At 71.8% G+C, this 110787-nt stretch carries 109 protein-coding genes, 3 tRNA genes, 1 other RNA gene and 1 pseudogene (2 of these 114 cut by a window edge); 40 read left to right on the plus strand and 74 right to left on the minus strand.

Annotated elements, in window-relative coordinates; genetic code table 11:
• The 5 genes from ACFWE1_RS01855 to ACFWE1_RS01875 form a co-directional block, all read right to left on the minus strand.
• Window positions 1-767: the 5' portion of a tyrosine-type recombinase/integrase gene (locus ACFWE1_RS01855; RefSeq protein WP_376931853.1), read on the minus strand. The gene continues 439 nt to the left of window position 1, outside the view; the window shows 767 of its 1206 coding nt (coding positions 1-767); its start codon is at window positions 765-767; the stop codon falls past the left edge of the window.
• Complete coding sequence (locus ACFWE1_RS01860) at window positions 760-960, minus strand: helix-turn-helix domain-containing protein (protein WP_376931854.1); 201 nt, start codon at window positions 958-960, stop codon at window positions 760-762. Before ACFWE1_RS01860 ends, ACFWE1_RS01855 begins: the two co-directional genes overlap by 8 nt.
• 190 nt (window positions 961-1150) lie before the next feature.
• Window positions 1151-1222, minus strand: a tRNA-Gln gene (locus tag ACFWE1_RS01865).
• A 113-nt stretch (window positions 1223-1335) separates the two neighbouring features.
• A complete protein-coding gene (gltX, locus tag ACFWE1_RS01870) occupies window positions 1336-2856 on the minus strand; it encodes a glutamate--tRNA ligase (protein ID WP_376931855.1) in 1521 nt (506 codons plus the stop codon).
• Complete coding sequence (locus ACFWE1_RS01875; protein WP_376931856.1) at window positions 2849-3817, minus strand: LysR family transcriptional regulator; 969 nt, start codon at window positions 3815-3817, stop codon at window positions 2849-2851. Before ACFWE1_RS01875 ends, gltX begins: the two co-directional genes overlap by 8 nt.
• Before the next feature lie 82 nt (window positions 3818-3899).
• On the opposite strand from ACFWE1_RS01875, the gene ACFWE1_RS01880 reads away from it, so the two are divergent.
• Complete coding sequence (locus tag ACFWE1_RS01880; protein ID WP_376931857.1) at window positions 3900-4952, plus strand: aminotransferase class V-fold PLP-dependent enzyme; 1053 nt, start codon at window positions 3900-3902, stop codon at window positions 4950-4952.
• Window positions 4953-4972: 20 nt separating this feature from the next.
• Here the strand turns inward: ACFWE1_RS01880 and ACFWE1_RS01885 are convergent, their stop codons facing one another.
• The 4 genes from ACFWE1_RS01885 to ACFWE1_RS01900 are packed head-to-tail and all read right to left on the minus strand — an operon-like array spanning window position 4973 to window position 8461.
• Window positions 4973-5749: a fumarylacetoacetate hydrolase family protein gene (locus ACFWE1_RS01885; protein WP_376931858.1), complete on the minus strand. Its 777-nt coding sequence runs from the start codon at window positions 5747-5749 to the stop codon at window positions 4973-4975.
• Between the two features lie 9 nt (window positions 5750-5758).
• Window positions 5759-6247 carry a GNAT family acetyltransferase gene (locus ACFWE1_RS01890; RefSeq protein ID WP_376931859.1) on the minus strand — a complete coding sequence of 163 codons (489 nt, stop codon included), beginning with the start codon at window positions 6245-6247 and terminating at the stop codon, window positions 5759-5761.
• Window positions 6244-7359, minus strand: coding sequence for a branched-chain amino acid aminotransferase (locus tag ACFWE1_RS01895; RefSeq protein WP_376931860.1), 1116 nt, complete (start codon window positions 7357-7359; stop codon window positions 6244-6246). Before ACFWE1_RS01895 ends, ACFWE1_RS01890 begins: the two co-directional genes overlap by 4 nt.
• A gap of 28 nt (window positions 7360-7387) precedes the next feature.
• Window positions 7388-8461, minus strand: coding sequence for a 3-isopropylmalate dehydrogenase (locus tag ACFWE1_RS01900; RefSeq protein WP_376931861.1), 1074 nt, complete (start codon window positions 8459-8461; stop codon window positions 7388-7390).
• A 136-nt stretch (window positions 8462-8597) separates the two neighbouring features.
• Between ACFWE1_RS01900 and ACFWE1_RS01905 the strand changes: the two genes are divergently transcribed.
• The gene (locus ACFWE1_RS01905) at window positions 8598-8858 is read left to right on the plus strand and encodes a DUF6458 family protein (RefSeq protein ID WP_230763012.1); all 261 of its coding nucleotides are present in this window, start codon (window positions 8598-8600) and stop codon (window positions 8856-8858) included.
• A gap of 87 nt (window positions 8859-8945) precedes the next feature.
• Here the strand turns inward: ACFWE1_RS01905 and ACFWE1_RS01910 are convergent, their stop codons facing one another.
• The gene (locus ACFWE1_RS01910; RefSeq protein WP_376931862.1) at window positions 8946-10565 is read right to left on the minus strand and encodes an MFS transporter; all 1620 of its coding nucleotides are present in this window, start codon (window positions 10563-10565) and stop codon (window positions 8946-8948) included.
• A 76-nt stretch (window positions 10566-10641) separates the two neighbouring features.
• Between ACFWE1_RS01910 and ACFWE1_RS01915 the strand changes: the two genes are divergently transcribed.
• Window positions 10642-11202, plus strand: coding sequence for a TetR/AcrR family transcriptional regulator (locus ACFWE1_RS01915; protein ID WP_376931863.1), 561 nt, complete (start codon window positions 10642-10644; stop codon window positions 11200-11202).
• Between the two features lie 166 nt (window positions 11203-11368).
• Here ACFWE1_RS01915 and serA read toward each other — a convergent pair whose 3' ends face one another.
• From serA to ACFWE1_RS01935, 4 genes are all read right to left on the minus strand, one after another.
• The gene (gene serA / locus ACFWE1_RS01920) at window positions 11369-12958 is read right to left on the minus strand and encodes a phosphoglycerate dehydrogenase (protein WP_376931864.1); all 1590 of its coding nucleotides are present in this window, start codon (window positions 12956-12958) and stop codon (window positions 11369-11371) included.
• A 150-nt stretch (window positions 12959-13108) separates the two neighbouring features.
• Window positions 13109-13531: a hypothetical protein gene (locus ACFWE1_RS01925; protein ID WP_376931865.1), complete on the minus strand. Its 423-nt coding sequence runs from the start codon at window positions 13529-13531 to the stop codon at window positions 13109-13111.
• A 1-nt stretch (window position 13532) separates the two neighbouring features.
• Window positions 13533-14036 carry a DNA polymerase III subunit gamma/tau gene (locus ACFWE1_RS01930; RefSeq protein WP_376931866.1) on the minus strand — a complete coding sequence of 168 codons (504 nt, stop codon included), beginning with the start codon at window positions 14034-14036 and terminating at the stop codon, window positions 13533-13535.
• A gap of 10 nt (window positions 14037-14046) precedes the next feature.
• Window positions 14047-14820, minus strand: a complete 774-nt coding sequence (locus tag ACFWE1_RS01935; protein WP_376931867.1) for a copper homeostasis protein CutC — start codon at window positions 14818-14820, stop codon at window positions 14047-14049.
• Between the two features lie 127 nt (window positions 14821-14947).
• Between ACFWE1_RS01935 and ACFWE1_RS01940 the strand changes: the two genes are divergently transcribed.
• A complete protein-coding gene (locus ACFWE1_RS01940) occupies window positions 14948-15823 on the plus strand; it encodes a hypothetical protein (protein ID WP_376931868.1) in 876 nt (291 codons plus the stop codon).
• 9 nt (window positions 15824-15832) lie between these two features.
• Here the strand turns inward: ACFWE1_RS01940 and ACFWE1_RS01945 are convergent, their stop codons facing one another.
• The 4 genes from ACFWE1_RS01945 to ACFWE1_RS01960 are packed head-to-tail and all read right to left on the minus strand — an operon-like array spanning window position 15833 to window position 19423.
• On the minus strand, window positions 15833-16273 hold the full coding sequence (locus tag ACFWE1_RS01945) for an RbsD/FucU family protein (protein ID WP_376931869.1): 441 nt from the start codon (window positions 16271-16273) through the stop codon (window positions 15833-15835).
• Window positions 16274-16296: 23 nt separating this feature from the next.
• The gene (locus tag ACFWE1_RS01950; RefSeq protein ID WP_376931870.1) at window positions 16297-17160 is read right to left on the minus strand and encodes an amidohydrolase family protein; all 864 of its coding nucleotides are present in this window, start codon (window positions 17158-17160) and stop codon (window positions 16297-16299) included.
• On the minus strand, window positions 17157-18125 hold the full coding sequence (locus ACFWE1_RS01955; protein ID WP_376931871.1) for an aldo/keto reductase: 969 nt from the start codon (window positions 18123-18125) through the stop codon (window positions 17157-17159). The genes ACFWE1_RS01950 and ACFWE1_RS01955 overlap by 4 nt, the downstream gene beginning before the upstream one ends.
• Window positions 18122-19423: an enolase C-terminal domain-like protein gene (locus tag ACFWE1_RS01960; protein WP_376931872.1), complete on the minus strand. Its 1302-nt coding sequence runs from the start codon at window positions 19421-19423 to the stop codon at window positions 18122-18124. The genes ACFWE1_RS01955 and ACFWE1_RS01960 overlap by 4 nt, the downstream gene beginning before the upstream one ends.
• Before the next feature lie 132 nt (window positions 19424-19555).
• Between ACFWE1_RS01960 and ACFWE1_RS01965 the strand changes: the two genes are divergently transcribed.
• From ACFWE1_RS01965 to ACFWE1_RS01975, 3 genes are read left to right on the plus strand one after another with little or no spacing between them, the layout of a single operon-like run.
• A complete protein-coding gene (locus ACFWE1_RS01965; protein WP_376931873.1) occupies window positions 19556-20410 on the plus strand; it encodes a fumarylacetoacetate hydrolase family protein in 855 nt (284 codons plus the stop codon).
• Window positions 20407-21192 (plus strand): SDR family NAD(P)-dependent oxidoreductase, encoded by a 786-nt coding sequence (locus ACFWE1_RS01970; RefSeq protein WP_376931874.1) that lies wholly within the window; start codon window positions 20407-20409, stop codon window positions 21190-21192. Before ACFWE1_RS01965 ends, ACFWE1_RS01970 begins: the two co-directional genes overlap by 4 nt.
• 9 nt (window positions 21193-21201) lie before the next feature.
• Window positions 21202-21876, plus strand: coding sequence for a FadR/GntR family transcriptional regulator (locus ACFWE1_RS01975; RefSeq protein WP_189084697.1), 675 nt, complete (start codon window positions 21202-21204; stop codon window positions 21874-21876).
• A gap of 1 nt (window position 21877) precedes the next feature.
• Here the strand turns inward: ACFWE1_RS01975 and ACFWE1_RS01980 are convergent, their stop codons facing one another.
• The 14 genes from ACFWE1_RS01980 to ACFWE1_RS02045 all read right to left on the minus strand — a co-directional run bounded on the left by ACFWE1_RS01980 (window position 21878) and on the right by ACFWE1_RS02045 (window position 42205).
• Entirely contained in the window at window positions 21878-23230 is a 1353-nt protein-coding gene (locus ACFWE1_RS01980) for an alpha-L-fucosidase (RefSeq protein ID WP_376931875.1), read from the minus strand.
• An 11-nt stretch (window positions 23231-23241) separates the two neighbouring features.
• Window positions 23242-24213 carry an ROK family protein gene (locus ACFWE1_RS01985; RefSeq protein WP_376931876.1) on the minus strand — a complete coding sequence of 324 codons (972 nt, stop codon included), beginning with the start codon at window positions 24211-24213 and terminating at the stop codon, window positions 23242-23244.
• Between the two features lie 63 nt (window positions 24214-24276).
• On the minus strand, window positions 24277-25206 hold the full coding sequence (locus ACFWE1_RS01990; protein WP_376931877.1) for a carbohydrate ABC transporter permease: 930 nt from the start codon (window positions 25204-25206) through the stop codon (window positions 24277-24279).
• Window positions 25196-26107, minus strand: coding sequence for a carbohydrate ABC transporter permease (locus ACFWE1_RS01995; RefSeq protein ID WP_376931878.1), 912 nt, complete (start codon window positions 26105-26107; stop codon window positions 25196-25198). The genes ACFWE1_RS01990 and ACFWE1_RS01995 overlap by 11 nt, the downstream gene beginning before the upstream one ends.
• 16 nt (window positions 26108-26123) lie before the next feature.
• Window positions 26124-27374, minus strand: a complete 1251-nt coding sequence (locus ACFWE1_RS02000) for an ABC transporter substrate-binding protein (protein WP_376931879.1) — start codon at window positions 27372-27374, stop codon at window positions 26124-26126.
• 174 nt (window positions 27375-27548) lie between these two features.
• Complete coding sequence (locus ACFWE1_RS02005) at window positions 27549-28817, minus strand: alpha-L-fucosidase (protein WP_376931880.1); 1269 nt, start codon at window positions 28815-28817, stop codon at window positions 27549-27551.
• Window positions 28818-29018: 201 nt separating this feature from the next.
• The gene (ilvC, locus tag ACFWE1_RS02010) at window positions 29019-30047 is read right to left on the minus strand and encodes a ketol-acid reductoisomerase (protein WP_230762973.1); all 1029 of its coding nucleotides are present in this window, start codon (window positions 30045-30047) and stop codon (window positions 29019-29021) included.
• Window positions 30048-30139: 92 nt separating this feature from the next.
• Complete coding sequence (gene ilvN / locus ACFWE1_RS02015; RefSeq protein ID WP_189084689.1) at window positions 30140-30649, minus strand: acetolactate synthase small subunit; 510 nt, start codon at window positions 30647-30649, stop codon at window positions 30140-30142.
• A 2-nt stretch (window positions 30650-30651) separates the two neighbouring features.
• A complete protein-coding gene (locus ACFWE1_RS02020; RefSeq protein ID WP_376931881.1) occupies window positions 30652-32454 on the minus strand; it encodes an acetolactate synthase large subunit in 1803 nt (600 codons plus the stop codon).
• A gap of 44 nt (window positions 32455-32498) precedes the next feature.
• Complete coding sequence (gene ilvD / locus ACFWE1_RS02025; RefSeq protein ID WP_189084687.1) at window positions 32499-34193, minus strand: dihydroxy-acid dehydratase; 1695 nt, start codon at window positions 34191-34193, stop codon at window positions 32499-32501.
• 15 nt (window positions 34194-34208) lie between these two features.
• Window positions 34209-36449 (minus strand): bifunctional alpha,alpha-trehalose-phosphate synthase (UDP-forming)/trehalose-phosphatase, encoded by a 2241-nt coding sequence (locus ACFWE1_RS02030; protein ID WP_376931882.1) that lies wholly within the window; start codon window positions 36447-36449, stop codon window positions 34209-34211.
• A gap of 257 nt (window positions 36450-36706) precedes the next feature.
• Entirely contained in the window at window positions 36707-38662 is a 1956-nt protein-coding gene (locus tag ACFWE1_RS02035; protein ID WP_376931883.1) for a YhgE/Pip family protein, read from the minus strand.
• Window positions 38659-41586: an MMPL family transporter gene (locus ACFWE1_RS02040; RefSeq protein WP_376931884.1), complete on the minus strand. Its 2928-nt coding sequence runs from the start codon at window positions 41584-41586 to the stop codon at window positions 38659-38661. The genes ACFWE1_RS02035 and ACFWE1_RS02040 overlap by 4 nt, the downstream gene beginning before the upstream one ends.
• A 13-nt stretch (window positions 41587-41599) precedes the next feature.
• Complete coding sequence (locus tag ACFWE1_RS02045) at window positions 41600-42205, minus strand: TetR/AcrR family transcriptional regulator (RefSeq protein ID WP_243567993.1); 606 nt, start codon at window positions 42203-42205, stop codon at window positions 41600-41602.
• 165 nt (window positions 42206-42370) lie between these two features.
• Between ACFWE1_RS02045 and ACFWE1_RS02050 the strand changes: the two genes are divergently transcribed.
• The 9 genes from ACFWE1_RS02050 (at window position 42371) to ACFWE1_RS02090 (ending at window position 49112) form a co-directional block, all read left to right on the plus strand.
• Window positions 42371-42556, plus strand: a complete 186-nt coding sequence (locus ACFWE1_RS02050; protein ID WP_243567992.1) for a hypothetical protein — start codon at window positions 42371-42373, stop codon at window positions 42554-42556.
• 88 nt (window positions 42557-42644) lie between these two features.
• Window positions 42645-43145, plus strand: a complete 501-nt coding sequence (locus ACFWE1_RS02055) for a hypothetical protein (protein WP_376931885.1) — start codon at window positions 42645-42647, stop codon at window positions 43143-43145.
• A gap of 151 nt (window positions 43146-43296) precedes the next feature.
• Window positions 43297-43968 carry a biotin transporter BioY gene (locus ACFWE1_RS02060; RefSeq protein WP_376931886.1) on the plus strand — a complete coding sequence of 224 codons (672 nt, stop codon included), beginning with the start codon at window positions 43297-43299 and terminating at the stop codon, window positions 43966-43968.
• Entirely contained in the window at window positions 43965-45209 is a 1245-nt protein-coding gene (locus tag ACFWE1_RS02065) for a long-chain fatty acid--CoA ligase (RefSeq protein WP_376931887.1), read from the plus strand. The genes ACFWE1_RS02060 and ACFWE1_RS02065 overlap by 4 nt, the downstream gene beginning before the upstream one ends.
• Window positions 45206-46333, plus strand: a complete 1128-nt coding sequence (locus ACFWE1_RS02070) for a thiolase family protein (protein WP_376931888.1) — start codon at window positions 45206-45208, stop codon at window positions 46331-46333. Before ACFWE1_RS02065 ends, ACFWE1_RS02070 begins: the two co-directional genes overlap by 4 nt.
• Window positions 46330-47064 carry an energy-coupling factor ABC transporter ATP-binding protein gene (locus ACFWE1_RS02075; protein WP_376931889.1) on the plus strand — a complete coding sequence of 245 codons (735 nt, stop codon included), beginning with the start codon at window positions 46330-46332 and terminating at the stop codon, window positions 47062-47064. Before ACFWE1_RS02070 ends, ACFWE1_RS02075 begins: the two co-directional genes overlap by 4 nt.
• Window positions 47061-47654 carry an energy-coupling factor transporter transmembrane component T family protein gene (locus ACFWE1_RS02080; RefSeq protein ID WP_376931890.1) on the plus strand — a complete coding sequence of 198 codons (594 nt, stop codon included), beginning with the start codon at window positions 47061-47063 and terminating at the stop codon, window positions 47652-47654. The genes ACFWE1_RS02075 and ACFWE1_RS02080 overlap by 4 nt, the downstream gene beginning before the upstream one ends.
• Before the next feature lie 36 nt (window positions 47655-47690).
• Entirely contained in the window at window positions 47691-48059 is a 369-nt protein-coding gene (locus tag ACFWE1_RS02085; protein ID WP_376931891.1) for an SRPBCC family protein, read from the plus strand.
• Window positions 48060-48068: 9 nt separating this feature from the next.
• Window positions 48069-49112, plus strand: coding sequence for a YihY/virulence factor BrkB family protein (locus ACFWE1_RS02090; protein ID WP_376931892.1), 1044 nt, complete (start codon window positions 48069-48071; stop codon window positions 49110-49112).
• Between the two features lie 190 nt (window positions 49113-49302).
• Here the strand turns inward: ACFWE1_RS02090 and ACFWE1_RS02095 are convergent, their stop codons facing one another.
• Together ACFWE1_RS02095 and ACFWE1_RS02100 are read right to left on the minus strand one after the other, a co-directional pair.
• Complete coding sequence (locus tag ACFWE1_RS02095; RefSeq protein WP_376931893.1) at window positions 49303-50022, minus strand: DUF4145 domain-containing protein; 720 nt, start codon at window positions 50020-50022, stop codon at window positions 49303-49305.
• Between the two features lie 700 nt (window positions 50023-50722).
• Window positions 50723-50798 (minus strand) — tRNA-Lys (locus ACFWE1_RS02100).
• Between the two features lie 153 nt (window positions 50799-50951).
• Between ACFWE1_RS02100 and hisN the strand changes: the two genes are divergently transcribed.
• Together hisN and ACFWE1_RS02110 are read left to right on the plus strand one after the other, a co-directional pair.
• On the plus strand, window positions 50952-51752 hold the full coding sequence (gene hisN, locus ACFWE1_RS02105; protein WP_376931894.1) for a histidinol-phosphatase: 801 nt from the start codon (window positions 50952-50954) through the stop codon (window positions 51750-51752).
• Window positions 51753-51833: 81 nt separating this feature from the next.
• Window positions 51834-52217, plus strand: coding sequence for a hypothetical protein (locus tag ACFWE1_RS02110; RefSeq protein ID WP_376931895.1), 384 nt, complete (start codon window positions 51834-51836; stop codon window positions 52215-52217).
• A 55-nt stretch (window positions 52218-52272) separates the two neighbouring features.
• On the opposite strand, the gene mgrA is transcribed toward ACFWE1_RS02110, so the two are convergent.
• The 3 genes from mgrA to ssrA all read right to left on the minus strand — a co-directional run bounded on the left by mgrA (window position 52273) and on the right by ssrA (window position 54912).
• Window positions 52273-53328, minus strand: coding sequence for an L-glyceraldehyde 3-phosphate reductase (mgrA, locus tag ACFWE1_RS02115; RefSeq protein WP_376931896.1), 1056 nt, complete (start codon window positions 53326-53328; stop codon window positions 52273-52275).
• Between the two features lie 76 nt (window positions 53329-53404).
• Entirely contained in the window at window positions 53405-54430 is a 1026-nt protein-coding gene (locus tag ACFWE1_RS02120) for a hypothetical protein (protein ID WP_376931897.1), read from the minus strand.
• A gap of 113 nt (window positions 54431-54543) precedes the next feature.
• Window positions 54544-54912: a transfer-messenger RNA gene (gene ssrA, locus ACFWE1_RS02125) on the minus strand.
• Between the two features lie 194 nt (window positions 54913-55106).
• On the opposite strand from ssrA, the gene ACFWE1_RS02130 reads away from it, so the two are divergent.
• Window positions 55107-55775, plus strand: coding sequence for an SIMPL domain-containing protein (locus tag ACFWE1_RS02130; RefSeq protein WP_376931898.1), 669 nt, complete (start codon window positions 55107-55109; stop codon window positions 55773-55775).
• 19 nt (window positions 55776-55794) lie between these two features.
• On the opposite strand, the gene ACFWE1_RS02135 is transcribed toward ACFWE1_RS02130, so the two are convergent.
• The 6 genes from ACFWE1_RS02135 to ACFWE1_RS02160 all read right to left on the minus strand — a co-directional run bounded on the left by ACFWE1_RS02135 (window position 55795) and on the right by ACFWE1_RS02160 (window position 62458).
• Window positions 55795-56532, minus strand: a complete 738-nt coding sequence (locus ACFWE1_RS02135; protein ID WP_376931899.1) for a tyrosine-protein phosphatase — start codon at window positions 56530-56532, stop codon at window positions 55795-55797.
• A gap of 88 nt (window positions 56533-56620) precedes the next feature.
• Window positions 56621-57097 (minus strand): SsrA-binding protein SmpB, encoded by a 477-nt coding sequence (gene smpB, locus ACFWE1_RS02140; protein ID WP_189084666.1) that lies wholly within the window; start codon window positions 57095-57097, stop codon window positions 56621-56623.
• Window positions 57098-57211: 114 nt separating this feature from the next.
• The gene (gene ftsX, locus ACFWE1_RS02145) at window positions 57212-58123 is read right to left on the minus strand and encodes a permease-like cell division protein FtsX (RefSeq protein ID WP_189084665.1); all 912 of its coding nucleotides are present in this window, start codon (window positions 58121-58123) and stop codon (window positions 57212-57214) included.
• Window positions 58120-59238: a cell division ATP-binding protein FtsE gene (gene ftsE, locus ACFWE1_RS02150; protein WP_376931900.1), complete on the minus strand. Its 1119-nt coding sequence runs from the start codon at window positions 59236-59238 to the stop codon at window positions 58120-58122. Before ftsE ends, ftsX begins: the two co-directional genes overlap by 4 nt.
• A 98-nt stretch (window positions 59239-59336) precedes the next feature.
• Entirely contained in the window at window positions 59337-60797 is a 1461-nt protein-coding gene (locus ACFWE1_RS02155; protein WP_376931901.1) for a Na+/H+ antiporter NhaC family protein, read from the minus strand.
• 23 nt (window positions 60798-60820) lie between these two features.
• Window positions 60821-62458 (minus strand): amidohydrolase, encoded by a 1638-nt coding sequence (locus tag ACFWE1_RS02160; RefSeq protein ID WP_376931902.1) that lies wholly within the window; start codon window positions 62456-62458, stop codon window positions 60821-60823.
• A 106-nt stretch (window positions 62459-62564) separates the two neighbouring features.
• Between ACFWE1_RS02160 and ACFWE1_RS02165 the strand changes: the two genes are divergently transcribed.
• Complete coding sequence (locus ACFWE1_RS02165) at window positions 62565-63236, plus strand: TetR/AcrR family transcriptional regulator (RefSeq protein WP_376931903.1); 672 nt, start codon at window positions 62565-62567, stop codon at window positions 63234-63236.
• A 16-nt stretch (window positions 63237-63252) separates the two neighbouring features.
• On the opposite strand, the gene prfB is transcribed toward ACFWE1_RS02165, so the two are convergent.
• Entirely contained in the window at window positions 63253-64362 is a 1110-nt protein-coding gene (prfB, locus tag ACFWE1_RS02170; RefSeq protein WP_376931904.1) for a peptide chain release factor 2, read from the minus strand.
• Window positions 64363-64447: 85 nt separating this feature from the next.
• On the opposite strand from prfB, the gene ACFWE1_RS02175 reads away from it, so the two are divergent.
• Together ACFWE1_RS02175 and ACFWE1_RS02180 are read left to right on the plus strand one after the other, a co-directional pair.
• Window positions 64448-65308, plus strand: a complete 861-nt coding sequence (locus tag ACFWE1_RS02175) for a DUF3592 domain-containing protein (protein ID WP_376931905.1) — start codon at window positions 64448-64450, stop codon at window positions 65306-65308.
• Window positions 65309-65372: 64 nt separating this feature from the next.
• Complete coding sequence (locus ACFWE1_RS02180; RefSeq protein WP_376931906.1) at window positions 65373-66632, plus strand: MFS transporter; 1260 nt, start codon at window positions 65373-65375, stop codon at window positions 66630-66632.
• A 45-nt stretch (window positions 66633-66677) separates the two neighbouring features.
• On the opposite strand, the gene ACFWE1_RS02185 is transcribed toward ACFWE1_RS02180, so the two are convergent.
• Window positions 66678-67076: a PPOX class F420-dependent oxidoreductase gene (locus ACFWE1_RS02185; protein ID WP_376931907.1), complete on the minus strand. Its 399-nt coding sequence runs from the start codon at window positions 67074-67076 to the stop codon at window positions 66678-66680.
• A gap of 33 nt (window positions 67077-67109) precedes the next feature.
• Window positions 67110-67933, minus strand: a pseudogene (locus ACFWE1_RS02190) (manganese catalase family protein).
• A 173-nt stretch (window positions 67934-68106) separates the two neighbouring features.
• On the opposite strand from ACFWE1_RS02190, the gene ACFWE1_RS02195 reads away from it, so the two are divergent.
• Together ACFWE1_RS02195 and ACFWE1_RS02200 are read left to right on the plus strand one after the other, a co-directional pair.
• Window positions 68107-68949, plus strand: a complete 843-nt coding sequence (locus ACFWE1_RS02195; protein WP_376931908.1) for a hypothetical protein — start codon at window positions 68107-68109, stop codon at window positions 68947-68949.
• Between the two features lie 4 nt (window positions 68950-68953).
• Entirely contained in the window at window positions 68954-69649 is a 696-nt protein-coding gene (locus ACFWE1_RS02200; protein ID WP_376931909.1) for a hypothetical protein, read from the plus strand.
• A gap of 103 nt (window positions 69650-69752) precedes the next feature.
• Here ACFWE1_RS02200 and ACFWE1_RS02205 read toward each other — a convergent pair whose 3' ends face one another.
• From ACFWE1_RS02205 to ACFWE1_RS02235, 7 genes are all read right to left on the minus strand, one after another.
• On the minus strand, window positions 69753-70205 hold the full coding sequence (locus tag ACFWE1_RS02205) for a pilus assembly protein TadG-related protein (protein WP_376931910.1): 453 nt from the start codon (window positions 70203-70205) through the stop codon (window positions 69753-69755).
• Window positions 70206-70267: 62 nt separating this feature from the next.
• On the minus strand, window positions 70268-70705 hold the full coding sequence (locus tag ACFWE1_RS02210; protein ID WP_376931911.1) for a TadE family protein: 438 nt from the start codon (window positions 70703-70705) through the stop codon (window positions 70268-70270).
• 55 nt (window positions 70706-70760) lie between these two features.
• On the minus strand, window positions 70761-71165 hold the full coding sequence (locus ACFWE1_RS02215; RefSeq protein WP_376931912.1) for a TadE family protein: 405 nt from the start codon (window positions 71163-71165) through the stop codon (window positions 70761-70763).
• 26 nt (window positions 71166-71191) lie between these two features.
• Window positions 71192-71374, minus strand: a complete 183-nt coding sequence (locus tag ACFWE1_RS02220; protein ID WP_376931913.1) for a hypothetical protein — start codon at window positions 71372-71374, stop codon at window positions 71192-71194.
• Between the two features lie 68 nt (window positions 71375-71442).
• Window positions 71443-72192 (minus strand): type II secretion system F family protein, encoded by a 750-nt coding sequence (locus tag ACFWE1_RS02225; protein ID WP_376931914.1) that lies wholly within the window; start codon window positions 72190-72192, stop codon window positions 71443-71445.
• A gap of 170 nt (window positions 72193-72362) precedes the next feature.
• On the minus strand, window positions 72363-73232 hold the full coding sequence (locus tag ACFWE1_RS02230; RefSeq protein ID WP_376931915.1) for a type II secretion system F family protein: 870 nt from the start codon (window positions 73230-73232) through the stop codon (window positions 72363-72365).
• 26 nt (window positions 73233-73258) lie between these two features.
• Window positions 73259-74485 (minus strand): CpaF family protein, encoded by a 1227-nt coding sequence (locus ACFWE1_RS02235; protein WP_376931916.1) that lies wholly within the window; start codon window positions 74483-74485, stop codon window positions 73259-73261.
• 99 nt (window positions 74486-74584) lie between these two features.
• Here ACFWE1_RS02235 and ACFWE1_RS02240 point away from each other — a divergent pair.
• Both ACFWE1_RS02240 and ACFWE1_RS02245 read left to right on the plus strand, forming a co-directional pair.
• Window positions 74585-74669 (plus strand) — tRNA-Leu (locus ACFWE1_RS02240).
• 165 nt (window positions 74670-74834) lie between these two features.
• Window positions 74835-74999 (plus strand): hypothetical protein, encoded by a 165-nt coding sequence (locus tag ACFWE1_RS02245; protein ID WP_376931917.1) that lies wholly within the window; start codon window positions 74835-74837, stop codon window positions 74997-74999.
• A gap of 119 nt (window positions 75000-75118) precedes the next feature.
• On the opposite strand, the gene ACFWE1_RS02250 is transcribed toward ACFWE1_RS02245, so the two are convergent.
• The 3 genes from ACFWE1_RS02250 to ACFWE1_RS02260 are packed head-to-tail and all read right to left on the minus strand — an operon-like array spanning window position 75119 to window position 77433.
• Window positions 75119-75850, minus strand: coding sequence for a YcnI family protein (locus ACFWE1_RS02250; protein ID WP_376931918.1), 732 nt, complete (start codon window positions 75848-75850; stop codon window positions 75119-75121).
• A gap of 43 nt (window positions 75851-75893) precedes the next feature.
• The gene (locus ACFWE1_RS02255; protein WP_376931919.1) at window positions 75894-76529 is read right to left on the minus strand and encodes a hypothetical protein; all 636 of its coding nucleotides are present in this window, start codon (window positions 76527-76529) and stop codon (window positions 75894-75896) included.
• A 34-nt stretch (window positions 76530-76563) separates the two neighbouring features.
• Complete coding sequence (locus ACFWE1_RS02260; RefSeq protein WP_376931920.1) at window positions 76564-77433, minus strand: LLM class flavin-dependent oxidoreductase; 870 nt, start codon at window positions 77431-77433, stop codon at window positions 76564-76566.
• A 100-nt stretch (window positions 77434-77533) separates the two neighbouring features.
• Between ACFWE1_RS02260 and ACFWE1_RS02265 the strand changes: the two genes are divergently transcribed.
• Both ACFWE1_RS02265 and ACFWE1_RS02270 read left to right on the plus strand, forming a co-directional pair.
• Window positions 77534-78187 carry a heme oxygenase (biliverdin-producing) gene (locus tag ACFWE1_RS02265; protein ID WP_376931921.1) on the plus strand — a complete coding sequence of 218 codons (654 nt, stop codon included), beginning with the start codon at window positions 77534-77536 and terminating at the stop codon, window positions 78185-78187.
• A 156-nt stretch (window positions 78188-78343) separates the two neighbouring features.
• A complete protein-coding gene (locus tag ACFWE1_RS02270; RefSeq protein ID WP_376933053.1) occupies window positions 78344-79090 on the plus strand; it encodes a DedA family protein in 747 nt (248 codons plus the stop codon).
• A 54-nt stretch (window positions 79091-79144) separates the two neighbouring features.
• Here ACFWE1_RS02270 and ACFWE1_RS02275 read toward each other — a convergent pair whose 3' ends face one another.
• A complete protein-coding gene (locus ACFWE1_RS02275; RefSeq protein ID WP_376931922.1) occupies window positions 79145-79564 on the minus strand; it encodes a MarR family winged helix-turn-helix transcriptional regulator in 420 nt (139 codons plus the stop codon).
• Between the two features lie 90 nt (window positions 79565-79654).
• On the opposite strand from ACFWE1_RS02275, the gene ACFWE1_RS02280 reads away from it, so the two are divergent.
• On the plus strand, window positions 79655-80044 hold the full coding sequence (locus ACFWE1_RS02280) for a hypothetical protein (protein WP_376931923.1): 390 nt from the start codon (window positions 79655-79657) through the stop codon (window positions 80042-80044).
• Here ACFWE1_RS02280 and ACFWE1_RS02285 read toward each other — a convergent pair.
• The 4 genes from ACFWE1_RS02285 to murI form a co-directional block, all read right to left on the minus strand.
• Complete coding sequence (locus tag ACFWE1_RS02285; protein ID WP_376931924.1) at window positions 80041-80967, minus strand: cation diffusion facilitator family transporter; 927 nt, start codon at window positions 80965-80967, stop codon at window positions 80041-80043. The two genes, ACFWE1_RS02280 and ACFWE1_RS02285, sit on opposite strands and share 4 nt — an antisense overlap.
• Before the next feature lie 64 nt (window positions 80968-81031).
• Window positions 81032-81667, minus strand: a complete 636-nt coding sequence (gene rdgB, locus ACFWE1_RS02290; protein ID WP_376931925.1) for an RdgB/HAM1 family non-canonical purine NTP pyrophosphatase — start codon at window positions 81665-81667, stop codon at window positions 81032-81034.
• On the minus strand, window positions 81664-82428 hold the full coding sequence (rph, locus tag ACFWE1_RS02295; protein ID WP_376931926.1) for a ribonuclease PH: 765 nt from the start codon (window positions 82426-82428) through the stop codon (window positions 81664-81666). The genes rdgB and rph overlap by 4 nt, the downstream gene beginning before the upstream one ends.
• Window positions 82425-83264 (minus strand): glutamate racemase, encoded by an 840-nt coding sequence (gene murI / locus ACFWE1_RS02300; RefSeq protein ID WP_243567946.1) that lies wholly within the window; start codon window positions 83262-83264, stop codon window positions 82425-82427. The genes rph and murI overlap by 4 nt, the downstream gene beginning before the upstream one ends.
• A gap of 93 nt (window positions 83265-83357) precedes the next feature.
• Between murI and ACFWE1_RS02305 the strand changes: the two genes are divergently transcribed.
• Window positions 83358-84677, plus strand: coding sequence for a nicotinate phosphoribosyltransferase (locus ACFWE1_RS02305; RefSeq protein ID WP_376931927.1), 1320 nt, complete (start codon window positions 83358-83360; stop codon window positions 84675-84677).
• Window positions 84678-84707: 30 nt separating this feature from the next.
• Here the strand turns inward: ACFWE1_RS02305 and ACFWE1_RS02310 are convergent, their stop codons facing one another.
• Both ACFWE1_RS02310 and ACFWE1_RS02315 read right to left on the minus strand, forming a co-directional pair.
• Entirely contained in the window at window positions 84708-84995 is a 288-nt protein-coding gene (locus ACFWE1_RS02310) for a DUF3039 domain-containing protein (RefSeq protein WP_376931928.1), read from the minus strand.
• Between the two features lie 29 nt (window positions 84996-85024).
• Window positions 85025-85492, minus strand: coding sequence for a GtrA family protein (locus ACFWE1_RS02315; protein WP_376931929.1), 468 nt, complete (start codon window positions 85490-85492; stop codon window positions 85025-85027).
• Between the two features lie 65 nt (window positions 85493-85557).
• Here ACFWE1_RS02315 and ACFWE1_RS02320 point away from each other — a divergent pair, with 65 nt between their 5' ends.
• Window positions 85558-86343, plus strand: a complete 786-nt coding sequence (locus tag ACFWE1_RS02320) for a glycosyltransferase family 2 protein (protein ID WP_376931930.1) — start codon at window positions 85558-85560, stop codon at window positions 86341-86343.
• Window positions 86340-87830 (plus strand): hypothetical protein, encoded by a 1491-nt coding sequence (locus ACFWE1_RS02325; RefSeq protein ID WP_376931931.1) that lies wholly within the window; start codon window positions 86340-86342, stop codon window positions 87828-87830. Before ACFWE1_RS02320 ends, ACFWE1_RS02325 begins: the two co-directional genes overlap by 4 nt.
• A gap of 21 nt (window positions 87831-87851) precedes the next feature.
• Here the strand turns inward: ACFWE1_RS02325 and ACFWE1_RS02330 are convergent, their stop codons facing one another.
• Both ACFWE1_RS02330 and ACFWE1_RS02335 read right to left on the minus strand, forming a co-directional pair.
• On the minus strand, window positions 87852-89426 hold the full coding sequence (locus ACFWE1_RS02330; protein ID WP_376931932.1) for a hypothetical protein: 1575 nt from the start codon (window positions 89424-89426) through the stop codon (window positions 87852-87854).
• Window positions 89402-91069, minus strand: a complete 1668-nt coding sequence (locus tag ACFWE1_RS02335) for an ABC transporter ATP-binding protein (protein ID WP_376931933.1) — start codon at window positions 91067-91069, stop codon at window positions 89402-89404. The genes ACFWE1_RS02330 and ACFWE1_RS02335 overlap by 25 nt, the downstream gene beginning before the upstream one ends.
• Before the next feature lie 275 nt (window positions 91070-91344).
• Between ACFWE1_RS02335 and ACFWE1_RS02340 the strand changes: the two genes are divergently transcribed.
• Window positions 91345-92037, plus strand: coding sequence for an NTP transferase domain-containing protein (locus ACFWE1_RS02340; RefSeq protein ID WP_376931934.1), 693 nt, complete (start codon window positions 91345-91347; stop codon window positions 92035-92037).
• An 84-nt stretch (window positions 92038-92121) separates the two neighbouring features.
• On the opposite strand, the gene ACFWE1_RS02345 is transcribed toward ACFWE1_RS02340, so the two are convergent.
• Window positions 92122-92670 (minus strand): ECF transporter S component, encoded by a 549-nt coding sequence (locus ACFWE1_RS02345; protein ID WP_376931935.1) that lies wholly within the window; start codon window positions 92668-92670, stop codon window positions 92122-92124.
• Window positions 92671-92768: 98 nt separating this feature from the next.
• Here ACFWE1_RS02345 and ACFWE1_RS02350 point away from each other — a divergent pair, with 98 nt between their 5' ends.
• Window positions 92769-93551 carry an ABC transporter permease gene (locus ACFWE1_RS02350; protein WP_376933054.1) on the plus strand — a complete coding sequence of 261 codons (783 nt, stop codon included), beginning with the start codon at window positions 92769-92771 and terminating at the stop codon, window positions 93549-93551.
• The gene (locus tag ACFWE1_RS02355; protein WP_376931936.1) at window positions 93551-94339 is read left to right on the plus strand and encodes an ABC transporter ATP-binding protein; all 789 of its coding nucleotides are present in this window, start codon (window positions 93551-93553) and stop codon (window positions 94337-94339) included. The genes ACFWE1_RS02350 and ACFWE1_RS02355 overlap by 1 nt, the downstream gene beginning before the upstream one ends.
• 27 nt (window positions 94340-94366) lie before the next feature.
• Here ACFWE1_RS02355 and thrC read toward each other — a convergent pair whose 3' ends face one another.
• Window positions 94367-95791 carry a threonine synthase gene (gene thrC, locus ACFWE1_RS02360; RefSeq protein ID WP_376931937.1) on the minus strand — a complete coding sequence of 475 codons (1425 nt, stop codon included), beginning with the start codon at window positions 95789-95791 and terminating at the stop codon, window positions 94367-94369.
• Between the two features lie 117 nt (window positions 95792-95908).
• Here thrC and ACFWE1_RS02365 point away from each other — a divergent pair, with 117 nt between their 5' ends.
• Both ACFWE1_RS02365 and ACFWE1_RS02370 read left to right on the plus strand, forming a co-directional pair.
• Window positions 95909-96871 carry a hypothetical protein gene (locus ACFWE1_RS02365; protein ID WP_376931938.1) on the plus strand — a complete coding sequence of 321 codons (963 nt, stop codon included), beginning with the start codon at window positions 95909-95911 and terminating at the stop codon, window positions 96869-96871.
• Between the two features lie 85 nt (window positions 96872-96956).
• Window positions 96957-97274 carry a hypothetical protein gene (locus ACFWE1_RS02370; RefSeq protein WP_376931939.1) on the plus strand — a complete coding sequence of 106 codons (318 nt, stop codon included), beginning with the start codon at window positions 96957-96959 and terminating at the stop codon, window positions 97272-97274.
• Window positions 97275-97307: 33 nt separating this feature from the next.
• Here the strand turns inward: ACFWE1_RS02370 and ACFWE1_RS02375 are convergent, their stop codons facing one another.
• The gene (locus ACFWE1_RS02375; RefSeq protein ID WP_376931940.1) at window positions 97308-97607 is read right to left on the minus strand and encodes a helix-turn-helix domain-containing protein; all 300 of its coding nucleotides are present in this window, start codon (window positions 97605-97607) and stop codon (window positions 97308-97310) included.
• A gap of 105 nt (window positions 97608-97712) precedes the next feature.
• On the opposite strand from ACFWE1_RS02375, the gene ACFWE1_RS02380 reads away from it, so the two are divergent.
• Complete coding sequence (locus ACFWE1_RS02380) at window positions 97713-99602, plus strand: site-specific DNA-methyltransferase (protein ID WP_376931941.1); 1890 nt, start codon at window positions 97713-97715, stop codon at window positions 99600-99602.
• Entirely contained in the window at window positions 99599-102535 is a 2937-nt protein-coding gene (locus tag ACFWE1_RS02385) for a DEAD/DEAH box helicase family protein (protein WP_376931942.1), read from the plus strand. The genes ACFWE1_RS02380 and ACFWE1_RS02385 overlap by 4 nt, the downstream gene beginning before the upstream one ends.
• A 21-nt stretch (window positions 102536-102556) precedes the next feature.
• Here the strand turns inward: ACFWE1_RS02385 and ACFWE1_RS02390 are convergent, their stop codons facing one another.
• The 5 genes from ACFWE1_RS02390 to ACFWE1_RS02410 all read right to left on the minus strand — a co-directional run bounded on the left by ACFWE1_RS02390 (window position 102557) and on the right by ACFWE1_RS02410 (window position 108636).
• Complete coding sequence (locus ACFWE1_RS02390) at window positions 102557-103885, minus strand: CDP-glycerol glycerophosphotransferase family protein (protein ID WP_376931943.1); 1329 nt, start codon at window positions 103883-103885, stop codon at window positions 102557-102559.
• A 96-nt stretch (window positions 103886-103981) separates the two neighbouring features.
• A complete protein-coding gene (locus tag ACFWE1_RS02395) occupies window positions 103982-104890 on the minus strand; it encodes a glycosyltransferase family 2 protein (RefSeq protein WP_376931944.1) in 909 nt (302 codons plus the stop codon).
• Complete coding sequence (locus ACFWE1_RS02400; RefSeq protein WP_376931945.1) at window positions 104877-105704, minus strand: CDP-alcohol phosphatidyltransferase family protein; 828 nt, start codon at window positions 105702-105704, stop codon at window positions 104877-104879. Before ACFWE1_RS02400 ends, ACFWE1_RS02395 begins: the two co-directional genes overlap by 14 nt.
• A gap of 3 nt (window positions 105705-105707) precedes the next feature.
• Window positions 105708-106706, minus strand: coding sequence for a glycosyltransferase family 2 protein (locus ACFWE1_RS02405; protein ID WP_376933055.1), 999 nt, complete (start codon window positions 106704-106706; stop codon window positions 105708-105710).
• 157 nt (window positions 106707-106863) lie between these two features.
• Entirely contained in the window at window positions 106864-108636 is a 1773-nt protein-coding gene (locus ACFWE1_RS02410; protein ID WP_376931946.1) for a trypsin-like peptidase domain-containing protein, read from the minus strand.
• Between the two features lie 166 nt (window positions 108637-108802).
• Between ACFWE1_RS02410 and ACFWE1_RS02415 the strand changes: the two genes are divergently transcribed.
• Entirely contained in the window at window positions 108803-110020 is a 1218-nt protein-coding gene (locus ACFWE1_RS02415; RefSeq protein ID WP_376931947.1) for an aminotransferase class I/II-fold pyridoxal phosphate-dependent enzyme, read from the plus strand.
• Window positions 110021-110042: 22 nt separating this feature from the next.
• Here ACFWE1_RS02415 and ACFWE1_RS02420 read toward each other — a convergent pair whose 3' ends face one another.
• Window positions 110043-110787, minus strand: the 3' portion of a protein-coding gene (locus tag ACFWE1_RS02420; protein WP_376931948.1) for a carbon-nitrogen hydrolase family protein. 110 nt of this gene lie beyond the right edge of the window; 745 of the gene's 855 nt are visible here — the last part of the coding sequence; its start codon lies beyond the right edge, outside the window — the gene reads right to left on this strand; its stop codon occupies window positions 110043-110045.

The raw sequence follows: 110787 nt of genomic DNA on the forward strand, positions 1-110787 counted from the left end.
ATCACGGTGCCGTCGATCAGGATCGTCGGTGGTGCAGTGGTCATGTCCACGTCGCAACGGCGTAGCCCGATACACTCCCCCACGCGGGCGGAGGTGCCGAGCATGATGTCCATGCCGTCCACGAGCGCCCGCCAGTTCGGGCGCGGCCCCATGCCCTCCGTCTCCCGCCACCGGGTCATGAGGTAGCGGATCGCCTCGATCTGCTGCGGAGTGAGCATCGAGGTCTTCTTCTCCGGCGTCGGCAGTCGGGTGACGTCGCGCACCGGGTTCGTCGGGATCGCGTCGTCGCGCACGGCGAACCCGCAGATGAGCGAGAGCACCGAACGGGCCTTCCGCGCTGCGGACACTCCCCGGTCGGCAAGGAGGTTCTGGATGATCCGATCGCAGCGGCCGACCGTGAGCGCCTCCAGCGTGACGCCGCCACAGACGGGGACGAGCGTGAGACGGACGGTAGTCTCGTAGTTCTCATACGTCGACCACGACAGCGTGCCGTTCTCGGCGCGCACCTTCACCGTCGGCAGCCACGCCTCCGCCGCCTCCGCGATGGTCGATCCGGCAGTGACGATGGCCTTCGTGTGCGTGGTCAACGTCTTCGCGCGCGAAAGCAGTTCCTCGCGGGCGTCAGCCTCGGTAGTGCCTTCGGCACGGAGCTGCACCAGTTCGCCGGAGTCGTCGCGCATCCGGGCGCGTGCCCGCCATTTGCCGCTCGCGAGCTGCGTCACCTGCACCTGGCCGACCTCGCCCGCGGCGATCTTCGGCCTAGCCATGACGCTGCTCCCGCGCCCAGGCGAGCACGTCGTCGCGGTCGTACTTGACGTGCCGGCCGAGCTTCAGCCACGGCGGCCCGGATTTCGTGAGCCGCCAGCCTTCGAGCGTGCGTTCGGGCACACCGAGCAGCACGGCGACCTCGGCCTGGGTCAAAAAGGCGGGCTCGATCTCGGTGCGTGTGTGAGCTTCCATGCCAGATAGGTGCGGAGCGCGTACCCGCGCGAACGAGCGGGGTCGAGTGCGCACCTCATCAGCAGAGACGGCTACAAACCGCGCTTCGCGAGGGTTTTTGGTCACCAATCTGGTCACCAGACGCCAGATCGGGCCACTCGACGAAGGGAGGAGGAAGCTGGACTTCCTAGGGAACTCTAGCGATTCGTTGCTGGGGTACCTGGACTCGAACCAAGAACAACTGAACCAGAATCAGCCGTGTTGCCAATTACACCATACCCCAATGGCCCGAAACCGGAGTACCGGGCCGAGAGTCAACTGTAGCCTACGCCGCGGCCCCGGCCAAACTGAGCGGGGCTCAGCGGGCCGGGGCCGCGCGACAGGAAACAGGACCGATTACGCCCCGGCGATCTCCCCCGCGAGGCGGTCGATCCGCGCGAGCGAATCGATCTTGCCGAGGATCTGCATCGACTCGAAGAGGGGCGGCGACACCCGGCGTCCGGAGACGGCGACGCGCACCGGACCGAAGGCCACGCGGGGCTTCAGGCCGAGCCCGTCGATGAGGGCGCCGCGCAGGGCCTCCTCGATCTCGGTGTGCGTCCACGACTCCGCGGGCAGCGCGTCGAGCGCGGCACGCGCCGCGGTGAGCACCTCGGCGGCGTTCGCGGGCAAGCCCGACACGGCGTCGGCGTCGTACGCGAGCGCCGAGGCATCCGTGAACAGGAACGACACGAGCCCGGGCACCTCGCCGAGCACGGTGATGCGCTCCTGCACGAGCGGGGCGACCTCGACGAGCACGACCTCCTGCGCGGGCGTGATCGGCGTCTCGACAACGCCGGCGGCCTGCAGGTAGGGCACGGTGCGCGCGGTGAAGTCGGCGAGCTCCAGCAGGCGGATGTGGTCGCCGTTGATCGCGTCGGCCTTCTTCTGGTCGAAGCGCGCGGGGTTCGGGTTCACGTCGGCGACGTCGAACCTCTCGACGAGCTCGTCGCGGCTGAACACGTCGCGGTCGGCCGAGAAGCCCCAGCCGAGGAGCGCGAGGTAGTTCACGAGCCCCTCAGGGATGAAGCCGCGGTCGCGGTGGTGGAACAGGTTCGACTCGGGGTCGCGCTTGGAGAGCTTCTTGTTGCCCTCCCCCATCACGTACGGCAGGTGCCCGAAGCGCGGGATGAAGCTCGCCACGCCCACGTCGATGAGGGCGCGGTACAGCGCGATCTGGCGCGGCGTCGAGCTCAGCAGGTCCTCGCCGCGCAGCACGTGCGTGATGCCCATGAGCGCGTCGTCGACGGGGTTCACGAGCGTGTACAGCGGCGCGCCGTTCGGGCGCACGACGACGAAGTCGGTGGTCGACCCCACCGGGAAGTCGATGCGGCCGCGGACGAGGTCGTCGAAGCCGAGGTCGACCTCGGGCACGCGCAGGCGCAGCGCGGGCTCGCGGCCCTCGGCGCGGAACGCGGCCTTCTGCTCCTCCGTCAGCTCACGGTCGTAGTTGTCGTAGCCGAGCTGCTTGGGGCGGCCGGCGGCCTCGTTGCGGGCGTCGATCTCCTCCGCCGTCGAGAACGACTCGTAGAGGTGCCCGGAGGCCTTCAGCTTCTCGATGACCTCGGCGTAGATGTCGCCGCGCTGGGACTGCCGGTACGGCTCGTGCGGACCGCCGACGCCGATGCCCTCGTCCCAGTTCAGGCCGAGCCATCCGAGCGCTTCGAGGATCTGCTGGTAGCTCTCCTCGCTGTCGCGCGCGGCGTCGGTGTCCTCGATGCGGAAGACGAAGGTGCCGCCGGTGTGCCGTGCGTACGCCCAGTTGAACAGGGCGGTGCGCACGAGCCCGACGTGCGGGGTGCCGGTGGGTGAGGGGCAGAAGCGGACGCGGATGTCGCTTCCGCTCGCCGTGGTCGTGGGGTGGGCCGTGTCAGACATCACCGTCAATCGTAGTGGCGGCGCCCTCCCGCAGCACGGCGAGCGCCGCGAGGGCCGCGGCGATCGCGGGCACCCGCTCCGCACCGCGCGCGGTGACGAGGTGCAGCGAGCGCTCGTCGCCGTGATCGGTGGGCCGGGTGACGACGGCCGGATGCCCCGGCGCGGCCGCGAGCGCGAGCGCCGGCAGCAGCGCCACCCCGAGCCCCTGCGCGACCATGCCCTCGACGGCGACGAAGTTGTCGGTCTCGAACGCGATGCGCGGCGAGAAGCCCGCCTCGGCGCAGAGTTCGAGCAGGTGCCCGCGGCAGCGCGGGCAGCCGGCGATCCACGGCTCGTCGCCGAGTTCGGCGAGCGAGACGACGTCGGATCCGGCCGCGGGGTGGTCGCCGGGCAGCACGAGGCGCATCGGCTCATGCGTGTACGAGCGCACCTCGAGTCCGCGGGCGCTCTCGCGGTGCGGATCGTTGCGGTCGCCCGGGTAGCTGAAGGTGATCGCGAGGTCGGCGCGGTCCTCGCGCACGGCGGCGACCGCCTCGGGCGGCTCCGCCTCGACGTAAGTGACCTCGACACCGGGATGGCTCGCCGTGAGCGCCGCGATGAGCCGAGGCACGAGGCTCGGCGAGGCCGAGGGGAACGCGACGAGCCGCACCCGTCCCGCCCGCAGCCCCCGCAGGGCGGCGAGCTCCCCCGCCGCGGCCTCCAGGCTCGTGGCGACGGCGTGCGCGTGCCGGGCGAGCGCACGCCCGGCTTCGGTGAGGCGGATGCCTCGGCCCACCCGCTCCACGAGCGCGACCCCGGTGCGCTGCTCGAAGCGGCGCAGCTGCTGGCTCACGGCGGGCTGGCTGTAGCCGAGGGCCGCGGCGGCGGCCGTGAGCGTGCGGTGCTCGGCGATGGCGCGCACGACCCGCACGGTCTGCAGCTCGATCGCGTCGGCGAGGGCTTCGGTGGAGGCATCCGACATGCTCGAATCATAAGCGGGCGGCATGTGATTGATCGAATACCTGCTCTTGTCGAATGAATCGACCGCGGCGGAGACTCGAAGCATGCATCCGGTCCGTTCAGCATTCCAGGCGGGGCGCGGCTACCTCGCTGCCTGCACCCTCGGCCTGCCGGCCGCCGCGACCCGCGACGCCGTGCGCGCCGACCTCGAGCGCTGGAGCGCCGGCCGGGCCACCGCACCCGACTACTCCGCCGCCCTCGAACGCGCCCGCGGGCATGCCGCGACGCTCCTCGGCACCGCCGCTGAGCGCATCGCCACCGGATCCCAGGTCTCCGTCTTCACCGGCATCGCCGCGGCCTCCGCCCCGGCGGGCGCCGAAGTGCTCTGCGTCGACGGCGACTTCTCCTCCGTCGTCGCGCCGTTCCTCGCACGCGGCGATCTCCGCGTGCGGCATGTGCCGCTCGACGCCCTTGCCGACGCGATCAGCGAGCGCACCTGGCTCGTCTCCTGCTCGCTCGTGCAGTCCGCGACGGGCGAAGTGGCGCGGATGGCGGAGATCTCCGCCGCCGCCCGCGCGAACGGCGCGCTGCTGCTCGTCGACACGACGCAGGCGACCGGCTGGATGCCGACGACCGGCATCGACGCCGACCTCGTCGTGTGCCACGCGTACAAGTGGCTCGGCGCCCCACGCGGGGCCGCGTTCGCCGCGTTCTCCGACCGGGCGATCGCCGAGTTCGCCTCGCACACGACTGCGGGCTGGTACTCGGGCGGCGACCCGTGGGCCTCCTGCTACGGCCCGGAGCTCTACCTCGCCGAGGGCGCGCGCCGTTTCGAGGTCTCCCCCGCCTGGAACGCCTGGGCCGGCGCCGAGGCCGCCCTCGGTTTCGCCGCCTCGCTCGACCTCGCCGGCGTGCGCGACTACGACCTCTCGCTCGCGAACGCGTTCCGCGCGGCGATCGGCCTCGAGGCATCCGACAGCGCGATCGTGAGCTGGCCCGACGAGACCGGCTGCGACCTCGCCGCGCTCACCGCCGCCGGGATCGTCGCCTCCGGGCGCGCCGGACGCGCCCGCGTCGCGTTCCACCTCTGGAACGACGAGGAGGATGTCGAGCTCGCCGCCCGCGCCCTCCGCGGCGCCGCCGTCGCCTCGCGGTAGCAGCCGCGCGGCGCGTACGCCTACTGCGCGGCCGCGCGCACCGGGTTCTGCAGCGTTCCGATGCCCGACACGGTCACCTCGACCGAGTCACCGTCGACGAGCGGGCCGACGCCCGCGGGCGTGCCCGTGAGGATCACGTCGCCCGGCAGCAGCGTGAACACGCTCGAGGCGTACGCGACGATCGCGGGCACCGAGTGCACGAGGTCGGCGAGCCGGCCCTGCTGGCGCACCTCCTCGCCCACGCGGGTCTCGATCGTGCCGTTCGCGAAGTCGACGTCGGTCTCGATGACCGGGCCGAGCGGGCAGAAGGTGTCGAAGCCCTTCGCCCGGGTCCACTGCCCGTCGCGCCGCTGGAGATCACGTGCGGTGACGTCGTTCGCGACCGTGTAGCCGAAGATCACGTCCTCGGCGTCCTCCTCGCGCACGTTGCGGGCGATGCGGCCGATGACGACGGCGAGCTCGCCCTCGTGCTCGACCTGCTCGCTCTGCGGCGGCAGCACGATCGCGTCGCCCGGGCCGATGACCGAGGTGTTCGGCTTCAGGAACAGCAGCGGCTCGGCCGGCGCCTCCCCGCCCATCTCGGCGGCGTGCTCGTGGTAGTTCTTGCCGACGGCGACGACCTTCGAGCGCGGGATCACCGGTGCGAGCAGCTTCACGGCGGAGAGCGGCACGCGCTCCCCCGTCGGGTCGAAGCCCGCGAACAGCGGGTCGGCCTTCAGCACGACGAGCTCGTGCTCGTCCTCGTCGACGATGCCGTAGGAGATGGTGTCGTCATGGCTGAACCGCGCGATCTTCATGCGCCAAGCCTAGCCGCGGCTCGTCGAGGCGTCCGGCCCGTCCGGGATGAGCCGTTTGCCGAGGCTCACCGCGTCGTCGAGCCGGTAGCCGAGCCGCTCGTAGAACGCGATCACCTCGGTGTTCGAGGTGCGCACCTGCAGGTTCAGCTTCGGGCAGCCGCGCTCGAGCAGCAGCCGCTCGACCTCCGCCATGAGCGCGCGCCCGAGACCGGTGCCCCGCTCGGGATCGGCGACCGCGAGGTAGTTCACCCAGCCGCGGTGCCCGTCGTAGCCGGCCATCGCGGAGCCGACGACGGCAGCTGAAGAGGTCGCCTCCGCGACGAGGAGCAGCTCGGGCTGCACCGTCAGCTTGCGCTCGATGTCGAGGTACGGGTCGTTCCAGGGCTTCACGAGCCCCGCCGCGCGCCAGAGCGCCACGACCGCATCCGTGTCCGAGACGGCGAACGGCCGGATCTGAAAGGACCCGGCCGTCGCGCGCTCCCTGGGAGCCGTCGTCATGCGTCGAGCCGGACCATCCAGCCGTGGCGGTCCTCGACTCGGCCGTACTGGATGCCGGTGAGCTCGTCGCGCAGCGACAGGGCGAGCTCGGCGGCGGCGTCGCCCTCGTGCACGATCTCGAAGTCCTCGGCGAGCAGGCGCCCGATCGGCACGACCACCGCGGCGGTGCCGCAGGCGAACGCGCCGACGATCTCGCCGGATGCCGCACCCTCGCGCCACTCGTCGATCGACACCTTGCGGTGCTCGACCGTGAGGCCGCGGTCGCGGGCGAGCTCGAGGATCGAGTCGCGGGTGATGCCCTCGAGGATCGAGTCCGACTCGGGCGTGATGAGGCGGCCGTCCTTTGTGACGAGCACGACGTTCATGCCGCCGAGCTCCTCGAGGTTGCGGTCGTCGTCGAGGAACAGCACCTGCTGGCAGCCGCGCTCGGCGGCCTCGGCCTGCGGCAGCAGGCTCGACGCGTAGTTGCCGCCCGTCTTCGCCGCGCCCGTGCCGCCCTTGCCGGCGCGCGCGTACTCGGTCGAGAGCCAGATGTTCACGGGCTTCACCCCGCCCGGGAAGTACGCGGCGGCCGGACTCGCGATGAGGTAGTACGCGACCTTCTTCGCCGGGCGCACCCCGAGGAACGCCTCCTTCGCGAACATGAAGGGGCGCAGGTACAGGCTCGTCTCGGCGGCGCTCGGCACCCAGGCGCCGTCGACGGCGATGAGCTGGCGGAGCGAGTCGAGGAAGATCGACTCGGGCAGCTCCGGCAGCGCCATCCGCTTGGCCGAGCGCTGCAGGCGCGCGGCGTTCGCCTGCGGGCGGAACGTCCAGATCGAGCCGTCGGCGTGGCGGTAGGCCTTGAGTCCCTCGAAGATCTCCTGCGCGTAGTGCAGCACGGCGGCGGCCGGGTCGAGCTGGATCGGGCCGTACGGCGAGACGCGCGGGCGGTGCCAGCCACCCTTCTCGCTCCAGCAGACGTCGACCATGTGGTCGGTGAAGTGCTGGCCGAAGCCCGGTTCGGCGAGGATCGCCTCGCGCTCGGCGTCGGACTTCGCGTCGGGGTTGCGCACCGTCTGCCAGATGAGACCGGCGGCGGTGGGGGCCTGAAGGGGAAGGTCGATGGTCATGGTCGTCTTCTTTCGGATGCTTCGGATGCTACGAGTGCGCGGGCTGCAGCGCCTGGATGCGTGCCGCGATCTGGTCGCCGATCTCGGAGGTCGATCGGGGCCGGTCGCCGCGCTCGGCGACGTCGGCGGCGATCGCCCGCTCCACCCGCTCGGCCGCTTCGGCCTCGCCGAGATGGCGGAGGAGGAGCGCGACGGAGCCGATGGCGGCGGTCGGGTCGGCGATGCCCTTCCCGGCGATGTCCGGCGCGGAACCGTGCACCGGCTCGAACATGCTCGGGAACGTGCCGTCGGGGTTGATGTTGCCCGAGGCCGCGAGTCCGATGCCGCCGCTGATTGCGCCGGCCAGATCGGTGAGGATGTCGCCGAAGAGGTTGTCCGTGACGATGACGTCGAATCTACCAGGATCCGTGACGAGGAAGATCGTCGCGGCGTCGACGTGCAGATAGTCGACCGTCACCTCGGGGAACTCCTCGGCGACGCGGTCGACGGTGCGCTTCCACAGCGAGCCGGCGAACACGAGCACGTTCGTCTTGTGCACGAGGGTGAGCTTCTGCCGCGGCCGGCTCGCCGCGAGCCCGAAGGCGTAGCGCACGACCCGCTCGACGCCGTAGGCCGTGTTCACCGAGACCTCGTTGGCCACCTCGGCCGGCGTACCGGTGCGGATGGCGCCGCCGTTGCCGACGTACGGGCCCTCGGTACCCTCGCGAACGACGACGAAGTCGACGTCGCCAGGCTCGGCGAGGGGGCTCCGGACGCCCTCGTACAGCACCGAGGGGCGCAGGTTCACGTAGTGGTCGAGGTCGAAGCGGAGCTTCAGCAGCAGGCCGCGCTCGATGTTCGCGCCGACGAGGCGCGGGTCGCCCGGCACGCCGCCGACCGCGCCGAGCAGGATGGCGTCGTGGGACTTGATGGCCGCGAGGTCGTCGTCGGTGAGCACGTCGCCGGTCTCGAGATAGCGGGCGGCACCGAGCTGGAACTCGGTGCGGTCGAACTCGATCCCACGGTCGGCCGTCGCCGCGTCGAGCGCCTTCAGCGCCTCCGCCACGACCTCGGGACCGATGCCGTCACCGGGGATGACCGCGAGTTTGACCGTCGTTACCATGAATTCTCCTTCGAGCGCCAGCCCCTCCAGCGTAGTGTCCCGCGTGCCGCCCTGCGCGCTACGCTCGGCCCCGAACGAGGCATCCGCCTCATCGAACCGGGGCACGATCTGCCCCGGGAAGTGAAAGGGGTCCGTCATGAGTATCGGATTCGGCATCCTGCTGTTCGTCATCGGGGCCATCCTCGCGTTCGCGCTGAACCTCACGGTCGACTGGATCGACCTGCAGCTCGTCGGCTACATCCTGATGGGCGCCGGCGTCGTCATCGTGATCATCGGCATCGTGCTGCTCGCACGCAGGCGCCGCTCGGTCGCGACCTCGCAGACGAGCATCGACCCGGCAACCGGCGACCGCGTCACGCGCACCGAGCGCAGCGCGCCCGACGACGAGGTCTACTGAGCCGCGGTCCGCGCACCGAACGCCGCGGAACGAGGAACGGTCGCCGCCCACTCGGGCGGCGGCCGTTCGCCTGTCCGGATGCCGGGATCAGTGTTCGGCGGGCTCGCGCGACGGGTCCGGATTGCGGAGCGTGAGCGCCGCGATCGTCGCCGCCACGAGCATCAGGCCGAAGCCGATCAGCGAGGTGACGAGCACGCCGCCGTCGAAGGCCACCGCTGCCGCGTCCATGAGCTGCTGCGCCTGGCTCGCCGGCAGCTCCGCCGCGACGGCCGCCGCGCCGGCGAGCGTCTCGCGGGCGGCATCCGCCTGCTCGGCCGTCAGCGAGGACGGCACGAGCATCGAGCTCGCGTAGTGCGCGGCGATGATGCTGCCGAGCACCGCGGTGCCGAGCACCGCGCCGAGCTCGTACGCCGTCTCGGACACCGCCGAGGCGGCACCGGCCTTCGCCGGCGGCGCGCTCGTCAGGATGAGCTCGTTCGACACCGTCTCGGCCATGCCGATACCGATGCCGAGCATCACGAAGGCGATGATGACCGCCGACATCGAGCCCTCGGAGGCGCCGAAGGCGACCACGAGGTACCCGCCGGCCGACAGGGTGAGTGCGGCGGGCACGAGCACCCGGGCGCGGACGCGGCGTGAGATCGGCACGACCACGAGGCCGGCGATGATCATCACGACGAGTCCGGGCAGGAGCGCGAGGCCGGCGTTCACGGGCGACAGGCCCGCGATGATCTGCAGGTGCTGCGACACGAAGTAGAGGAAGCCGACGAGCGAGACGACGCTCAGCAGGTTCACGAGCACCGCGCCGCCGAACGGGCCGGTGGTGAACAGCCGCACGTCGAGCATCGGCGTCTCGCTCGCGAGCTGCCGGCGCACGAACACGTACCCGGCCACGAGACCGACGACGATCGCCACGATCGAGACGAGATCGACCCCCTCGGTCGCGATGTGCTTGATGCCGTAGACGATGGGGGCCATCGTCGCGAGCGAGAGCAGGATGCTCCACACGTCGATGCGGCCCGGCGCCGGGTCGCGGCTCTCGGTGATCAGGATGGGCACGAGCACGACGAGCGGCACGAGCACCGGCACCGCGAGCAGGAACACCGAACCCCAGGGGAAGTGCTCGAGCAGCACGCCGCCGACGAGCGGGCCGAGGGCGCTGCCGGCCGCGAAGCCGGAGGCCCAGACCGCGATCGCGAGCCGGCGCTGCTCACGGTCGGTGAACAGCGAGCGCAGCAGCGAGAGCGTCGAGGGCATCAGCATCGCGCCGAAGAAGCCGAGGGCGGCGCGGGCCGCGATGAGCGCGGCGGCCGTCGGGGCGAAGGCGGCGAGCACCGACACGAGGGCGAAGCCGATCGAGCCGATGAGCAGCATGCGGCGGCGGCCCCAGCGGTCGCCGGCGCTGCCCATGGCGACGAGGAGCGCCGCGAGCACGAGCGGGTAGGCGTCGATGATCCAGAGCTGTTCGGCCGCGGTCGGCGCGAGGTCGCGGGAGATCTCGGGCAGCGCGAAGCTCAGCACCGTGTTGTCCACGGAGACGAGCAGGGTGGGCAGCATCAGCACCGCCAGCGCGAACCAGGCGCGGCGGGGCGCGCGGCCCGTGCTCGCGGGATCGCCGACGCCGCTCGGCCGGGCGGCCGGTCGGGGCGTCGGATCCGTCGAGTGGCCGAGGCGTTCGGTCGACGACGTGCTGGTGTTCTCGTTCATTTCCATCTCAGTTTCTGTACCGTCCGGCTGGTATAGTAACAGAGGTGAGCGTCATTTCGCACCTAGGATTGGGCCGATGAGCCGACCCCCAGCCGCCCGAGAGGCGGTGCTCGACGCCTTCGAGCACCTCATCGCGAGCGAGGGCGAACGCGCCGCCACGATCGAGGCGACCGCGCGCGAGGCCGGCGTCTCCAAGGGCGGCCTGCTCTACCACTTCGGCACCCGGCAGGCCCTCATCGAAGGGCTCATCGAGCGACTCCATCGCCTCATCGAGGAGGACATCGCGCGCATCGACACGGCGCCCGACGGGCCGATCTCGTACTTCGTGCGCTCCTCCGTGCAGATCGAGACCCCGCTCGACCGCAGCTTCATCGCCGTCGTCCGGCTCGCCCAGGGCGGCGACCGCGAGGCGGGGCGCGCGATCGACGAGGTGCGCCAGCGCTGGCTCGACGCGCTCGGCCGGTACGTCGACGACCCCTCGCTCGCCATCGCGATCACGCTCATCGGCGACGGGCTGTACTACCACGCGGCCACGCGCGCCGAGGCGGTCGACCGCCCGGTGTCGACGGGCGACTTCACGCCCAAGCAGATGGACGAACTCGTCGCCCTGCTCGAGCGGCTCGCCGCGCGCGACTGACCCGCTGCTCCCCCGGGCCGCGCACGCCGCTGCCGCCGCACACCGGCCCGCGCCATCCGCCCCTCACCGACTTGCCCGACTTTCATGAAAGTCGGGCAAGTCAGGTGAAGGTGCTTGCCCGACTTTCATGAAAGTCGGGCAAGTCGAGAGAGCGAGGCGGGGTCGCCTACTCGGTGATGTCGATCTCGACGAAGACCTGCGCGTCGATGGCCTCGCGGACGCGGTCGAGCACCTCGCTCGGCACCGGCGAGTCCACCGTCAGCACGCTGAGCGCGGTGCCGCCGGCCTCACGACGGGCGATCTGCATGCCCGCGATGTTGATGCCCGCCTCGCCGAACTCCTGGCCGTAGATCGCCACGATGCCGGGGCGGTCGGCGTAGGTCATGACGATGTGGTGCTTCGCGATCGGCACCTCGAGGTCGTAGCCGTCGATGCCGACGAGCTTCTCGGACTGCTTCGGACCCGTGAGCGTGCCCGCGACCGACACCTGGGTGCCGTCGGCGAGCGCGCCGCGCAGCGTGATGACGTTGCGGTACTCGGGGCTGTCCGACTCGGTGATGAGGCGCACCTGCACCCCGCGCTGCTCCGCGAGGAGCGGCGCGTTCACGTAGGAGACGCTCTCCGAGACGACGTTCGTGAACACGCCCTTCAGCGCCGCGAGCTTCAGCACGCTGACGTCGTAGTCGACGAGCTCGCCGCGCACCTCGACGTCGAGGCTCGTGAGCGCGCCGTGCGCGAGGCCCGCGAACAGCTGGCCGAGCTTCTCGACGAGCGGGATGCCGGGACGCACGTACGGGTCGATGACGCCGCCGGCGACGTTGACCGCGTCGGGCACGAGCTCGCCGGCGAGGGCGAGCCGCACCGACTTGGCGACCGAGATGCCCGCCTTCTCCTGGGCGTCGTCGGTCGAGGCGCCCAGGTGCGGGGTGACGATGAGGTTCGGCAGGCCGAGCAGCGGCGACTCCTTCGGCGGCTCCTGCACGAAGACGTCGAGCGCGGCACCGGCGATCTCGCCCGAGACGAGTGCGTCGTGCAGCGCCGCCTCGTCGATGAGGCCGCCGCGCGCGACGTTCACGACGTACGCGGTCTTCTTCATCTTCTGCAGCTGCTCGGCGCCGATCATGCCGAGCGTCTCGGGGGTGCGCGGCATGTGGATCGTCACGAAGTCGCTGCGCTCGAGCAGTTCGTCGAGCGACACGGTCTGCACGCCGAGCTGCTGCGCCCGGGCGGCCGTGATGTACGGGTCGTAGGCGATGACCTCCATGCCGAAGGCCTGCAGTCGGGCGGTGATGAGGGCGCCGATGCGGCCGAGGCCGATGATGCCGACCGTCTTCTCGTAGAGCTCGGTGCCCGTGTAGGCCGAGCGCTTCCACTCCCCCGCCGAGAGCGAGACGTGGCCGGCGGGGATGTGCCGGGCGAGGCTCAGGATGTGCCCGATGGTGAGCTCGGCCGCCGAGATGATGTTCGAGGTCGGCGCGTTGACGACCATGACGCCCGCGGCGGTCGCCGCCTTGACGTCGACGTTGTCGAGGCCGACGCCGGCGCGGGCGACGACCTTCAGCTTCTTCGCCGCGGCGATGGCCTCGGCGTCGACCTGGGTGGCCGAGCGGATGAGGATCGCCTCGGCGTCGGCGAGCGCGGACAGCAGCGCCGCCCGGTCGGTGCCGTCGACGTTGCGGACGTCGAAGTCGGGCCCGAGGGCGTCGACGGTGGCGGGCGAGAGTTCTTCGGCGATCAGCACGACCGGCTTTGACACGAACGGTTCCTTCGGGGCATGCGCGCAGCGAAGCGCGGGTTGCGGTGGGGGTGCATGCGCCACACGCCGTGGGGGCGCCTTGCGCCAATGCTACTGGAGTGTGACGAAGCGTCTCGTTCTGTGACGCCGAGCCGGGGTCGGCGGCCGGCCTCAGCCCAGGTCGAGGCCGTTGAGCCCGAACAGCACGGCGACGTCGGCGCTCAGCACCTGCACGAGCGCGTAGCCGACGACGAACAGGGCGAGTTGGCCGAGGGGGCCGCGTCGCCGGCCGAGCCAGAAGGCGACCGCATAGACCAGGAACGGCAGCACCACGCCGACGATCAGCACGACGACGCCGTAGGCGGTGAGCCCGACGCCAAGGCTGTCGGCGTAGAGGTTCAGGCCGACGAGGTTGCCGACCGCCTCCCACACGTCGTACGCGTAGAAGACGCCGGTGACGGCGGCGATGACGACGGCGAGCCAGAGCGGGGTGGCCGGCCGGGCGGATGCCTCGGCGGCATCGACCGCCGCGGCGTCGGTGCGAGGCTCGGTGGAGGTCTCCGGCTGCTCGGCGGGAGCGGATGCGTCGGTCATGTCAGCCTCGCAGCAGGAACGGGATCGGGACGAACAGGATGGCCCCGGCGACGAGCCAGAGCAGCCGGGCACGATGCCGCTCGGCGCAGAGCCACAGCGTGACGCCGAACCAGAGCGCCGGCGCGAGCACCGCGAACCAGCGGCCGAGGCCGTACATGAAGGTCGCCACCGGGTCGGCGAGCTCGGGGGCCGGAGTCGTGGCGACGATCAACCAGCCCACGGCGTAGAGCAGGTACACGCCGCCGAGGATGCCGAGCACGACGAGCTCGACCGAGCCGGTCTGCCCGGTGCGGTCCGCCTGGTCGGGCGTCTCGTCGGATGCCTGGTCGACGGCGGTCGCGGCATCGCCCGCGGCTGCGTCCGGCGCGACGGTCGAGGGGGCGTCCGATACGCGCTCGCCACTCGCCGGCGTCGGCGTGCCGACGCGCTTCCAGCCAGGGGCGAGCGTCGCGTCGTCGTCACCCGCCCAGCTGAGGGCCTCGTCGTCGGAATCGGGGTGGGCCATGCCTCCCAGCCTAGTCGCGGGGCACGCCGCGCCCGCGTGCCCGGCCGGCCGCCTCCACCGCGGCGCCGACGAGCGCCGCATCGGTCTCGTCGAAGCCGTCGACCCCACCCCCGGGACCGCTCGCCCCGCCGCGGAGGGCGCGGCCTCGGGCCGAGAGGTGCACGGCGTCCACCCCGGCCGCGGCGAGCGCCGGAATGTCGTCGATCCGCACGCCGCCCCCCGCCATGATCTCGAGCCGCCCCTCGGCGGCCTGGACCATCCGCTCGAGCATCGGGAGCCCGGCGCGGCAGTCGGCGCCACCCCCGGAGCTGAGCACGCGGCGCACGCCGAGCTCCGCGAGCGCGGCGACGGCGGCGAGCTGGTCGGCGGCGGCGTCCACGGCGCGGTGGACGGTGACGTCGGCGTCGCCCGCGGCATCCCGGAACTCGGCGATCGCGTCGAGATCGAGCCCACCCGCCTCGTCGAGGGCGCCGACGACCACGCCGTCGGCGCCGAGCCGCACGGCGAGGCGGATGTCGCGCACGATCTCGCGGCGCTCCTCGGCGTCGTAGACGAAGCCGCCGCCGCGCGGGCGGATGAGCGCGTGCGTGAAGCCGGAGACGCCGCGATCGGCGGCGAGCTCGGCGCTCGCCTCGATGAGTCCGGCCGACGGGGTCAGGCCGCCGAGGCCGAGGGCGAGGCACAGCTCGACGCGGGCGGCGCCGCCGTCGAGGGCGATCCTGGCGCCGGCGGCGTCCTGCACGGCGATCTCGACGGGAAGCGGGCGACGGGGCTCCTGGCTCATCGGGCCAGGGTACCGGGCGGCCGGGACGCCCATTCGATGAGCATTGCGGCGCGTGCCGCGGGGCTACGCACACGGCCCGTTCGTCCAATAGGCTCATCGCGACATCCGAGCGCCTGGAGGGAATCGCGTGGCTGAGCAGCGGAAGAAGAAGGTCGTCCGCGTCGAGACGGCGGCGTCGAAGGGCGCCTCCGGACGCACGAGCGCCGCGGGCGGTTCCGGCGACGCCGCCGAGCCCGCGCCCGGCTGGACGCCGACGCCCGAGGCGAAGCAGCAGGCCACCCGCTTCCGCATCATCGCGGGCGTGCTGTGGCTGCTCGCGATCGCGGGCGAGGCCGTCGCGATCTTCTGGGTGCTCCGGCAGAGCCCGGTCAACCTCTGGCTGCTCATCGGGCTGACCGTCGTCATCGGTGCGCTCGCCATCACCGGTTCGGTGCTGTGGAAGAAGGCGAACCGCCTGGACCCGGCTTCGAAGCAGGACACCGTGCGCTTCTTCGTGCAGAACCAGCTCGGCGCGATCATCGCGGTCATCGCCTTCCTGCCGCTCATCGTGCTGATCTTCACGAACAAGGACCTGGACGGCAAGCAGAAGGCGATCGCGGGCATCATCGCGATCGTCATCGGCGGCGGTGCCGTCGCGCTCGGCGTCGACTACAACCCCCCGTCGGTCGAGCAGTACACCGAGGAGTCGAACCTCGTCGCCCAGCTGACGGGCGAGGACCTCGTCTACTGGACCAAGTCGGGCTCGGTGTTCCACGTCTGCGCCGACGTGCCCGACGTGAACAAGGAGTCGAAAGACAACCAGATCTACGAGGGCACGGTCGCCGAGGCCCACGCCGCGGGCAAGGACCGGCTCACCAAGCGCTGGGAGAGCGAGGCCGTGAACTACTGCGGGTACACCGAGGCCGAGGTCGAGGCCGTCAAGGCCGGCACGGATGCCCCGGCGAGCGACGCCCCGGCCGAGACGCCCGCCGAGGAGGAGCCGGCCGAGACCCCGGCGAACTAGCGAGCTCGCCTACTCGGCGGGCGCGATCGGCCCCGCGGCGCGCACCACACCCTTGCGCAGGATGAGGTTGCCGTACGCGCGCAGCTCGCCGCTGCGCACGACGAGGCGTGCCCGCGCGGCGCGCTCGTAGAACGCGAAGCGCTCGAGCGAGTCGACCCGGCCCGGCGCCGCCGCGGCGGCCGTCACGAGCTCGCGCTGCACCGCCGGGGGCTCCGGGTCCTCGGAGGTCATCAGCAGCACGGCCGGCCCTTCGTAGGCATCGACCGGCAGCACCGTGCGGATCGCCGCGACGAGCGCGGGCGACGCGATGCCGGCCGCCTCGACGACCGGTGCACCGGCGGAGTAGGCGGGGAAGTTCGCGTCGGCGACGACGAGCTCGTCACCGTGGCCGAGCCGGTCGAGGGCGGCGAGCAGTTCGCCGGTGAGCAGCGGGTGGATGCCGTGCAGCATGGGGATCCTCTCGTGGGTCGCGATCAGCTCGCGGTGCGCAGGGACGGGACGTCGCGCAGGCCGTACACCCGGGCGGCCGTGCCGCCGAGGACGGCGGCCGCCTCGTCGGGGCTCAGCCGGTCGACGGCTGCGCGCATCGCGGCGAAGGTGGGAGCATAGCCGCCGTGCGGCACCGACATCGGCCAGTCGCCGCCGTACATGACGCGGTCGGCGCCGAAGAGCTCGAGCGCGAGCTCCAGCAGCCCCGAGGCGAGCGCCACGTCGAGCACCGTGCCAGGCAGGTGCAGGCCGGAGAACTTCGCGACGGTGTTCGGCAGCGCGGCGGCCTCCGCGAGGGCGGTGCGCCAGGCGTCGAGGCCGTCCCGCCCGAGCGGCGGCTTGGCGAGGTGGTCGACGACGACGGTGAGCTCGGGGGTCGCGCGAGCGGCGGCGGTCGCCGGGCCGAGGTGTCGCGGCCACGCGTCGGGCACATCGAGCACGAGCCCACGACGGGCGAGCTCCGTCAGGGAGGCGCGCACTCCGGGCAGCGCGAAGAACTCGTCGCGCGGGTCGTCGTGCACGAGGTGGCGGATGCCGCGCAGCCGGGTCTCCCCCGCGAGCTCCCCGTCGAGTGCGGTCCGCGCGGCGAGCTCGTCGTCGAGCGGCACCCAGCCGACGACCCCGGCGATCCACGGGTGGGCGTCGGCGGTGCGGAGCATCCACCGCGTCTCGGCGAGCGAGTCCGCCGCCTGCACGAGCACTGCCGCGTCGACGCCCGCCCCGCGCAGCTCCGCCGCAGCCTCCTCGGCGCCGAAGCTGCGGTGCAGCGGGCCGAGGGACGGCGTGAGCCACGGGATCTCGACGGCGTCGAGGTCCCAGAGGTGCAGGTGGGCGTCGATGACGGTCACGGGATGAGTCCGGCCTCCCGCAGCTCGGCCCAGAACGCTGCCGGCACGGGCGTGTCGAATCGAGCGAGGTTCTTCTGCACCTCGGCGGCGCGCGCGGAGCCGACGACGACGGCTTGCACCGCCGGATGCTGCAGCGGGTAGTGCAGCGCCGCGACCGGAAGCCGCACGCCCGCGGCCCGGCACGCCGCGGCGAGCCGCTGGGCGCGCTCCAGGATCTCCGCGGACGGCGGCGCGTAGTTGTAGTGCGCGGCGGCCGAGGGTTCGTCGGTGGCGAGGAGCCCTGAGTTGTAGGCCGCGGCGGCGACCACCGCGACCCCCCGCTCCGCGCAGGCCGGCAGCAGCTCGGCGAGCGCGGGCTGCTCGAGCAGCGTGTAGCGGCCGGCGATCATGACGACGTCGAGCTCGCCCTCGCGCACGGCGCGGGTCGCGGCCGCCGCGTCGTTCGTGCCGATGCCGATCGCTTCCACCAGCCCCTCGTCGCGGAGTCGCTGCAGCGCGGGCAGCCCCTCCGCGAGGCCGCGGTCGAGGTCGTAGGCGTCGGGGTCGTGCAGGTACGCGAGGTCGATGCGGTCGACGCCGAGCCGCTCGAGCGAGTCCTCGATGCTGCGCCGCACCCCCGCCTCGCTGGGGTCGAAGCGGCGCACCGTGCGGTCGGGCACGGCGAACTCGTTGGCCCGGTCGTCGCCGCCGGCGAAGTCGGGATTCGGCTCGAGCACGCGACCGACCTTCGTGGAGAGCACGTAGTCGGCGCGAGGCATCCGCCCGAGGAAGGCGCCGAGGCGCCGTTCCGAGAGGCCCAAGCCGTAGTGCGGGGCGGTGTCGAAGTATCGGATGCCCCCGGCCCACGCCGCTTCGAGCGCGGCCTCGGCCGCCTCATCGCTGACCTCGCGGTAGAGGTTGCCGATCGAGGCTGAGCCGTAGCCGAGCCGGCCCATGCGGGCGGCGAGGGCGGGGGCGAGGCTCATGCGGTGGCCTCGGCGTGCGCGCCGCGCCAGGTGTGCGTCTCGATCGAGGCGGCGAGCATCTCGGTGCCCGCACCGGCTGCCGTGGGCGCGCGGTAGCGCCCCCGTTCGATGACGACGGGGGTGACGAAGTGCTCGTGGAGGTGGTCGACGTACTCGATCATGCGCCCCTCCATCGTGCCCGACACCGCGACGAAGTCGAACATCGACAGATGCTGCACGGCCTCGCAGAGCCCGACGCCGCCGGCGTGCGGGCAGACCGGCACGCCGAACTTCGCGGCGAGCAGCAGATTGGCGAGGTTCTCGTTCACTCCGCCGACGCGGGCGGCGTCGATCTGCATGACGTCCATGCCGTGGGCCTGCAGCAGCTGCTTGAACACGATGCGGTTCTGCACGTGCTCGCCGGTCGCGACGCGCACGGGCGCGATGCCCTCGGCGATCGCGGCGTGGCCGAGCACGTCGTCGGGGCTCGTCGGCTCCTCGACCCAGGCGAGGTCGTACTCGGCGAGGGCGCGCACCCAGGCGATGGCGTCGGCGACGTCCCAGCGCTGGTTCGCGTCGATCGCGATCGGGTAGCCCGGGCCGACCGTGCGGCGGGCGATCGCGAGGCGGCGGCGGTCGTCGTCGAGATCCGCGCCGACCTTGAGCTTGATCTGCGGGAAGCCGTCGGCGACGGCCTCGCGGCAGAGTCGTTCGAGCTTCTCGTCGGAGTAGCCGAGCCAGCCGGGGCTCGTCGTGTACGCCGGGTAGCCGAGCTCGAGCAGCGTCGCGATGCGCTCCTCCCGGCCGGGCTCCGCCGCGCGGAGGATCGCGAGCGCCTCGGCGGGGGTGAGCGCGTCGCTGAGGTAGCGGAAGTCCACGAGGGAGACGAGCTCCTCCGGCGAGAGCCTCGCGAGGTGCAGCCAGAGCGGCTCGCCGGCGCGCTTGGCCCGCAGGTCCCAGAGGGCGTTGACGACGGCGCCGATGGCCATGTGCATCACGCCCTTCTCGGGCCCGAGCCAGCGCAGCTGCGAGTCGGTCATGAGCAGGCGCGAGGCGGCGCCCATGTCGCCGAGCAGCTCCTCGACGTCGCGGCCGACGAGGTGCTCGCGGAGCGTGTCGATCGCCGCCACCTGCACGTCGTTGCCGCGGCCGATGGTGAACACGAAGGCGTGCCCCTCGAGCCCGTCGGCGGCGTCGGTGCGGATCGCGAGGTACGCGGCCGAGTAGTCGGGATCGGGGTTCATGGCGTCGGACCCGTCGAGCGTGCGAGAGGTCGGGAAGCGGATGTCGCGGGTGACGACGTCGGCGATCGTGGTCATGGCGTCCTTTCTGGCGATCTGAGCATAGACATCCGATGTTTAGCGCGTCAAGCGAGCCAGATTGTGCGAGAATGCCGGAATCGCCCCGATTCTCACGGGCGAGAGAGCTGACCTTCCGTCGAAAGGATCCCGATGAGATTCGCCCGCCTCGGAGCCCCAGGAGCCGAGATCCCCGTCGTCGTCGACGGAGCGCGCCACCTCGACCTGCGCCCGCTGACCGCCGAGCTCGACGGGGCCTTCCTCGCCGCGGACGGCGTGGAGCGCGCGCGGGCGGCCGTGGCCGCGGGCGAGCTCCCCGAGCTCGCCGACGCCGCCGCCCTCCGCGTCGGCGCGCCGATCGCCCGCCCGTCGGCGGTCTACTGCGTCGGCATGAACTACGCGGCGCACGCGGCCGAATCCGGTTCGCTGCCGCCCGAGCACCTCGTGCTCTTCATGAAGGCGCCGAACACCGTCGTCGGCCCGGACGACGAGGTCGAGATCCCGCGCGGCAGCACGAAGACCGACTGGGAGGTCGAACTCGGCATCGTGATCGGCCGACGCGCCTCGTACCTCGGCTCCCCCGCCGACGCCCGGGCGCACATCGCGGGCTTCGTGCTCGCCAACGACCTGTCCGAGCGCGACTGGCAGCTCGCCGTCTCCGGCGGCCAGTGGTCGAAGGGTAAGAGCGGCCCCGGCTTCTGCCCCACCGGCCCATGGCTCGTGACGGACGACGAGATCGACGCGGACGACGTGCGCCTGCGCAGCTGGGTGAACGGCGAACCGCGACAGGACTCGCGCACCGCCGACCTCATCTTCGGCATCGACCGGATCGTGCACGAGCTCAGCCAGTTCCTCGTGCTCGAGCCCGGCGACCTCATCCTCACCGGCACGCCGGAGGGTGTCGCGCTCTCCGGCCGCTTCCCCTACCTCGGCGCCGGCGACGTCGTCGAGCTCGAGATCGACGGCCTCGGCCGTCAGCGCCAGCACTACGTGGAGGCCGCACGATGACTCCTGCACCCGTTGTCTCATCGGCCGCTCCGCTCGAGGGGCTCGTCGCCGTCGTCACCGGCGGCGCCAGCGGCATCGGCGCCGCCATCGCCGAACGCCTGCGCGCCGACGGCGCCAAGGTCGCCGTCTTCGACCTGCGCCCCGAAGGCGCCGAGCACGCCGACCTCGCGGTCGCCGTCGACGTCGCCGACGACGCGAGCGTGCGCGCGGGCGTCGCGCAGGTCGCCGAGCACTTCGGCCGGCTCGACCTGCTCGTGAACAACGCCGGTATCGGCGCCCAGGGCGACGTGGCGGCCAACGAGGATGCCGAGTGGCACCGCGTGCTCGACATCAACGTCGTCGGCATCGCCCGGACGAGCCGTGCCGCGCTCCCGCACCTGCGCCGCTCCCCCGCTGCGGCGATCGTGAACACCTCGTCCATCGCCGCGACCGCCGGGCTTCCGCAGCGCGCCCTCTACAGCGCGAGCAAGGGTGCCGTGCTCTCGCTCACCCTGGCGATGGCCGCCGACCACCTGCGCGAGGGTATCCGCGTGAACGCCGTCAATCCCGGCACCGCCGACACCCCGTGGGTCGGCCGCCTGCTCGACTCGGCCGACGACCCCGCCGCGGAGCGCGCCGCACTCGAGGCCCGCCAGCCGCACGGCCGGCTCGTCTCCGCGGCCGAGGTCGCCGACGCAGTGGCGTACCTGCTGAGCCCGCGAGCGGGCTCCACGACCGGCGTCTCGCTCGCCGTCGACGGCGGCATGCAGGCCCTGCGGCTCCGACCGGCCGGCGCGCGCTAACATCGCCCCATGGCCGTCACCGATGAAGCGATCCTCCGTATCAAGGAGATGATCACCGGGGGCCAGCTGGCCCCCGGTGACCGCCTCCCGCCCGAGAAGGAGCTCAGCGAACAACTCGGCCTCTCCCGCTCCTCGCTGCGCGAGGCGGTCAAGGCGCTCGAGGTCATCCGGGTGCTCGACGTGCGGCGCGGCGACGGCACCTACGTCACGAGCCTCGAGCCCTCGCTGCTGCTCGAGGCGATGTCCTTCGTCGTCGACCTGCACGACGACCAGTCGGTGCTCGAGATCCTCGCGGTGCGCCGCATCCTCGAACCGGCCGCCTCGGCGCTCGCCGCCCGCAACGCCGATGCCGACGCCATCCAGCTGCTGCGCGAGGCCGTCGACGCCGTCGACCGGCAGGCGAACGTCGAGCAGCTCGTCGAGCACGATCTCCACTTCCACTCCGGCATCGCCCAGGCGGGCGGCAACGGCTACCTCGCCAGCCTCATCGACTCGCTCTCGAGTCACACCATCCGCGCGCGGATCTGGCGCGGCATCACGCAGGAGAACGCAGTCGACCGCACGCTGCACGAGCATCACGCGATCCTCGAGGCGATCGAGGCCGGCGACGCGGAGCTGGCCCAAGCGCTGACGACGGTGCACGTCTCCGGCGTCGAGCAGTGGCTGCGCTCCGCGGCGCTCTGATTCAGGCCGGCACCGCGAGCACCGCGATCGGCGCAGCGCGCAGCGCCTCGGGCACGGCGACCCACGTGCGGCCGTCGCGCACGGCCGAGTCCACGGCGCCGCCGTCGCCCAGCCAGTGCGCCGCGGCGGCCGCGGTCTCCAGCTCGGCGGGCAGGGCGAACTCGCCCGCCGCCGGGTCGAGCGCGTGCACGAAGGCGCCGCTCGGGCCGCTCGTGTAGCGCAGCGGCGCCCCGTGCTCCGAGGCCGTGCGCAGCCACGGCCGGGTGCCGTAGACGCCCTCGCCGTTCCGCCGCAGCCACGCGCCCATCTCGGCCATCGCCGCGGCCTGCAGCTCCGGGATGGAGCCGTCGGCGCGCGGGCCCACGTTGATCAGCAGATTGCCGTTCTTCGCGACGACGTCGACGAGCAGCCGCACGAGCGCCTCGCCGGAGAGCGAGTGCTCCGGACCCTCGGCCTGGTTGTAGCCGAAGGAGAAGCCGAGCCCGCGGGTGGACTCCCACGGCGTCGGCAGGGCGTGCTCGACGTGCGTGTACTCGCGGGTGAGGAAGCCGTGGTACGGCACGCCCCAGCGGTCGTTGACGACGCCGTCGGGCACCCGGGCGAAGTAGCGCGCGAGCAGCGCGGCGACGCCGTACTCCTCGCGACCTTTGCCACCGTCCGGCCACTCGATGTCGTTCCAGAGCACGTCGGGGCCGAAGCGCTCGACGAGCTCCTCGAGCTGGGCCGCGGCGTAGCGCGCGAAGCGCTCGTCGTTCCGGCGGTACCGGAAGAGGTCGGTGTCGGACTCGATCGGCGGGAAGTCGCTCACGTGCCAGTCGAGCGCGCCCGAGAAGTACACGCCGAAGCGGGCGCCGGCGGCGCGCGTGGCGTCGTGGAACTCGGCGATGAGGTCGCGCTTGGGCCCGCGACGGGCGGAGTTGAACGGCGTCGTCGCCGTGTCCCAGAGGCAGAAGCCCTCGTGGTGCTTCGTGGTCGGCACGACGTAGCGGGCGCCGGCGTCGACGAGGGAGCCGACGAAGGCGTTCGGGTCGAAGGCGCTCGCGTCCCAGAGGTCGGCGAGGTCCTCGTAGCTCGTGCCGGTGCCGTAGACGTCCTGGTGGCGCTGCCAGGTGGGGCTGCCGGCGATGCGCACCGTGTTGCCGTACCACTCCGCGTACTGGTGGTGCGCGTACGCGTCCTCGGTCGGCACGCCGCCCGGGCCGTGGGTGGTGCCCCAGGCGGGCACCGAGTAGAGGCCCCAGTGCACGAAGAAGCCGAGCTTGGCGTCGCGGTACCACTCGGGCACCGTGTTGGCGGGGTAGCTGGGCGCGAGGGCCCCGAAGTCGGGGCCGGTGCGGGTCTCGAAGTTCAGCATGGTCGGTCCTCTCAGTGGGCGACGAGGGCGGTCGGGGCGGAGGCACCGGCGGGGATCGCGTGCGGCGCGTCGGAGTAGGCGAGCGCGGCGGCGCCGAGCACGACGCCGTCGGCGCCGAGTTCGGCCGGGCGCACTTCGAGCGGGAAGCCCGAGACCGGCGGATTGCCGTCGATCCCGGCGCGGACGGCGGGCTCGAGCACGTCCCAGGCGGCACGCACCCCGCCGCCGACGACGACGAAGGACAGGTCGAACATGCTGGCGGCCGAGGAGGCGGCGAGGCCGACCGCGCGCCCGGCGGCCTCGAAGACGGCGAGGGCCTCGGGCTCGCCCGCACGCGCGCGATCCGCGATCTCGCTGCCGCGGACGGTCGGCGCCCCGGCACCGGTGCGCTCCGCGTAGCGCGCCTCGATCGAGCGGCCGGAGGCGAGGGTCTCGAGGTGCCCGACCCGGCCGCAGGTGCAGACGAGCTCGCCGTAGCCCGGCGTGTGCCCGATCTCACCGGCTGCGCCGCGATGCCCGGCGAACAGCCGGCCGTCGAGCGCGATCGCACCGCCGACCCCGGTGCCGAGCATGATGCCGAGCACGTCGGCCTGGCCGTGGGCCGCGCCCCAGCGCAGCTCCCCCACGAGGAAGGCGTTCACGTCGTTGTCGACTGCGACGGGGACGCCGAGCCGCTCGGCGAGGGCGGCGCCGAGCGGGAAGCCGGCCCAGTCGGCGAACGTCGCGGAGGCGGCGACGACGGTCCCGGTGCGCTGGTCGATGACGCCCGCGGCGCCGACCCCGGCGAGCCCGACGGAGACGCCGGCCTCGGCCTCGAGGCGGCGCACGAGGGCGGCCGCGGCATCCGCCATCGCCGGCCCGCCCGCCCTGGCGGGCGCCGGGACGTGGTCGAACGCGAGGCGACGGCCACCATCGTCGGTGAGGACCGCGGAGATCTTGGTGCCGCCGATGTCGATGCCGGCGGCGAGTGGAGTGCGAGGCATGGGGTGTCCCGTCTTCGTCTGGGGATCGGTCGGCGGACTCGTCGCGGAGGCCGGCTCGGCGGCTCAGCGGCCGCCGAGCCCCGCCATCGCGATGCCCTTGACCAGATGCTTCTGGAGGGCGATCACGAGCACGGTCGTCGGCACCATGGAGATGATCGCCGCGGCCATCTGCAGGTCCCAGCGGGTGCCCTGCAGCCCCGAGAACGAGGCGAGACCGATCGGCAGCGTGCCGTGAGAGGCGTAGTCGACCGTGACGATGAGCGGCCACAGGTAGCTGTTCCAGAAGGACAGGAAGGTGAAGACGGCGAGCACGGCGACCGCGGACTTCGCGAGCGGCAGGATGATCTGCAGGAACGAGCGGATGGGCCCTGCGCCGTCGACGCGGGCCGCCTCCTCGAGCTCGAAGGGGATGCCGCGGAAGAACTGCCGCATGAGGAAGGTGCCGAACGCGGTGAACGCGAACGGGAAGATCAGCGCCGGGTAGCTGTCGACCCAGCCGAGCCACTGCATGACCTGGAACATCGGGATGACGAGCACCTCCTGCGGCACCATCAGGGTGCCGAGGAAGAGCACGAAGACGAGGTCGCGGCCCTTCCAGCGCAGCCGCCCGAAGGCGTAGCCCGCCATCGTCGAGACGGTGAGCACGACGAGGGTGCCCGCGATCGCGACGAAGAAGGAGTTGCCGATGTAGGTGAGGAACGGGCCGTACGCGAACACGTCGGCGAAGTTCGACCAGCGCAGTTCCGAGCCGACGAGCGTCGGCGGCATGGAGAACATCTCCGAGTTCGGCTTCAGCGCCGAGAAGAAGGCGTAGACGAGCGGGGAGACGAAGATCAGGGCGGCGAGGTACACGCCGAGGTGCGCGAAGACGAGGCGGATGCGCCCGCCGGTGGTGAGCGGGGCGCGCCCGCGGCGCTCGGCGGGCTCGATGGGCGCGGCGTCGTGCTCGGCGTCGGCGATCGCGGTCACCGGGGAGATCAGCTCAGTGCTCATAGTGCACCCACTTCTTCTGCGCGCGGAACTGCAGCGCGGTCAGGACGATGATGATGGCGAAGAGGATCCACGCGGCCGCCGCGGCCAGCCCGAGCTCCTGGAACTTGAAGCCCTGGTTGTAGATGAACTGCACGAGCGGCTGCGTCGCGTTGCCGGGCCCGCCGCCGGTGAGCAGCTGCGGCTGGGCGAAGACCTGCAGCGAGGTGATCATCGTCATGATGCTCGCGAAGAAGATCGACGGCGAGATCATCGGCAGCATGACGCTCCAGATCATCCGGAAGCCCTTCGCCCCGTCGATCCTGGCCGCCTCGACGACCGACTCGGGCAGCTGCTCGAGCGCCGCCGAGAAGATCAGCATGTTGTAGCCGAGGCCCTGCCAGACGCTCATCACGACGACCATGATCATCGCCCACTGCGGGTCGGCGAGGAAGTTCGGCAGCTGCACCCCGAACCAGCTCTGCGCGAGCCCGTTGAACAGACCCTGCGGCTGCAGGAGCATCTTCCAGACGAGCACGTTCGCGACCATCGGGGTCACGACGGGGATGAAGAACAGCACCCGCAGCGCGCCGCGCCCGCGGATGCGGGAGCTGAGCGACAGCGCGAGCAGGAGCGAGAGGATGACGCTGATCGGCACGTAGAGCAGCGCGAACACGAAGGTGTTGCGCAGCGCCGGCCAGAAGTCCGGGCTCTGCGTGAACAGACGCACGTAGTTGTCGAACCCCACGAACTCCTTGTCACCGAAGGTGGGCCAGTTGAAGAAGCCCATCACGATGGACAGGACGACGGGGACGATCGTGAACAGGGCGAGGCCCGCCAGGGCCGGGCTGACGAAGCCCAGCGCCTGACGGGACTCGGTCCTGGCGAGCGTCCCCCTGCGAGGCGTGTACGTGGAGGTCGACATCTCGTGGGGGTTCCTGTTACTCGCCGAACTGCTGCTGCGCGCTCTCGAGCACGCTCTCCATGGTCTCCTGACCGTTGTAGACGCTCACGAGCTGCGGCTGGATGTAGGTGCCGACCTTCGACCAGTTGTCGCTGACGTACTGGCCCTGCACCTGCTCGAAGGCCTTGGTGAAGACCTCCTCGACCTCCGGGCGGAACTGCTCGTCGATCGACTCGAAGTAGAGCGGCTGCGACGCGGTGCGCGCCGGGTAGCTGCGGCCGGAGGAGGCGATGTAGTCCTGCGCCTCGGGGCTCAGCATCGAGCCGAGCACCTTGAGCGCGGCGTCCGGGTTCTTGCAGCTCTTCGCGATGCCGAAGCCCGAGCCGAGGATGAGGCCGAGCGAGCCGTTCTCACCGCTGGGGAGCGTCGTCATGCCCGCGGTGAAGCCGGCGTCGTTGTTCAGGTAGCTGACCGCGTTCCAGGTGCCGTCGACCGCCATCGCGGCGTTCTGGCCGGTGTACTGGTTCTCGCCCCAGCCGGTGTCCGAGGCGCTCGCGACGGGCGCCGCGACCTTCTGCTCGGTGACGAGGCCCGAGTACCAGCTCGCCGCGTCGACGAAGGCCGGGTCGGTGAGGGCGAGGGTGCCGTCCTGCTCGACGGGCTGCTGGCCGGCCTTCGCGATCGGCAGCGCCTGCCACTGGAAGTCGCCCATGCCCACGGCGAAGCCGTACTTGCCGTTCTTCGTGGCCGCCTTGGCGGTGGCCTCGAAGTCGTCGAAGCTCCAGCCGGCCTCGGGGTGCGCGACGCCCGCGGCGTCGAGCAGGTCGGCGTTGTAGTAGACGAGCATCGTGGCGATGTCGAAGGGGACGCCGTACATGGTGCCCTTGTTGCTCAGGATCTCGTCGGCGCCGGCCGAGAAGTCGGCCAGGTCGATCCCTGCGGCCTGCAGGTCGGCGTCGCTCAGCTCCCGGAAGCCGTCGGTGTAGCTCGAGAGCATGCCCGAGTTCATGCCGGTGACGCACGCCATGTTGCCGGACGCCATGTTGGTGGTGAGCTTCGTGAAGAAGTCGCCCCACGGTGCCGTGCGCAGTTCGATCTTGAGGTCGGGGTTCTGCTTGCGCGCGATCTCGAGCTGGGCGTTCAGCGCGTCCGTGTCGGACTGGCTGCCGGCCCACATGTCGATGACGACGGTGTCGGACGACGCGTCGCCCCCGCCGGTGCTGCAGCCCGTCATGACGAGGGCCGCGGCGGCGGCGGCCGCGACCGCGCCGACGTGGATCTTCTTCATTGAATGTCGCCTCCTAGGCAGTGAACAGTATTCATCCGGTGTTTCCGTGCTCACAGCTCCGGTTCACCGGTGGTGCGAGCACAATCATGGCATTCGATCCGGCGATTTGCCAACTTTCATCCGATGTTTGAATGCGGAAACATCGGATGCCTCGCCCAGGTCGGTCTGCCTCGCTCAGTCGCTCTCGTCGAGCACGAGTTCGATCACCGGGATCACGACGTCGGGCCGGCGCACGGGCAGCGAGATCGTCAGCGTGCCGTCGGCCTGCCCCGCGGGCTGGGTGAGCAGCGCCTCCTGGCCGGGGTCGGTGACGCTCCGCCTGAGCCAGGAGCCGTCGTGCAGCAGCCGTGCGTGCCGCACGCGGCCGGCGAGCCCGGGCAGGTGCACGAAGCCGAGCGGCCAGGTGAACAGGTGCAGGTAGAGGCGGTCGCCGCGCCGCGTGTACACCCCCTCCCGAGGCGGGGTGAACCCCGCATGCCCCGCGCCGACGACGGCGCGCTCGTGCAGCGCCATCCACTCGCCGATGCCGTCGAGGATCTCGCGGTCGCGCGGCGCGATGGCCCCCCGCCCGTCCGGGCCGATGTTCAGCAGCATGTTGCCGTCCATCGAGACCGAGTCGACGAGCATGCGCAGCAGCAGCGGCGTGCTCTTGTAGTCGTCGTTGTCACGGTGGTAGCCCCACGAGCCGTTCGTCGTCTGGCAGGCCTCCCAGCGCACCGGCCGACCGTCGCGCACGATCGGGCTCGTCGGCTGGTACTGCTCCGGGGTGACGAAGTCGCCGTCGATGCCGAGCCGGTCGTTCACGAGCATCTGCGGCTGCAGTTCGCGGCAGCGGGCGAGCAGGCGCTCGGCATCCCAGTCCTCGGCGCGCTTGCCCGCCCAGCCCTGCTTCGTCTCCGGGTAGGTGAAGTCGAAGAACAGATAGTCGATCGGACCATAGCCGGTGAGGAGTTCCTCCACCTGGCCGTGCAGGAACGCGCGGTAGCGGGCCATCTCACGGCCCTCGTTGAGGTCGGCGCCGTGGGCGTCGTCGCGGCGCGGATGGTTCCAGTCGACGGTGAAGTCGGGGTGATGCCAGTCGATGAGCGAGTAGTAGAGACCGACCCGGAGGCCGACCTCGCGCAGCGCGTCGACCGTCTCGCGCACGAGGTCGCGGCCGCAACTGCGCATGGCCGTGAACTCGCTGAGCTGCGAGTCCCAGAGCGCGAAGCCGTCGTGGTGCTTCGTCGTGAGCACGACGTAGCCGGCGCCCGCGGCCTTTGCCGTGCGCGCGAGCTCGCGTGCGTCGAAGCGGTCGGGGTCGAAGAACTCGACGTACTCCCGGTACTCCTCGTCGCTCAGCCGCTCGTAGTTCTGCACCCACTCGTGCCGCGCCGCGACGCTGTAGGCGCCGAAGTGCACGAAGAGGCCGAAGCGGGCCTCGGTGAACCAATCCGGGGTCATCTCGTCCTTCCGATCCGCGATCGCCGTCCATCCTGTCACGGAACATCGGATGTTTCGAGATGGAGCCGTTCCGCCGGTTCCACCGCTCCCTCGCGCCCTGCCGACCGGCGCTCCCGACGACGCGGAACGGCCCGCCCCGGAGAACCGGGACGGGCCGTTCGCGGTCGTGGGAGCGCCGCTCCCCCGAGGCTCAGCGCCTGATCAGCGCGCGACCTCGCCGTCGACGTAGTCGTCGTCGTCCGAGGAGTTCCAGGCGAAGAGCTTGCGCAGCTCGCGACCGGTGGTCTCGATCGGGTGCTGCTCGCCCTTGGCGCGGAGCTCCAGGAACTCCTTCTGGCCGTTGTCCTGGTCGGCGATGAAGCGCGTCGCGAAGGCACCGCTCTGGATGTCGCCGAGGACCTCCTTCATGCGCTCCTTCACCGAGGGGTCGATGACGCGCGGGCCGGAGACGTAGTCGCCGTACTCGGCCGTGTCGGAGACCGACCAGCGCTGCTTGGCGATGCCGCCCTCCCACATGAGGTCGACGATGAGCTTCAGCTCGTGGAGCACCTCGAAGTAGGCGATCTCCGGCTGGTAGCCGGCCTCGACGAGGGTCTCGAAGCCGTACTGCACGAGCTGCGAGGTGCCGCCGCAGAGCACGGCCTGCTCGCCGAACAGGTCGGTCTCGGTCTCTTCGGTGAAGGTCGTCTTGATGACGCCGGCACGGGTGCCGCCGATCGCCTTGGCGTACGACTTCGCGAGGTCCCAGGCGGTGCCGGTCGCGTCCTGCTCGACCGCGATGATGTCCGGGATGCCGCGGCCGGCGACGAACTCGCGACGCACGGTGTGGCCCGGGGCCTTCGGGGCGACGAGGATGACGTCGACGCCCTCGGGCGCCTCGATGTAGCCGAAGCGGATGTTGAAGCCGTGGCCGAAGACGAGCGCGTCGCCCTCCTTCAGGTTGTCCTTCACCGACTCGGCGTAGATGTGGCGCTGGTACTGGTCCGGCGCGAGGATGACGATGACGTCGGCCCACGCGGCGGCGTCGGCGACGTTCTTCACCTCGAAGCCCGCCTCCTGCGCCTTGGCGATCGACTTCGAGCCGTCCTTCAGGCCGATGACGACCTCGACGCCCGAGTCGCGGAGGTTCTGCGCGTGCGCGTGCCCCTGCGAGCCGTAGCCGATGACGGCGACCTTCTTGCCCTGGACGATCGAGAGATCGGCGTCCTGGTCGTAGTACATCTCAGCCATTGCTGTTCCTTTTCCTTTGATCCGGTCCCCTGAGCCTGTCGAGGGGACCACGGGGTCGACGCTCCCCTCGACGAGCTCGGGGAGCCGAGTACTTAGTTCTTGAAGACGCGTTCGGTGATGGACTTGCCGCCGCGGCCGATCGCGAGGAGACCCGACTGGGCGATCTCCTTGATGCCGTAGGGCTCGAGCACCTTGAGCAGCGCCTGGGTCTTGCCCGAGTCGCCGGTGACCTCGATCACGAGGGCGTCGGTCGACACGTCGACCACGCGGGCGCGGAAGAGGTTCACCGCTTCGAGCACCTGCGAGCGGGTCGTGTTGTCGACGCGCACCTTGATCAGCAGGTGCTCGCGCTGCACCGACTGGGCGGGGTCGAGCTCAACGATCTTGATCACGTTGATCAGCTTGTTCAGCTGCTTCGTGACCTGCTCCAGCGGCAGCTCCTCGACGTCGACCACGACCGTGATCCGGGACAGCCCGTCGATCTCGGAGTGGCCCACCGCGAGGGACTCGATGTTGAAGCCGCGACGGGCGAACAGCCCGGCGACCCGGGTCAGCAGACCGGGCTTGTCCTCGACGAGGAGGGAGAGCACGTGGGTCGACATGGTCAGTCCTCCTCGCTGAAGGCCGGCGAGTGATCGCGGGCGTACTGGATGTAGCTGTTCGAGACGCCCTGCGGCACCATCGGCCACACCATGGCGTCGGCGGAGACGACGAAGTCGATGACGACCGGGCGGTCGTTCGTCTCGAGCGCGAGCTTGATCGCCTCGTCGACCTCCTCTTCCTTCGTGACGCGGATGCCGAGGGCGCCGTACGCCTCGGCGAGCTTCACGAAGTCGGGCACCCGCACGGAGTCGTGTCCGGTGTTCAGGTCGGTGTTCGAGTAGCGGCCGTCGTAGAAGAGCGTCTGCCACTGGCGCACCATGCCCAGCGAGGAGTTGTTGATGATGGCGACCTTGATCGGGATGTCGTTCAGGGTGCACGTGGCGAGCTCCTGATTCGTCATCTGGAAGCAGCCGTCGCCGTCGATCGCCCACACGTGCCGGTCGGGCTGGGCGACCTTCGCCCCCATCGCCGCCGGCACCGCGTAGCCCATCGTGCCCGCGCCGCCCGAGTTCAGCCAGGCGTTCGGACGCTCGTACTTGATGAACTGCGCCGCCCACATCTGGTGCTGGCCGACGCCCGCGGCGTAGACCGCCTCGGGACCGGTCAGCTCACCGATGCGCTGGATCACGTGCTGGGGCGAGAGCAGCCCGTCGGAGGTCGGCGCGAAGCCGAGCGGGTACTCGTTGCGGAGCCCCTCGAGCGTCGCCCACCACTCGGCGGTGTCGGCGGTGCCGCGCGCGGACACGTCGCGGTAGGCCGCGAGCAGGTCGACGAGCACCTCCTTCAGATCGCCCACGATGGGCACGTCGGCCGTGCGGATCTTCGAGATCTCGGCCGGGTCGATGTCGACGTGCACGACCTTCGCGTTCGGGGCGAAGAGCGCCGCCTTGCCGGTGACCCGGTCGTCGAAGCGCGCGCCGAGCGAGACGATGAGGTCGGACTCCTGCAGCGCGAGCACCGCGGGCACCGTGCCGTGCATGCCCGGCATGCCGAGGTGCTGCGGGTGCGAGTCGGGGAACGCGCCGCGGGCCATCAGGGTGGTCACCACGGGCGTCTTCGTCGCCTCGGCGAGCTCGAGGAGTTCGGCGGAGGCGCCGGAGCGGATGACTCCGCCGCCGACGTACAGCACGGGGCGCTCGGCCTCGGCGATGAGCTGGGCGGCCGCGAGCACCTGCTTGCCGTGCGCCTTGGTGATCGGCCGGTAGCCCGGCAGGTCGACCTTCGGCGGCCAGCGGAACGCGAAGGTGTTCTGCTGCGCGTCCTTCGTGATGTCGACGAGCACGGGGCCCGGGCGGCCGGTCGTGGCGATGTGGTACGCCGCCGCGATCGTGGCCGGGATCTCCTCGGCGCGCTTCACGAGGAAGGAGTGCTTCGTGATCGGCATGGTGATGCCGACGATGTCGGCCTCCTGGAACGCGTCGGTGCCCATCAGGTTGGAGAAGACCTGACCGGTGATCGCGAGCAGCGGCACCGAGTCCATGTGGGCGTCGGCGATGGCCGTCACGAGGTTCGTCGCGCCGGGGCCCGAGGTCGCGATCGCGACGCCGAGCTTGCCGGACGAGGACGCGTAGCCCTGGGCGGCGTGACCGGCGCCCTGCTCGTGCCGGACGAGGATGTGCCGGAGCTTGCGGCTCTCGAACAGCGGGTCGTAGACGGGGAGGATGGCGCCGCCGGGCAGACCGAACACGTCGGTGATGCCGAGATTCTCCAGCGAGCGGACGACCGCCTCGGCGCCCGTGATGATCTCGGACGCACCTGGCGATGCTGGGGCAGGCGACGGCACGGGGTGGGATTCCGTGGGCATGCGATTCCTATCTGGGTGAACGGGTGTGCGAAGGAGCGCAGCACTCAGCCAGTGGTCGCGCCTTCGGCAGCGGAGCGCACGAGCTTGGAGTACTTCGCGAGAACGCCTCGGGTGTAGCGCGGAGGAAGCGGCGCCCAGCCTTCACGGCGGGCAGCCAGCTCGGCCTCGTCGACCAGTAGGTCGATGGACCGGGCCGCGATATCGACCCGAATCAGATCACCATCGCGCACCAAGGCAATCGGACCTGCGTCGACTGCTTCGGGTGCCAGATGGCCGATGCACAGGCCGGTTGTGCCGCCTGAGAATCGACCGTCCGTCAAGAGTAGTACATCTTTGCCGAGCCCCGCGCCCTTGATGGCCGCGGTGATGGCGAGCATCTCGCGCATGCCGGGGCCGCCCTTGGGGCCCTCGTAGCGGATGACGACCACGTCGCCGTGCTTGATCTCGCCGTTGGTGAGGGCGTCCATCGCGCCGCGCTCGCGCTCGAACACACGCGCAGGGCCCTCGAAGACGGCCGCGTCGAAGCCCGCCGTCTTCACGACCGCGCCCTCGGGGGCCAGGCTGCCGTGCAGGATGGTGAGCCCGCCGGTCTCGTGGATCGGGTCGTCGAGGGTGTGCAGCACCTCGCCGTCGAGCGGCGGCAGGTCCATCTCGGCGAGGTTCTCGGCCATGGTCTTGCCGGTGACGGTGAGCACGTCGCCGTGCAGCAGGCCCGCGTCGAGCAGGGCCTTCATCAGCACGGGCACGCCGCCGCGGCGGTCGACGTCGTTCATGACGTACTTGCCGAAGGGCTTGAGGTCGCCGATGTGCGGCACCTTCGAGCCGATGCGGTTGAAGTCCTCGAGGGTGAGGTCGACCTCGGCCTCGCGGGCGATCGCGAGCAGGTGCAGCACGATGTTGGTCGAGCCGCCGAGCGCCATGCCCACGGCGATCGCGTTCTCGAACGCCTTCTTGGTGAGGATCTGGCGCGCGGTGATGCCGTGCTTCAGCAGGTTGACGACGGCCTCGCCGGAGCGGTGCGCGTAGTAGTCGCGGCGACGGTCGGCGGAGGCCGGCGACGCCGAGCCCGGCAGCGAGAGGCCGAGCGCCTCGGCGACCGAGGCCATGGTGTTCGCGGTGTACATGCCGCCGCAGGCGCCCTCGCCCGGGGCGAAGGCGCACTCGATGCGCTTCGCGTCGGCGGCGCTCATCGTGCCGGCCTTCACCGCGCCGACCGCCTCGAAGGAGTCGATGATCGTGATGTCCTTCTCGGTGCCGTCGGACAGGCGCACCCAGCCGGGCGCGATCGAGCCGGCGTAGAGGAAGACCGAGGAGAGGTCGAGCCGGGCGGCCGCCATCAGCATGCCCGGGATCGACTTGTCGCAGCCGGCGAGCAGCACGGAGCCGTCGAGGCGCTCGGCCTCCATGACGACCTCGACCGAGTCGGCGATGACCTCGCGCGAGACGAGCGAGAAGTGCATGCCCTCGTGGCCCATGGAGATGCCGTCGGAGACCGAGACGGTGCCGAACTGCAGCGGGTAGCCGCCGCCGGAGTGCACGCCCTCCTTCGCGGCCTGCGCGAGGCGGCTCAGCGAGAGGTTGCAGGGGGTGATCTCGTTCCAGGAGCTCGCGATGCCGATCTGGGGCTTGTCCCAATCGGCATCCCCCATGCCCACGGCCCGGAGCATGCCCCGGCTGGTCATGGCTTCGATGCCGTCGGTGACGGTGCGGCTACGCGGTTTGGGATCGAACTCCGACATGCATCGAGTCTATGGCTACCGCGAGGTGTGTTCGCGCGCCGCCTCCCGGGCATCCGCGAGGGCCTCGAGCAGCAGCGCGACGTCCTCCGTGCCGCGCACGCGATGGCCGGCGAGCGACTTGCCCTGCCCGACCTTCACACCGACGTCGTCGACGTCGAGCACCGCGAAGGCGTCCTCGTCGGTGACGTCGTCGCCGACGTAGAGCACCGCCGTCGAGCCGAGGTACTGCCGCACCCGGGTGAGCGATTCGCCCTTGTCGCTCGAGCGCACGGCGAACTCGATGACGGCCTTGCCGCTGCGCACGGTGATGCCGGGCAGCTCGTCCTCGATGCGCTCGCGCGCCGAGTGCTGCAGCGCCGCCCCGACCGTCACCGGCAGGCGCCGCGTGTGCAGCGCGAGCCCCGCCGGCTTGTGCTCCACCCAGGCGCCGTCGGCCTCGGACGCGGCATCCTCCAGCAGTTCGGTGAGCCGGGCGAGGCGCGCGTGCTCGACGTCCCGAAGCTCGATCGTGACGCCGCCGTCGTCGAGCTGCAGCTCGACGCCGTGCGAGCCGCTCAGCAGCACGCCCTCCGGCGGGTCGGCGACCTCGCGCAGGCTCTCGAGCGAGCGGCCGGACACGAACGCGACGCGGGTGTCATCGCTCGCGATCAGCCGTTCGACGGCCGCGCGGGCCCGGGTCGTCGCCCGCGCGTCCTCCGGGCGGTCGACGAGCGGGGCGAGCGTGCCGTCGAAGTCGAGGGCCACGAGCAGCCGCTCGGTTCCGGCGAGCCGGGAGACCGCGGCGGAGAGGGAGTCGGAGACCCCCGCGGGAATCTTGCCCGCGCCGGTGAGCGCCTCAAGGAACGTTGCCGACCAGTTCGCCACGTCGTTCGACTGCACCCGGCGCCGGAGCGCCCGCATCCGCCTGGCGCGCTCCGCCTTCGGCATCTCGACGGCGGCGATCATCGCGTCCTTCAGGCCCTCGATGTCGTGCGGGTTCACGAGCACCGCCTGGCGCAGCTCGTCGGATGCCCCGGTGAACTCGCTGAGCAGCAGGACGCCGTCGTCGTCGAAGCGACAGGCCACGTACTCCTTGGCGACGAGGTTCATGCCGTCGCGGAGCGCGGTGACGAGCATCACGTCGGCCGCGAGGTAGAGGGCCACCATCTCTTCGCGCGGATAGCCGTGGTGCAGGTAGGAGATGGCGGGATGCCCGAGCTCGCCGTGATCGCCGTTCAGCCGGCCCACCGTGAGCTCGATCTCGTCGCGCAGCTGGCGGTAGGTCTCGACGCGTTCGCGGGAGGGGCTCGCCACCTGCACGAGCGTGGCGTCCTCGACCGAGAGGCGGCCGTCGCGCAGCAGTTCGCCGAAGGCCTTCATCCGATGCCGGATGCCCTTCGTGTAGTCGAGGCGGTCGACGCCGAGCATGATCGTCTCGGGGTCGCCGAGGTTGCGGCGGATCTCGGCGGCGCGATCCTGCACCTCGGGCCGCCGGGCGATCTCCTCGAAGCCCGCGGCGTCGATCGAGATCGGGAAGTGCCGTGCCACGACGCGACGCAGCTCGCCGTCCTCCTCGGGCACCTCGATGATCGACCCGCGCGTGGCGTAGCCGAAGAGCCGGCGCACCGCACGCGAGAAGTTGCCCGCATCCGCCGCCCGCTGGAAGCCGACGACGTCGGCGCCGAGCAGCCCCTCGATGACCTGGCGCCGCCACGGCAGCTGCGAGTAGATGCCGTATGCGGGGAACGGAATGTGGTTGAAGAAGCCGATGACGAGGTCGGGGCGCGCCTCGCGGAGCATCTTCGGGACGAGTTGCAGCTGGTAGTCGTGCACCCAGACGACCGCCCCCTCGGCGGCCGCGTCGATGGCGGCGTCGGCGAAGCGGCGGTTGACGCGCACGTACGCCTCCCACCACTCGCGGTGGAAGGAGGGCGGGGCGATGACGTCGTGGTAGAGCGGCCAGAGGGTGTCGTTCGAGAAGCCCTCGTAGTAGTCCTCGAGCTCGTCGGCGGTGAGGGGCACGGGGATGATCTCGATGCCGTCGTGGGCGAAGGGCTCGAACTCGCGGTCGGCGACGCCGGCCCACCCGATCCACGCCCCGTCCTCCGCGCGCATGACCGGCTCGAGGGCGGTGACGAGTCCGCCGGGCGAGCTGCGCCAGCCGGGGGTGCCGTCGGCGGATTCGACGTAGTCGACCGGCAAGCGGTTCGACACGACGATCATCTCGTAGGCGGCGCGAACACCGCGGGTGGTGGTGGGCGTCTGGGCGTCCGGCATGGTGATGGAGATCCCTCCTCGGGCTCCCGCCCAGGCTAACAGCCGCCCGTCGTCGCCCACGGGGGCTTGCGCTCGGCCGCCGGTTCCCTGAGCGTGTCGAAGGGATGGCTCCCTGAGCTGGTCGAAGGGATGGTTCCCTGAGCGTGTCGAAGGGATGGCCCCCTGAGCTGGTCGAAGGGAGCCCGCCGAAGAAATGGTTCCCTGAGCCTGTCGAAGGGATGCCGATTCCCTTCGACAGGCTCAGGGAACCAACAGGCTCAGCCGAGGGCGGCGGAGGCGAAGCCGATCGAGCGGATGCCTCGGCGGCGCCCGACCACGATCGCCGTGCCGAGCACCCCGATCAGGGCGAACAGCGCGAGCACGCCCGCGGCCCCGGCGACCCCGGCTCCCCCGGCGCCCGAGACGATGAGCTGCATGCCCTGCACCGCCCAGGTGAGCGGCAGGAAGGGACTGATCGCCTGGTAGGGGCCGCTCAACGCCTCGATCGGCACGAGGCCGGTGGTCGTGAGCTGCAGGGCGACGAGGATCAGCGAGATGATCATGCCGCCCCGGCCGAGCCAGGTCATCAACCAGGCGTGCACCGCCGTGAAGGCGAGCGCCGTGAGCGCCGAGAACGCCAGCGTCTGCGGCAGCAGCGACCACGAGACGCCGAGGGCCAGGTGCAGCAGCCCCACGACGGCGACCGCCTGGCCGAGTGCGACGAGTCCGGCCCGGGCGAGCGCCCGCCAGACCAGCCCGCCGGTCGAGGCGGTGCTCCGCAGCGCCTCACGACCGAAGGGCCGGAACACGAGGAACATCGCGAGCGCGCCGACCCAGAGGCCGATCGGGGCGAACCACATGCCGACGGCCTCACCGGTCGAGGCGATCTCGTGGTCGCGCGCCGTGTCGACCGTGACGGGCTGCGAGACGACGTCGGCCATCTCCTCGCCGTTGACGTCGGTGAGGGCGCCCGCCTGCTCGGCGCCGTCCGCGAGGCCGCTCGCGAACTGCTTGGCGCCGCTCGCCAGCTCGCCCGCGCCCGTCGCCGCGCTCGAGGCGCCGCTCGACAGCTGGTCGAGGCCGCCAGCGAGCTCTCCGACGCCCGAGGCGAGGCTCGACGCGCCGTCGGCGAGCTGCACGCCACCGTCGCGGATGCCGGCGGAATTCGCCGCGAGCTGCTGGGCTCCGCCCGCCGCCTGCGCGATTCCACTCTCGAGCGCGCCGAGCCCGGCCGTCCCGGCCGCGAGCGGCTGGCCCTGCTCGGCGACGGCGCTCATGGTGCCGCTGACCGTGGCCAGTTCGGTGTAGAGCTCGGGGATCGCGGACGGGTCGGTGTTCGCCAGAATCCGCGCGGTCACGTCGGCGAGCTGCGCCGAGTACGTGTCGACCGCACCGACATACCCGCCCACGCCGCTGCCGAGCTGTCCGAGTCCGGTCGTCTGCGACGCGAGCTCACCGAGTCCACCCGCGATGCCATCGACGCCACCGGTGTACTGGCTCACCCCATCGGTGTACTGCCGCACGCCGTCGGCGTACTCCGAGGCTCCACTCGCGGCATCCGAGGCGCCCGACGCGGCCGACGCGACGCCCGTGGAGAGCTGGCCGACGCCCGTCGAGAGCGAGCCCGCGCCGGAGGCGAGGGAGGAGGCGCCGTCGGCGGCCTGGTCGAGCGAGCCGCCGAAGTCGGCGAGCCCGGCGTACAGCCCCTCGAGGTACTGCTGCGTGAGCGTGCGCCCGAAGGCGGCGGTCATCGCGTCGCCGACGGACTGCACGACCGACCCGGCGAGGTAGGAGTGCGCGTCGTCGGTGCGGATCTCGAGGTTCGCCTTCGTCGGGTTCGAACCCGAGAGCGAGGTGACCGAGGCGGAGAAGTCGGACGGGATGGTGAGCACCGCGTAGGCCTCGCCGTCGGCGAGCTTCTTCGCGGCCTCCTCGTCGTTCGAGATGGTCCAGTCGAAGCCGCTCGCCTCCCCGCCGGTGAGCTCGGTGACGAGCAGGCGGCCGGCGAGCACCTGCTGCTCGGCGCCGTCGGCGTCGGTGGTCGTGACCATCTCGTCGTCGTTCACGACGATCGCCGGGATCTGCTCGAGCTGCTCGTTGCCGCCCGCCACCGCGCCGGACACGAGGCCCGCGACGGCGAGCGGGACGGCCACGACGGCCGCGAGCAGCACCCCGTAGCGGAGCCGGCGCTGGGCCGGAGTGGTGCCGAAGAGTCGGGAGAGTCGGCCGCTCATCGCAGGGCCTCCTGGTGGTCGGGGGAAACACGGGATTCGGGCGCGGCCGGCAGGGCCGCGAGGTCGACGGTCTCGACGCCGCGGGCGGCGAAGAGACTGCCGGCGGCCGGCCCCTGGGCGGAGCGGCCGATGCCGACGATGAGCGCCACGTCGGCGGGGACCAGGACGGCGAGCGCGTCCCAGAGCTCGGTCGTGGCCGCGCCGGGCGCCTCGTCGAGATCGATCGCGACCGCGCTCGGCCGTTCGGCGAGCGCCGCGGCGGTCGCGACCACCGCACGGGCGACGGCGCCGAGCGATTCGAGCGGGGTGTCGGCGTCGAAGCGCTCGCCGATCGCGAGCGCCGCCTTGCGCGCCCACTCCGAGGCGGCCTGCGAGGCCGGCGCGAGCCGGTACCAGGGCCGGGTGGCGTCGAGTCGGCGGGCGATCAGCTCGCCCACGGTGCCGCCGTCGAGGGCCTGGTCGGCGGAGAGCTCCGCGATCGCGACGCTGCGAAGCACTTCGCCGCCGGAGCCGGGCAGCGGCCGGCCGAGGACGGCCAGTCGGCCGTCAACGGGGGCGAGCCGGGCGGCGAGGGTCGCGACGACGACGCGACGATCGACCGCGGGCCCGCGGACGAGCAGCGCCCCGTGTTCGGGCACCTCCACGTCGACCGGCCCGATCGTGCGCTCGGGCAGGCCGAACAGGGCCCCCTCCGCGAGCACGGCCGCGGGCCGCGCCTTCGCCCACGCCTCCTGGTCGAGGTGGGCGCGCAGACCCTCGCCCTCGATGTCGACGTCGGGCAGCAGACGCCCGAGCCACTTCGGCAGCCACCAGGCTCCGCGCCCGGCGAGCGCCATCGCGGCGGGGACGAGCGTCATCCGCACGAGGAAGGCGTCGAACGCGACGCCGATCGCGAGCGCGAAGGCGATGCCCTTGATCGGGCCCGACCCCTCGGGAACGAACGCGAAGAAGACGAAGAACATGATGAGCGCGGCGGCGGTGACGACGCGGGCCGCGTGCTGGAAGCCGTGCACGATCGCCTCGCGCGGACGGCCGCCCGGCGTCTGCTGCTTCGAGCGCACGAACTCCTCGCGCATGCCGGAGACGAGGAACACCTCGTAGTCCATCGCGAGCCCGAACAGCACCGCCATCAAGAGGATCGGCAGGAAGCTCAGGATCGGCCCCGGCTCGATGTGCAGGAGATCCGCGAACCAGCCCCACTGGAACACCGCGACCGTGACGCCGATCGCGCCGAACGCGGAGAGCAGGAAGCCGAGCGCGGCCTTCACCGGCACGAACACCGAGCGGAACACGATCAGCAGCAGCACGATCGACAGGCCGACGACGATGAGCGCGAAGGGCACGAGGGCGTCGCTGAGCCGCTGCGAGATGTCGATCGAGACCGCCGTGTAGCCGGTGACGGCGATCGGCGTGCCGAAGTCGGCCTGGATGCCGGGTTCGAGCTCGCGGATCGACTCCACGAGCGCCTTCGTCGCGGGGTCGTCGGGCGCGCTCTCCGGGATCACCTGGATGATCGCGGTGTCGACGGTCGGGTTGGGCAGGCCGTCGCCGACGTAGGCGACGTCGTCGAGGGCGCCGATGCGGGCGCCGATGGCGTCGAGGTCGTCGAAGATGTCGGTCGTCTGGGTGATGTCGACCGTGACGATGAGCGGCCCGTTGTAGCCGGGGCCGAAGCCGTCGGAGATGAGGTCGTACGCTTCGCGCGAGCTGGAGCCGACGGGATCGGTGGCCGCGCTCGGCAGGTTCAGGTCGAGGCTCAGCGCCGGCACGGAGGCCGCGCCGAGGAGTCCGACGATCACGACGACGAAGGCGATCGGCGCCTTGAGCACGGTGTCGACCCAGCGCCGGCCGAGGGGCTTCTTGCCGCCGTCGTCGTCGGCGTTGGCGCGCCGGTGCGCACGGCTGCCGGGCTTCGGCACGAGCTTGGTGCCGAGCACGCCGAGGAGGGCCGGCAGCAGGGTCACCGCGCCGATGACCGCGATGAGCACCGCGAACGCCGCCCCGACGCCCATGACGCTGAGGAAGGGGATGCCGACGACGAGCAGCCCGAGCAGGGCGATGATCACCGTGAGGCCGGCGAAGACGACGGCGCCGCCTGCGGTCGCGACCGCCTCGGCGGCGCTCTCCTCCGGATCCTGACCGCGGGCGAGCTGGGTTCGATGCCTCGACAGGATGAACAGCGCGTAGTCGATGCCGACGGCGAGGCCGATCATGACCGCGAGCATGGGCGCCGTGCTGGAGACCGGCGTGATCGCGGCGACGATCGAGATGCCGCCGAAGGCGAGGCCGACGCCGACGAGGGCGGTGAGCAGCGGCATGCCCGCCGAGAGCAGCGAGCCGAAGGTGATGAAGAGCACGACGCCCGCGAAGAGCACGCCGAGCGCCTCGGTGACGGTGAGGCCGAAGCTGGTGTCCTGGAACACCTCGCCGCCGAAGGCCACCTCCATGCCGGCGTCGCTCGCGAGCGCCTTGGTGGCGGTGACCGCGTCGAGCTGCTCCTGTGTGACGTCGGTGCTCGGCCCGTCGAACTGCACCTGGATGATGGCGGTGCGTTCGTCGTCGGAGACCTGGTCGCCGGCGTACTCGTCGAACGGGCCGAGCACGCTCGCGACGCCGTCGATGTCGGCCAGCTCGCTCGACATCTCGTCGATGGCGTCGCGGTAGGGCGCGTCCTCGACGGAGGCGCCCTCGGGCGCCTCGACGACGGCGCGGGCGGAGGCGCCCGCGGTCTGCGGGAAGACGGCGGCGAGCTGGTCGATCGCCGACTGGGACTCGGTGCCGGGGATCGCGAACGATTCCTGGAGCTGGCCGCCGAGCCCGATGCCGGCGCCGAGGAACGCGCCGAGCGCGAGCACCCAGGTGACGATGACGAGCCAGCCGCGACGGTAGGCGAAGCGGCCGATGCGGTGCAGGAGGAGAGCCATGGTGTCTTCCGAGTCAGCGGCCGGCGGCCGGGATCAGCAGTTCGGTGAGGACGTCGATGAGCGCCACACGCACGTCGTCGTCGGAGTAGGAGGTGACGAGTTGGGTCATCTCGTCGTCGTCGAAGAAGGTGGCGCCCGCCACGAGCGCATAGGTCGCCCCCGCGAGCGCGACGCCGAAGCGCATCTGCTCGGCGAGCGAGGCGCCCGTGCAGATCGCGTCGGCGAGCACGCGGATCGCGGCGTTGCCGCGTTCGATCGCGGGGATGCCGCGCAAGGAGTGCCCCTGGCTCACGAAGAGGTGCACGGCGAGGCGCTCGCCGAGCAGCAGGTCGACGAAGCGCCCGATGAAGGCGCCGCGCGCCGCGTCGGAGCGGCGCCCCTCGGCGAACTCCGCGACGAGCACTTCGAGCTGGTCGATGGCGGGCGTGACGGCCGCCTCGAGCAGCGCCTCCTTCGAGGTGTAGTGGTAGAGCACGCTCGACTTCGAATACCCGGCGTGGTCGGCGATCTGCTGCAGCGAGGTCGCGGCGAAGCCGACGGTGGCGAACTGTTCGAGCGCGGCCTGGCGCAGCTCGTCGCCGGCGCGGGCGCGCGCAGGGAGGGTGGCGTCGGTGGGCATGATTCGACGGTAGCTGACCGATCGGTCAGACTCTGTCCGATCGGTCAGATTCTCGGTCGACTCCCAGCGCCCGTTCACCGTCCCGTCACGAACCGCGGATGCCTCCTCGCACGGATCCCGTCAAGGGGGGCGACGCGGGCGGGCTCAGCCGGGTAGCGTTGCGGCATGCGCAAGTACCTCTTCAGCGGAGCCGTGCTGAGTGCCGCCATCAGCGGCGTCGGCGTCGTCAAGGCGACCATGTCCGGGCCGCGAGACTGGCGGCTGCTGATGATGTGGATCGCCTGGGCCGCGAGCCTCGCCGTCGCGATCGGCACCGTCGCCGACGAGACGAAGCGCGAAGAACTGGAGTAAGCTCCGCTGCCGTTCTGCGGCGTGTCCCCCGCTCGATGTCGTGCGAGTGCCCGAGACTTGAGGCACCGCACGAGATGGAGACGCTCCCATGATGTTCCGCCGCTGGCGCCGCACGAGGCTCACCGCCGAAGCCTCGGAGCACGTCGCCGCGCCGGCACCTCGCCCCTCGGCGGCCGACCTCCGCGGCGAGCACATCTTCGACCTCCTGCACGGCAAGCTCTCCGAGTTCATCGGTTCGTCCGGCGAGTGGACGCTCGTGCGCCGCACGGATGCCGACTCCGACCGCATCTTCCACGCGATCGTGACCCACCAGATCGCCGCCGAGCTCACCCGCAGCATCCTCGACGAGCGCGACAACGTCGCCGTCGTGGTCCCCGAGGGTGAGCAGCAGCTCGCGCTCGACTGGGAGCCGACTCCCCTCGTCGTCTGGGCCGAACCGCTCGGCGCGCACGTCGCCATGCCCGCGGTGCCCGACACCGACGCCACGGCCGACCCTGCGAACGAGTCCGAGGCCGATGCACCGGCGGACGACACGGAAGCCGACGAGGCATCCGCTGCCGAAACCCCGCTGCACGCCCGCGCCGCCTGACATCCTGCCGGGCCACCGACCCGCCGGGGCCCTCGGCGTCCAAAATCCGGGGCCGATTCTTGTACGGCGATCCGCGCGCGCGGCCGGGCCGCACTTCTAGCGTGAGAACCGGGCGAACCCGCCCGACGACTCCGCGAGAGGGACGCAGCAGATGAGCACCGCACCGAGCACCGGATCCGAGCAGGCCGCCCACGTCGAGCCCGCCGCCCCCGCCCGCCGTCGCCGCACGACTGCCAGGGATCTCGCCCAGATCGCCGTGTTCGCCGCGCTCATCGCCGCCCTCGGCGTTCCCGGCGCGATCCCGCTCGGACCCGAGGGCGTGCCGATCACCCTGCAGACGCTCGGCGTCATGCTGGCCGGGGCGATCCTCGGCGCGCGCAAGGGATCCCTCGCCGTGCTGCTGTTCATCGCGCTGGTCGCGGCCGGCCTGCCGCTGCTCTCCGGCGGGCGCGGCGGCCTGGGCGTCTTCGTCGGTCCCTCGGTCGGCTACCTCCTGGGCTGGCTGCTCGGCGCCGCCGTGATCGGCTGGGCGACCGCACGCCTGCTCCCCCGCTACCGGCTCGTGCCCGCGCTGCTGTGGACCGCGCTCGGCGGCATCGTCGCCGTGTACGCCGTCGGCATCCCCGTCTTCGCCCTGGTGACCGCCACGCCGATCGGGCTCGCGGCCGCCGGCGCGGCCGTGTTCCTCGTCGGCGACGCGATCAAGGTCGTCGCGACCGTGCTCGTCGCGAAGGGCGTGCACCGCGCGTGGCCCGGGCTCATCGAGCCGAAGCCGTGGCCGTGGCGACGCGGGGCGGCCTCCGCGGTCGACGAGCGCGCGTGAGCGGCGGCTGGCTCGGCGGAGCGGGCGGGCGCCCGGCGCTCGCGCTCGGCGGGCGGACGCTCGACTACCGTGCGCTCGCTCGAGCCGTCGCCGCCTTCGAACTGCCGGATGACGACGAGGTGATCGTCGTCCGGCCGGAGGCGCATCCCGTCGATGCGATCGTGGCCGTGCTGGCGGGTCTCGAGCGTGGTCGGCCGGTGCTCGTCGGCGCCGAGACCGCGCCGGCCGAAGCGCTGCCCGCGGGCACCGAGCTCGCCCTGACCACGTCCGGGTCGAGCGCTCCGAACGGCCGGCCGAGGATCGTCGCCCGTACCAGCGCGTCGTGGCTCGCCTCCTCGGCCCCGCTCGCCGAGGCGACCGGCGCCGGACCCGACGCCGTCGTGCGCATCACCGGCCCGCTGCACGTCTCGATGCAGCTCTACGCCGCGCTGCACGCCCTGCAGCTCGGCGCGACCGCGAGCGACGAGCCGGACCGGGCCACGATCGTGCACGCGACGCCGACCCGGCTCGCCCGCCTCCTCGACGGGCCCGCCGTCCCGCCCACCGCGGTCGTCGCCGGGGCCACCTCGAACGCCGTGCTGCGCGCCCGAGCGGCCGCACGCGGGGTGCGGCTCGTCGAGTACTACGGCGCGGCCGAGCTCTCCTTCGTCGCCATCGGCGAGGGCGAGGGCCTGCGCGCCTTCCCCGGCGTCGAGATAGAGCTGCGCCCGAGCGCGGCCGGACAGGAGCTCTGGGCGCGCTCGCCCTACCTGGCGCTCGCCGTCGTCGGCGGCGGGATGCTCCGCCGCGACGCCCGAGGTTTCGCGACCGTCGGCGATCTCGCCGAGACGCTCCCGCCTGACGCGCACGGGTCCGAGCCGCGGTTCCGCATCCTCGGCCGCGGCGATGCCGCCATCACCGTCGCCGGCGAGACGGTGCTCGCCGAGGACGTCGAGCACCGCCTCGGCGAGCTGCCCGGCGTCGCCGCCGCGGTCGTCGTCGGCGAGCCCGACGAGCTGCTGGGCCAGCGCCTCGTCGCGGTCGTCGAGCTCGCCCCGTCCGCCGACCCCGAGGCGGTGCTCGCCGCAGCCCGGGCCCTGCCGCCCGCCTGGCGACCTCGCCGCTGGTATCGCAGCGAGGCCATCCCGACGACGCCGGCGGGCAAGGCTGCACGAGGCGCCGTCGCGAACGGACTCGCCGCGGGCCGCTACCCGCGCATCGTGCCTCCCGTCACGGTGGCCGAGGCGGAGGTCGGCGCATGAGCGCCGTCATCGTGGCCGCACGGCGCACCCCGATCGGCACGGCGGGGCGCAGCCTCGCCGCGCACACGGTCGATGCGCTCGCCGCCCCCGTGCTCGCGGAGGTGGCCCGCCTCGTCGCACCAGCCGGCCGCCCGATCGACGATGTCGTGCTCGGCAACTGCATGGGCCCGGGCGGCGACGTCGCCCGGATCGCGGCGCTCCGCGCCGGCCTCGGCTCCGAGGTGCCCGGGGTGACCGTCGATCGGCAGTGCGGCTCCGGCCTCGACGCGGTGCTGCAGGCCGCTTCGCGCGTGCGGGCGGGCGACGCCCGGCTCGTGCTCGCCGGCGGTGCCGAATCGGCCTCGACCGCGCCGCAGCGCAGCTGGCCCGACGGCACCCGGTACACCCGGGCGCCGTTCGCGCCCGCCGGGTTCCCCGACCCGGACATGGGTCCGGCGGCCGAGGCGGTGGCCCGGCTGCGCGGCATCGACCGCGAACGTCAGGATGCCTGGGCCGCGCGCTCGCACGCCCGGGCGGTGGCTGCGCGCGCGGCGGGCCGCTTCGACGCGGAACTCGTGCCCGTCGCCGACGTCACTGCCGACGAACGGCCGAGCGCCCGCATGACCGCGGCCGTGCTCGCCCGCTTCGCCCCCGCCTTCACCGCGGACGAACAGGGCAGCGTGACGGCCGGCAACTCCTGCGGCTTCTCCGACGGCGCGGCGGCGATGGCGGTGACCTCCCCCGAGATCGCCCGTGAGCTCGGCCTGCCCGCCTTGCGCGTGCGCGCGGCGGCGGTCGCGGCATCCGACCCCGCGCTGCCCGGTCTCGGCGCGGCCCGGGCCGCGCGGATCGCGCTCGACCGCGCCGGACTCGCCCCGCACGCGCTCGGCGCCGTCGAGATCACCGAGGCGTTCGCCGCGCAGCTGCTCGCCGTGAGCGACGAGCTCGGCCTCGACGAGGAGGCGATCAGCGCCGACGGCGGCGCGATCGCGCTCGGGCACCCGTGGGGCGCCTCCGGGGCCGTGCTCGTCGTGCGACTCGCCGCCCGCCTGCTCGCCGACGACGACGACGATCGCCCCGCGCTCGCGGCGTGCTCCATCGGCGGCGGCCAGGGCGTGGCGATGATCGTGGAGCGGTTCGCATGAGCGCGATCGTGTTCGAGCGGGTGAGCCGCAGCTTCGACGGCCGGCGGGTCGTCGACGACGTCTCCCTCGAGCTCGTCGAGCACCGCATCGGCATCGTCGGTGCCAACGGCTCCGGCAAGTCCACGCTGGCGCGGATGATCAACGGGCTCGTCGGACCCGACGCGGGGCGGGTGCTCGTCGACGGGCTCGACGTCGCGAAGCAGGGCCGCGAGGTGCGCCGCCGCGTCGGCTTCGTGTTCACCAACGCCGACACCCAGATCGTCATGCCGACCGTGCGGGAGGACGTCGCCTTCACCCTGCGCCGGCACCGGCTCGCCCCGGCCGAGGCCGCCGAGCGGGTGGATGCCGCGCTCGCCCGCTTCGGGCTGAGCGAGCTCGCCGAGCGCCCGGCTCACCGACTCTCCGGCGGGCAGAAGCAGCTGCTGGCCCTCGCGAGCGTGCTCGTGGGGCATCCCGCGATCCTCGTCGCCGACGAGCCCACGACGCTCCTCGACGCCAGGAACTCGCGCCGCGTCGCGCGCCATCTCGCCGGCCTCGACGAGCAGCTCGTCGTCGTGAGCCACCAGCTCGAGCTCCTCGACGACTTCGACCGGGTCATCGTGATGGAGCGAGGACGTGTCGTCTGCGACGACGTGCCGGCGGTGGCCCTCCCCCGCTACCGGGAACTCATCGACGCCGAGGACGAGGCCGATGACGGCATCCCCGACGCCGCGGAGCGGACCGGCCCGTGATCGGCGTCTTCCACCCCGGCGACTCGCTCGTGCACCGCGCGCCGGCGCTCCTGAAGCTCGGCCTGCTCGCGGCGCTCGTGACGGCCATCGCGCTGCAGCACTCGGTCCTCGTGCTCGCGGGCGCGTGCCTCGTGGTCGCCGGGATAGTCGCCCTCGCCCGCGTGCCGCTCCGGCTGCTCTGGCGCCAGCTCGTGCCGCTGCTCTGGCTGCTGGCGATCGCCGTGCCGATCCAGCTGCTCCTCGCCGGCTGGGAGCTCGCCGTCACCGTCGCCCTCCGGCTGCTGCTCGCCGTCGTCCTGGCGGGGGTGTACTCGCTCACGACGCCGGTGACCGAGACCCTCGACGCGGCGCAGACGCTGCTGCGGCCGTTCCGCCGCTGGATCGACGCCGACCGCGTCGGGCTCGCCCTCGCCCTCGCGATCCGCGCGATCCCCCTGCTCGGCGAGATCGTCGCGGAGGTGCTCGACGCCCGCCGCGCGCGCGGAGCGGAAGGCTCGATCCGGGCCGTCGCCGTGCCCGTGATCGTGCGCGCCCTCCGCACCGCCGACCACCTCGGCGAGGCGCTCGTCGCCCGCGGCCTCGACGACTGAGCCGAACCGGGCAGCGCGTCAAGCCCCGCATCACGGATGCGACAGGTCGACTCCGAGTGGCCCGCACCGGGATCGGAGCTGCACCATTCGGTCGGCGCCTGGCCGCTGCTGCTCGACGACCGCACGGTGAGCCTCGAGCGCACGCCGACGTCGCTCACCGTCCGGGCCAAGGGCTGGCCGCTCGGCGAGGCCCGCGTGCGCATCGAGGTGCGCACGAGCGGGGACGGATGCCTCGTCCGGCTGCAGGAAGAGCCGACGCGGGGCCCGGCACGCTGGATTCCCCGCCCGGTGCGGGAACCGGCGCTGCGGCTGCGGAATCAGGAGGCCCTGCGCCGCCTCGCGTTCCTCTCGGAGGGGCGGGCGGCCGCCGTCAACCCTCCCGGCCGGATGCCGGAGGCTGGCTAGCCTGGCGATATGAGCGCTGCCGAACGAGAGCCGACTCCCACCGCCGCGACGCCGTCGAAAGCCGGCTGGCTGAAGCACCTCGTCGCCTGGGTGCTCGAACGGAAGCCCGTGCGGGCGTTTCTCCTCTACCAGGAGCACCACGGCCCGATGCTCGCCGACAGTGTCACCTATCGGGCGCTGTTCTCGGTATTCGCGGGCGTGCTCCTCGGCTTCTCGGTGGCCGGCATCTGGCTCTCCCGCGACGACGAGGCGATGCAGGCCCTCGTCGACGCCGTCGGCCGGGCCATTCCGGGCCTCGTGGGCGAGGGCGGCGCCATCGATCCCGGCTCCCTCGTGCAGCCCGTCGCGTTCAGCGTCGCGGGCATCGTCGGGCTCGTCGGGCTCGTCGGCACCGCGATCGGCGCCGTCGGCTCGCTCGCCATCGCGTTCCGCGAGCTCGCGGACCAGGCCCCCGATCAGACCTTCGTCGTCTGGGCGGTGCTTCGGAACCTCGCGATCGCCGTCGGCTTCGGCGTCGCGCTCGGAGCCGGTGCCGTCGTCACGATGGCCGGCACCGCCGCGATCGGCTCCGTGCTCGACTGGCTCGGCGTCCCCGCGCGCTCCGGCCTCGCCGACTTCGGCGTGCAGGCGCTCTCGATCCTCGTGGTGCTCGCGATCGACACGGTCGCCGTCGCCGCACTGTTCCGCCTGCTGTCGGGCCTGCGGCCGTGTCGCCGCTCGCTCTGGACGGGAGCACTGCTCGGCGGCGTCGGGCTCACCGTCCTGCAGGTGCTCTCGGGCCTCTTCATCGGCGGCGCCTCCTCGAACCCGCTGCTGGCATCGTTCGCGTCGATCATCGCGCTGCTGCTCTGGCTGAACCTCTCGAGCCAGGTCGTGCTCATCGCCGGCGCCTATATCGTCACCGGCGTCGACGAGGAGCACGACCGGGTCGCCGCCCGGTACGGCAGCCCCACGATCGCCCTGCGGCGCCTGCAGCGCGCCGAGCGCCGGGCGATGGCCGCGGTCGCGGAGGTGCAGTCCGCACGTGAGGCCGTCGAGAAGGAGCGCGGCTGAGCCGGCGGGACGGCCGAGCGGGCGGGGCCCCGCCCCGGAATCGACGAAGGCCCAGGCACGCTGCCGAGGTCTTCGGTGTTATCCGAGAACACGCGCAGCTGCGAAGCTCACCGTGCGCACCATGCGCCAATAGGGCGCCTGACGCCACCGTCTAGGGACGATCACGCTCACCGGTCTGGCGGGTCGCTCATCACTTCCCGGAGCGCTCTGCCGCCTCTCGCTTGGCGTCGGGGATCAGAGCATAGAGTTCCTCGGCCTTGCGTGGCTGGGTAATCAGTTCCTCGACCAGTTGGTTGATCGCTCCGAAGAACGGCTCAACGACCTCAGCGGGCTCACCACTGAGGTAGAGAACCACGAGGTCATCCTGATCGCCGTGGAGGGCATCGTTGCCGACGACTCTCAAAGCCGTGAGCACCTTCCACAGGGCAGGGTTGATCTTGTCTTGGAGTTCACCGATACGAGTCTGCAGGTTCTTCCGCGACCCGCTCTCTTCAAGTTCACGGAGCAATGCCTCGAGTGAAGCCCGGGCGAGGGCTGCCGCCGCCCGACGCGAGTATGGCAAGACAAGACTGGCCTCGCCGTAGAGTTCGCGCACCGGCTCCGGCATATCCGGATGCGGCGCAGGCGCCGTCGAATCAGCGGGGTGGACAAGCGTTTCGCCGCGCCAGACTGACGGCGCATCGCATGCGGTGCAAACCGTCGCGGACCACTGTCCTGCCTGCTTCGTTGAGTAGATGTCTGTCCCGTCCACCCGGAAGTATCCCGGAAGATCAACGAAGGGCACGAAGACCTGCCCTCTACCTGAAACGATCGCTCGTAGATTGAGTGGTCCACGGGCGTGGAAACTGAAGGCCCGACAGCGCGGGCAGACAAACCGCGAGTCGGAACCCGCGTCTTCTTGGGCAGCCATGGGATGACAGTATCGGCTACGACTCCCGCTCGCCGGCGCCGCTCAACGACTACCGCTACCTCCAGGCCCCCTCCTCCTCCCCTCTCCTGCGCGCCCGGTGAGACATAGCAAGAAAGAACGCGCAAGTCTCAGGGTTCGCGTGCAAGTCCCGGGCTCCGTCGCCTCTCACGACATCCTGTGCGGATTGCTGTGCCCGTAGGAACGCCCCACCAAGGTATCTCCCGCCCTGGTGGGGCATTTCGTCCTTTCTACGGGCCGCACAGCGGCTAACGGTGGCGCGAGGGCTCGGGCGGCTACCTTCCGTCCGAGCCCGCCTCACGCCGTCTAGAGCGATTCGCCTACTGGCCGCCACCCGAACACGTAAGGGCAGCCAGTGAACACGGTTCGCTCACGCTCATCGGCCATGACCTCGACGTGCCATGTCGCCGCGTCGAGGTCGTCATCGTCGTGCATCGTTGCTCCGTTCGAGGCGGCCACCGCGGCGCCCCGGAGCGACGACACATGAGTTGAGCCAGTCTCATTTACGTGTGAGTCGACGTGTGCAAGTCGACTCACGAGGCGCGGAGGGGCCGCCGATCCGACGCTCACGTCGAGACCCGGGCGCGAGCCTGCCTCGGGGCAGTTTGGGGTATTCGGCTGGGGTAATAGCACCGAGCAACACAAAAGGCCCGATCAGACTTATCGCCTGACCGGGCCTTGCTGGTGCACCCCCAGGGACTTGAACCCTGAACCCACTGATTAAGAGTCAGTTGCTCTGCCGATTGAGCTAGAGGTGCGAAGTGCGGATCTTGCGAACCGAACCGAGAGACCACGCTATCAGCTCCGCCACCTTCGCGCCAATCGAGCGCGGGGCCCTTCGCACCCCGGGCGCGTCGCCCGGATGCCGGCCCGGAAACTCGGCGTTCACTCCCGGCCGATACGCTGAAGCCGTGACCGATTCCTTCGCCGACGACCTCGCGCTCGCCCTCGAACTCGCCGATCTCGCCGACGCGATCTCGCTCTCCCGATTCCGCGCCGTCGACCTCGACGTGCAGACGAAGCCCGACCGAACCCCGGTGACCGAGGCCGACCTCGCGGTCGAGCGGGCCATCCGCGAGCGTCTGGCCGCCGCGCGACCCGACGACGGCATCATCGGCGAGGAGTTCGGCACCGAAGGCAGCACGAGCCGCCAGTGGATCATCGACCCGATCGACGGCACCGCGAACTTCCTGCGCGGGGTCCCGGTGTGGGGCACGCTCATCTCGCTCGCCGTCGACGGCCTCCCCGTCGTCGGGGTCGTCTCGGCGCCCGCGATGAGCCGGCGCTGGTGGGCCTCCGCCGGCGAGGGCGCCTGGACGCGCGATTTGCCCGACGAGTCGGGCGTGCGCCCTGAGCCCCGTCGCCTCGCGGTCTCCGCGGTCTCGGAGCTGGCGGATGCCTCGCTGAGCTTCCAGAGCCTCGCCCAGTGGCGCGACGCCGGCTATCTGGACCGTCTCCTGTCTCTCTCGGAGCGGGTCTGGCGCGATCGCGCCTACGGCGACCTCTGGTCGTACATGCTGCTCGCCGAGGGCGTCATCGACATCGTCGGCGAGTTCGACGTGAAGATCTACGACCTCGCCGCGCTCATCCCGATCGTCGAGGAGGCCGGCGGGCGCTTCACCTCGATCACGGGCGAGATCGGCCCGCAGCACGGCAGTTCGCTCGCCACCAACGGGGCGCTGCACGAGCTCGTGCTCGACGCCCTGCGCTGAGCGCGCCGCCACCCCGAACGGGGGTCGTCTGCCGATAGAGTCGAGCGGCATCCCACAGACCCGACCCGACTGGAGCACGAGATGGCCTCGTCGTACGACTACTTCCTCCTCGGCGATCACGCCGCCGCCCGCGCGGCGATCCGCGGCGCACTCGAGGCGCAGGGCTTCACGATCACCGAGACGCCGACCGGCGGCTTCTTCGCGAAGCGCGGCAGCACCGCGCGCACCGTGTGGCTCGGCGCCATGGCCGGCTCACAGTTCGTGATCAATCTCGCCGTCGACTTCATGACGGACGCGCAGGGCCTGCTCGTCGCCCGCCTGCACCGGGACATGACGAGCGGTGCACTGCTCGGCGGGGCGATCGGAGCGGCGAAGACCGCCACGATCTTCGGCCAGACCGGCGACGCCGTGGCGAACGATCTCGTCGCGCGCCAGGTGCTCGCGCACCGCATCGACAACCCCTGATCGCCGGGGCGCGGCGTTCGTGCCCGGCCGGCGCTGCCGGCCGGGCACGCGCCGGTCACTCGGGCTTCAGCACGGGCACCGGCCCGCCGCCGCGAGCGTCGGCCCAGAGATCGATGCCGGAATCGACCGCGTGCTCGTCGATCGCGCGCAGCTCGGCCTCGTCGAAGTCGAGCCGGTCGAGCGCGTCGAGGTTCTCGTCGAGCTGCGCGACGCTCGACGCGCCCACCACGAGGCTCGTGACCCGCTCGTCGCGGAGCGCCCAGGCGAGCGCGAGCTGCGCGAGCGACTGCCCGCGAGCGGCGGCGATCTCGTTCAGCGCGCGCAGATGGGCGGTGAGCTCCTCGGTGAGCACGCTGCGGTCGAGCGAGCCGTCGGAGGCGGCGCGCGACCCCTCCGGCACCCCGCCGAGGTATTTGCCCGTAAGCAGGCCCTGCGCGAGCGCCGTGAAGCCGATGACGCCGAAGCCGAGCTCGCCGGCGGCGTCGAGCAGCCCCTCGGTCTCGATCCAGCGGTTCAGCATGGAGTACGACGGCTGGTGGATCGTGAGCGGCGTGCCGAGCTCGGCGAGCAGCCCCGCCATCGTGCGCGCGTCGGCCGCGGAGTACGACGAGATGCCGACGTAGAGCGCCTTGCCCGCGCGCACGACGGCGTCGAGTGCCGAGGCCGTCTCTTCGAGCGGGGTGCCGGGGTCGGGCCGGTGGTGGTAGAAGACGTCGACGAAGTCGAGCCCGAGCCGGCCGAGCGAGGCGTCGAGGCTCGAGAGCAGGTACTTGCGGCTGCCGCCGGAGCCGTGCGGCCCGGGCCACATGTCCCAACCGGCCTTCGTCGACACGACGATCTCGTCGCGGTACGCGCGGAGCTCGCCGCCGAGCACACGACCGACGTTCGCCTCGGAGGCGCCGTAGGGCGGGCCGTAGTTGTTCGCCAGGTCGAAGTGGATGACGCCGCGATCGAAGGCGCGCAGCAGGATGCCGCGCTGCCGTTCGGCCGGACGGTCGTCGCCGAAGTTCTGCCAGAGCCCGAGCGAGAGCAGGGGCAGCTGGAGGCCCGAACGGCCCGAGCGGCGGAACGTCATCTGGTCGTAGCGGTCGGACGCCGCGGAGTAGCTCATCGCTCGATCGTAGCGGCGACCGACGACGCCGGGCCGAGGCATCCGCCATTCGCCCCGAGCTGGCGACGCGCTCGCGTCAGCCGCCCAGCACGAAGCGCAGCACGACCCAGCCGGCGAACACGCCGACGCCGATCGCGATGCCGCTCCAGGGCACGCCGGCGCGGAGCCGGCGCCCCTCGAGCGCGATGGCCTCGCCCTCGTCGGCGCGCTCGTCGCGGTAGCGGCGCGTCTGCCGTCTCGCCTTCGGCAGCAGGAGCGCCATGATCCGCTCGTAGCGCCGCCAGGTCTCCGGGTCGAGCGGATCGACGTGGCGCCGGGTGAACAGGGTCATCCGGTCGTCGACGATCTCGACGTCGAAGCCGCCCGCCTCGTCGATGAGGAGCGCCATCAGGTCGGGCGTGAACACGTAGAGGGCGTCGCGCTCGTAGCCCGCGGGGCAGTACAGCGCGAAGTGCCGGTCGAAGTCGCCCTCGAGCGAGAGCCGCTGCGCGCGGTGCATCGTCTCGGGCAGCGAGCTCTGCCCGAGCACGTTGTCGCGGGTCGAGTCGAGCACGAGGTGCGGCAGCTCGCGCGTAAGCCGCAGCGCCAGATACGACCACTCGACGGTGCGGCGGTCCTTCCCGCTGCCGGTCACGGCCTGCAGCACGCCGACGTCGAAGAACTCGCCCGAGTCGGCGAACAGCCGGTCGCGCACGAGGCGGGTGGAACCGACCGAGAAGATCGCGCCCGGGTACTGGGGCGCGTTGCCCTCGGGCATCCAGAAGAGCCCGTTGTCCCGGGCGAAGCGCTCGAGCCGCAGGTGACGCGCCCGACGCCGCCGTGCCGCGCCGAGCGTCGAGATGCTGATCGCGACGACGAATGCGGCCATGCCGCAGAGCACGAGCAGGAAGAACGCCGCGGGCCACGGCCCGCGCTCCACCCACTCGTCGAGGACGCCGAGGAACATCGCGGTGAACACGAGCCCGAGGAAGCCGGCGCCGAGGGCCCGCCACACCAGGCCGAGGGGCGTGGGCCGCTCGGCCCGGGCGGCGAGCGCGAGCTGCCGCACCTCCTCCGGCCCGAACGGCGCGGTGAGCGCGGTGGTGTCGAGGGCCGGACGCACGACCGCCAGCCTAGGGGATGCCTCGCCTCGAGGACGTCCTTGCGCCGAACGCAGAACGGGCCGCCCCGAAGGACGGCCCGGCTGCTGGCAAACACGCGTGCGACAACGACCGTTGGTGGAGATGGGGGGAATTGAACCCCCGTCCATCGCTGAGTTTCCACGCCTTCTCCGGGCGCATCCTGTGGAGCGTTCTGCTCGGCCCCGACCGTTGTCACAGGCACCTCGGTCGACGAGCCCAGCCTGAAGAAAGTCCCGCACGTCGCTCAGGCGACGACGCGCAGCGAGTTCCCTAAATGACGCCAGGAACCGGGGCGGGAACCAACCCGGACTGACGGACTATCGGACTCGCTTAGGCAGCGAGTGCGAAGTCGGACTGCTTCTTATTGGCAGTTATTTGTTCGCAGGGAGCGTTCACGAGATAACCCTGCATCCTCGGCCCGCTTCTCGTGGGCGCACAGGCGATGTCGAAACCGATCATCCCCATGAGCCCCGTCGGAGTCGTCCGTGTGGAGTCGTCCGTTCGGAGGGTCGCTGTCGCACGCTGTGGAGTTGCCATGTTCCGCGCACTTCACCGGGAGGCGAGGGGTGCGCGGCCTTACAGTCTAGAACAGGCGGGATGCTTCCGCCATTCCCGGCCGCGTCGCCCCGTCGACGCCGAACCAGATGGAGGTCGCCCGTGGGCACGCTCATCACCGTCACCGCCACTGCCGAAGAGCGCGTCGAGCCGGAGCTCGGCGCCGTGCAGCTCTCGGTCGGCGCGTCCGGCGCCGACCGGCAGCAGATCATCGACCGCACCGCTGCCGCGCACGAACGGCTGCTCGCCGAGGTGCGCCGGCTCGACGCCGAGGGCGCGCTCGAGCAGTGGTCGGCCGGGCAGCTGCGGGTGTGGTCGCAGCGCCCGTTCAACGCCGAGGGGCGCCAGCTCCCCGTCGTGCACGAGGCGCGCGGCGAGCTCGAGCTCGTCTTCCGCGACCTCGCCGCGCTCTCGGCCTGGGTGAGCGAGCAGGCGACCGGCGAGGAGCTCTCGCTCGGCGGCGTCGACTGGCGGCTCACCGAGGCGACCGCCGCGCGCGTCCGCGAAACGGCCCAGCGGCGCGCCGTGGCCGAGGCGGTCGCGAAGGCGGGCGTGTACGCCTCGGCGCTCGGCCTCGGCGCCCCCTCCCCCGTGGAGCTCGCCGACTCGGGCCTCCTCGACGCCCGGCCGACGCCGATGCCGAAGGGGCACCTCGCGCGGTCGGTCGCCTTCGCCATGGATGCCGCGCAGCCGACGACCGAGTTCGTGCCGGCCGAGCTCGTGGTCGCCGCAACGGTGGAGGCGCGCTTCGACGCACCCCCGGCGGGGTGACGCCGAACGGCCGGCGCCCTCAGCCGCGCTCGACGAGCTGACGCTCGAGCCGCGCGAGTTCCTCGAGCGCGAGCCCGGAGGAGAGCAGGTACTCGCGGGCGCTGCCGTGATCGCGCTCGACGAGCTCGATCATGCCGTCGATCGCTTCGGGCGGGCTGCCACCCATGAGCACGCGCAGCGCCGGAGTGTCGGGAACGCCGTACTGGCCGGCGAGGCCGACCATGCGATCGAGCCACTCGCCGGCGAGGTTCTGCTCGGTGCGCTCGTAGTCGGCGATCACGAGGTCCCGGTCGACGCCGACCGCGAGCAGGGTGAGCGCGATCACGACGCCGGTGCGATCCTTACCGGCCGTGCAGTGCACGACGACCGAGCGATCGCGGGCCGAGGAGATCTCGCGCACTGCGTCGACGACGACCGAGGAGTGCTGCACGACGATGCGCTCGTACAGCGCTTCGAGGGAGATGCCGGCCATCCCTTGCGAGGCGCCCGAGCCCTCGAACACGGGCAGGCGGAGCACCTCGACATCGAGCCCGGCGAGATCGTCGGGCATGCGCGCCACCTCCTGCTCGTCGCGCAGGTCGATGACGACGCCGACGCCGAGCTCGCGAAGCTCGGCCTTGCCCGCCTCGCCGAGGGCGTGCAGGCCGTCGGAGCGGAAGAGCACCCCCGGCCGGACGCGGCCGTCGCGAGCGACGAGGCCGCCGACGTCACGGAAGTTGTAGGTGCCGGGAACGGGGATCCGAAGCGAAGTCTCCATCGAGCCGAGCCTACCCCGAGCCGCCCGGGCGTCGGCCGGACGCCGATCCCGCGGCGCGAGGCATCCGCTCGCCGTGCGGGAACGCGCGCTACTCGCCGAGGTGCCGGCGGCTCGACATGGCCCGGTCGGCCTCGCGCTTATCCTGCCGCTCGCGCAGGGCCTGCCGCTTGTCGTACTCGCGCTTGCCCTTCGCGATCGCGAGCTCGACCTTGGCCCGGCCGTCGCTGAAGTAGATCGACAGCGGGATCAGCGTGTACCCGCCGTCCTTCACCCGATGGCTGATCTTCACGATCTCCTGCTTGTGCAGCAGCAGCTTGCGCTTGCGGCGCGGCGTGTGGTTGTTCCACGTGCCCTCGGTGTACTCGGGGATGTGCACCGCGTCGAGCCACATCTCGCCGCCGTCGATGAAGGCGTAGCCGTCGACGAGGGAGGCCCGCCCCTCGCGGAGCGACTTCACCTCGGTGCCCTGGAGGACGATGCCGGCCTCGTAGGTGTCCTCGATGGTGTACTCGTGCCGCGCCTTGCGGTTGGTCGCGACGACCTTCTGTCCGCGTTCCCTGGGCACGGCCCTCTCCTCACGGTCTGATGCGAATGACGGATGCCGCGAGCTGCGCGCGGCGAGCCGTTCAGTCTACCGGCCCGCGCGGGGTGGCGACGACCACCCCGCCCGGCGCCGCGATCAGACCTTGAGGTAGCGGGTGATCGCGATGCCGGCCGAGACCGCCGCGAGCAGCACGCCCACCACGATGAGCAATGGCACCACGAGCAGCGCGTCGCCGAGATCGACGAAGGTGAACGCGAGGTTCTGCGCGAGATACCCCTGCACGAAGAACTGCACGATCGCGACCACCGCCCCGCCGGCCAGCAGCGAGCCGATCAGGCCTGCGAAGACGCCCTCGAGCACGAACGGGGTTTGGATGAAGCGGTTCGAGGCACCGACGAGGCGCATGATGCCGAGCTCCCTGCGTCTCGAGAAGGCGGAGAGCCGGATCGTCGTGGCGATGAGTAGCGCCGCGGCGACGAGCATGATCGCCGCGACCGCGATCGCGGAGTAGCTCGCCGCGTTCAGCACGTCGAAGATCTGGTCGAGCAGGCGCCGCTGATCGCTCACCGATTCGACGCCCGGCATGCCCGCGAGCGCCTCGACGAGCACGTCGGACTGGTCGGGGTTCTTCAGGTTCACCCAGAAGCTCTCGTTGAGCACCTCGGGGGTCACGTAGTCGGCTGCGGGGCTGCCCTTGAACTGCTCCTGGAAGTTGTCGTACGCCTGCTGGTGGTCCTCGAAGTAGTACTTGTCGATGTACGGAGCGAGGGTGCTGCTGTTCAGCTGCGCCTCGACCGCCGACTTCTGCTCCTCGGTGGCTTCGCCGTCGACGCAGCCCGCGGTGCTCGACAGCGAGGTGCAGAGGTACACCGCGACCTGGGCGCGGTCGTACCAGTAGTTCTTCATCTGCGCGATCTGCAGCTGCAGCAGCGCGGCCGTGCCGACGAAGGTGAGCGAGACGAAGGTGACGAGCACCACCGAGACCACCATCGAGGCGTTCCGGCGAAGTCCGTTCGCGGCCTCACCGAGTACGAGTCCGATCCTCACTTCGTCGGCCCCACTTCCTGCTGGTCGTCGTCGGCGCGCGGGCCGCCGGGCGCGCGGAGGCCCAGTCGTTCGGCGAGGGTGAGCGGCGGGCCCTCAGGATCGTCCGTCGGGGGTGGCGCCTGGGCGCGCAGCCGTTCGGGGTCGACGTCGATCTGCCCGGTGGCCGCGGCGGTGATCGCCGCCGCCTCCTCGGTGACGGCGTCGCGCGTCTCCTCCGGCTCGATGTAGAGCGGCTGCGCCTCGCGCATGATCTCCGCCGTGACCTTCGGGGCCGCAGGGCTGATCCCCGTGTCGGCGATCGGTTCGAGCGGCGCCGGCTGCGCGGCGTCGGCCGCGGCCTCGGCCGCACGGGCCTCGCCCTCCGGCTCCAGCACCGTGGCGACGACCGCGGCCGGCGCGGTGCGCGGCGGCAGGTTCACCTCGCGCACGGTCTGCCCGTCGTAGCCCGCGTCGAGCTCGTCGCGCACGATCTGCCCGGCGGAGAGCTCGATGACGCGGCGCTGCATCTGATCGACGATGCCGGCCTCGTGCGTCGCCATCACGACGGTCGTGCCGCCCGCGTTGATGCGTTCGAGGAGCGTCATGATGCCCGCGCTCGTGACCGGGTCGAGGTTTCCCGTCGGCTCGTCGGCGAGCAGGATCTGCGGCTTGTTCACGATCGCCCTCGCGATCGCGACGCGCTGCTGCTCACCGCCGGAGAGCTCGTGCGGCATCCGCTTCTCCTTGCCGTCGAGGCCCACGAGCTTGAGCGTCTCGGGCACGGCGGACTGGATGTAGCCGCGCGACTTGCCGATCACGCGGAGCGTGAACGCGACGTTGTCGTAGACGGACTTGTTCGGCAGCAGCCGGAAGTCCTGGAAGACGACGCCGAGGTTGCGACGGAAGTACGGCACCTTGCGACTCGAGATCGAGCCGAGGTGCTGCCCGAGGACGTGGATCTCGCCCTTGCTGGGCTTCTCCTCCTTGAGGATCAGCCGCAGGAAGCTCGACTTGCCGGAGCCGGAGGCGCCGACGAGGAAGACGAACTCGCCGCGCAGGATCTCGACCCCGACGTCGTTCAGGGCGGGCCTCGCCTGGCCCGAGTAGGTCTTGGTGACGGAATCGAAGCGGATCATCGTGTTCGAGCCTAAGCAGCGGAGCGCCGAATGCGGGCAGCGACACTGGATTTCACCAGCGCGCCACCCGCACTCGGGACGATCGGCCGCGTCGGGCCTCAGATTCCGGCGAAGCCGACCACGAGGTACAGCACGAGCGAGAGCGCCGCGGCGATCGCGGCGTAGGGCAGGATCGCCGTCATCAGGTTGAGCGGCTTGATGCCCGTGGAGCGCGAGGCGAGGATGATGCCGTCGCCGTAGAGGCAGGTCGTCGAGCCGAGCGCGGCGCCCGAGAACACGGCCGCGCCCGCGATGATCGGGTTCACGTCCATCGCGAACGCGAGCGGGATGACGATGGGCGTGATCACGGCGGCGAGGTCCCAGAACGAGCCGGTCGCGTAGGCGTAGACGCCGCAGACGAGGAAGACGACCGCCGGCAGCAGGGCGCCGGACATGTACGGCTCGGTGGAGTCGATCACGAAGTCGGCGAGCTTCAGGTCGATGTTCATGTGCTGCACCATGAAGGCGAGCGCCGTGAGCACGATGACGAAGAGCATGCTGCCGACGCCGTCGAACGCCGCGTCGAAGACCTTGCGGATGCCGAGACGGCGCTGCGCCGTGTACATGATGATCGCCACCAGGAGCGCGGCGACGGTGCCCTTCAGCACGTCCACCTCGGTGAGGATCGTGACGGCGATCATGACCGCGATCGGGACGACGAAGTTCCAGGGGCGCGGCTTCGCGATGCCGGGGGCGCGGGTCGCGACGGCGACGGGTGCCGCGACCGCGGCCCGCTCCCCCGCGTCCCCCTGCGCGGCGAACTCGCCGACCTCGACGCCGGCGGGCGCGGCGCCCTCGGCGGCGCGCTCCTCGTCGGAGGTGCCGAGCGGGAACACGTCGCCGGTGGCCTCCGCCCGCGCGACGTCCTTCTTCAGCACGCCGAGCTTCGGGAACCAGCCGAGCGCGACGAGCGCGGCGATGACGAGGGCGATCCAGCCGAAGAAGATGAACGGGATGGCCTGCAGGTAGGCACCGAACCCGGAGCCGTTCGCCGTCACGCCCTGCGCCTCGAGCAGGCCGGCGAAGAACAGCGCCCAGGTGGAGAAGGGCACGATCACGGCGACGGGCGCCGCCGTGAGCTTCATGATGGTGCCGAGCTGGGTGCGGGGCACCCGGTAGCGGTCGGTGATGCCCTTCATCGAGGTGCCGACGGTGAGCACGCTCAGGTAGTCGTCGACGAAAAGCACGACGGCCAGCAGGAAGCTCAGCACGAGCGACTTGCGGCGCGAGTTCACGAAGCGCTCCGCCCAGGCGGCGAACTCGCTGACGGCGCCGGAGCGCTCGAAGAGCGTGATCAGGATGCCGAAGAGCACGACGACGAGCATCAGCCACTGCAGCGTCTCATCCGCCATGGCGGTGCCGAAGTAGCCGATCCAGGAGTCGAAGAACTCCCAGCCGCCGAGCAGCACGGCGCCGACGAGGGTGCCGCAGAGCATCGCGAAGAGCGTGCGCCGGGTGGCGACGGCGATGACGAGGATGGTGACGACGGGGAGGAGCGCGAGCGCGCCGACGTCTTGCATGGGGGCCTCTGATTCGGTGGGGGTCAGGCGGCGGATGCCGCGTACACGGGCTGCCCGTCGACCATCGTGGTCCGGACGGGCAGGTCGAGGAGTTCGTCGGCGTCGACGTCGAGCGGGCTGTCCTCCCAGACGACGAGGTCGGCGCGGTAGCCCGGCGCGATGACGCCGAGGTCGCGGTCGCCCTGGGCGAGGGCCGCCCAGACCGTGTAGCCCTGTAGGGCCTGGTACGGGCTGAGCCGCTGGTCGGGCTCGAACACCGGGGCGTCGGGGGTGCCGGGCTCGCGCCGGAGGCGCGCCCAGGCGAGGCCGATGCGCGCATCGGTCTGCGCGACGGGCCAGTCGGAGCCGAGGGCGACCATCGCCCCGGCGTCGATCATGTCGCGCACCCGCCAGCCGAGCGCGGCGCGCTCTGGCCCGAGCCGCTCGGCCCAGAAGTCGGAGCCGTCGGCCTTGCGCCACTGCATGTGCAGCGGCTGCACCGAGGCGGTGATGCCGGTCTGGCCGAGCCGGGCCAGGTCGCGGTCGGCGAGCAGCTCGAGGTGCTCGATCCGGTGCGGGGCGCCGCGGCCGGACTGGACGCCGGCCTTGAGGTACGCGTCGATCGTGGTGCCGATGGCGCGGTCGCCGATCGCGTGCGTGGCGATCTGGAAGCCGGCCTCGCTGTACCGCTGCACGACGCGCTCGAACTCGGCGCCGTCGGCCCAGAAGGAGTTGAGCCCCTCGCCGTGGGTGTCCGGCTCGTAGAGCCAGCCGGTGCCGGTGTCGATGACGCCGTCGTTGAAGAGCTTCACGAGCCCGCCGCGCCAGCGCCGGCCGTGCCGGTCGCGCTGGGCGAGGTAGTGCTGGGTGCGCTCCTCGTCGTAGCCGGGATTGTGCGCCATGGCCGTGACGAGCCGCAGCGGCAGCCCGGCTCCGGTGCCGTCGAGGTCTTCGAGCAGGTCGAGGGTGCCCGGGTTGCCGTCCATGATGCAGGCCCCGGTGATCCCGCTCTCGGCGAGCCCGCCGAGCAGGCCCCGCACGAGCTCGCGCATCTCCGCGGCGCTGTGCTCCGGTGCGGTGCGGAGCACGATGTCGAAGGCGGAGTCCTCGCGCAGCGCCCCCGTCGGGCGGCCCTGCTCGTCCACGACGATCTCGGAGGTGTCGCCGAAGCTGCGCGCCCCGGTGATGCCGGCCCGCCGCAGCGCCTCGCTCGACGCGAGCGCGGTGTGCCCGTCGAAGAACATGAGGAACGCCGGCGAACCCTCGACGGCGTCGTCGATCGCGGCGGCCGTCATCGGCAGCCGGCTGAAGACGTCGTAGTCGATGTTCCAGCCGCGCACCCAGCCGCCGGCGGCGCGGCCGTCGGCGACGCGGCGCGCCTCGGCACGGAGCATGGCGAGGAACGTCCCGGCATCGCGGACGCCGCCGAAGTCGACGCCCACGGCGAGCTCGAAGCCCTGGATGGGGTGCATGTGGGCGTCGATGAGGCCGGGCGTGACGACCCCGCCCTGCAGTTCGACGACCTCCGTCGCGGCACCGCGGAAGTCCCGCACCACCGACTCGTCGCCGACGGCGATGATCCGGCCGTCGCGGATCGCGATCGCCTCGGCCATCGGGCGCATGGGGTCCATCGTGATGATGCGCCCGCCCACGAGCACGGTGTCCGCGAAGCTCCAGTGCATGTCGCCGCCTTCCGCACGGTCGAATGCGACCGAGTTATTTAAGGTGCTTAAATTTGTAGCGCACACGCTACTCTCACTGAAGGATCGCTGCAAAATCGGAGGACTCTTGCCTGAAACGAGCGCGCGACGGGCGGGCCGTCCGCGGACGCGGGTGCTGAGCGCCGAGCAGATCGTCGACGCCGCCTTCGAGCTCGCGCGCACGGCCGGCCCGGACGGCTTCACGATGACCGCGCTCGCCCGCTCGCTCGAGGTGCGCCCGCCCGCGCTCTACCACTACTTCGGCGGCAAGGCCGACGTCGTCCGGGCCATGCGCGGGGCCCTCGCCGAGCAGCTCGACGTGGCCGGGTTCGCCGACGAGACGGTCCCCCTCGACACGGCCGTCGTGAGGTGGGCCCGCTCCTACCGCGACGTCACCGCCGCGCATCCGGCCGGCATCGAACTGCTCGCGACGACGCCGATCGACGGGCAGGAGCGCTCGGTGCAGAACTACGACACCATCGTGCGACGCTTCATCTCGGAAGGCTGCCCGCAAGACCAGGCCGTCGACGCGCTCGTCACCTTCGAGGCGCTCATCATCGGCTCGGCGCTCGACGCCGTCGCACCCGACGACATCATGGCGCCGGGCGACGCCGGCACTGGCTCGCCGGTGTTCGCGGCGGCCGAGGCGGCGCGCGCTGCCGGGGCATCCGCGGGAGGCATCCGGCCGACCGACCGGAGCTTCGCGCTCGGCGTGCGGGCGCTGCTCAGTGGGCTGCGCGCCGAGTGGTCGCGCGGCTGAAAAGCCGCGCAGCTGATCAGTCGGTCGGCCTCTGCTTCCGCCAACGGATGCCGGCCGCGATCAGCCCGTCGAGGTCGCCGTCGAAGACGACCGCCGGGTTGCCGACCTCGTACCCGGTGCGCAGGTCCTTCACGAGCTGCTGGCCGTAGAGGAAGTAGGAGCGCATCTGGTCGCCCCAGCTCGCGGTGATCGTGCCGGCGAGCTCCTTCTTCTGCGCCGCCTCCTCCTCGCGCTTGGCGAGCAGCAGGCGGGTCTGGAGCACGCGCATGGCCGCGGCACGGTTCTGGATCTGCGACTTCTCGTTCTGCATCGACACGACGATGCCGGTCGGGATGTGCGTGATGCGCACGGCCGAGTCGGTCGTGTTGACCGACTGCCCGCCGGGGCCCGAGGAGCGGAAGACGTCGACGCGGATGTCGTTCTCGGGCACCTCGACCTCCTTCGCCTCCTCCATGATCGGGATGACCTCGACCGCGGCGAAGCTCGTCTGGCGCTTGTCGGCGCCGCCGAAGGGGCTGATGCGCGCGAGGCGGTGCGTGCCGGCCTCGACCGAGAGGGTGCCGTAGAGGTACGGCGCGTCGATCTCGAAGGTGGCGGACTTGATGCCGGCGCCCTCGGCGTAGGAGATGTCGAGCACCTTCACGGGGTAGTCGTGGCGCTCGGCCCAGCGCAGGTACATGCGCATGAGCATCTCGGCGAAGTCGGTGGCGTCGTCGCCGCCCGCGCCGGAGCGGATCGTCACGACCGCGCCGCGGTCGTCGTACTCGCCGTCGAGGAGCGTCTGCACCTCGAGGTCGCCGATGGTCTTCTGCAGCGCGACGACCTCGGCACGCGCCTCGGCGGCGCTGTCCTCGTCGCCCGCCTCGTTCGCCAGCTCGACGAGCACCTCGAGGTCGTCGATGCGCGACTCGATGCCCGTGATGCGCTTGAGCTCGGCCTGACGGTGGCTCAGCGCGCTCGTGACCTTCTGCGCGTTCGCGGGGTCGTCCCAGAGATCGGGCGCACCGGCCTCCTCCGAGAGGCGGGCGATGTCCGCCTCGAGCGCGTCGGTGTCGACGACGGCGCGGATTTCACGGAAGGTCGCGCGGAGCGCGGAGATCTCGGTCGACAGGTCAAGTTCGAACATGGCGTCCCCCAGCCTAGTCGTGGCCGGGCCGGCCGTCGCGCACGAACCACCGCCGCCCCCGTGCGGGGGTCGCTAGGCTGACGCGGTGAGCACGATCGATCCCGCCGCCGCCCGCCGCGAACGCCTCGAGCGGCAGCAGGGCAGCACCGGCGCCGCCCTGGCCGCGGCCGCCTTCGCCCTGCTGCTCGTCGCGACCTCCGCCGTCATCGGCTACAGCTTCGCCGGCATCCTCGACACCTTCCGGCTCATGGAGCTGAACAGCGTGTTCTCCACCTGGGAGTCGCAGATGCCGAACACGACGTTCGGGCTCCCGATCGGCATCGTCGCCACCATCGCTGCGTGGGCGCTCTACGCCAAGTGGAACCACCGCTTCACCGGCGACACGAGCCGCTTCGTCGGCGTCGGCCCGCTGACCCTCGTGCTGCTCGGGCTCGCGATCGGGCTCTGGTTCGGGTGCTCCGCCTGGACCGCGCCCGATCAGCCCGGCATGCAGATCGACCCCACCTTCGGTGAGGACGAGGCGTGGGGCCCCGGCGCCTGGATCTTCTACGCCGCGCAGTGGTGGCTGCCCGCCCTCGTCGGCGTGCTCGCGGTCGCCGCCTACTTCGCCGGAGTGGCCGGACGACGCCGCAGCGCCGGCCGCACCGCGCTCATCGAGCGGATGCTCGTCACCGGCCGGCGCACCCCCGGGGTCGTCACCGAGAGCACGCTGCCGTCCGGCGAGGCGAGCTCGGTCCTGTTCACGCTGACCGTGAAGTTCACCGATCTGAACGGAACCGACCGCTGGGTGAAGCGCACGGTGAAGTACCGCACCGCCGAGGTGCCGCCCGTCGGTGCGCCGGTGACGGTGCTCTACGATCCGGCGAGCCCCGGCGACACCTCGCGCATCTTCCTCGCGAGCGGCCCGGCCGAGACGGCGGCCGACTTCCGTCGCCACGAGCTCTGAGCGGGGTCGTCCCCCGCGTCGGCGCGAGCAGCGGACCCCTCCGCCGGGTGTAGCGTCGGAAGCGATGACCGCCTCCCAGCCCCAGTTCTCGTGGGGCTCGATCGTCCTCCCGGCCTACCTGCCGACGCTGCTCTTCTCGCTCGGCGAGGGCGCGATCATCCCCGTGATCCCGGTCGTCGCGACCGAACGCGGCGCCTCGATCGCGATCGCCGGCCTCGTCGCCGCGATGCTCATGATCGGCGAGCTGCTCGGCGACCTCCCCGCCGGCTGGCTCGTGGCCCGCATCGGCGAACGGAACGCGATGATCGGCGCCGCCATGCTCGCCGTGATCGGCGTCGTGGTGGCGCTCGCGCTGCCGAGCGTCACCGCGCTCGCGATCGGGGTGCTGCTGCTCGGCCTCGCCACCGCGGTGTTCGGTCTCGCCCGGCACGCCTTCCTCACGAGCTACGTGCCGGCGCGGGTTCGGGCACGAGCGCTCTCCACGCTGGCTGGCGTGTTCCGCGCGGGATGGGCGGTCGGCCCCTTCATCGCCGCCGCGATCATCGCCTGGACGGGGAGCTCCGAGCCGGTGTTCTGGGTGCTCGTCGCCGCGTGCCTCGCCGTCGTCGTCGTGCTCGTGCTGCTCCCGGACCCGGAACGGGTGTTCGGGGTCGGCCGGGGCGGCGCCGCCGGTGACGAGGCGCCGCAGGGCGTGCTCCGGGCGATCGTCGAGCACCGCGGGGTGCTCGCCCGCATCGGCTCGGGCATCGGCCTGCTGGCCGCGGTCCGTGCGAGCCGCACGGTCATCCTCCCGCTGTGGGCCGTCTCGATCGGCATGGCGCCGGAGGCCGCCGCGCTCGTCATCGGCATCTCAGCGACGATCGACTTCTGCCTGTTCTACGTGAGCGGGCAGGTGATGGACCGCTTCGGCCGGCTCTGGAGCGCGATCCCCGGCCTCGTCGGGCTCTCGACCGGGCACCTCATCCTCGCGTTCAGCCATGACGTGCCGGGCAACGACCTCTGGTTCATCACCGTGGCGATGCTCTTCGGCATCGCGAACGGACTGTCGAGCGGCGTCATCCTGACGCTCGGCGCGGACCTCGCGCCGAAGCGGCATCCGGCCGCCTTCCTCGGCGCCTACCGCACCATCGGCGACGCCGGACAGGCCGCAGCTCCGGTCGTCGTCTCGGCCGTCACCTCGCTCGTGTCGATCGCCGCCGCCAGTGCGACGATCGGCGTGCTCGGCTTCGTCGGCGCCGGGATGCTGCTGCGCTGGGTGCCGCGCTACGTGCCCGGCCGCCGGGGCCGCCGCGGCGAGGGCGGCCCGGCCGAGGGAGCGGACTGAGCCGCTCCCCCGGTGGTCGGATGCCTCGTCGCTGCGTGGCGGCGGTTACTGCCCGGCGACCTTCTCGACCGACATCACGAGGATGACCCGGTCGGCCTTGTCGGCCGGCGGCTGCGCATCGGCGTCGCCGTACCGGCGTCCGAGGTGGGCGTAGAACTCACCGCTCGGATCCGCGATCGTCTCGACGAGGCGGCCGCGGACCTCGACGTACTTGAACGGCGAGTCCGCGTCGAGCGCCTCGAGCGTCATGACCGGGTTGTCCTGCAGGTTGCGGAACTTCGCGCGCTTCGTCGTGTGCGTGAAGCGGATCACCTGCGCCTCGGCGTCGAACTCGAACCACATGGGGTTCAGCTGCACCTCGCCGTTCGGCCGCACCGTGGCGAGGTGGCCGTAGACCGGCGCGGTAAGGATTCGGAGGAGGTGCTCGGGGATCTCGATCGTCATGGGCACCAGTCAATCGCATGGCGAGCCCGCGGGTCACTCGGTGGTGCCGTAGAACCGCGGATCCGGCGGCGTGGGCGGCGGCATCGGCACCCCGGCCGGCGGCTCCGGCAGATAGCTGAACTCGCCCTTGCCGTCGGGGGTCGGCCCGGAGGCCCAGCTGCCGGCACCCGCCTCCGCACCGTCCGAGAAGTTCAGGTACTGGTACGACACCTCGCGCTCCTCGTTCTCCAACGGGAAGTCGCTGGGCACCGGCAACGCCTCGACGCCGTCGGCCTGCAGCACCGCCGCGGCGGCGAGCCACTGGTTCTGGTGCATCATGTCTCGCGCCAGCAGGAAGGAGAGCAGGTCACGCACCCCGTGGTCGTCGGTCATGTGGTAGAGCCGTGCCACCTGAAGCCGCCCCTGCATCTCGGCGTTGGCGTTCGCCTGGAAGTCCGCCAGCAGGTTGCCGCTGCTCGTGATGAAGCTCCCCATCCACGGGTTCCCATTGCTGTCGACCGGCCGAGCCCCGGCGCCGGCCACGATGGCGTGCTGCACGTCGGTGCCGCCGACGATCGCCGCGACGTGGGGTCGTCCTGCACGGCGTCCTCCGTCAGGCCGAGCGGGGCCCGTTCGAGCAGCTGCGCGATCATGATCGCGAGCATCTCGACGTGGCCCATCTCCTCGGCGCCGATGCCGTAGACCAGGTCCCGGTACTTGCCGGGCACATGCATGTTCCAGGCTTGGAACTGGTACTGCAGGGCCACGGTGATCTCGCCGTACTGCCCGCCCAGCACTTCCTGGAGCTTCCGCGCAGAGACGGCGTCCGGCCGTTCCGGTGTCGCCGCGTGCTGGAGCTCCTGCTTGTGGAAGAACATCTTCGATCCCGTCCCGTGTCACGCGCGAACCGGCCGGTCGACCGGAGCCGCGACACGTCCGGACACGCAAGTCGCTGCGCACCACCTTGGCCAGAGGCTTGCCGGGAGCTGCGGAGAAGCGTACAAGGGGGCGGGCCGAGCGGAGGTTCTGCGCCGTCGGATAGCCTGCAGAGGTGCTCACCGATGCCGAGATCGTCGCGTCCCTGACCGCATCCGCCCGCGCCGTGCCGTATCCCGGCAAGTGGCTGGAGCCCCCGTTCGACGGCGAGCGCCAGGCGCTCGTCGCGCGGGACGCCGGGATCTCCGAGCTGCGCGTCGACCGCGAGAGCGGCCGCGTCTTCAGCATCGAGCTCGCCGGCGGGGTGGCGCAGCCCATCGCGCCGTCGCCGGCCGCGCTCGCCGAGCTCGGTGCCGCCTACGCGGACGCGCTCGCCCGCAGCGCCGGGGCCGACGAGCACGAACTGCGGGTGCTCGAAGCCGGCCTGCTCGCGGCGGTGCGCGTCGTGGCCCCGGAGCTCGCGGATACCGAGACGTTCTGGTCGATCGCCGCCGAGGAGCTCGGGAACGGGATCACGGCGGATGGCCCGGCCGCACCGCCGACGCTCGTGACCGCGTCCGGCGGCCCGACGGTCGTGATCGCGCTGCCGATGCTCGCGCTGCATCAGGCGCTCGCCGCGGAGGGGCTGACCCTCTCCGGCTACGCCGACCTCCTCCCCTCCGTCTCGCTGAACGGCGGACTCTCGGCGACGCTCGCGGCCACGGCGGTGCCCGGGGCGTTCCGTGGCGGCCCGGCGCAGGTGCTCGCGCTGCCCGCCGGATTCGGTGCGACGGCGGAGGAGCTCGCGTTCCCGTCGCTGCGGCTCGTCGTCGCGCTCGGCGGGGCGGATGTCTCGGAGCTCGCCGTGCCCGACGGGGTCGAGTTCGTCGCCATCGACGGCCCGGCCCCCTTCGCCGCGCTCGCCGGTCTCGTCGCGGAGCGGCGAGCGGCGGGCCGCTTCGAGCAGCACCGGGGATGAGGCGATGACCGAAGCGAGGTCGATGATGCCCGAGGTCGTGACGTACGACGGGCTGCCCGCCGCCGCGGGCGGCGCGCACTCCCTGCGGTCGAAGCGCCCGGCCGACGCGCATGAGCGGGTGCAGCACTTCCTCGCGGCGTGCACAGTGCCGACCGAGCCTGCGCAGTGGACGTTCTCGATCTCGGCCGACGGCGACCCGGCGGCGACGGAACGAGTGGCGGCCTTCGCCGCCGAGGTGCTCGGCGGTCCGAGCCGCACGCAGCGGGTGCGCCGCGATTGGAACGTCCGGCCGGAGTCCGTGCCTCAAGTGCTCGAGGCCATCGCCGCCGAGGCGGGCGCCGCCACGAAGTACGGGGCGTCGCTCGCGACGCTCGCACAGAGCCTGCCGGTGCGGCTGCTCGATCCTGACCGGCGCGAACCCTTCGCGGAACTCGCCCCGGAGGCCTTCGGCGGCTTCGCCGTCGACGGCTACGGCCGGCTGCTCGGTGTCTCGGGGGTGCGCGCGAGCTACGGGACGGCGGGATCCGCCCTCTCGCTCTGGCTGAATCTGCCGGCCGACGAGCGGCTCTCCCCGGCGGCGCGGCACGTGCAGGACCACCTGCCGTTCCGGCTCTCGGCGAAGCACTGGCGGCGGTGGCAGCCGACCCGCGCGGGCGACGGGTACCGCTCCTCGAAGCTGCCGTCGCCGCTGACAGCCTGAGCTCGTCGCTCCCGCGCGACCCGGTCGTCAGCTCCCGCGCAACTCGGTCGCCAGCCCCTCTGGCGGCCCAGTCGTCAGCCCGGCTCCGCCGGCACCTGGAAGGTCAGCCCGGCTCCGCCGGCACCTGGAAGACGGAGCGCGCGGTCGATTCGACCTCGAGCTCGACCTCGATGGGGAGGAGTTCGCTGCTCATCGGCGCCCGCCAGACGCCCCGGAGCCGAACGCTCGCACTCGTGCCGTCGCGCGATTCCACCGCGAGGAGCTCGACGTCCGTCGGCGCGATCTGCGCGAGATACTCTTCGGCCGCCTCCCGCATCGCTCGGTGCTCGGCCTCGACGCGCACGCCGTCGGCGTCCGCGACGGCATCGCTGATCGCCCAGGCGTCGGCGGCGGTGAGCGCGGCGCCGTCCGCGAGGTCAAGGAGGCGTTTGCGTTCGAGGTAGAGCGAACTCGCCGAAGCGACGACGAGCACGACGGCGAGCGCGAGCAGCGCGAAACCGAACACGAGCGGGAGGGTGGAGCCGCGCTCCTCGACGAGGCGCGACCGCGCGCACAAGGCTCGTCCCTGCGCTCCGGCGCTTCGGATCCGCCGCCAGCGCCGAACCGGGCCCACCGCGCTCATCGCCCATCCCCCGTCGCCGACCACCGCGAGACCGTCTGCAGGGCGCTGGCCTCGATGGGCACGACGAGCACCCGGTCGAGCCCGAGCACCGGTGGCGCGAAGGGCAGCCGCACGTCGAGCTGCACCGTCACCCGCACCCGGGCGCCGGGCACATCGCAGCGGGCGCCGCCGCAGTCGACGACGACCCGCCGTTCGTCATCCGATCGGCCGAAGTCGTCGAGCACGAGGTCCACGGCTGCATTCGCCGAGCGGCGGACATCGGATGCCTCGGCCTCGCGGACCGCCACACGGGCGCCATGACGTGATGCTCCCTCGGCGGCGAACGCCGCCGCTTGGAGGTCGCCGAGCGCGAGCACCAAGTACACGATGGGCAGCATGAGCAGCAGCGCGGCACCGAGGAACTCGAGCGACGCCGAGCCGCGTTCGTTCCGCATCTCGTCCGAGCGAGCAGGGTCGCGGCCGGCTGCCGATTCGGCCACCACGCGGTGTTCACCCGATCGTTTCGACCGGGGCATGGCCCGACACCTCCAGACTTGACGGAGGCCCGAGCAGACCGAGCACCGGCAGCGCCGCCCGCACCGTGACCCGGACCAGCTCGACCCCGTCACGCTCGATCGGTTCCTGCTCGATCTCCGTGGCGTACGACGCCCCGACCGCAGTGGTGATGAGTTCGCGCGCGCGAATCGCGCCCGCATGCGGCGCCGCGCCTGCAAGTGCCGCGAATCTGGCGCCCTCGGACGCGGCGTCGAGCACGGTGTTCCGCACGTGCAGCGCGAGGGCGAGCTGGATGACGGCGAGGGCGAGCACCGTGAGCAGCATGGCGACCATCGCGAACTCGGCGACGGCCGAGCCCCGGTCTGCGGCGAGCGCGGACCTTCGACGGAGGATCGCCACGGTGCGCGCCTGCCCGGCTCCAACCTTCAGAGCCCGCTCACCCGCTCGATCGCCTGCTCGAACATGCCGCCGAGCGCCGGCCCGGCGAGCGCCCAGATCACGGCCACCAGGCCGGCAGTCATCAACGTGATGAGCACCCATCCCGGCACGTCGCCGCGCTCCTCTGCAGCAACTTTCCTGAGCCGTCGCGGCATCCAATTCATCCCCATCGTGATCCTCTCTCGTCGCGTGTCTTCCGTCGTGTCGAGTCGGCACGCCTCCCCCGCCGGTCCATCGCTCAGAATCCCGCCTGCAGCACCAGGTAGCCGGGGAACAACCCGAACACCACGGTCACCGGCAAGATGAGGAACACGAGCGGCACGAGCATCGCGATCTCCTTGCGTCCGGCGGACTCGATGAGCCGGCGCTTCGCCGCCTCGCGCGCATCGGCGGCCTGTGCCCGCAGCACGGCTGCCAACGGGGCCCCGCGCTCGACCGCACCGATCACCTGGTCGAGCGACTGCGTCAGCGGTGGGTGCGCGAGGCGATCCCGCATGCCGGCCAGGGCCTCGGTGAGCGGCGCACCGGCACCCGCGTCCGCGACCGCCCGCGCGAACTCGCCGCTCAGCTCCCCTCCTGAGGATCGAGCGATGCGACGCACGGCGTCGAGGAGGGATTCGCCCGCTGTCAGACTGAGCGTGAGGAACTCGAGCACAGTGGGGAGTTCCTCATCGATGCGGGCGAGTCGTCGTCGCGCGGCCGCCTGCAACACCAGTTCGAAGAGCGATGACACGGTGAGTCCGCCAACCACGGGCGCCACCGCGACGAGCACTGGCGGCCCACCACCGAACGAGGCGAGCACGAGTGCCGCAGCCATCACGAAGGCCGACACGACCGCAGCGCTCACCTGTTCGAGGCGGAACCGATCGACCCCGCGGCGCCACCCCGCCTGCCGCAACCGGAGCGCGACGGTCCGATTGCCCGCGAGCATGGTGGGAATCCGTCGCAGCAAGGAACCCGATGGCTCGAGCATCGCGACGAACGCCATCGCCGGGTCGTTCGTGCGCCGCTCGACGATGGCGCGCGCCTCGGCCGAAAGGTCGGCCACGAACGGCGCGACGCGTTCGATGAGCGGTCGCCGCCCGAATCGCGGGGTGCTCGCGATGAGGAGCCACACGCCGACTCCCAGCACCACCCCGATGGCGAAGGCGTACGGCGTCATCGGAACCACCGCCGCTCCGGCCTGAGGCGACCGATGGCGAGCATCAGGCGATACGCGAGCACGGTGACCACCACACCGCTACCGATCACCAGCGCACCGCCCGGGGAATCGAACGCACGGATCGCCTCGGGCCGGGTCGCGAGCACCGCGAGCAGCAGCCACGGCGCCGCAGCGCCCAGCCGTGCCGCGTTGCGGAGCCACGACTGGCGGGCGTGCACCTCCGCGCGGACCGCTCCCTCTTCGCGGAGGGCGCTCGACAGTGTGCGCAACACCTGCGGCAGCTCCGTGCCGCCGACCTCGCGCGCCATCCTGAGGGCCTCGAGCAGGCGATCGGCGGTCGGGTCGGCGAGCCGCTGCTTCAGCACCTCGACTTCTCCGGCGAAATCTCCCGTTCGCGCGTACCCCGCCGCGAACGCGTCGAACGCCCCGCGCAGACTGGTCGGTCCCCGGCGGGCGAGTTCGGCGAGCGACTCTGGTAGCGGTCGGCCTGCCCGAACGGACGCCAAGAGGTGGTCGACCACGTCCGGCCAGACCGTACGGTACTCGGCCCGCTTGACGTTGGCCCGGCGACGGACGGTCATGGGGAGGGCCAAGAGGCCGAGCCCCGCGGCGGCCACGGCGAGCGCCGGAACGCCGAACACCCCGAGCGCGACCGCCCCGCACACCAGGGCGGTGCACGCGCTGGCGGCGAGCGCGACGACGATGGGCACGCGTCCGAGACCGGCGAGCACGAGCTCGTCACGGATGCGCATGAGCAGGGTCGGCGCCGCACCTGTCCGCGCAGACGCCGCGGGTTTCGGCCAGAACCAGGGCGCGAGGACGAGGAGCGCCCCTGCGCTCAACGCAAGCCCGAGCACCGCGCTCATCGGTAGTACGTCGAGTGGCGGCAGGCTCATGCGCCGCCGCCCAGCACGATCGCCGGGTCGAAGCCGGCTGCGGTGAACTTGTGCAGCCGAGGCATCCCCTCGCCGCTCGCCCGAAGCTCGCCCTCGATGCGGTGGAAGATCGGCACCGCCGCGACCGTGGCCTCGTCGTAGGCCCCGGTGACCGCGAGGATCTCGAGCACCCGCCGTCGCCCGTGCCGATCGATGCCGAGCTGGACGACGAAGTCGACGCAGGCGGCGACGGTGGGCACCACGAACCCGGCGTCGATGTTGCGGCCGGCGAGCAGCGGGAGCGTGCAGAGCTTCACGAGCGCGTCCCGAGCGGAGTTCGCGTGGATCGTGCACATGCCGGCGATGCCGGAGTTCAGTGCGATGAGCAGGTCGAGGCTCTCCGCGTCGCGCACTTCTCCGACGACGAGCCGGTCGGGGCGCATGCGCAGCGACTCCTTGACCAGCCGTCGGAGGGTGATCTCACCGGCGCCCTCGAGGTTCGGCGGACGGCACTGCATCGCGACCAGGTCGCGCGCCTGGATGTCGAGCTCGAAGGTCTCCTCGACGGTGACCACGCGTTCGCCGGTCCTGAGACACGCCGCGAGCGCATTCAGCAGGGTGGTCTTGCCCGTGTGCGTCGCGCCCGACACGAGCACGTTCGTGCCGGCCAGCACCGCCATGCGCAGGAACTCGGCGGCCTCGCGAGTGAGCGTCTCGAGCCCGACCAACGCCGACAGGGAGTGCAAACCGCGACGGAACTTGCGCACGTTGACCGACCAGGCACGAGTCACCTCGGGGATGGCGACGTGCAGGCGCGAGCCGTCGGGCAGGGCGGCGTCCACGAACGGCTGGGAGAGGTCGAGGCGCCGGCCGGATGGTCGAAGCATACGTTCGACGAGGTCGCGCACCTGGCGTTGATCGAGCGTGACGGGCGTCAGCTCGGCGACACCGTTGCGCGCGACGAACACCCGATCGGGACCGTTGATCCAGATCTCCTCGACCTCGGGGTCGACGAAATACGACTGCAGTGCCCCGTAGCCCGTCAGTTCGGCCAGGACGCCGGCCGTCGCCGCGTGCTCGTCGCCGAGCGGCTCACCGCCGCCCGCGAGCGTGCGTTCGCCGTAGCGGCGCACCTCCTCGCGAGCGACCCGGTCGGCGGCGACGGGATCGGCCGATAGATCGACGCCCTCGCGGATCGCGCGCTCACGGACGAGGCGGGAGACGGATCGGACGGCATCTGGCATACCCCTCATCCTCCAGAGCGCCGCCGAGACGGGTCCGGAGTTATCCACATGCCGGCCACCGTCCCCGTGCGCCCGCGCACCTAGACTGGTCGGGCACTCGCGGGAGTGGTGAAATCGGTAGACACGCAGGATTTAGGTTCCTGTGCCTTCGGGCGTGAGGGTTCGAGTCCCTCCTTCCGCACCAGCGGCACACTGGCGAGTACCGTCGCGGGACATTCCCGCCGCCGACGGCTTCAGCTCCACGCCTCTGCTTCGACGCGATCCTCCTTGCGGCACCATCGCCAACTTGGTATCCAATACGGGTGGGATCGGGGCCGACATCCCTCCCGCAGGCCGGAAGGACACGCGTGTGGGAAGACTCGCCTGGTTTCTCTACCTCATCGGCGCGTTGGTGCTCGCCACGCTGCTCTTCGACGGAACGACAGACGTTCGGACGAAGACCGCCATCATCGCGCTCATCGCATTCATCGGTGCGATCTTGGCGATGCTCTCCCGCCGCAGCACGCGCGAGTGACGGCCGCCCGCGCCACGCTCACGGCACGCGGCGGCCGCACGCGCGCGGCGCTGCACGGCCGTCGCGTCGACGACTGCGCCCGACCGGTCGAGTCCGACCGGCCGGGCGCAGCCTGAGCGTTACTCCGCCTTGCGCGAGCGGCGTCCGAGCGCAAGCGCCGCGATCGCGGCGCCGAGCCCGAGCACGCCGACGGCGATGCCGGTGACGCCGAGCGCCCGTGCGGTGCCGTCGTCGCTCGCGGCGTCGCTCGACTCGTGCTCGTCGCCGTGCTCCGGCGCTGCGGCACCGTGGTGACCGCCCTCCTCAGCGGCGGTGACGGCGATCGAGGGCGCCGGGTGCTCCGGCTCCTCCTCGCCCTCGACGACGGGCTCGCTCCAGTCGGTCGAGCCCTCGACGCACTCCTGCAGCACCGGGAACGCGAGGGTCTCCCCCTCGGCGTCGGCCGGCAGCTGAAGCGACAGCTCGATCACGTCGCGGAGGTCGCTCGGCAGCGGCGTCGTCGCGGTGTAGACGACCTGCGCGACCCGGTCGACGACGCTCGCGCCGTGCGAGTCGATCTTCGGCTCGGGCAGCTTCTCGACGACGGTCTCGATCGTCCAGCCGGCGTTGACGGTCGGCGTGACGCGGTCGATGCCCTCGGGCATGGTGAAGGTGAGCTTGGTGGTCGGACTCGTACCGCAGCCGTGCGGGATGCCGAAGCTCAGCACGGTGTAGGCGCCGGCGGCGGTCGAGGTGGAATCGACGCCGACGTGGGCGCTCGCGGCGAGCGGGGCGCCGAGCGCGAGCAGGGCGCCGGCGCCGAGCGCGGCGGCGGTCACGAGGGCAGGGCGGACGTGGGTCTTCGTGGTCATGTGAGTGCTTTCGTGCGAAGTGGGAGATGGAAGCGTGCGCCGATCAGACGGCGCCGACTCCGCACGGCGGTCCCCGCCGCACCACGACGGCGGCGAGACGCTGCAGACCGGCCGGCCGGCGCGGCGGCTCCGGCTGGCGCAGCACGGCTCGGGCTGCGCCGACGACGGGAACGACGAGCAGGGCGACGGCGACGAGGATGCCCCGTGCCGCCCGGACGAGCGCCCGCACCGCGCGGTCGGCCAGCGCGATGCTGGCGACGGCGAGCACGGCGGCGGCGAGGTGCGCGACGGGCATGGCCGCACCGAGGTGGGCGTCGTGGCCGAGCTGGCCGGTGCCCGCGGCGGCGAGCCAGGCGTCACGGCTGACGGCCCCGGCCGTGCCGTGCAGCGCGTGCGGGTCGGCCGCGACGAGGCCGCTCGGCGAACTGCCCGCCGAGAGCGAGAACGTGACGTGCAGCGCGAGCTGCGCCGCGACCGCGGCGACGGCGGCCCCGGGCCAACGCGCGCCGCGACCGACCATCAGGATGCCGAACGGCACCGAGAACGCGAGGGCCACCGCGAGAGCGACGAAGCCGGGCGGACTGCCCCCGCCGACGGTGTGCGCGAGCGAGGCGAGCAGGGTCGACGAAGACGCGACCAGGAGTCCCCGCGTGGTGCGGGCGGCGCGCGCGTTGTGCACGAACACCGAGCCTAGTCGCCCGCGCGCCGTTCGTTCAGCCCACGGGCGGGCCCGCGGCGATGCGCGCCCTCGCGTACTGCTCGATCCGCTCGGCGGGAACCGACCAGTCGGTGTCGAGCCACCAGCTCGCCCCGGCCTCGGCCCATGGCTGCACGACCGCGGCGTCGGCAGCCGGATCGAGCCCGCCCGTCGTGCCTTCCTGCACCCAGTCGAACGGCTGCTCGGCGAGCCCGAGCCGCTCGCGCTCGGCGAGCAGCCACTCATAGGCTTCGCGACCGATCTCGGGGGTGAACACCCGCTGCTGCGTGTCGGGGCCCGCGACGCCCTCGCCGGGCGGCGCGTAGTTCGGCAGCCAGCCGTCGAGCCGCGCCACCCGGCGCATCGACTTCATGCGCGGCCAGAGCCCCACTGCCCAGATCGGCACGCCGGGCTGCTGCACCGTGGGCGGTGGCAGCATCTCGTCGGTGCGGCGCACGGTGTAGTGCCGCCCCTCGTAGGCGAACGGCTCGCCCCGCCACAGCTGGGGCAGCAACTCGAGCGTCTCGTCGAGCTGTTCGGCACGCACACGCCTCCCCGGGTCGTGCTCGAAGATCCAGAACCGCGCCTCGACCTCTTCGGGCACGCCGAGTCCGGCGGAGAGCACGACGCGCCCCTTCGAGAGCCGATCGACGGTCATGGTCTGGCCCGCGAGCTCCCACGGCCGCCGGCGCGGCACCGGCGTCAGCATCGTGCCGAGACGGATCGACGAGGTGCGCACCGCCGCGGCGGCGAGGATGGCCCAGGGATCCGGAGCCCAGATGCCCTCCCAGACGAAGAAGCCGTGCCAGCCGTGCTGCTCGGCGAGTTCGGCGAGCTCCACCGCGAGCTCGGGATCGGTGCCGGGGAAGATGAATCCATAGCGCATGCGCTGAAGCTACCCTTCGCCGCCGACATCCGGATGCGATCCGCAATTTCGCAGGGTAAGGTAAACCTTGCCTATCCTTTCGAGAAACCCGAGGGTCACCATGTCGACTGCTACGCCCGTCATCGACCGCGAGACCGCCGCCGAGCCCCTCGACGTCGCCGCCCTCGTCCGCGCCGCCTCGGCCGACGACCACCGCGCGACCGAGACCCGCGGGTTCATCGTGGAACTGATGCGCGGCGAGCGCTCGCTCGACGACTACACGCGCTACCTCGCCCAGCTCGCCTGGATCTACGAGGCGCTCGAGGCCCGCGGCATCCGCTCCGACGACCCCGCAGTCTTCGACCCCGCCCTCGCCCGGATGGCGGCGATCGACGCCGACCTGGCGGCGCTCGGCGCCCCCGACTGGCGCGAAACGCACCCCGCGCTCCCCGCCACCGCCGACTACGCGGCGCACCTCCGCAGCCTCGCCGACGACGACGTCCGCTACCTCGCGCACCACTACACGCGCTACCTGGGCGACCTCTCGGGCGGCCAGGCGATCGCGGCCCTCGTGGCCCGTCACTACGGCGCCACCCCCGAGCAGCTCGGCTTCTACGCCTTCGACCTCGAGGGCGGTCCGGTGCAGTACAAGCGCCGCTACCGCACCGCGATGAACGAGCTCGGCCTCGCGGCCGAAGAGGTCGACGCGCTGATCGCCGAAGTGCGTGCGTCGTTCCGCTTCAACGGCGCGATCTTCGAGGCGCTCGACGCCTGATCGGCCGCCGTCATACGACGGGATGACCCCGCACCCCTACGACGGGATGATTTCCCACCGCGCACCCGGCTGGCGGCCGCGCGGCGTGGGTAGACTGCATCGACACTGCACGCCGTGGCACGTCGACCCGTGCCCGACGACTGGAGCTTTCCCGTGATGCACACCGCCCTCATCCCCTGGCTCGACCCGGAGAACATCATCGCCGCGGCCGGCCCCTGGGCGCTCGTCGTCGTGTGCCTGATCGTCTTCGCCGAGACCGGCCTGCTCGTCGGCTTCCTGCTGCCGGGCGACACGCTGCTCATCATCTCGGGCCTGCTGACGCACACGAGCCTGGTCTTCGGCGTCGACATCTGGTGGGTGTGCCTCGCGATCGGCCTCGCCGCCTTCGTCGGCGGCGAAGTCGGCTATCTGATCGGGCACAAGTTCGGCCCCCGCATCTTCGAACGGAAAGAGTCGGGGCTGTTCAGCGTGAAGAACGTCGAACGCACGAACGCCTTCTTCGACCGCTTCGGCGCGCTCGCGGTCATCCTCGCGCGTTTCGTGCCGATCGTGCGCACGTTCACGCCCGTCGCCGCGGGCGTCGGTCACATGAACTACCGCAAGTACACGCTCTACAACCTCATCGGAGCGCTCATCTGGGGCGTCGGCCTGACCTACTTCGGCTTCCTGATCGGCTACATCCCGCCGGTCGCGGACTTCGTGCAAAGCTACATCGACGTCATTCTCATCGGCGCCGTCGTGCTCACCCTCATCCCGACGCTCTGGCACTACTTCCAGTCGTCCCGCAAGGCGAAGCGCGCCGCCGCCGCCGGCGAGGACGTCGTGACCGACGAGGCCGAGGCCGAGCAGCTCGTGCTCGACCAGGACGTGTTCGAGCGCGGCCCGCGCCACGAGGAGCAGTAGCGCTCGAGCCCGGGTCGCCCTCCCGGCGATGAGCCGGCGCGACTCCCGCGGCGATCACACCCGCGCGACGCGGTCGAGCAGGGCGAGCAGCGTGGTGCGCTCCTCGCCCGTCAGCGCGCCGAACGCCGCCTCCTGGGCTTCGGTGATGGCCTCGGCCGCACGCTCGCCCTCGAGCCTCCCCTCCGCCGTCAGCGAGACCAGCTGGCGACGCCCGTGCCCGGGATCCTTGACCCGCGAGACCAGGCCGCGCGACTCGAGACCCCGGACGGTGTGCGTCACATCGCGCGGGTCGAGCGCTGCGGCATCACCCAGCTCGGTCTGACTCAGCCGTTCGGCGGAGGCGAGCGCCGAGAGGCATCGGAACTCGTACCCGGTCACGCCGGCTCGCCCGAGCGAAGCGTGCAGCACCTGGTGCGACCGGGTGGCGGCGGAACTCAGCACCCAGGTGGGCAGGGAGGTGAAGTCGGACGCCATGACCTTGCTTTCTATTGGTGACGCCAATACAGTTTTGGTTTCACCAACACTATAGGAGCGCCGATGTCATCCGCACCCCCTCTGCCGACCGTGATCGGCCGCACCGAGAATGCCCTGCGCGCACTGCTGGCCCACACCCTGTCGCCCACCCGTATCCCGGGCTACCCGGCCTGGATCGTCCTCAACGCCATGACTGCGGACCGCTCACCGGGCGCCTGGCGCGCGCGGGCCGCGGCGGCGCTCGCGCGCGAGGGCGAGATCGATGGTGTGCTCGCCGAGCTACGCAGCGCCGGCCTCGTCGACGACGCGGAACTCCTGACGACCGCCGGCACCGCGCAACTCGCCGCGGCGCGCACGGCCGTGGCCCAGGCGAGCCGGCTTCTCGTCGAGGGAATCACTGAGCCCGAGCAGGACGCCGTGCACCGCGTGCTCGACACCATCCGGCGAAGGGCGGACGAACTGCTCCCCTCGAACGGTTAGCGGTGCGAACCCTGCTCCTGCTCCGCGCGGCCGGCGGGCTCCAGCTGGAACGTGGAGTGCTCGACGTCGAAGTGCGCGGTGAGGCATCCGCCGAGCTCGTCGAGCAACTCGCCCGTGCGGCCCGACTCGAACACCTCGGGCTCCACTTCCACGTGCGCCGTGAACACCGGCTGCCCCGAGGTGATCTGCCAGACGTGCACATCGTGGACGGCGACGACGCCGCGCGTGCGGAGGATATGCTCGCGGATCTCGGCCACATCGGTGTCGGCGGGCGCGGACTCGCTCAGCACGTGCGCGACGTCCCGCAGCAGGATGAGCGCCCGCGGGATGATCAGCGCCGCGATCGCGAGCGAGGCGATGGGGTCGGCGGCGCTCCAGCCGGTCAGCAGGATGACGATCGCCGCGACGATGACGAGGGCCGAGCCGATCGTGTCGCCGAGCACCTCGAGGTAGGCGCCGCGCAGGTTGATCGAGTCCTTCGCCCCACTGCGGAGCACGAGCATCGCCGCGACGTTCGCGGCGAGACCGAGGATCGCGACGACGAGCATGAGCCCGCCCTGCACCTCGTGCGCCTCACCCTCGGCCCCGGAGACCAGCCGCCCGATCGCACTGATCGCGACGGTCACCGAGACGCCGAGGAGGATGACCCCGTTCACGAGCGCCCCGAAGACCTCGAAGCGTCGGAAGCCGTAGGTCTGCCGGTCGGTCGCCGGCCGGGCCGCCACGATGGCCGCCACGAGGGCCACGATCAGGCCGAGCAGATCGCTCGCCATGTGCCCGGCGTCGGCGAGCAGCGCGAGCGAGCCGCTCAGCAGGCCGCCGATCAGTTGCGCGACGAGGAACGCGCCGATGATCGCGATCGCGACGATGAGTCGCGTGCGGTTCGCCCCCTGGGCGTGGTCGTGGGAGTGATCGTGTGCCATCACTTCGAGCCTAGGCGAGAATTCCCTGGTCAGCCCAAGATAGAAGTGGGAATGAATAGCGTTCTCAGCGGAGCGTCGCGGCGACCCGTTCAAGCTCAGGGATGAGCGCCTCGAAGGCCAGCGCCCGGTGGCTGATCGCGTTCTTCTGCTCGGGCAGGAGTTCCGCCGCGGTGATCTCGTGGCCCTCGGGCTCGAACACCGGGTCGTAGCCGAAGCCGTGCGAGCCGCGCGGCTCGTAGGCCACCTGGCCCGGCCAGGTGCCGTCAACGACGATCTCCACCGGCTCCTCGGTGCCCGCGAGCGCGGCGGGCACCACGAGGGCGATGGTGCAGTGGAACGAGGCGGCGCGGTTCGGCCGGCGCACGTCGGCGAGCTGCGCGAGCAGCAGCGTGCGGTTCGCCTCGTCGCCCGCCCCGTGCCCCGCCCAGCGGGCGGAGAAGATGCCGGGCGAGCCGCCCATGACGTCGACCGCGATGCCCGAGTCGTCGGCGAGCGCGATGCGCCCCGTGTGCTCCGCCGCGGCGCGCGCCTTGATGAGGGCGTTGGCGGCGAAGCTCGTGCCGTCCTCCACGGGTTCGGGCCCGTCGTAGCCGAGCACCTGCAGTTGCGGCATCCGCTCCCCCAGGATGCGCTGGAACTCCGCGACCTTGTGCGCGTTGTGCGTCGCGAGCACGACCTCGAGCGCGTCGGTGCCGCTCACGCGCCGGCCGCCTCGCGGCCCGCGGCCAGCGCGGTCGCCTGGAGCGCGGCGAGCTCGGCGTTGCCGCCGAGGGCGAGGTCGAGGAGCGCGTCGAGCTCGCGGCGGTCGAACGGCGCCCCTTCGGCGGTGCCCTGCACCTCGACGAAGAGCCCGCGGCCGGTGGCGACGACGTTCATGTCGGTCTCGGCGCGGACGTCCTCGACGTAGGCGAGGTCGAGCATGGGCGTGCCGTCGATGATGCCGACCGAGACGGCCGAGACGGTGTCAATGAGCGGCGTCGCCTTCTGGCCGATGAACTTCTTGGTGCGGGCCCACTCGACGGCGTCGGCGAGGGCGACGTAGGCGCCCGTGATGGCAGCGGTGCGGGTGCCGCCGTCGGCCTGCAGCACGTCGCAGTCGATGACGACGGTGTTCTCGCCGAGCGCCTTCGTGTCGATGACGGCGCGGAGGCTCCGGCCGATGAGCCGGCTGATCTCGTGCGTGCGGCCGCCGATGCGGCCCTTCACCGACTCGCGGTCGTTGCGGGTGTTCGTCGAGCGCGGCAGCATCGAGTACTCCGCGGTGACCCAGCCGGTGCCCTTGCCCGTGAGCCAGCGGGGGACGCCGTTCGTGAAGCTCGCGGTGCAGAGCACCTTCGTGCCGCCGAAGGAGATCAGCGCGCTGCCCTCGGCGTGCGCGCTCCAGCCGCGTTCGATGGTCACCTCGCGGAGCTGGTCCGGCGTGCGCCCGTCGGCGCGGACGATGGCTGAGGTGTCGGTCACGAGGATCTCCATTCGGAACGGTGCGGCAGGGCGATCGAGCCGGTCTGCACGAGCTCGACGCTCGGGATCTCCGGACCGATGAGGCGGTTGGCGAGGTCGAGGAAGGCACTCGTGGACTCCCCCGTGGCCTCGTAGCGGTGCGTCGGCGGGGTGCCGGCGCGCCGCTCGGTGCCCGTCGAGACGAGCACCCGGTAGACGTCGTTCGCGGTCTCGACGTCGCTGGAGACGAGGGTCACGCCCTCGCCCATGACGTAGGAGATCGCGCCCTTCAGGAAGGGGTAGTGGGTGCAGCCGAGCACGAGGGTGTCGATGTCGGCGCGCTTCAGCGGCGCCAGGTACTCCTCTGCGACCGAGAGCACCTCCTCGCCGGTCGTCACGCCGGCCTCGACGAATTCGACGAAGCGCGGGCAGGCCTGGCTGAACAGCTGCAGGTGGGGCGCGGCGGCGAAGGCGTCGTCGTAGGCGCGGGACTGCACGGTGCCGGCCGTGCCGATGACCCCGACCCGCCCGGACTTGGTCGCGGCGACCGCGCGGCGCACGGCCGGCTGGATGACCTCGACGACGGGCACCTCGTACCGCTCGCGGGCGTCGCGGAGCATGGCGGCGGAGGCCGTGTTGCAAGCGATGACGAGCATCTTCACGCCCTGGGCGACGAGGTCGTCGAGCACCGCGAGCGCGTAGCGGCGCACCTCGGCGATCGGCTTCGGCCCGTAGGGCGAGTGCTCGAGGTCGCCGACGTAGAGGATGGACTCGTTCGGCAGCTGGTCCTTGACCGCCCGGGCGACGGTGAGCCCGCCGACCCCAGAGTCGAAGATCCCGATCGGCGCGTCCGTCACGAGGACCAAGCTTAGGCGAGCGGCGCGCGCGGCGCTGCGCCGTCGGAACGCGGATGCCTCGGCATCCCCGCCCGAACAACTAGGCTCTCCTTCGTGACCGGCTCAGCTGCGCTCTTCACCGACCGCTACGAACTCACCATGGTGGACGCCGCCCTCCTCGACGGCACCGCCCACCGGGAATCACTCTTCGAGGCCTTCGCGAGGCGCCTGCCCGACGGCCGCCGCTACGGCGTCGTCGCGGGCACCGGGCGACTGCTCGAACTCATCGAGCGCTTCCGCTTCGAGGACGCCGAGCTCGAGTGGCTCCGCGAGCACGAGGTCGTGCGGTCGGCGACCCTCGACTGGCTCGCCGACTACCGCTTCACGGGCGACGTGTGGGGCTACCGCGAGGGCGAGGCGTACTTCCCGGGTTCTCCCCTGCTGACGATCCAGGCGAGCTTCGCCGAGGCGGTCATGCTCGAGACGCTCGTGCTGTCCACCTTGAACTACGACTCCTCCGTCGCGAGTGCGGCGGCGCGGATGGTGTCCGTGGCGCTCGGCCGCCCGCTCGCCGAGATGGGCTCGCGGCGCACGAACGAGCGCTCGGCCGTGGCCGCCGCCCGCGCCGCGTACATCGCCGGCTTCGACGCCACCTCGAACCTGGAGGCGGGCCGCACCTGGGGCATCCCGACCATGGGCACCGCGGCGCATGCGTTCACCCTGCTGCACGACACGGAGGAGCAGGCGTTCCGGGCGCAGGTCGACGCCTTCGGCCCCTCCACGACGCTCCTCGTGGACACCTATGACATCGCCCGGGGCGTCGAGCTCGCCGTCGCGGTCGCCGGTCCCGAACTCGGTGCGGTGCGCATCGACTCCGGCGACCTGCCGACCGTCGTCGCCGCGGTCCGCGAGCAGCTCGACTCGCTCGGCGCCGTGAACACGAAGATCACCGTCACGAGCGACCTCGACGAGTTCACGATCGCGGGGCTCTCCGGCGCGCCGGTCGACTCCTACGGGGTCGGCACCTCGGTCGTCACGGGTTCCGGGTTCCCGGCCGCCGGCATGGTCTACAAGCTCGTCGCGCGGCGCGACGACGCCGGGGAGTGGATCCCCGTCGCGAAGGCGTCGTCGCAGAAGGCGAGCGTCGGCGGCCGCAAGAACGCGGCCCGGCGGCTCGACTCGACGCGGACAGCGCGCGAGGAGCTCGTCTTCGTCGGCGACGGTCCGGCCGGCGAGGCCGAGTTCGAGGCCGGCGACGAGCTGCGGCCGCTGATGGTGCAGCTGATGAGCGGCGGCGCCGCGGATGCCTCGTACCTCGGTCGCGCGGGCACCGAGGCCGCCCGGGCGCACCGCGCGGCAGTCATGCAGGAGCTGCCGATCGAGGCGTTCCGTCTGGGGCGCGGCGAGGCCGTCATCCCGACGAACTACCGCTGAGCCGGCCAGCGCCTCGCCGTCGGCAGAGCGCTACTCGCCGCGCATCTTCTCGTAGATCGCCTTGCAGGCCGGGCACACCGGGAACTTCTCGGGGTCGCGGCCGGGCGTCCACTTCTTGCCGCAGAGCGCCTTGACCGGCTTGCCGGTGATCGCGGACTCGAGGATCTTGTCCTTCGGGACGTAGTGCGAGAAGCGCTCGTGATCGCCGGGCTCGATGAGCTCCTCTTCGAGGAGCTTCTCGAGCTCACGGTCGAGGACGTCGGTGCCGCCTCCCGGCTGGCCGGGGTCGGCGATGCTCGCGCGCACGGACTGGATCATGCGCTCGATTCTACGCGCGCTGAACGCGGCTAGGGCCGCTCGCCGGATCCCGTCGCCGGCGCCGGCGCCGCCCGGAACACGATGCGGTGGTAGAGCACGAAGCGCACGAGGACGATGATCGCGATGCTCACGAGGTTCACCACGTTGACGGCGACCGCACCGGGGTCCCGGCCGAGCACGAGCTGGGCGAAGCCGACACCCGCCCAGACGATCGCCGCCCCGAGGGCGGTGCAGACGAGGTTCGCGAGGACGAAGAGCACCAGCTCGCTCACCCTGCCGCGGCGGTCGCGGTGGCGGAAGGTCCATTCGCGATTGCCGATGTACGCGTTCACGAGGGCGACGAGCGAGGCGATGATCTTCGCCCAGACCACGTCCCAGCCGCAGACGAAGACCAGGAGGTTGAAGACGCCGACCTCGATGAGGGTGCTCACGGCGCCGACGACGAGGAATCGGCTGCCGAGTGCGGCGAGTCGACGTAGGCGCGAGCGGAGTTCCATGGCCACACTAGGGTACTGGCCACGGGCGTTCGTTCGACCGCGGCACCCGGAGAGAGGACCCGAGCATGCCGGTAGCCCACCTCGTCATCGCGATGCCCGCCTACAACGAGGCGGAAGGCATCCGCGGGTTCATCGACGAGGTGCGCGAGCAGCTCGCGCCCGTCGCGAGCAGGCTGACGTTCGTCATCGCCGACGACCGCTCGACCGACGGCACGGCCGAGACGCTCGCCGGGCTTGGCGATGTGTCGGTGCAGCGTCAGCCGGCGAACCGCGGCCACGGCCCCACCGCGCTCGCGGCCTACCGCGCGGGGCTCGCCCTCGAACCCGACGTGCTCGTGCACGTCGACGGCGACGGCCAGTTCCTGGGGCCGGACTTCGTGCGACTCGTCGCGGCATTGCTCGACGAGGACGCGGACGTCGTGCACGGCGTCCGCGGCGGGCGGACCGACCCGTGGTACCGGCGGATCCTGACGTCCGCGGTCAGCGTGCTCGTGGCGATGGCCGCGAGCCGGCGCATCCCCGACGTCAACACGCCGTTGCGGGCGTACCGGCCCGCCGCGCTCCAGGTGCTGGTCGATGCGGTGCCTCCGGAGGCGACCGTCCCGCACGTGCACTTCTCCCTCGCGGAGGCACGGGGCGGCTTCGTCGTGCGCTACCTGCGGGTGCGGAGCATCCCCCGTCGCGGCGAATCCGCCACCGGCACCATGTGGGGCGGCGCCGGGCGGCTCACGCTCCCGCCGAAACGGCTGCGCCGTTTCGCGGGCTCGGCGCTCCGCGAGCTCTGGTCGCTGTCGCTCCGACCGGGAGCCCCGCTCCGCGCGGTGCGGGCGCCGTCCGAGGCAGCCCGATGACCCGGGCGCGCACCGTCGGGTTCTGGGCGCTCGCGGCGCTGCTCGCGGCGACCCACGTGGTCGTCGCCTGGCAGAGTCTGGTGGTCGCCCGTTTCTGGGAGGACGAGGCGTTCAACCTCACCGTCCCGCTCAACCTGCTCTCCGGGCTCGGCTACTCGAGCGACGGCGCGCTGTCCGGATCGGAGATCACGCCGTTCGATCCGCGGATCTCCACCGGCCCGACCGTGCTGCTCCCGGTCGCCGCCGTGCTCGCGACCGGGATCGATCCGGTGCTCGGCGCCCGCCTCGTCCCCCTCGCGTTCTGGGCGCTGCTGCTCGCCGGCCTCTGGGTGCTCGGCCGTCGGATCGCCGGCCGATGGGCCGGACTGCTCGCCGTCGCGCTGCCGCTGGGCTTCGACGCCACCGGCGGCTTCTCGCCGATCCAGGGCCCCGCGGACGTGCTCGGCGAGATCCCCGCCGCCGCGCTCCTCGTGTGGGCGCTCGTCGTGCTCCCCCGGCGCGCCTGGCTCGCCGGGCTCCTCGTCGGCCTCGCGGTGCAGGCGAAGTTCATCGCCATCCTCGCGCTCCCGGCCTTCGCGGTGGCGATCTGGGCGCTCGCACCCGGCCGCGGCTGGCCCCGGTTCGGCACGACGGTGAAGCGCGCGTGGCTGCCGCTCGTCATCGCGGGGCTGCCCAGCCTCGCGGTCGAACTCGCCGCACTCGTCTCGCTCGGCCCGGCGGGCTACGTCACCCACCTGCGGAACCTCTGGTACTTCGTGGCGAGCGGCGGACAGCGGGGCGCGCACAGCACGATCCTGGAGAAGCTCACCGCCCTCGCCGACGCGTGGTTCGTACCCGCCTGGGCGGTCGTGGTCCTCGCGCTGGCGGCCCTCGCCCTCGTCATCGGCGGTTTCCTCGCGGAACGCCGCCGCGGCCGTCGAGTGCCCGCCCTCGTCCGCGCGAACCTCCTCGCCGGCCTCGTCGGCCTCGGCGCGTTCGTCGGCTGGTGGGCGACGGCGAGTCACACCCCGCTCTGGGTGCGCCACCCCGCGGTCGGCGTCTTCGCCTTCGTCCCCGTGCTCGCCGTGATCGCGATCTGGAGCGGACGGAGGCTACTGCGGGTCGTCTCGGAAGCACCGACGCCGAGGCGATCGGCGCCACGCACCGCCGTCCGGATCACCGCCGTCGCGCTCCTCGCCGCGCTCGGCCTCGGCGCCGCAGCGGGCGCCGCCGGCCACGTCCGGCAGTCCATCGAGCCCCGCCGCGAGACCCTGGCCGCGCAGCGAGCGGCGGTCGAACCGATCCGTCAGTGGGTCGCGCACACCGAGACGCCCTGGCTGGCCGCGCAGCCCTGGGGCGCGGCGGTCTCGGCGATCGTGCTCTCCGGGGCGCACGTCGGCCTCTTCGACGCCCCGGCGATGGCGGAGGTGCCGCGTCTGACGGGCGAGGCCTGCGCGACCGAGCTCCTCGCCGAGGGGCAGGGCTACCGGGTCTGCGCGGCCCCCTGATTCAGGACCGCCGGGGTGCGCTCAGGCGCGGATGGCGGCGGCGACGATCTCCGGACCTCGGCGGTCGAACACCCGACCGCCGAGCCACACCCCGGCGACGAGCACGACGAGCCCGAGCACGGTGCCCGAGAGGAACGAGGCGAGGTGCCAGCCCGGGTCGGAGAAGACGCCGAGCAGGGCGAAGGCGACCGCGGGCGCCGCGACGATCAGCGAGCCGAACATCGTGATCGACTGCACGAGCGAGGACAGGCTGCCCGTGGACTGCGGCTGCTGGAACGGGCTGTCGCCGGGTTTCACCGCCGGATAGGGGAAGCGCGCCGAGGTCACCGAGCCGATGCCGAGCCCAGAGAGCAGGAGCACGGTGGACACCCCGATGAGCGAGGGCAGCGGGCGCCAGTCGTCGAGCAGGAACACGGTCAGCGCGCTGCCGAGCCCGATCACGACGACCCCGAGCACGAGCACCGGGACGAGGCGGCCGAACCGGTCCGCGGTGCCGCGGACCCCGGACACGACGTGCAGCCAGATCGCGGTCGAGTCGTAGGCCGTGTCGTTGTGCAGCGACCAGCCGAGGAGGAGGCACATGAGCGGCACCGGCGCGAGCCCGAGGTACTCCATCGGCACCCCGACGATGCTGAAGGCGATGATCAGGATGATCGGCGCGAGCGGCACCATGATGATCGAGACCCAGTACCGGGCGTCGCGGAACCAGTAGGTGAAGCTCCGGGCGGCGACGGCGCCGGTGGGGTTCTGCGGCAGCCGGTCGAACCAGCCGAGCCCGCGGTAGTTCTTCGCGGTCCCCTCGCGCCCCGGTGTCACGAGCATCGTCTCGACGAGGCGGATCCAGCCGAGCCCGAGCAGCGCGAGCGTCGCCGCCGCGATGAGGAGCTTCAGGATGGCCGGGCCCCAGTCGCCGTTCGCGGCATCGCCGGGCACCGCGAACGCGGCACCGAGCGGCGTCCAGCTGAGCCAGCCGCCGAGCCCCTCCAGCACCTGACGACCGTCGCGCGCCCAGTCGACGGTGGTCAGGGCGACGAAGACGGGCGAGGCCGCCACGATGAGCAGGAGTCCGAGCACGCCGGTCAGCTCTCGCGCGCGCCGGGTGGCGAGCAGGAAGGAAGCCACCGCCGCGGCGACACGGGCGAGCAGCAGGCAGGTCGCGAAGGCGAGGGCCGCCGAGAGGATCGCGAGGAAGGTCTCGCCCACCCCGCGCGACCAGGTCACGACGCTGCCGAGCAGCACGATGCCGAGCACGAGCGCCGGGATGCCGATGAGCGCCGAGACGGCGAGCGAGATCGCGAGACGTCGTCCGGGGATGCCGAACAGCGCGAACCTGCGCGGGTCCATCGTGTCGTCGACGCCGAAGATGAGCGGGAAGACGATGAATCCGACCACCGTCGCCGAACCGGCCACGACCAGCGCGTCACGGATGACCCCGACGTCGTCCACGAAGCGAAGGCCCACGAGCGCGAAGAAGAGCAGCCCCGCGATGCCAAGCCCGTAGACGAGCCCCACGATGATCCCGACGACCTGCCAGGGGCTGCGTCGGAAGATGTTGGCGAGGAGGCGCAGCTTCAGTCGGAGAAACTGTGCAACCATTCCATGCCTTCCGCAGCCTTGCGCCCACCGGCGAGCGCGACGAATCGGTCTTCGAGGGTCTCGCCCTGGCGCACCTCGTCGAGGGTGCCGGCGGCGAGCACCTTGCCCCCGACGACGACCGCGACCGAGTCGCAGACGCGCTCGATGAGGTCCATGCCGTGGCTCGAGAGCACGACCGTGCCGCCACCCGCGACGTAGCGCTCGAGGATCTCGGTCAGGTTCGCCGCCGAGACGGGGTCGACGGACTCGAACGGCTCGTCGAGCACGAGCAGTCGCGGCGAGTGGATCATCGCGCAGGCGAGGGCGATCTTCTTGGTCATGCCGGCGGAGTAATCGGCGACCAGCCGATCGACCGCGTCCTCGAGTCCGAACGCGGCGATGAGGTCGGCGCTGCGTTCGCGCACCGTCCGCGCGTCGAGACCGCGGAGCGTGCCCGAGTAGTGCAGCAGCTGGCCTCCGGTCAGGCGGTCGAACAGCCGCAGCCGGTCCGGCAGCACGCCGGTCGCGCGCTTGGCCGCCTCGGGGTCGGCCCATGCGTCGATGTCGTGGATGCGAACCGTGCCCCCGTCGGGACGCAGCAGGCCCGTCACCATCGAGAGCGTCGTCGTCTTGCCTGCGCCGTTCGGACCGACGACGCCGAAGAACGAGCCGGCCCTGACCTCCAGGGAGATGTGGTCGACGGCGGTCTTGTCGCCGAAGCGCTTCACGAGCGCGTCGACCACGAGCACACGGTCGGCGCTCTCGGGCGGGGCCTGCCGGGCGACGCGGAGCGTGCGCTTCTTGCGGCTCGCCTTCTTGGCCGGCGCCGGGATGACGGCGACCGCGACGTCGGGGGCCCGCTCCGCCGCCGGCTCCTCGGCCGGGGGCTGCGGCACGAGCCGCTCGCGGGTCTCCTCGTCGACGCCGTCGTCGACGGAGGCCTGCTCGGCTGCGGGCAGCCGCTCCTGCGTCTCCTCGTCGACCGCGCTCGCGTCGGCGACCGGGTCGCGCTCGACGATCGCCTCGGCGGTCGCGACGACTTCGGGCGCTGCAGCAGGCGTCTGCGCCGCGGCTGCGCCCGCGTCGACGTCCGTGGTGGCCTCGGCGGCCTTCTTCGGGCGCTCGGCGGCCGTGGTGTCGGTGGCGACCGCCGCGGCGGCCCGGAGCGCCTGACGCTTCGCGCTCACGCTGCTCGTCGACCGCGAACGCGCGGCCGAGCTCGCCTTCGCGGCGTCCTTCTCGGCACTCTTCGCGGCGCGCGCGGAGCTCGCCGAACTCGCACGCTCGGCCGTGCTGCGGCTCGACGCGCTGCGAGACGCGCTCGAGCGCTTGGAAGCACTGGTCGGCTCGGCATCCGTCGTGCTCTCGTCGCCGCGCTGCTCCTGCTCGGCCTTCGCCGCCTTCGCCGCCTCCGCCTTGCGTGCGGCGCGTGTGGCCGCGGCGCGCTTCGCAGCGGCAGAGCGCGCCGCGCTCTTCGCCGCAGCATCGGCGGGGGCAGCAGCGGAGGCGGCCGCCTTCGTGCGGGCCGGGGCGCGCTTCGCGGACCCCTTCGCCCGCCCGGGCGCGCCGGACGTCGACTCCCCATCACCGAGTTGCTCGGGCACCCCCGTGCCGGTGCCTTCGGGAGCCTCGTCGTTCGAATCGGAGCGAGAAACGGAAGTCACCAGGCCAACCTACCAACTGCATGCCCCGGTTCCGTGCCTGGGGCCCGCCCCGAGCCGCCTCCGGAAACTGTGCATTCCCTGTGCGGCGTATCACGATCGCACTACGACTCCCCCGCGGATCCCGCCCCGGACGGGTGACAGCGGATACGCTTGGTTCCGGCATAACGGCGTGTCCCAATGTGAACTTCCGGGTGAACCGAAGGCGAACACGAGATTTCGATCCGGGAGGATCGAGACCGGTCGCCGCGGGCATCCGCACCACCGAAGGAGATGCAGTGACCACGCAGATCGTGATCCTCGCAGCCGGCATGGGGAGCCGGCTCGGGCGTTCCCTCCCCAAGCCGCTGACTGAACTCGGCGACGGCCGCACCATCATGCGGCAGCAGTTCGACAACATCAGCCACACCTTCGGCGGCGACGCCGACGTGACGATCGTCGTCGGCTACAAGCTCGAGCACATCATCGAGGCGTTCCCGCAGGCGTCGTTCGTCTACAACGAGGAGTACGACCAGACGAACACCTCGAAGTCGCTCATGCGCGCCCTGCAGGCCTCGCAGAGCGGCGGCGTGCTGTGGATGAACGGCGATGTCGTCTTCGACCCGCGCATCCTCGACCGCGCCGTCGCGCTGATCGCCCGCGACCAGTCGTTCGTCACGGTGAACACGGCGAAGGTGTCCGACGAAGAGGTGAAGTACACCACCACCGCCGAGGGCTACATCAAGGAGCTCTCGAAGACCGTCAAGGGCGGCCTCGGCGAGGCGGTCGGCATCAACTACATCTCGAGCCGCGACAAGGCCACCTTCCTCGCCCAGCTGCAGCGCGTGGGCGCGCAGGACTACTTCGAGCGCGGCCTCGAGCTCGCGATCGAGCAGAATGGCCTGCTCATCGAGCCGATGGACGTCTCCGACCTGTACGCGGTCGAGATCGACTTCGCGGAAGACCTGGAGCGCGCGAACCACTTCGTGTGATCCGGAACGCTGCGTCCTGCAGCACCACAGCGACACGGGGCGGATGCCGAACGGCATCCGCCCCGTGTGGTGTGTGGCGGGGATCTAACGCAGCCCGCGGGCGACGCCCGCGCGCTCGAGCCGGAGGGCGATGATCCGCCCGATCCAGGTGAAGAGCACCGGGCTGCCGGCGTAGAGGGGCAGCGCGATCGCCCACATCCAGGCGGGGAAGTGCTCGCCGCCGAGCGCGACGTACACGACGACCGCGATGACGATCCCCGAGGTCAGCCCCGAGGCGTAGTAGAGCCACGGCTCCCATCGCCGGTAGCGGGTGAGCAGGAACGGCAGCTCGACGAGCACCCCGACGAGCAGTGCGGTGCCGATCAGCCGCGGCAGCCACTGCGGCGCGAACGCCGCGCCGACGAGCCCCGCGATGAGCCCGGCGAGGAGCGCGGTGCCCGGCCGGCGCAGCAGCGCGAAAGCGACGACGCTCGGCAGGAAGTGCACGCCGATGGTCACACCGTAGAACATCGGGCCGATCGCGGCGAGCACGAGCGCGAGGTAGCCGGAACCGCCGGCGACAACGCCGCCGGCCACGCCGATCGCGGCGCAGCTCAGGAGGATCCGGGTACTGGTGCTGGTGCGAGGGGCCACCCTCTCAATCTACCGTCGGGCCGCACCGCACGGTTCTCCCGGCGAACGCCTCTACGATGAGAGGCGTGACTGCTGCGACCACCGACGTCGGGGGCGACGTGCATCCGCCGCGGCGGAAGCCGTTCGCCAGCTACCGGCATTCCCTGTGGCTCCTCACGACCCGCGACCTCAAGGTGCGGTACTCCACCTCCGTGCTCGGCTACGTGTGGTCGGTGCTCGACCCGCTCGTCATGGCGGGCATCTACTGGTTCGTGTTCACCCAGGTCTTCGAGCGCTCCGCCGGCTACCTGCCCTACATCGTCTTCCTGTTGAGCGCGCTCCTGCCCTGGATGTGGTTCAACGGCTCGGTCTCCGACTCCACCCGCGCGTTCCTGAAGGACGCGAAGCTCGTGCGGTCGACCATGATCCCGCGCACGATCTGGGTGAACCGCATCGTGCTGTCGAAGGGCATCGAGTTCCTGTTCGCCCTGCCGGTGCTCGCGCTCTTCGCGGTCATCTTCGGCGCCGCGCCGAGCTGGGAGATCGTCTTCTTTCCCCTCGCGATCGTGCTGCAGGCCATCCTCACCGCGGGCATCTGCCTCATCGTGGCGCCGCTCGTGGTGTTCTTCCGCGACCTCGAGCGGGCGGTGAAGCTCATCCTTCGCTTCCTGTTCTACGCGACGCCGATCATCTACGCGACGACCGACCTACCGGGCGGCGTGCAGTTCTGGGCCGCCTTCAATCCGCTCTCGGGGATCTTCTCGCTGTACCGCGCCGCGTTCTTCCCGCAGCAGCTGATCTGGTTCGAGGTGCTGATCTCGGCCCTGATGTCGATCGCGTTCCTCGTCGTCGGCCTCCTCGTGTTCCGTGCCTCCGAGCGCCAGATGCTGAAGGAGATCTGATGACGCACTCCGTCACCGCCGGCGGCACCGCGAGTGATGTGCCGGGCTCGGGCGGCTTCGCCATCCGCGTCGCCTCGCTCGGGGTGAGGTTCCGGCGCAACCGCCGCGGCCGCCGTTCCTTCAAGGACCTGCTCTCCGGCCGCAAGCGCCGCACCCGCCCGGGCGAGTTCTGGGCCCTGCGCGAGGTGTCCTTCGATGTGCGCCCCGGTGAAGCGATCGGCGTCGTCGGCCGCAACGGCCAGGGCAAGTCGACCCTGCTGAAGCTGGTTGCCGGCGTGCTCCTGCCGGACGAGGGCTCCGTCACCGTGACGGGCGGCGTCGCACCGCTCATCGAGATCACCGGCGGCTTCGTCGACGACCTCACCGTGCGCGACAACGTCTACCTCACCGCGGGCCTGCACGGCATGTCGAAGGCGCAGATCGACGCCAAGTTCGACGAGGTCATCGGCTTCGCGGAGATCGGCGACTTCCTCGACACCCCGTACAAGCACCTGTCGAGCGGCATGAAGGTGCGGATCGCGTTCGCCGTGATCTCGCAGCTCGAGGAGCCGATCATGCTCGTCGACGAGGTGCTCGCCGTCGGCGACAAGGCCTTCCGCGAGAAGTGCTACCGACGGATCGACGAGCTGCTCGCCGGTGGGCGCACGCTCTTCTTCGTCTCGCACAACGAACGCGACCTGCGTCGCTTCTGCACGCGCGGCCTCTACCTCGACGGCGGCAAACTCGTGCTCGACTCCACGATCGACGCCGTGCTCGACCGCTACAACGCGGAGCACGCGAGCCGCTGACGCACGGTCGGAGCCGCGCGACGCGGCTCAGCGGGCCGCGTCGCGCGTGATCAGGTTCCGGATGGCGACCGCGTCGTTCGCCACCTCGACGACGTGCTGCGGGGCCTCCAGCAGCGCGGTGAGCTCCTCGGGGAGCTCCGCCGGAGCCCCGATCGCCTCGGCGACGATCTCGGGGAACTTCTGCGGCTTCGCGGTCTCGAGCACGAGCATCGGGATGCCGGGTTCGAGATGCCGGGCGGCGACGGCGAGGCCGTCGGCCGTGTGGGGGTCGACCACCACCCCGGTCGCGCGATGCGTCTCGCGGATGGTCGCCACCCGATCGGCGTGCGTGCTCGAGCCGCTCACGATGCCGAACTCCTCGGCGAAGCGCGGCTGCTCGGACGCGAGGTCGAGCACGCCGTCGCGCTCGAGTCCGCTCCAGCGCTCACGGAGCGCCTCCGGGTCGCGGCCGACCACCTCGAAGACGAAGCGCTCGAGGTTCGACGCCCGCGAGATGTCCATCGACGGGCTCGACGTCGCGAAGGTCGACTCCCCCGTGCGCGGCCGGTACACGCCGGTGCGGAAGAACTCGTCGAGCACGTTGTTCTCGTTCGTGGCGAGCACGAGCCGATGGATCGGCAGCCCCATGCGGCGGGCGAGCCAGCCCGAGAAGATGTTGCCGAAGTTGCCGGACGGCACGGTGATCGACACGCGGTGCTCGGCACGGCGAGTCGGCTCGACCGGGTCGCTGTGCCGCAGCCACGCCCAGAAGTAGTACACGAGCTGGGCCGCGATCCGCGCGAAGTTGATCGAGTTGACCGCGCCGAGCCGGTGCTCGCGCTTGAAGGCGGTGTCGCCCGCGATCACCTTGACGAGGTGCTGGCAGTCGTCGAAGTCGCCCGCGACGGCGATGTTGTGGATGTTCTCGTCGGTGAGCGAGTACATCTGCGCGCGCTGGAACGCGCTCATCCGCCCCTGCGGAGAGAGCATGAAGACCGACACCCCGTGCTTGCCGCGCAGCGCGTGCTCGGCCGCGGAGCCGGTGTCGCCGGACGTCGCGCCGAGGATGTTCAGGGTGGCGCCGCGCGCGGTGAGCTCGTGCTCGAGCAGGTGGCCGAGGAACTGCATGGCCATGTCTTTGAAGGCGAGCGTCGGGCCCTCGGAGAGCCCCACGAGCGTCACCTCGCCGAGCGGGGTGAGCGGAACGATCGGGTCGCCGCCGAACACCGCCGGATCGTACGCGGCCCGGCAGACCCGCGCGAGGTCCTCCGCGGGGATGCCGCTCGCGTACCGGCCGATGACCTCGGTCGCGAGACCCGCGTAGTCGAGGCGCCGCCAGCCCTCGAGCTCGTCGGCGGTGACGGCGGGCACGAGCTCGGGAACGACGAGGCCGCCGTCCGGCGCGAGGCCCTCAATGAGGATCTCGGTGAACAGAGCGGGCGACAGCCCGCCGCGGGTCGAGCGGTACTTCACGAGACTCCTGCGGGTCGACGAGACGCTGAGCTTCGATGGTATCGGGCCCACCGGAGCGGCGACGAATGCGTGACACTCTCGGGCGACCGCCCAGGCACGTGCACGTACAATCGCTGCATGCCCGAGCGCGTGCACCGGATCACCTCGATGGGGCGGGACGCCCCGAGCGAGTCGCCCGCGGGCGACGCCGCGGGGGCGACGCAGGACGAGGGCCGGGCGCACGGCGTCGAGCGCACCATCGACCGCGTCCTCGCCATCCACCGCCCCGTCGTGCTGGCGCATCTGCGCGGCATCCGCCGTCGCTCCCCGCAGGCGACGCCCGAGCAGCTCGTCCGCATCCTCGAGCGGCGCTATCTCGCCGCGGTCACCACCGGCGGGGCTGCGGTCGGCGCGACGGCCGTGATCCCCGGCATCTCCACGGGGATCACGCTCGCACTCTCCGGCGTCGAGACCGCCGGCTTCCTCGAGGCGACCGCGCTGTTCGCCCAGTCGGTCGCGGAGGTGCACGGCATCCCCGTGGACAACCCGGAGCGGGCACGCGCGCTCGTGATGACCCTCATGCTCGGCAGCGAGGGCAGCGACCTCATCCGCCAGTTCGCCGCGCAGGCGAGCGGCACCGGGGTCGCCCGCAGCGCGTACTGGGGCGAGCTCATCACGAACACCCTGCCGAAGGCGGTGATGGGCACCGTCGTCGACCGCCTGCGAGCCACGTTCGTGAAGCAGTTCGCCGTGCGCGGCGGCGCCGGCTTCATCGGCAAGGCGCTCCCCTTCGGCATCGGCGCCGCGGTGGGCGGCGTCGGCAACCACGTCCTCGGCCGCCGGGTGCTCGCCCAGTCGCGGCTCGCCTTCGGGGCCGCGCCGCCGAGCGTCCCGTCCGATCTCGAGCCGCGCGGCGACGAGCCGATGCTCACCTCGGCCGGCAAGCGCATCGCGGGCGCGGCCGGCGCGGTCGGGCGAGCGGCGGGACGGCCGTTCACCCGGCTCACGGGCGCGCGCTCGCGCCGTGACGCGGACGAGGCGCCGGACCGGCTGGACGAGGCGACCCCCTCGTCCGGCAGCGAGGGCGAGCCTCGCGCCTGACCGACACGTCGCGCGGGCTGCTCCGCGTCGGTGGTTCCGGGTACCGTGACGGTGTCGTGCCGCATCCCCGACCCGAGGAGGAGCCATGCCGCACGGGGCCCGGCCCGTGGCCGTCGACGCCCACCCCGTCCCATCACCCATCGCCTACCGCGTGCCCTGGCAGATCGATCGCAGCCGCGCGCCCTGGTACACGCTGCACAACGCCGGCGACGAGGCGGCGCACGGCGTGCACCTCTCGCTCTTCGGCGACGGCCGCCTGCTCTGGCAGCCGTTGCTGCGGGTCGAGCCGGGCGAGCACGTGGCGTTCATCGTCCGCGCCGACGATCCGGCGCGCGACTGCGTCGCGGTGCTGCGCTGGTTCCGCGCGAACGGCGAGGAGTACCTCTGGCGGATCGCGTTCTGACGGCACCGGGCGGCGTCGCCGCTCAGCGCACGGTCACTTGCCCCGCCGCTTGAGCTCCTCGATGAGGTCGCGCACGTTGACCCGGTCGACGCCGGGCAGCTCCGCGAGCCCGATGCCCGCGAGCAGCTCACCGGGGTCGACGTCGAGCACGCCGGCGATGCGCACGATCGTCGACATGCGCGGGTTGGCCTGACCGCGTTCGATCTTGCCGAGGTTGGTGACGTGCATGTCGGCGAGGTGCGCGACCGTCTCCTGACTCACTCCGCGCTCGAGCCGGACTGCCTTCAGACGCTCGCCGAGGATCTGCGCAGCACGGGATTGGGGCTCAGGCATGCCTCCATGCCTATCCGCCCCGAGATCGCCGATCCAGTGTGCATTCACCTCCAGTGTTTCTACCTCTATTCTGAGATGACCGCCAATCCAGCCGCGAGGGGACCCATGAGATCGTTGCTCGACCAGCTGCCGAAGATCGTCGCCGAGGGCAAACGCGAGGCCGCACGAGTGCTCGAGCAGCTCACGGGCGAGCAGCGCGTGCGCCTGCACACCCGCGAGTTCGTGCAGCCCAGCCGCGAGGCCGGCGGCCTGCCGCTGCACCGCGGGACGACACCGGAGCTGCCCGAGCCGTCGGGCCGACTCATCTATGGCGACAACCTGCTCGCGATGTCCGCCCTCCTCGCCGGCAACGAGACGACGCCGGGGCTCGCGGGCGGCGTCGACCTGATCTACCTCGACCCGCCCTTCGACTCGAAGGCCGACTATCGCACGAAACTCACCCTCCCCGGCCATGAGGTCGAGACCCGACCCACCGCGGTCGAGCAGTTCGCGTACTCGGACACCTGGGCCGACGGCACCGCCTCGTACCTCGCGATGCTGACGCCTCGGCTCGTGCTGGCACGAGAGCTCCTCGCCGACACCGGCAGTTTCTACCTCCACATCGACTGGCACGTCGGGCACTACGTGAAGCTCATCTGCGACGAGGTGTTCGGCCGCGACAACTTCCTCAACGAGGTCGTCTGGTACTACCGGCGCTGGAACATCGCGAGCACGAGCTTCGCCCGCAACCACGACACGCTCTTCGTCTACGCCAAGCGCAAGGGGCAGCACTACTTCAAGCAGCTCTACATCCCGAAGTCCGAGAAGTCGAGCGGGCAGGGCCGGGCCTGGGTGAGCACGATCGGCGACGACGGCGTCCGCCGCTCGGTGCTGAGTGACGAAGCGACGAAGGGGGTCGCGATGCCCGACGTCTGGGACCTCTCGATGATCAACCCCGTCGCCAAGGAACGCGTCGCGTACGCCACGCAGAAGCCGCTCGCCCTGCTCGACCGCGTCATCGAGGCCTCCTGCCCGCCCGGCGGACTCGTCGCCGACTTCTTCGGCGGCTCCGGCACGACCGCCGCGGCGGCCGAGGCCTCCGGGCGCCGCTGGATCACGAGCGACCTCGGCCGCCCCGCCGCCATGATCATCCGCAAGCGCCTCATCGACCAGGACGCGCGGCCGTTCCTCTACCAGGAGATCGGCGACTACCAGGTCGAGCAGATGCGCTCGAGCCTCGGCCGCCGCTATCGCGTCGGCGACCTCGCCCGCACCGTGCTCGGGCTCTACGGCGCCGAGCCCTTGCCCGAGGCGCAGAACCCGAGCGGCGCCCTCGGCAGCCTGCCCGGCGGTCGCACCCTCGTCGTCGCCGAGAGCCCCGCGCGGCTCACGACCGTCGAGTCGCTGCGCCGGGCCCAGTCGCAGCGCGACGCGGTGCTCGGCGGCTTCGAGCGGGTCGTCGTGCTCGGCTGGAACTTCCCGGCCGGCATCGGCCACGACATCGAAGCGCTCGCCGACGCCCGGCTCGAGGTCCGGGTCATCCCGCCCGACCTCATCGATCGGCTGAAGAAGAAGGGCGGCCGGCTCGCCGAGTCCGTGCGCTTCTCCACCCTGCAGTACCTCGAGGCGGGGCTGCGCACGGCGCGACGGGAGGGCGACGAGGTCGAGCTCGTGGTCGGGCTCGACAACTACGTGCTGCTCTCCCCCGAGGCGATCAGCCTCCGGGCCGAGGACCGCGAGAAGGTGCTCCAGCTGATGAACCACGACCCGCTCTCGCTCATCGAGTACTGGGCCGTCGACCCCGACTACGACGAGGAGCTCTTCCGTTCCAGCTGGCAGGACTACCGCGGCAACACCCTGAACGACGACGACCCGCTGCGCGTCGTGGCCTCGGCGACGCTGCGGGCACCGTGGCGCCCCGGGGTCCGCCGCATCTGCATCCGGGCCGTCGACGTCTTCGGCTTCGAGTCGGAGGTCGTGCTCGAGCTCGACGCGGTCGAGGCGGATGCCGCGTGAGGATCCCGATCGACGAGGAGCTGCCGCTCGCCCGAGAGATCTCGATCAGACTGGCCGACGACGCGCGGGCGATCGAGTCCGGCGAGCCCTGCGCGCTGCTCGATGCGGTCACCCCGACGACGGCTGAGCTGCTCCGCTGGTGGTTCGACGCCTCGCTCTCCGCCGGGCGCCGCGACGCCTTCCACGAGGGCCAGCGCGATGCCATCCTCGCCATCGTCTACGCGCACGAGGTGCTGGGCGCTTCTACCCTCCGCGAACTCTACGAGCGGCTGGCCCCGAGCTCGCTCACCGCAGCTCGGCGCGACGAGCTCGCCCACGAGCGCCACGGGCATCCCAAGTACGCCGCGAAGCTCGCCACCGGCACCGGCAAGACCTGGGTGATGAACGCGCTGCTGGTCTGGCAGCACCTCAACCATCTCGCCGCGCCCGCCGACCCCCGGTTCAGCAGCAACTTCCTCGTCGTCGCCCCCGGGCTGATCGTCTACGAACGGCTCCTCGACTCGTTCCGGGGCCGCCGGATCGACGGCGTGCGCGACCCGAGCACGAGCGAATTGCACGCGCGGCGGGCGCTGTTCACTCCGCCCAGGCACGAACGCGCCATCGCCGCGCTGCTCGCCTCCGGCGTCGTCGAGAAGCACGAGATCGGGCTCCGCGTCCCCCGCGGCGGCATGATCGCCGTGACGAACTGGCACCTCCTCGCGGGAGCCGAGGACCCCGATTTCGCGGGCGAGGCGGCCGATGACGGGCGCAGGCGCCGACGCGGCGACGACGATCCGGCGCGGGCCGCCGTCGAGAGCATGTTTCCCCTGTCCCCCGGCGCGGCCGGGCACGCCCTCGAATCGCTCGACCGCCGTGCCGCGCGCGGCCGCCCGCTGGAGTCGCTCGTCGAGCTGCCCGACCTCGTGGTGCTGAACGACGAGGCGCACCACGTGCACGCGCTCCGGGCCGGCCAGGAGACGAGCGACGTCGAGTGGCAGCAGAGCCTGACGGCGATCGCCGCGACGAAAGGGCGACGGTTCATCCAGCTCGACTTCTCGGCGACCCCCTACGACGAGACACGCAGCGGCGGGAAGCGGCCGCACCGACGCTATTTCCCGCACATCGTGGTCGACTTCGACCTCCACGCGGCCATGCAGCGGGGACTCGTGAAGGCGATCGCGCTCGACAAGCGCGTCGAACTGGCGGCGCTCCCCCTCGACTTCGCCGCCGAGCGCGACGAGCACGGAGCGGTGGTGGGACTCTCCTCCGGCCAGCGCACGATGATCCGCGCCGGGCTCAGCAAGCTCGCCCTGCTCGAGGCCCAGTTCGCCGCGATCGACCCCGAACGACGTCCGAAACTGCTGATCGTGACCGAGGACACGCTCGTCTCCCGCCACGTCGAGCAGTTCCTGCTCGACTCCGAAGGGCTCGGCGCCGAGGACGTGCTCCGGGTCGACAGCGGCCGGCGGAGCGAGCTCGGTCCGAAGGAGTGGGAGCCGATCCGCGCCCGGCTCTTCGATCTCGACCGGCAGGCGCGACCGCGCGTCGTCTTCAGCGTGCTGATGCTGCGCGAGGGATTCGACGTCGACAGCATCTGCGTGGTGGTGCCACTGCGCTCGGCGGGCTCTGGCATCCTGCTCGAGCAGACGATCGGCCGCGGCCTCAGGCTGATGTGGCGGGGCGCCCCCGTCGTCGAAGAGCTGAAGCGGGAGACGCGCGAGCGGATGCGCCGCCGACTCGAACCGGCCAACCATTTCGACGTGCTGTTCATCATCGAGCACCCCGCGTTCCAGGCGTTCTACGACGAGCTGCTCGGAGACGGCCTGCTCGCGATCGTCGGCGACGACGAGACCGCCGCCATCGGCGACCTCGAGCGGGTCGAGCTCCGATCCGGCTGGCAGGAGTACGACCTCGTCGTCCCCGAGATCGTGCGCGAGCACGAGGAGGAGCTCGTCGAACCCCGCCTCGACCCGCTCGCGCTCGAACCGTGCCGCTTCGAGCTCGCGGTACTGCGTCGAGCGGTCGGCAGCGGCGAGCGGTGGAGCTCGCACGACCTCGAGACGAAGACGCAGTACGGCGACTATCGCGTCGACGGCGGGGTCATGACCGCGACCGGGTACAACGACTTCCTGGCCCGGATCACGCGGCGCATCACCACGGTCGTCGGGCGCGCCTTCACCCCCGCGGCCGCCCGCTTCAGCGCGGCGAGCCGGTACCCGCTGCTCGCCACCCACCGCGCCCGCATCGCCGCCTGGGTGGACCGCTACGTGCGCGCCCGGCTCTTCGCCGAGCCCTTCGACCCGGGGTTCGACGAGGGATGGCGCGTGCTCCTGCTCCCCGGGGTCGCCGAGCACGTCGCCGGCGTGTTCTCGACGGCCCTCGTCGAGGACCAGCGCACGCATCCCGTGACGAGCGCGCTCGTCGAGCAGCGCAGCATCGCCGAGATCGGCAGCATCACCATGCGGGCGCGCGATGCGGTGCCCAGCCGCAAGTGCGTCTTCCCCGCGCTGCGGGTCGCCAGCCGCGGCGGCGGGCTGGAGCGGCGCTTCATCGAGTGGGCGGACCAGGACAGCCGGATCGAGGCCTTCGTCAAGATCGACGAGCACGCCCACACCTTCGTGCAGCGGCCGTACCTCCGGGCGGACGGCCTGCCGGCCTGGTACTCGCCCGACTTCCTCGTCCGCACCGCGGAGGCCGTGTACGTCGTCGAGACGAAGGCGCAGTCGGCGCTCGACCATCCGAACGTCGAGCGGAAACACCGCGCGGCGTCGGCCTGGATCGAGGCACTGAACCGGCTCCCGGCCGCCTCGCGCAGCGGGCGCCGCTGGCACTACGTGCTGCTCGGCGAGGACGCGGTGGACGCCTGGCGAGGCGGCAACGGGCGCCTCAGCGAGCTGCTCGAGCTGGAGCGGTGGTCGGCGCCGCCGAGCGGCGGCGCACCGACCCTCTACTGAGCTCTGGGCACCTGCGACGCGTCAGCCGTGGGGGTCCTCGTCGGCCTGGCTCTCGGCGCGCTCGCCCTCGACGTCGTGCTCGTCGATGAGCTCGTCGTCGAGGTGCTCGGCCGCGAAGCGCTCCCATTCGGCCATGAGGTGGTCGACCGCCGCGTGGAATCGTGCAGTCGCCGCGCCCGGCGAGGTGTCGCCGAAGTAGCGTTCGACCCAGTACCCGAGCCGATCCAGCGCCTCCTGGTCGTGCGCGACCTCCTCGACACGGGCGAGCATCGCCGCGCCCGCCACGTCGAGCGGCGCGCCGGGCTCGGCCACGAGCCACTCGCATGCCGAGAGGTACCCGCCCGTGTCGATCTCGGCCTCCGCGGCGAGCGGGCGGGTGATCAGCAGCGGCTTGCCCGTCGCGAGCCGGTCGTAGACCATCGCCGAGATGTCGACGACGGCGAGGTCGGCGGCCGCGAGCTGCCAGCCGAGTTCACGACCGTCGTCGTAGACGTGCATGGCGGTCGGGTCCGCCTGATTCGCCGCGCCGATGGCGTCGATGATCGCCCGGTTGGCGGCCGCGTACTCGTGGTCGAGCACTCCGGAACGCGGGTGCGGGCGATAGATCACGCGGTGCCGGCCGGTCGCGAGCAGCGCGGTGACGAGCGCGACCCCGTGCGAGGCGATGGAGCCGTAGGCGGCCGCCGCGCGGTCGCCCTCCCAGGTCGGCGCGTAGAGCACGACCTCGCGCCCATCGTCGGGATAGGGCAGTTCGCGTCCGTCGTGGTAGTGGTCGGCCTGCGGTCGACCGATCGGGATCGCCCGCTTGTCGAAGTCGTAGTCCCAGAGCACCTTGCCCAGCCGTGACCGGGCCGCGTCGCCGGCGATCAGCGCGTAGTCGTACGCCTTGAACTGGTTCGTGGTCATGTACATCTTGTCGGACTCGCCGTGGTTGATGAACACGTGCCAGCGCCGCCCGTAGCGCATCATCTGGAAGTTCTTGGCGTTCTGGTTCACGTAGAAGATGAGCTGGAGCTGCTGATCGTGGATGAGCTGCTCGAGGTCGGCCACCCGGCGCACGTAGGCGACCGGCACCGGGGACTCGTCCAACAGGGCGAGCGCGGCGCCGGACGCCCGGCTCAGGATCACCACGGGGTACGTCTCCGCAAGCTCGGCGAGCGGCCGGTACCACTGACGCAGCTGGTAGAGGTTGACCTTGCCGTCGGCGAAGTACACCCCGATGCGGTAGCGCCCGGGCTCGAGCGGCGCCGCCTGCGCGAGGGCCGTGGCGAGCGCCCGCTGCGAGCGCCGCGAGGCGATGATGTTCTTCGCGAGCTTCACGGCACGGCGAGCGTCAGTCTTCAATCCCACTCGGCAAGGGTAGCGACGGCGCCTGGGCGGATGCCCCGGTCGAGCGCGCCGCGGACGCACCGAGAGCCGATCGTTACGGAGCGGCTCGCGCGGCGCTCAGACGATCGGCGGCCGACCGGCCCGCGTCATCCGCCAGACGGTCCGCCAGCGAAGCGGCCGGCGCTGGCCAGGGTCCTCCCGCCAGCCGGCCAGCCACCCGCCGAACCAGGCGCGCAGCTGCGCCGGTCTGCGGGCCCAGCGCAGCACCTGGATCGCCGTCCACGAGCCCACGTAGAAGGGGATGAGCACCGCGGGGAGGTTGCGCCGGGCGAGCCAGACGCGATTCCGGGCGTTCAGGCGGAAGTAGTACGAGTGGCGCGCGGGGTCGATGACCGGGTGGGCGGCCTCCAGCTCGCCCGCGTACCAGGCGCGATGCCCGGTGTCCCAGACCCGCCACGCGAGCTCGATGCCCTCGTGCGCGTAGAAGAACGGGTCCGCCCAGCCGCCGGTCTGTTCGAAGACGGCGCGCGGCAGGAGCACGGCCCCCTCCCAGCAGGAGAAGACGTTGCTCGAGTGGGCCGGGTCGCCCTTGCGGATCCGAGGGATCCAGCGTCGCGGCGAGACCAGTCCGGTGGGATCCACGACCCGGGGCTGCACGAGCCCGAGCTCGGGTCGTGCGGCGAGGAGCGCCGCGCCCTTCGCGAGGAACTCCGGGTCCGGGAGGAACGCGTCGTCGTCGAGGAAGAAGAGCAGCTCGCCCTCGACCTCCGGAACCCCGCGATTGCGGCCGGCCGGGATGCCGAGATTCTCCGCGAGCGCGAGCGTGCGCACCCCGGTGGGCAGGGACGGCTCGGCGGTCGCCGGATCCCAGCCGTTGCCGACCACGACCACGTCCACCGCGACCCCGCGCTGCTCGAGCACGCTGCGCACGCCGCGCAGCAGCTCCTCAGGCCGGCGGCCCATCGTCAGCACGACGACGCCGAACTGCGGCGTCACCGTGCCGGACGTCGGCTCAGGAACGGACACGCCGGCTCGCCATGATCGCCACGAAGTGCCCGACGACCGCGAGCACGGCCAGCGGCAGCAGGGCGGCCACCACGACCCGGTCCACGATCGGCTGGCCGACGAACAGGCCGACCACGGCGGCGGCGAACGCGATGAGCGTCAGCTCGACCGAGTGGTAGAGCCGGTGGAACGGCACGAAGCGCGCGACGCGGCGGAGCTTCGCGACGAGGCCGCCGCGCGGCGCCGTCTCGCCGTGCGTGTCGGCCAGCTTCGGCAGGCCGGCATTGGCCCGGGCGACGTGCACCATGTCGTTCAGCGCCTTGTTGAGCACGATGACGAGGGCGAGCAGGGCGCCGACGGTCGTCCAGAGGAAGTCGGCGGGGAACTCGAGCGGGTACGCGGCGGCGCGGATGCCGAGCGCGATCGGGATGAGCGCCTCGGTGGAGTAGTGCCCCACCTTGTCGAGGAACACGCCGGCCGGCGAGGACGTGCGCCGCCACCTGGCGACCTCGCCGTCGCAGCAGTCCACGAGCATCTGCAGCTGGCCGAGCACGACGGCGAGCAGCGCGCCCCAGACGCCCGGGATGAGCAGAGCCGCGGCCGTCGACCAGCCGACGAGGATCATCAACCCGGTCACGCCGTTCGCCGAGATCGGCGTCTTGAGCAGCACCCACGTCAGGTACGGCGACAGCCGCCGCAGGTAGAGCGACGCCGTCCAGTGCTCCGCATTGCGCCGCCCGCGGACCTCCGGCGGCTGGGTGACCGCTTTCAGCTCGGCGAGGCTCGATGGGTGCGTTCTCGACGGCTCCGACGACGTCGAGTGCGGGTGCGACATCCGTTACCTTCCCGTATGGCTGGCGATGTTCCGCGTCAGCGAGAGATAGCCGAGCACGAAGCCCGCCCCCCACGCGACATGGATGCACGGCAAGACTACGAGAAACCAGAGCCACGACGCGGCACCCTGGCCGCGACCGTAGACGAGCGCCGCGACGAGGACGAACAGCAGGTAGACGGCGGGCACCACGAGGCCGGCCGCCAGCCACGGGGTCTGACCGGCCAGCGCCTGCACGAGCCCGCCAAGGCCGGCGAGGAGCCCCAGCAGCACCCCGAGCACCATGACGGGCGGCACGAAGTAGCGCAGGCCGTTCGCCGCGGGGAACCGGCGGGCCAGCTCGCCGCGCCAGAGCCCCGTCGAGAACATCTGCCGGCCGAGCCGTTCGAGGGTCGAGCGCGGCCGATACGTGACGCTCAGTTCGGGCGTGAACCAGACGATGCCGCCGGTGGCACGCAGCCGGCGGTTGAGCTCCCAGTCCTGGCCGCGCTTGATCGTCTCGTCGAAGAGCCCGACGCGTTCGAGCGCCTCACGGCGGAATACGCCGAGGTACACGGTCTCGACCGGCCCGGCCGTACCGCCGACGTGGAAGGCGGAGCCGCCGAGCCCGACGGGGGTCGTGTAGGCCCGCGCGACGGCCCGCTCGAAGGCGGTCTCGCCGTGCGCGGCCATGATGCCGCCGACGTTGTCGGCGCCGGTGCGTTCGAGGGTGTCGACGGCGATCCGCGTGTAGTCGGCCGGCAGCATGGAGTGCGAGTCGACGCGCACGACGACGGGGTACACGGCGGCGCGGATGCCGAGGTTGAGCCCGGCGGGCGTCGACCCAACTGCGTTGTCGAGCACGCGCACCCGGGGGTCGCGGGCGGCCAGATCGGCGACGAGCTCCGCCGTGCCGTCGATCGACGGCCCGAGCGCGATGAGGACCTCGACGGGGCCCTCGTAGTGCTGATCGAGGATGGACTCCACGGCGGCGCGAACGTGCGAGGCATCGTTCAGCACCGGCATCACATAGGAGACGCCGAGCGTCGATCGGCGAGTGCCGTCGGGCTGATCGGGCAAGGTTCCTCACTCTGCTGCTGGGTCGATCGAGCCTAGCAAACGCCGAGTGGCCGGAGCCTCGATGGCTCCGGCCACTCGCCGGGTGTCGCGCCGACGTCGGGGATCAGCCCTCGAAGGTGCCGAGCGTGACCGTCACGGTGTTCGCCTCACCGTCGCGGAGGTAGGTGACCTCCGCCTCGGTGCCGCCCGCGAGTGCGCGGACCTGCGCGGTGAGGTCGGTCTGGTCGGTGATCGGCAGCCCGTTGAACTGGGTGACGATGTCGCCCTTCTGCAGACCCGCCTTCGCGGCGGCGCCCCCGGCGGGGACGTCGGTGATGAGCGCACCGACGGTGCTGCTCTGCTCGTCGCTCTGCGCGGCCGTGACGGTCGCCCCGAGCAGGCCGTGCGTCGCCGAGCCGTTCGCGATGATCTCGTCGGAGACCCGCTTCGCCAGGTTCGACGGAACGGCGAAGCCGACGCCGATGTTGCCGGACTGGCCGGACGAGGAGTCGCCGGTGCCGAGGATCGCGACGTTGACGCCGATGAGTTCGCCCTTGCTGTTCAGCAGCGCGCCGCCGGAGTTGCCGGGGTTGATCGCGGCGTCGGTCTGGATCACGGGGATCGAGATGTTGCCGCCGCCCTGCTGCGGCTGCTGGCTGCCCTGGTCGCCCTGACCGCCCTGACCGCCCTGACCGGGGATGTCGAAGTTCCAGAAGTCGAAGGGCTGCTGTCCGCCCTGCTGCTGGTCGCCCTGGCCGCTGTCGTCCGGGGTGGTGGGCGCCGCCGAGGACGCGACCTCGATGGAGCGGTTCAGGGCGCTCACGATGCCGTCCGTCACGGTGCCGGACAGTCCGAGGGGCGCGCCGATCGCGATGGCGGTGTCGCCGACGTTCAGCTTGCTCGAGTCGGCGAATGCGAGCGGGGTCAGCCCCGACGCGTCCTTCAGCTTGATCACGGCGAGGTCGCTCAGCGGGTCGGTGCCCACGAGCTCGGCCGAGTAGAGGTGGCCGTCGTCGGTCTTCACCTGGATGGTGGGCTCGCCGGTCGCGCCGTCGAGCGTGACGACGTGGGTGTTCGTCAGCACGTAGCCGTCGTCGGAGAGGATGATGCCGGAGCCGGTGCCTGCGCCGTCGGCCGAGGAGACCGAGATGGTGACGACGCTCGGGCTCGCCTTCGCGGCGACCGCCGTGACCTGGTTCACGGACTCCGTGTCGTTGACGACGACGTTCTGCGGGCTGGCGCTCGCGGAGGTCGTGGTGGTGCGGTTGGCCAGCGAGAGCGCGGTGACGCCGGCACCGGCGCCGCCCCCGATGAGGGCGGCCGCGACGATGGCCGCGGCGATGCCGAGCCCGACCGGACGCTTCTTCGGCGCGGGCGCCGCGGCGGGCTGTCCGCCGAACGCCGGCGGGACCTGCCCCGGCGGCACCTGGCCGGGCCCAGCAGAGGGCTGCGGCTGGTGCGCTCCGGGCAGCGGCTGCGTGGGCTGCGTGGCGGGGTGGGTCGGCTGCGGGGCGACCGGGTGCGGGTACTGCGCGGCGTGGTACGGCTGCGGGGCCCGGCCGGGCTCGTAGAGCGTTCCGGTGGCCGGGGCCGCGGGCTGGCCGGGCGCGGCCTGCGAGGCCGCTGCCTGCGGCGCTGCGGTCCGCGCGGCCGGCTGGGGCGCCGTCTGGGGCGCAGCGGGGGCGTTCGGGGCGACCCATCCGGCGGATGCCGGGGCGGGGGCCTCGGTCGGCTCGGGCGCGGGGGCCTCGGTCGCGGTCGACTCGGGCGCGGCGGTCTCCGCTGCGCTCGTCTCGGGGACGTCGTTCGGTGCAGCGACGCCAGCGGCTTCCGTGACGTCACGCTCCTCGGGGTCCCGCGGCTCCTCCGAGACGGGGCCAGTGGTGTGATCGGTCATGTCTGCTCCTTCCAAGCTGCCCCCACTCTCGCGGCGCAAGCTGTGCGTGGCATCGGCGAAGTCTATGGATCGGCTATCGGCCGGCAGTGAAGCCTCCGAACGGAACGCGCGGGCGGCAGCGGGCCTTCGCCAGCGTAGCGCCGGGCGCTGCGGGTACGGTGTGAGCGTGACCGACTCCCTCGCGCACCCTCCCCTCGCGCCATGGCAGCGCACTGCCGCCGGCGCCGGGCTGCTCGGCCCGGACGGACGCATCGCGGCGACCGTGTTCGCCGAGATGAGCGCGCTCGCGCAGCGCACCGGAGCCATCAACCTCGGCCAGGGCTTCCCCGACGAAGACGGCCCCGCCGCGGTGCTCGACGCTGCGGTGGACGCGATCCGGAGCGGGACGAACCAGTACCCGCCGGGCACCGGGATGCCGGTGCTGCGGGAGGCGATCGCCCGGCATCAGCAGCACTGGTACGGGATCGGGCTGGACCCCGACCGCGAAGTGCTCGTGACCGCCGGTGCGACCGAGGCGCTGGCCGCGACCGTGCTCGCCTTCGTCGAGCCGGGCGACGAAGTGGTGACGTTCGAGCCGTACTACGACGCGTACGCCGCGCTCATCGCCCGGGCGGGCGGCGTGCACCGCACCGTGCCGCTGCGGTTCCCCGAGTGGCGTCCGGACCACGACGAGTTGCGTGCCGCCGTCACCGACCGCACCCGGCTCATCCTCGTCAACGATCCCCACAACCCCACCGGCGCTGTGCTCGACGAGGCCACGGCCGAGCTCCTCGTCGAGCTCGCCGAGCGTCATGACGCACTCCTCGTCACCGACGAGGTCTACGAGCACCTCCGCTTCGACGGGCCGCATCGCCCGATCGCGGCGCGTCCGGGTGCTCGCGCGCGTACGATCAGCATCTCCTCAGGCGGCAAGACCTTCTCGACCACGGGTTGGAAGATCGGCTGGCTGACGGCCCGCCCGGAGCTCGTCACTGCGGTACTCGCGGTGAAGCAGTACCTCACCTACGTGAACGGGGCACCCTTCCAACCGGCGGTCGCCACGGGCCTCGACCTGCCGGACGCCGTCTTCACGTCCGCCGCCACCTCGCTCGCTCACCGCGCCGAACTGCTCTCCGCCGGACTCGAGGCCGCCGGATTCACCGTCGCCCGTCCCCGCGCGGGCTACTTCGTGGTCGCCGACGCGGGTCCGCTCGGCTTCGACGACGCCGAAGAGCTGTGCCGCCGGCTGCCCGACCTCGCGGGCGTCGTCGGCATTCCCGTCTCGGCCTTCGTGCGGCGTGAGCACCGCCACGAGGTCGCCCGACTCGTCCGCTTCGCGTTCTGCAAGCGCGAGGACGTGCTGCGGGAGGCATCCGCCCGGCTCGCCGCGCTCGGCACCGCCTGACCGGGGACGCGCCCGCGACGACTCAGCGCGGGACGACCCGGTAGCGACGGAGCTCGAGCGCGGGGTTGACCCGGCGCACGCGTTCGAGCCGGTCCCGTTCGATCCAGGCGATCGCGACGCCCGGCTCCTCGCCGAGACCCGCGATCTCGACGCCCATCGGGTCGACCACGAGGCTTGCGCCGACGGCGACCGGCGGCGTCTGGTCCGCCGCGGCGAGGTACACGGTGTTCTCGATCGCACGCGCGGTGGCGAGCGTGCGCCAGTGGTGCTCCTTCAACGGCCCGCGCACCCACTCGGCCGGCACGAGCACGAGCTCGGCCCCTGCGTCGACGAGCGTTCTGGTCACCTCCGGGAATCGCAGGTCGTAGCAGGTCTGCATGCCGACCGTGAAGCCGTCGAGCTCGAAGAGCTCCGGGGCTGCGAGTTCGCCAGGCGCGACGTGCTCGGACTCCCGCTGCCCGAAAGCGTCGTAGAGGTGCTGCTTGCGGTAGCGGGCGACCACGGTCCCGTCGGCATCCGCCGCGACGAGCGTGTTCGAGAACCGGCCGTCATCCCGGCGCTCCAGCATGCCCGCGACGAGGTGCACGCCGAGCTGGCCGGCGAGCGCGCTGAACGCGCCGACGAAGGGGCCGTCGATCGGCTCGGCCGCCTCGGCCATTTCGCGGCCGAGCTCCGGAGTGAAGTACATGGCGTACTCGGGGAGCACCACGAGCTTCGCCCCGCGAGCGGCGGCCAGCCGCGCGAGCCGTTCGATCTCCTCGAGGTTC

Source organism: Agromyces sp. NPDC060279 (assembly GCF_042726785.1).
In the GTDB taxonomy this organism is placed as follows: Bacteria; Actinomycetota; Actinomycetes; order Actinomycetales; family Microbacteriaceae; genus Agromyces.

What these genes read in the sequence shown, in the direction of transcription:
- ACFWE1_RS02180 (WP_376931906.1), top strand. Translation starts at nt 65,373, where the DNA reads ATGACCGCCTCCCAGCCCCAGTTCTCGTGGGGCTCGATCGTCCTCCCG.
- ACFWE1_RS01960 (WP_376931872.1), bottom strand. Translation starts at nt 19,423, where the DNA reads ATGACCACGATCGCCGACGTCGTCACCCGCGACATCCGCTTCCCGACC.
- ACFWE1_RS02260 (WP_376931920.1), bottom strand. Translation starts at nt 77,433, where the DNA reads ATGCGCTATGGATTCATCTTCCCCGGCACCGATCCCGAGCTCGCGGTG.
- ACFWE1_RS02270 (WP_376933053.1), top strand. Translation starts at nt 78,344, where the DNA reads ATGCACACCGCCCTCATCCCCTGGCTCGACCCGGAGAACATCATCGCC.
- ACFWE1_RS01945 (WP_376931869.1), bottom strand. Translation starts at nt 16,273, where the DNA reads ATGCTGCACGGCATCCACCCGCTGCTCACCGGCGAACTGCTCGCCGCC.
- ftsE (WP_376931900.1), bottom strand. Translation starts at nt 59,238, where the DNA reads ATGATCCGCTTCGATTCCGTCACCAAGACCTACTCGGGCCAGGCGAGG.
- ACFWE1_RS02090 (WP_376931892.1), top strand. Translation starts at nt 48,069, where the DNA reads ATGAGCGCTGCCGAACGAGAGCCGACTCCCACCGCCGCGACGCCGTCG.
- ACFWE1_RS02160 (WP_376931902.1), bottom strand. Translation starts at nt 62,458, where the DNA reads ATGCACTGGAGCTTCGCGGACACCGTGCTCGTGGGCGGGCGCATCATC.
- ACFWE1_RS02030 (WP_376931882.1), bottom strand. Translation starts at nt 36,449, where the DNA reads ATGCCGGACGCCCAGACGCCCACCACCACCCGCGGTGTTCGCGCCGCC.
- ACFWE1_RS02200 (WP_376931909.1), top strand. Translation starts at nt 68,954, where the DNA reads ATGACCGAAGCGAGGTCGATGATGCCCGAGGTCGTGACGTACGACGGG.
- ACFWE1_RS02035 (WP_376931883.1), bottom strand. Translation starts at nt 38,662, where the DNA reads ATGAGCGGCCGACTCTCCCGACTCTTCGGCACCACTCCGGCCCAGCGC.
- ACFWE1_RS01935 (WP_376931867.1), bottom strand. Translation starts at nt 14,820, where the DNA reads ATGAGCCAGGAGCCCCGTCGCCCGCTTCCCGTCGAGATCGCCGTGCAG.
- ACFWE1_RS02355 (WP_376931936.1), top strand. Translation starts at nt 93,551, where the DNA reads ATGACGCACTCCGTCACCGCCGGCGGCACCGCGAGTGATGTGCCGGGC.
- ACFWE1_RS02285 (WP_376931924.1), bottom strand. Translation starts at nt 80,967, where the DNA reads ATGGCACACGATCACTCCCACGACCACGCCCAGGGGGCGAACCGCACG.
- ACFWE1_RS02020 (WP_376931881.1), bottom strand. Translation starts at nt 32,454, where the DNA reads ATGCCCACGGAATCCCACCCCGTGCCGTCGCCTGCCCCAGCATCGCCA.
- ACFWE1_RS02075 (WP_376931889.1), top strand. Translation starts at nt 46,330, where the DNA reads ATGAGCGCGATCGTGTTCGAGCGGGTGAGCCGCAGCTTCGACGGCCGG.
- ACFWE1_RS02050 (WP_243567992.1), top strand. Translation starts at nt 42,371, where the DNA reads ATGCGCAAGTACCTCTTCAGCGGAGCCGTGCTGAGTGCCGCCATCAGC.
- ACFWE1_RS02315 (WP_376931929.1), bottom strand. Translation starts at nt 85,492, where the DNA reads ATGGAACTCCGCTCGCGCCTACGTCGACTCGCCGCACTCGGCAGCCGA.
- ACFWE1_RS02005 (WP_376931880.1), bottom strand. Translation starts at nt 28,817, where the DNA reads ATGACCCCGGATTGGTTCACCGAGGCCCGCTTCGGCCTCTTCGTGCAC.
- ACFWE1_RS02310 (WP_376931928.1), bottom strand. Translation starts at nt 84,995, where the DNA reads ATGATCCAGTCCGTGCGCGCGAGCATCGCCGACCCCGGCCAGCCGGGA.
- ACFWE1_RS02410 (WP_376931946.1), bottom strand. Translation starts at nt 108,636, where the DNA reads ATGACCGATCACACCACTGGCCCCGTCTCGGAGGAGCCGCGGGACCCC.
- ilvC (WP_230762973.1), bottom strand. Translation starts at nt 30,047, where the DNA reads ATGGCTGAGATGTACTACGACCAGGACGCCGATCTCTCGATCGTCCAG.
- ACFWE1_RS02265 (WP_376931921.1), top strand. Translation starts at nt 77,534, where the DNA reads ATGTCGACTGCTACGCCCGTCATCGACCGCGAGACCGCCGCCGAGCCC.
- ilvN (WP_189084689.1), bottom strand. Translation starts at nt 30,649, where the DNA reads ATGTCGACCCACGTGCTCTCCCTCCTCGTCGAGGACAAGCCCGGTCTG.
- gltX (WP_376931855.1), bottom strand. Translation starts at nt 2,856, where the DNA reads ATGTCTGACACGGCCCACCCCACGACCACGGCGAGCGGAAGCGACATC.
- ACFWE1_RS02235 (WP_376931916.1), bottom strand. Translation starts at nt 74,485, where the DNA reads ATGCCAGATGCCGTCCGATCCGTCTCCCGCCTCGTCCGTGAGCGCGCG.
- ACFWE1_RS02370 (WP_376931939.1), top strand. Translation starts at nt 96,957, where the DNA reads ATGCCGCACGGGGCCCGGCCCGTGGCCGTCGACGCCCACCCCGTCCCA.
- ACFWE1_RS02055 (WP_376931885.1), top strand. Translation starts at nt 42,645, where the DNA reads ATGATGTTCCGCCGCTGGCGCCGCACGAGGCTCACCGCCGAAGCCTCG.
- ACFWE1_RS02325 (WP_376931931.1), top strand. Translation starts at nt 86,340, where the DNA reads ATGACCCGGGCGCGCACCGTCGGGTTCTGGGCGCTCGCGGCGCTGCTC.
- ACFWE1_RS02330 (WP_376931932.1), bottom strand. Translation starts at nt 89,426, where the DNA reads ATGGTTGCACAGTTTCTCCGACTGAAGCTGCGCCTCCTCGCCAACATC.
- ACFWE1_RS02400 (WP_376931945.1), bottom strand. Translation starts at nt 105,704, where the DNA reads ATGTCGCACCCGCACTCGACGTCGTCGGAGCCGTCGAGAACGCACCCA.
- ACFWE1_RS01985 (WP_376931876.1), bottom strand. Translation starts at nt 24,213, where the DNA reads ATGCCTCGCACTCCACTCGCCGCCGGCATCGACATCGGCGGCACCAAG.
- ACFWE1_RS02045 (WP_243567993.1), bottom strand. Translation starts at nt 42,205, where the DNA reads ATGCCCACCGACGCCACCCTCCCTGCGCGCGCCCGCGCCGGCGACGAG.
- ACFWE1_RS01895 (WP_376931860.1), bottom strand. Translation starts at nt 7,359, where the DNA reads ATGACCATCGACCTTCCCCTTCAGGCCCCCACCGCCGCCGGTCTCATC.
- ACFWE1_RS01905 (WP_230763012.1), top strand. Translation starts at nt 8,598, where the DNA reads ATGAGTATCGGATTCGGCATCCTGCTGTTCGTCATCGGGGCCATCCTC.
- ACFWE1_RS02095 (WP_376931893.1), bottom strand. Translation starts at nt 50,022, where the DNA reads ATGGCTGCCCAAGAAGACGCGGGTTCCGACTCGCGGTTTGTCTGCCCG.
- mgrA (WP_376931896.1), bottom strand. Translation starts at nt 53,328, where the DNA reads ATGAGCTACTCCGCGGCGTCCGACCGCTACGACCAGATGACGTTCCGC.
- ACFWE1_RS02040 (WP_376931884.1), bottom strand. Translation starts at nt 41,586, where the DNA reads ATGGCTCTCCTCCTGCACCGCATCGGCCGCTTCGCCTACCGTCGCGGC.
- ACFWE1_RS01915 (WP_376931863.1), top strand. Translation starts at nt 10,642, where the DNA reads ATGAGCCGACCCCCAGCCGCCCGAGAGGCGGTGCTCGACGCCTTCGAG.
- ACFWE1_RS02375 (WP_376931940.1), bottom strand. Translation starts at nt 97,607, where the DNA reads ATGCCTGAGCCCCAATCCCGTGCTGCGCAGATCCTCGGCGAGCGTCTG.
- ACFWE1_RS02000 (WP_376931879.1), bottom strand. Translation starts at nt 27,374, where the DNA reads ATGAAGAAGATCCACGTCGGCGCGGTCGCGGCCGCCGCCGCCGCGGCC.
- ACFWE1_RS02230 (WP_376931915.1), bottom strand. Translation starts at nt 73,232, where the DNA reads ATGAGCGCGGTGCTCGGGCTTGCGTTGAGCGCAGGGGCGCTCCTCGTC.
- ilvD (WP_189084687.1), bottom strand. Translation starts at nt 34,193, where the DNA reads ATGTCGGAGTTCGATCCCAAACCGCGTAGCCGCACCGTCACCGACGGC.
- ACFWE1_RS01955 (WP_376931871.1), bottom strand. Translation starts at nt 18,125, where the DNA reads ATGAGCCTCGCCCCCGCCCTCGCCGCCCGCATGGGCCGGCTCGGCTAC.
- ACFWE1_RS01910 (WP_376931862.1), bottom strand. Translation starts at nt 10,565, where the DNA reads ATGAACGAGAACACCAGCACGTCGTCGACCGAACGCCTCGGCCACTCG.
- ACFWE1_RS01980 (WP_376931875.1), bottom strand. Translation starts at nt 23,230, where the DNA reads ATGCTGAACTTCGAGACCCGCACCGGCCCCGACTTCGGGGCCCTCGCG.
- ACFWE1_RS01880 (WP_376931857.1), top strand. Translation starts at nt 3,900, where the DNA reads ATGCATCCGGTCCGTTCAGCATTCCAGGCGGGGCGCGGCTACCTCGCT.
- ACFWE1_RS02275 (WP_376931922.1), bottom strand. Translation starts at nt 79,564, where the DNA reads ATGGCGTCCGACTTCACCTCCCTGCCCACCTGGGTGCTGAGTTCCGCC.
- ACFWE1_RS02110 (WP_376931895.1), top strand. Translation starts at nt 51,834, where the DNA reads ATGGCCTCGTCGTACGACTACTTCCTCCTCGGCGATCACGCCGCCGCC.
- ACFWE1_RS01990 (WP_376931877.1), bottom strand. Translation starts at nt 25,206, where the DNA reads ATGAGCACTGAGCTGATCTCCCCGGTGACCGCGATCGCCGACGCCGAG.
- ACFWE1_RS02365 (WP_376931938.1), top strand. Translation starts at nt 95,909, where the DNA reads ATGCCCGAGCGCGTGCACCGGATCACCTCGATGGGGCGGGACGCCCCG.
- ACFWE1_RS02380 (WP_376931941.1), top strand. Translation starts at nt 97,713, where the DNA reads ATGAGATCGTTGCTCGACCAGCTGCCGAAGATCGTCGCCGAGGGCAAA.
- ACFWE1_RS02085 (WP_376931891.1), top strand. Translation starts at nt 47,691, where the DNA reads ATGCGACAGGTCGACTCCGAGTGGCCCGCACCGGGATCGGAGCTGCAC.
- ACFWE1_RS02320 (WP_376931930.1), top strand. Translation starts at nt 85,558, where the DNA reads ATGCCGGTAGCCCACCTCGTCATCGCGATGCCCGCCTACAACGAGGCG.
- ACFWE1_RS02405 (WP_376933055.1), bottom strand. Translation starts at nt 106,706, where the DNA reads ATGCCGGTGCTGAACGATGCCTCGCACGTTCGCGCCGCCGTGGAGTCC.
- ACFWE1_RS02225 (WP_376931914.1), bottom strand. Translation starts at nt 72,192, where the DNA reads ATGGCGTTCGTCGCGATGCTCGAGCCATCGGGTTCCTTGCTGCGACGG.
- ACFWE1_RS02250 (WP_376931918.1), bottom strand. Translation starts at nt 75,850, where the DNA reads ATGACCACGAAGACCCACGTCCGCCCTGCCCTCGTGACCGCCGCCGCG.
- ACFWE1_RS02210 (WP_376931911.1), bottom strand. Translation starts at nt 70,705, where the DNA reads ATGCGGAACGAACGCGGCTCGGCGTCGCTCGAGTTCCTCGGTGCCGCG.
- ACFWE1_RS02155 (WP_376931901.1), bottom strand. Translation starts at nt 60,797, where the DNA reads ATGCAAGACGTCGGCGCGCTCGCGCTCCTCCCCGTCGTCACCATCCTC.
- ACFWE1_RS02060 (WP_376931886.1), top strand. Translation starts at nt 43,297, where the DNA reads ATGAGCACCGCACCGAGCACCGGATCCGAGCAGGCCGCCCACGTCGAG.
- prfB (WP_376931904.1), bottom strand. Translation starts at nt 64,362, where the DNA reads ATGTTCGAACTTGACCTGTCGACCGAGATCTCCGCGCTCCGCGCGACC.
- ACFWE1_RS01860 (WP_376931854.1), bottom strand. Translation starts at nt 960, where the DNA reads ATGGAAGCTCACACACGCACCGAGATCGAGCCCGCCTTTTTGACCCAG.
- ACFWE1_RS01890 (WP_376931859.1), bottom strand. Translation starts at nt 6,247, where the DNA reads ATGACGACGGCTCCCAGGGAGCGCGCGACGGCCGGGTCCTTTCAGATC.
- ACFWE1_RS02185 (WP_376931907.1), bottom strand. Translation starts at nt 67,076, where the DNA reads ATGACGATCGAGATCCCCGAGCACCTCCTCCGAATCCTTACCGCGCCG.
- ACFWE1_RS02070 (WP_376931888.1), top strand. Translation starts at nt 45,206, where the DNA reads ATGAGCGCCGTCATCGTGGCCGCACGGCGCACCCCGATCGGCACGGCG.
- ACFWE1_RS01965 (WP_376931873.1), top strand. Translation starts at nt 19,556, where the DNA reads ATGAGATTCGCCCGCCTCGGAGCCCCAGGAGCCGAGATCCCCGTCGTC.
- ACFWE1_RS02220 (WP_376931913.1), bottom strand. Translation starts at nt 71,374, where the DNA reads ATGGGGATGAATTGGATGCCGCGACGGCTCAGGAAAGTTGCTGCAGAG.
- ACFWE1_RS02135 (WP_376931899.1), bottom strand. Translation starts at nt 56,532, where the DNA reads ATGGAGACTTCGCTTCGGATCCCCGTTCCCGGCACCTACAACTTCCGT.
- ACFWE1_RS01975 (WP_189084697.1), top strand. Translation starts at nt 21,202, where the DNA reads ATGGCCGTCACCGATGAAGCGATCCTCCGTATCAAGGAGATGATCACC.
- ACFWE1_RS01885 (WP_376931858.1), bottom strand. Translation starts at nt 5,749, where the DNA reads ATGAAGATCGCGCGGTTCAGCCATGACGACACCATCTCCTACGGCATC.
- ACFWE1_RS01875 (WP_376931856.1), bottom strand. Translation starts at nt 3,817, where the DNA reads ATGTCGGATGCCTCCACCGAAGCCCTCGCCGACGCGATCGAGCTGCAG.
- ACFWE1_RS01970 (WP_376931874.1), top strand. Translation starts at nt 20,407, where the DNA reads ATGACTCCTGCACCCGTTGTCTCATCGGCCGCTCCGCTCGAGGGGCTC.
- ACFWE1_RS01925 (WP_376931865.1), bottom strand. Translation starts at nt 13,531, where the DNA reads ATGACCGACGCATCCGCTCCCGCCGAGCAGCCGGAGACCTCCACCGAG.
- ACFWE1_RS01900 (WP_376931861.1), bottom strand. Translation starts at nt 8,461, where the DNA reads ATGGTAACGACGGTCAAACTCGCGGTCATCCCCGGTGACGGCATCGGT.
- ACFWE1_RS01930 (WP_376931866.1), bottom strand. Translation starts at nt 14,036, where the DNA reads ATGGCCCACCCCGATTCCGACGACGAGGCCCTCAGCTGGGCGGGTGAC.
- ACFWE1_RS01995 (WP_376931878.1), bottom strand. Translation starts at nt 26,107, where the DNA reads ATGTCGACCTCCACGTACACGCCTCGCAGGGGGACGCTCGCCAGGACC.